Here is a 114172-nt window from a genome sequence, read left to right on the forward strand (position 1 = left end):
GGGCAGTTCGGGCAGATGCGGAAAGTCGTCGAACGATCCGGCGACGGTCTTCGCGGCTTCGCGGGCGTCCCCGCCGGGCATCGATCCGATGCCGGTCGCGGGACCCCATGGGAAGTGGTTCATCGCCCGGGCCGCACCGTCACGTCGTTGATCTCGGCGTCGCGCGGCAGGTCGATCGCCATGAGGATCGTCGTCGCGACGGACTCCGGGTCGATCCAGCGGGACGCGTCGTACTCCTTGCCCTCCTGGGAGTGCACCTTGGCCTGCATCGGGCTCGCGGTGCGGCCCGGGTACACCGAGGTCACCCTGACGCCGTTGCCGTGCTCCTCGTGGCGCAGGGAGTCGGCGAGCGCCTTGAGGCCGTGCTTGGAGGCTGCGTAAGCGCCCCATTGCGCATGGGCGTTGAGGCCGGCGCCGGAGTTGACGAAGACCACCTGGCCTCTGGCGGCCCGCAGGTGCGGCAGGAAGAGCCGGGTCAGCTCGGCGGGTGAGATCAGATTGGCGTTGAGCTGCTGGTGCCAGGTCTTGGGGCGCAGCTCCGCGATCGGGCCGAGGTCGAGGATGCCCGCGATGTGCAGCAGGGAGTCCAGATGCTCCGGCATGGGCTGCATGCCGAGAGACTTGGAAATGCGGTCGGGGTCGGCGAGATCGGCGACGAGGGTACGGGCGCCCTCGTAGTGAGAGGCGAGCTCCTTGGCGCGGCCGGCGTCGCGCGCCAGCAGGATCAGCTCGTCCCCGCGCGCGTGCAGGCGGCGCGCGACGGCGGCGCCGATGCCGGAGCCTGCCCCGGTGATCAGATGTGTAGCCATACGGGACATGCTCGCACTACGGCGGGAACAGGGAAGAAGTGCGGCCCGGCCGGTGCTGTTCCCGGTATGACCAAAGGACACACGATCACCATCGAGCAGGGCACGGTCCATGTACGCGTCGCACGCGGCGACGAGATCCTCGCGGAGAGCCGGCGCCCACTCGTCCTGCGCGAGACGGGCTGCCCCGTGCGCTACTACCTCCCCGAGGAGGACGTACGCACGGACCTGCTGAAGCCCTCCGAGACGCACACCTACTGCCCCTTCAAGGGGACGGCTTCCTACTGGTCGCTGCCCGACGCGCAGGACCTGGTGTGGACATACCCCGAGCCCAAGGACGAAGTGGCGCAGATCAAGGGGCACTTCTGCTTCTACGACACCGAGGTCGTCGAAGCCTGAGCGTTGGCGCCCAAAGGGAGAGACAACGCGTAGATCCGGCCGATCCGGCCGGATCTACGCGACCGACGCGGTCCCCGCCCGCTCGGTCGTCGCGATCGTCGCCGAGCCGACCACGCGGGTGCCGTCGTACAGCACGATCGCCTGGCCGGGAGCCACGCCCCGCACCGGCTCGGTGAAGGAAACCTGCAGCTCGTCGTCGACGAGCTCGGCGGTCACCGGCGTCTCGCCGCCGTGGGCGCGCAGCTGCGCGGTGTACGTTCCGGGGCCCGCCGGGGCCACTCCGCACCAGCGCGGCTTGATCGCCGTGAGAGCCGTGACATCGAGGGCCTCGACCGGGCCCACGGTCACCGTGTTGTTCACCGGAGAGATGTCGAGGACATAGCGCGGCTTGCCGTCGGGAGCCGGGTGGCCGATGCGCAGGCCCTTGCGCTGGCCGATCGTGAAGCCGAAAGCCCCGTCGTGCGTGCCCAGCTTCGCGCCCGACTCGTCGACGATGTCGCCCTCCGCCGTGCCGAGGCGGTTCGCGAGGAAGCCCTGGGTGTCGCCGTCGGCGATGAAGCAGATGTCGTGGCTGTCGGGCTTCTTGGCGACGGCGAGTCCCCTGCGCTCGGCCTCGGCGCGGATCTCGTCCTTGGTGGTGAGGGTGTCCCCGAGCGGGAACATCGCATGCGCAAGCTGCCGCTCGTCGAGCACGCCGAGGACGTAGGACTGGTCCTTGGCCATGTCGGAGGCCCGGTGCAGCTCGCGGCCGCCGTCCTCGCCCGTCACGACCGTGGCGTAGTGGCCGGTGCACACGGCGTCGAAGCCGAGCGCGAGCGCCTTGTCCAGCAGCGCCGCGAACTTGATCTTCTCGTTGCAGCGCAGACAGGGGTTGGGGGTACGGCCCGCCTCGTACTCCGCGATGAAGTCCTCGACCACGTCCTCGCGGAAGCGCTCGGCGAGATCCCACACGTAGAAGGGAATGCCGATGACGTCGGCGGCGCGGCGGGCGTCGCGGGAGTCCTCGATGGTGCAGCAGCCGCGTGCGCCCGTACGGAAGGACTGCGGGTTCGCGGAGAGTGCGAGGTGCACACCGGTGACATCGTGCCCGGCCTCGGCGGCCCGGGCGGCGGCGACGGCGGAGTCCACGCCGCCCGACATTGCGGCGAGCACGCGGAGGGGGCGCTGGGGAGTCTGAGGAGTCATAGCTCTACCAGGGTAAGGGGACCTGGGAACCGAAAGCTCGCGCGTATGCGTTGGGCATCGCATGGGGAGTGAATCGAAGCGCGGCGGCGAGCAGGACCAGGGGCGGGGCGTCAGCCGTCGGGCCGTGCTGATCGGGGGCGGCGCTGTGCTGGTGGGCGCGGGTGTGCTCGCCCGGGACGAGCTGCGGCGTGCCTGGTGGCGGCTGCCGGGGATGGCGAAGCCCCGCAAGGAGGGTGAGCTCGACCACCCGGGCGCGGAATGGACGGCGGCGTCCCGGGCGAACTGGCGGCTCGCGGACCGGCCCGACGACTACAGCATTGACATGGTGGTCATCCATGTCGTCCAGGGCAGCTATCCGACGGCGCTGAGGGTCTTCAAGGACCCGGGGCACGGGGCCGCGGCGCACTATGTCGTACGCAAGGACGGGCATGTGGCCCAGATGATCCGCGAGCTGGATGTGGCCTTCCACGCGGGCAACCGCTCGTACAACGAACGCAGCATCGGCATAGAACACGAAGGCTTCGTGGACCGCCCGGGCGACTTCACGAACGCGATGTACCAGGCGTCCGCGCGGCTCACGGCCGGGATATGCGCGCGGTACGACATCCCGGTCGACCGGGAGCACATCATCGGTCACGTCGAGGTGCCGGGGACGGATCACACGGACCCGGGGCCGCACTGGGACTGGAACCGCTATCTCGCGCTCGTACGCAAGGCGCTTCCGACGGCCCGGGAGGCCACGAAGTCCGCCGAGGCCAGGTCAGGGACGGGCTGAGCCGTTCGCCCTAGCTGAGCCCCGCCGTCCTGGCCCGTTCCACCGCAGGGCCAATGGCCTCGGCGACCGCCTTCACGTCGGCCTTGGTGGAGGTGTGGCCGAGGCTGAAGCGCAGGGTGCCGCGGGCCAGGTCCGGGTCGGTGCCGGTGGCCAGGAGGACATGGCTGGGCTGAGCGACGCCGGCCGTGCAGGCGGAGCCGGTGGAGCACTCGATGCCCTGCGCGTCGAGCAGCAGGAGCAGGGAGTCGCCCTCGCAGCCCGGGAAGGTGAAGTGGGCGTTGGCGGGCAGCCGGTTGTCCGGGTCACCGCCGAGGATCGCGTCGGGGACGGCCGTGCGCACTGCGTCGACCAGCTCGTCGCGCAGGGCGCCGATCTCGCGGGCGAAGTCCTCGTGACGCTCGGCGGCGATGCGCCCGGCGACGGCGAAGGAGGCGATCGCGGGGGCGTCGAGGGTGCCGGAGCGCACATGGCGTTCCTGGCCGCCGCCGTGCAGGACGGGGACGGGGGTGTACTCGCGGCCGAGCAGCAGCGCGCCGATCCCGTACGGGCCGCCGATCTTGTGTCCGGAGACGGTCATGGCGGCCAGGCCCGACGCGGCGAAGCCGACGTCGAGCTGGCCGAAGGCCTGGACCGCGTCGGCGTGCAGCGGAACGTCGAACTCGCTTGCCACTGCCGAGAGTTCGGTGACCGGCATGACCGTGCCGATCTCGTTGTTGGCCCACATCACGGTGGCGAGCGCGACATCGTCGGGATTGCGCTCGATGGCCTCGCGCAGGGCCTCGGGGTGCACCCGCCCGTACGCGTCGACCGGCAGGTACTCGACGGTCGCGCCCTCGTGCTCGCCGAGCCAGTCGACGGCGTCGAGGACGGCATGGTGCTCGACGGGGCTGGCGAGGACGCGGGTCCTGGCCGGTTCGGCGTCGCGCCGCTGCCAGTACAGGCCCTTCACGGCGAGGTTGTCGGCCTCGGTACCGCCCGCGGTGAAGACCACCTCGCTGGGGCGTGCGCCGAGGGCTTCGGCGAGGGTCTCGCGGGCCTCCTCGACTGTACGGCGGGCGCGGCGCCCGGCGGCGTGCAGCGCGGAGGCGTTGCCGGTGACGGTGAGCTGCGCGGTCAGCGCCTCGACGGCCTCTGGCAGCATCGGAGTGGTCGCAGCGTGGTCGAGGTAAGCCATGGTGGCCCCGATTCTACGAGGCCCTGTGGGGGCGCGGAGGCGGCGCAGGGGTGCACAGGCGTGCGGGTGCCCTTTTCCTCCTGCTGCGGGCCGTTCTCCGCGGCTGCAATATCTCTTCTGCGACTGCCCGCGTCAGCTGCCGAAGCCCCAGACGACGGTGCCGTTCGCCGAGACCAGTACGGCGAGTACAGCCAGGTCGGCGATGCCGAGGGCGAGTCCCAGCAGGGCGCGGCCGCGGCGTGCGGTGCCGCGCCAGAGGGCGATGGCGGACAGGACGATGGCGATCGGGCCGAGCAGGATGTTCATCACGAGCAGTCCGACGAGGCCGAGGACAAAGGCGGCGACGGCCATACCGTCCGTGTCGCGGATGCCCACAGGCTTGGCGTCGGGCATGGTGTCGGGCCTGGCCCCGGCGGTCTCCCGGACGGCGGCATCCCCGTGGGTGCTCTTTGTCCGTGCGGTGCGCGCAGTGCGTGCTGTGGCGGTGAGCTGCATGGCGGTTCGGCTCCTTCCGGGTCAGTGGTGGTGGCGTGCGCGGCGCTCGCGCACGGCGAAGACGAGCAGCCAGGCACCGATCAGGGTGCAGGCCACGAGGGTTACGGGGAGGGGAAGTTGGGCCACGGCGCCCAGCATGATTCCCAGGAGGAGAAGCGCTGCGACGAGGGCGATCATCGTCTTCCTTTCGAATTCTCGGTGAACACTTGGGAGTACGACTGTTCACTGACTCATGAGTCTACACTTCCGTTCTCCGGAGAACGGTTGTTTACTGAATGGTATGAGTCACACCATCGGGATCCGTCAGGCCCAGAAACAGAAGACCCGTCAGGCCCTCCTGGAGGCCGCGCTGCAGTTGCTGGAGGAGCAGAGCCTGAGCAGCCTCGGCCTGCGCGAGGTGACCCGGGCCGTGGGTGTGGCGCCGACCGCGTTCTACCGGCACTTCCGGGACATGGCCGATCTCGGCGTCGCGCTCGTCGAGGAGGCGCTCGGCAGCCTGCACGCCACGATCGGCGAGGCGATGGCCGAGAACGGCGACGATCTGCGGATCGACCGCACCGTCGCGCTCATCGCCGACCTGGTGCGTACGTCCCCCGGGCACGTCCGCTTCATCGCCCGCGAACGGCACGGCGGTGTGCAGCCCGTGCGCGAGGCGATCGGAGCTCAACTGCGCCGGTTCGGCGACGAGGTGGCGGCGGCGTTCGCCCGGGAGCCGGAGACGGCGGGGTGGAGCGAGGCGGATCTGACGATGCTCGCGGGCGTGTATGTGGACCACATGGTGATGACGGCCTGCACCCTCCTGGAGGCCGGGCCGGACGGCGAGGATCGGGTCTCCTCGGTGGCGCGCCGTCAGCTGCGGCTGATCAGCGTCGGCCGCCGTCACTGGCTGGACTGACGGAGCCGTCCCCGTACAACTCCACGACCGCGGCGGCCGCGCGGGCCAGCTCCGCGCGGGCCTCGGGCGGCGAGAGCACCTCCACACTCTCGCCGGAGGCGAGCAGCGCGCGGGCCGCCATGAGGGCCGGGAGCGCGAGTTCGACAGACGTCCACTCCCCCTCCGTGACCGGCTCGGCGGCGAGCCGGCCCGCGTGGATCCGCAGAAACAGGTCCAGGTGATCGGCCCTCACCCTCGCTGTGACCCGTACCTCCGCGGGACGGTCCTCGACCTGCCGGCGCAACACCTGCCAGACGTCCGCCAGTTCCTGGCCCGCGCGCCGCCGCACCGGCGCGTCGGTGAGTGTGGCGGCGACAACCCGGTCCGCGCGGAACAGCCGGGGCCGGGTCCGGTGGTCGGCGACCAGATACCAGACACCTGCCTTCACGACGAGTCCGTACGGATCGAGGGTGTACGTCCGGGGCTCGGTCGTCCCGCTGTGGCGGTAGCGCAGCCGCAGCCGCCGGTCGGTGAAGACGGCGGAGTTGAGAACGTCCAGGTCCACGGCGGGCCGGGGCGTCCTCATCCAGCGGGCCGGATCGACCAGGATCCGCCGGCTCGTCAACTCGGCCGCGGGCCGGTGCGGTTCGGGCAGCGCGGCCATGACCTTGCGCAGCGCCGAGCCGAGCGCCTCGTCCAGACCGAGCGCGGCGTGCGCACCCTGGGCCGCCAGCACGAACAGGGCGCGGGACTCGTCGGCCGTCAGTCCGGTGACGTCGGTACGGAAGCCGGGCAGCAGCGAGATACCGCCGTGACGGCCGCGCTCCGCGTAGACGGGAACGCCGGAGGCGGAAAGCGCCTCGATGTCGCGGTAGATGGTGCGTACGGAGACTTCGAGCCGCTCGGCCAGCTCGGCGGCCGGGACGAGACCGCGGGTCTGGAGGAGCAGCAGGATCGAGAGCAGCCGGTCGGACTTCACAGGTCTGAGGGTCTCCGGAAAACATGACGGGGGATGTCAGGTTATCCGGGCAGAGTGCGGTTCGTCAGCGAGACCGATGATGAGGAGACGGACACCATGAACGATCCGCGCCCCCTGTTCGAGCGTGCGGCCGACCAGTTCGCGAGCCTGCTGAAGCTTGCGACGCCGCAGCGGATGGGAGATCCGACGCCGTGTACGGAGTACGACGTACGCGCGCTGCTGTCCCATGTCGTGGGGGCCACCCACCGGATCGCCCTCATCGGCGAGGGCGGAGACGGCCTCTCCCAGCCGGCCCGCGTCGACGGCGTCCCGGACGACGGCTGGCCGGCGGCGTACGACGCAGCCCGCGCCCGCTTCACCTCGGCATGGGCGGACGACACGAAGCTCGCCCGCGAGGTCACGGTCCCGTGGGGCGCGGTGCCGGGGGCCGGGGCGGTCGGCGGCTATGTGATGGAGACGGTCACCCACACCTGGGACCTCTCGCAGGCGCTGGGCCATCCGATGGCCCTGGACGAGGAGTTGGCCGAGATCATCCTGCCGATCGCTCGTGACGTACTCCCGGCGGAGGCGCGGGTGGAGGGGGTGCCGTTCGGTGTGGTGCGGGAGGCGCCGGAGGGGGCGGATGCGTATGGGAGGTTGGCGGCGTGGCTGGGGCGGACGGTGTGACGGAGCGGGTGTCGCTGGGCGGGGCTTGTTCCCCACCCCGCCCCTTCCCGTAGCCGGGGCGCGCCGCAGGCGTACCTACGCCTCCAGGAGCCGCCCCGCCAGCGCCTCCACGCAAGATTGCCACGCCCCCAGCGCCGCCTCCGCGTCGAAGTCGCGGGGACCGGACTGGGTCAGGATCAGGCGGGGCCCGTGGCCCGTGCCCTTCGTGAGGTGCCAGCGGACCTCGCCGTCCGGCTGGGTGGCGTAGGCGAGCAGGTCAGGGGCGCGGGTTTCGGTGACCGGGCCCGCCGGGGCCTTGGGGGACGTGAACCCCTCCGGCGCCGGCTCACCCCGCCGCGGCTCCGCGCCCGCCGTCAGGTCGGCCCAGACCTGCTCGGCCGGGCGCACCAGTTGGCGTTCGATGCGGAGGCGGCGCCCGTCGGCGGTGTCCTCGACCGTGCCGCGGCCAAGGTCGAACTGTGCGAGATACGCCTCGTGGAGTTCGCCTCCGGTGTCGGGGGCGACGTCGGCCTTCTCGCCGTCCAGCAGCTGACCCAGCGCGGTGATGCACACATGCCAGCCCGAGGCGAAGCTCGCGGCGCCGAAGCGGTCGCCGAAGGTGTGGGTGAGGGTGAGCAGCGAACCCTCACCGTCGGGGGTGATCTCCCAGCGCAGATGGTCCTCGCCCCAGGTGAAGGCGAAGACATGCGGCTCACGCGCGTCGGTGACCTTGCCGGTCATGGCCGGTTCGCTGCCCCCGGGGAACAGGAAGCCCACGGTCCCGCCGGGCCGCAGGTCGACGGTCATCTCGGAGGGGAACCACTGGGCGAGGTGCGCGGGTTGGGTGATCGCGTCCCAGACCCGCTGCGGCGGATGCGCCAGCCGGCGTTCCATCCGCAGCGCGGTCCGCCCGTCCGCCGTCGTGAGGGTGTCGGAGTGCGGGTTCATGAGGAGTCGTCCTCCATCGCGTCGAGATGCCGTTCGAGGGCGTCGAAGCGACCGGACCACAGGTGGCGGTAGTGCGCGAGCCAGGCGTCGAGTTCCGCGAGGGGCTCGGGCGTCAGCTCGTACCAGCGGCGCTGTGCGTCCTGCCGGACCCGTACCAGACCGGCCTCCCGCAGCACCCGCAGGTGCTTGGAGGTGCCGGGCTGGCTCAGGCCGAGCCGGTCCGTGAGCTCACCGACCAGATGCGGACGCTCCAGCAGCACATCGAGGATCTTGCGCCGGCTCGGCTCCGCGAGCACGTCGAACGGTATGGACATGCCGCCAACATATTCCGAGAGTTATATAACCACAAGGGAATGCAGGGTCTGCCCCTCAGCCGCGCGGCGCCTTCGCCAGTTGACGCGACTGCGCGACCAGGCGGTCCGCGCTGTCCCACACCTCCGCGTCCTCCTCCAGGAAGCCGCCCGCCAGATTCCGCGTGGTGATCGACACCCGCAGCGGTCCCGGCGCCGGGCGGCAGCGGATGTGCGTGGTGAGTTCGACCGTCGGGGTCCAGCCCCTCAGGCCCAGCTCGAAGGACGTCGGCGGCAGCGCGTCGACCGTGAGCAGCAGCGAGAAGGGGTCCGCGTCGCGGCCGTCCGCGAGCGAGAACCAGCCGCGCATCTCGCCCTTGCCCGAGGGCGCGCCGACAGCCCAGCCCACGGTCGCCGGGTCGAGCTTGATGTTCAGCCGCTCGGTGATCGCCGAGCTTCCGGGGATCGCAGCGGGGCCGTCGGACGGCCCGAGGCAGTCCTGCAGCGCCGGCATGGCGGGCGGCTCGGCCGTCGTCCGTACGTCGTCGGCCAGGTCGTCCAGATCGCCGTACGTCGCCAGCACACGGATGCGCTCGACCTCGGCGCCGTCCTCGTCGTACTGGAAGAGCGAGGCCTGACCGGTCGAGAGCGTGCGCCCGGTGCGCACGGTCTCGGTGCGGACGACCGCGGGCCCCGGCTGCGACGCGCTCAGATAGTGCGCCGAGACGGTGAACGGGTCAGGGTGCGGCAGCGCGTCGCCCAGCGCCCTGCCGAGCAGGGCCAGCAGGTAGCCGCCGTTGACGGCCTGGATGATCGTCCAGCCTGCCGAAAGTTCCGCGTCGTAGACGCCCTGGGCGCGCAGGGTGACGGCGGTGTCGCGGTCGAACTCGCTGTCCCCGATGGATGCCTGAACTGCCTGTGCCATAGCAGCACCGTACAACAAGCAATTACTAAGCGGTAGCTTTTTCGCGGTCGAACCGAGTCTAGCCTTCCTCGACGGCGGACGAGCGCCGGTTCCAGGCGCGTGGTGCCCGCCAGTGGAAACGCATCGCGAGCAGGCGCAGGACGAACGCGGTCACCACGGCCAGTCCGCTGGTGACCGCGTTGAGCACGTCGAACTGGATGCAGAGCACCACCATGGTCGCTCCGACGATCGCCGGGACGGCATAGAGATCGCGGTCCCAGCGCAGCAGCGAGGGCACCTCGTTGGCCAGTACGTCGCGCAGCACACCGCCGCCGACGGCGGTGGCCAGACCGAGGACCGCGGAGTAGGTCAGGCCGAGCCCGTACTCGTACGCCTTTGTGGTCCCGGTGACGCAGAACAGTCCGAGGCCGGCGGCGTCGAAGACGTTCACGCCGACCTGGATGCGCTCCACCTGCGGGTGCAGGAAGAAGACGAGCGCCGTCGCCACGAGGGGCATGAGGAAGTACCCGGTATCGGTGAAGGCGGCCGGCGGGACGGCCCCGATGATCAGGTCACGGAGAAGCCCTCCGCCCAGCGCGGTGACCTCTGCGAGCACTGCGATGCCGAAGACGTCAAAGTTCTTGCGTACGGCGAGCAGTGCGCCGGAGATCGCGAATACGAAGATCCCGGCGAGGTCGAGCGCGTGCTGGACGGAGGGCGTGAACAGTTCTTGGAGCACCGGACGATTGTGCCGGGTCTACTCCTTGGCGATGCCCTCCGAGTCCCCGGAAGCGGGGTTGCCCTTGTCGGCGGCGGCCTCCGCGGTGCCGTCACCCTCGGCAGCCTCCGCCTCATCGGCCGCAGCGCCGCCGTCGGCCTCGGCAGCCTCCGCCGCGTCGCCGTCTACCTTCGCGACGCCCACCACCGCGGCCGCCTCCGCCGACGCCTCCGCGGCCTTCGGCGTCGCCTCGACGAGCTCGATCGCCTCCCGCGCCGCCGACAGCAGCACCACGTCCTGCGGCGCCTGGTCCTCCGCGTTCTCCGGGTGGTGGCAGGCCACCTGGTGGCCCGTCTTCAGAGCCAGCAGCGGCGGCTCCTGCTTCTTGCAGATCTCCGTCGCCTTCCAGCACCGCGTGTGGAAGCGGCAGCCCGACGGCGGGGAGATCGGCGAGGGGACGTCGCCCTTGAGCAGGATGCGGTCACTCTTGGCGCCGCGCCGCCTCGGGTCCGGCACCGGCACGGCGGAGAGCAGGGCCTTCGTGTACGGGTGCATCGGCGCCTCGTACAGCGACTTGCGGTCCGTCAGCTCCACGATCTTGCCGAGGTACATGACCGCGATACGGTCCGAGACGTGCCGGATGACCGACAGGTCGTGGGCGATGATCACGTACGTGAGGCCCAGCTCGTCCTGGAGGTCGTCCAGCAGGTTCACGACCTGCGCCTGGATCGACACGTCCAGCGCCGAGACGGGCTCGTCCGCCACGACCAGCTTCGGCTTCAGCGCGAGTGCCCGCGCGATACCGATGCGCTGGCGCTGGCCGCCGGAGAACTCGTGCGGGTAGCGGTTGTAGTGCTCGGGGTTGAGACCGACCAGGCCCAGCAGCCGCTGGACCTCCTTCTTGATCCCGCCCTCGGGCGTCACGCCCTGCAGCTTGAACGGCGCGCTGACGATCGAGCCGACCGTGTGCCGCGGGTTCAGCGAGCCGTACGGGTCCTGGAAGATCATCTGGACGTCCCGGCGCATCGGACGCATGCCCGCGACGCCGAGGTGCGTGATGTCCTTGCCCTCGAACTCGATCTTGCCGCCGGTCGGTTCGAGCAGCCGGGTGATGAGCCGGCCCATCGTCGACTTGCCGCAGCCGGACTCGCCCACGACGCCGAGCGTCTCACCGGGATGTACGTCGAAGCTGAGGCCGTCGACAGCCTGGACGGCACCGGCCTGCCGGCGCAGCAGCCCCTTGGTGATCGGGAAGTGCTTGACCAGTCCGGTGACCTTGAGCAGCGGCTCGGGCGAGGAGGTGGCCTGCTCCGGGATGATCATCTCGGAATCCTTTGTCTCACTCACAGCTTCGGCGCAATCTCTTCGGTCCAGATCCGCGTGCGGTCCTCCTGCGACATGTGGCAGGCCGAGTAGTGCCGGCTGCCGACCTCCCGCAGCTCGGGCCGTTCGGTGCGGGTGACCCCGCCCTTGGGCACATCGGCGTACGGGCAACGCGGGTGGAAGGCACAGCCACTGGGGATGTTGATCAGGCTGGGCGGGGAGCCCTTGACCGGGATGAGGCGCTCGGTCTGGTCCCGGTCGATGCGGGGCATCGAGCCCAGCAGGCCCCAGGTGTAGGGGTGCTGCGGCTCGTAGAAGACCTGCTCGGCCGGGCCCCGCTCGACGCAGCGGCCGCCGTACATCACCAGGATGTCGTCGGCCAGTTCGGCGACGACGCCCAGGTCGTGGGTGATGATGATGACCGCGGAGCCGAACTCCTTCTGCAGATCCCGGATCAGGTCGAGGATCTGCGCCTGGACGGTGACGTCCAGGGCGGTGGTCGGCTCGTCCGCGATGAGCAGCTCGGGGTTGTTGACCAGTGCCATCGCGATCATGGCGCGCTGGCGCATACCGCCGGAGAACTCGTGCGGGTAGCTGTCCACCCGCTTGTGGGGCTCCGGGATGCCCACCCGGTCCAGCAGTTCGACGGCCCGCTTCAGGGCGGTCTTCTTGTCCACCTTGTTGTGGACCAGATACGCCTCGCTGATCTGCTTGCCGATGGTGAAGTACGGATGCATCGCGGACAGCGGATCCTGGAAGATCATCGCCATGTCACGACCGCGCAGCTCACGCACCTCGTCCGGGGCGGCAGTCAGCAGTTCCTTGCCGTTCAGCCAGATCTCACCCGAGAGGTGAGCCTTCTGCCGGCCGTACTGCCCGACCCGGTGCAGGCCCATGATCCCGAGCGAGGTCACGGACTTGCCGGAGCCCGACTCGCCCACGATGCCGAGGGTCTTGCCCTTCTCCAGCGTGAAGGAGAGCCCGTCGACCGACTTCACCAGACCGTCGTCGGTCGGGAAGTGCACCTGGAGGTCGCGTACTTCGAGGAAGGCGCTGGAGGGGGCCGAACCCGCCGAGACGGGTTCGCCGACGGCGCCGGTCTTCGTCAGATCGGTCATGAGAGCCTCACTCGGGGGTCGATCACTGCGTACATGAGGTCCACGACGAGGTTGGCGAGGACGACGAAGAAGGCCGCGATGAGCGTGACCCCGAGAATCACGGGCAGATCGTGGTCGCTGATTGCCTTCACCGCGTTGTAGCCGAGGCCGTGCAGGGAGAACGTGCTCTCCGTGAGGACCGCGCCGCCCACCAGGGCTCCGAGGTCCAGACCGAGGACGGTCAGGATCGGGGTCATGGTCGAGCGCATGGCGTGCTTCCCGATCACCACGGGTTCCGTGAGGCCCTTGGCCCGGGCGGTACGGATGTAGTCCTCGTTGAGGACTTCCAGCATGGTGGCGCGGGTGAGCCGGGCGTACATCGCGGCGTACAGGAAGGCCAGAGTGACCCATGGCAGAACCATGCCGTTGAACCAGGCCGCTGGATCATCGCTGAACGACGCGTCGGGCCGGTCGAACCACCCCAGCTGGTCGGAGAAGAGCGCCAGGGAGAGCATGCCGGTGAAGTAGATGGGCAGCGAGACACCGCCGAGGGCGATGCCCATCGCCGAACGGTCCAGGGGCGTACCGCGCTTGAGGGCGGAGATGATGCCGGTGGAGACACCACCGATCACCCAGAGCACGACGGCGCCCGCGGCGAGCGAGAGGGTGACCGGCAGCCACTCGAGCAGCAGCGGCCAGACCTCCTGCTCGGTCTTGAACGAGTACCCGAAGCAAGGTGCGGCGCAATGCGTGACGTCGGCACCGTTGGCGTAGGTACGCCCGGCCACCAGGCCGACCACGAACTTCCCGAACTGGACCAGGATCGGGTCGTCCAGGCCCATCTTCTGCCGGATGCCCTCGATGGACGCGGGATCGGACTGTTTGCCGACGAAGTACAGCGCCGGGTCCGTCCCGATCATCTTGGGGAAGAGGAAGAAGATTCCGAAGGTCACCAGCGTGATGACCATCAGCATGACGACGACGGCGAAGATTCGCCTGATGAGATATGCAAGCACTGCGCTTGGCCCGACGGTGGCCCGGGAGCCCTCTCTTATGGAGAGGGCTCCGGGCCACCGTTCGCGGCCATCACCTGCCCTTCGTGCCTAGCGGGTGTGGCACTGAAACGTGAACTGACGGGGTTTTACTTGACGACGCCGAGCGAGGCGTAGTCGTAGCGGCCGTTGTAGGCGTCGGCCGTGTAGGCGTTGGTCAGTCGGCTGCTGCGCCAGGTGATCGTCTTGTCGTAGACGAAGGGCAGGTAGACAGCGGCCTCGGAGACCTTCTGGTTCATCTGCTTGTAGATCTCGCCGGCCTTGGTCGGGTCGGTCTCGGCGATGGCGTCGTCGAAGAGCTTGTTGACGGCGGGGTCGTTCAGCTCGGAGAAGTTGTTGTTACCGCTCTGCAGGATGAACCGGCCGTCGACCAGCGGCTGCGAGAAGCCCTGGCCGGTCGGGAAGTCCGCGCCCCAGCCCATGATGATGATGCCGTAGCCCTTGTCCTTGACGACCTTCGGCGAACCGATGATGCCGGACGTCTGGGCGCCGTCGAACTGGTCGACCTGGGCGTCGATACCGACCTGCTTCAGCGCGTTCTGCAGCGAGACGGCCGTGGCGACCTCGACCGGCTTGTTGTTACGCACCGCGATGGTGGTCTTGAAGCCGTTCGGCTGGCCACAGGCCTTCAGCGCCGCCTTGGCCTTCTCGACGTTCGGCTTGCCGTCGTTCTTCAGAACCTCGTACGGGTCGTACGCGGGGTCCGAACCCTTGATGCCCGCGGGGAGCATGTTCGGGGCGATGTCGCCACCGGCCTGCGGGCCACCACGCGCCGTCTGGAGCGACTTGTGGTCCGCGGCGTAGATGACCGCCTTGCGGCACTCGATGTTGTCGAACGGCTTGACCGTCTGCGGGAAGACCGCGTAGCGGATGAAGCCGGTCTGGCCGTTGTCCAGGTTGCCCTTGTGCTCGCGCAGGGCGGTGGTACGAGCGGCCTGGCCGATGCCCGTCGCGTTGATGTCGATGTCGAAGTCGCCCTTGAGCAGGCGCTTGTCCATGTCGTCCGCGTTGGTCATGAAGGTGACCGTGATCTTGTCCGGAAGCGCCTTGCGGATCGTGTCCGTGGACTGCTTCCAGTTGGTGTTGCGCGACAGCGTCATCGACTTGTTCGGCGCGTACGAGTCGATCTTGTACGGGCCGTTGGAGAAGGGCTTCAGGCCGTACTTGGCGGCCGTGTCCTTCTCCTTCTTCACCGGGGTGGCGGCCGGCATGGCGAGCATCTGCTCGAAGTCACCGTTCGGCTTCGGCAGCTTGAAGATGATGGTCTTCGCGTCCGGCGTCTCGATGGCCTTCAGGCCGAGCTTGTCGGCGGCCTTGTCCTTGTAGGGACCCTTGTACTCGGACTTCGGGTCGAGGACCTGCATCAGGTAGACCGGGCCGCCGGAGATGACGTCCTGGGCCCAGGTGCGCTCGATGCCGTACTTGATGTCCTGCGAGGTGACGGGCGAGCCGTCCTCCCACGTGACACCGTCCTTGAGGGTGTACTTGTAGGTCTTGCCGCCGTCCGAGACCTCGCCCTTCGCGGTCGCGAGGTCTGGGACGAGCTCGGTGCTCGCCTGGCCCGGCTCCGGCTTGAAGCTGACGAGCTGGCGGGTGTAGTAGCGGGAGAAGTCCCACATGAAGCCGTAGTAACCGCGCTGCGGGTCCCACGAGTCGGCGTCCTGCGTGCCGACGAACTTCAGCGTGCCGCCCTTCGTCGAGGACGCGTTGGCCACCTTGCCGATTCCGGCGTTGAAGCCGGCCGCCTTGCCGGCGCCGTCCTTGCCGTCGTCGTCCTTGCCACCACAGGCCGTGGCGGTCAGCAGGGCCGCGAGCACGACAGCCGTGCCTGCGGCAAGCCTGCGCTTCGACGTGCGATTGGTTGTCACGATGCTCGCAACCTCCGTAGTAGTCACGGCCCTTGAGGGCAGTGGTTCTTGGCTAATGCTCCTGACCACTTCGGCAGGGGCGGGGTGTCCGCAGGGACGGTGTGGGGGTCAGCGGGAACCCTTCGGATCCAGCGCATCTCGTACGCCGTCGCCGAAGAGATTGAAGGCCAACACGGTGACGAAGATCGCCAGGCCAGGGATGATCATGAACAGCGGATCGTCCTCGTAGGTGCGCACGGCCGTCGAGAGCATCTCGCCCCACGACGGGGTGGGCGGCTTGACGCCAACGCCGAGGAAGCTCAGCGCGGCTTCCGTCAGGACGTTGGTGGGAATCATCAGCGTCGTGTAGACGGTGATCGGGGCAACCAGGTTCGGCAGCAGTTCCCGGAAGAGGATGTACGTACGTCCCGCACCGAGGCTCCGGGCGGCTTCGACGTACTCCCGCTCACGCAGTGACAGCGTCTGCCCTCGGACGATTCGGCCGATGTAGGGCCAGCCGAAGAAGCCGATCACCAGCACGAGGACGGCGATCCGCAGACCCGAACCGGAGAAGCCCCAGAGTTCGTTCGGGACGACCGAGATCAGGGCGATGATGAAGAGCAGCTGCGGGAAGGCCAGCAGCAGGTCCATCACCCGGCTGATGGCCGCGTCGACCCAGCCGCCGAAGTAACCGGCGATGACACCGAAGACCGTGCCCAGGGTGACCGCGACGAAGGCGGACAGGAAGGCCACGAGCAGCGAGATCCGCGCGCCGTAGACGATGCGGCTGAAGACGTCCCGGCCGTTGACCGGCTCGACTCCGAGCAGGAAGTCGGAATTGATGCCGCCCCAGTCGCCGATCGGGGTGCCCAGCAGCGGGTCGATCGCGTCCTCGTGGAGTTCCTCGGGCGGGTGCCCGAGCCAGCTCACGATCAGTGGAGCGAATATCGCGACCACGATCAGGAGAAGCACCACGAAGCCGCCGACAAGTGCGACCTTGTCACGCTTCAACCGGATCCAGGCGATTTTCCAGGGCGAACGCCCCTCAATGGCCTTCTGCGGGACATCGGCGGCGACATCGACGGCCGCGGTCTCGGCCGCGCTCGTGTCGTGCAGTGGTGCCGTCATCGTGGTGGGGACCCTCCCGGCCGGTGGTGACCGACCCATGCCCGCCGCTGTAGCGGCTTCGTTCACATCAGCGGTGCGAGTTGTGTGCGTGGTGCGAGGAACGCTTGAAGAAGCAGGTCGTACACAGGACCGAAGGGTCCTTGTTGCGGGAGTCTTCAACGCTGCTGCGATCACCCGCCAGACCCCACGGGGAATGTTTGCTCAAACGTGATGCGGCGAGGGGGTTTCCGTTATACGGACGGAGCCGCCGACTGAGCGGCACGGTAAATACCGCATACGGGGCGAAAGTTGACCGATGCACCGCCATGCGGACAACGGCGCCTCATTCGAATACAAGACGCCCGAGGGCTCAAGCAGACACAATCCGACCCTCAACACCGGTACGCAGCATGGAATTACGACCGACCGTGTCACAAATAGGGCGAAATCGCCCTGGGCTCAGCGGCCGTGGGGCGGGGGGTAGCCGTAGCCGCCGCCGGCAGGAGCGCCGCCGTGAGCGTCACGGTCGTAGAAGGGTCGGGCATTGGCCCGCAGCCACATCGTCACCGGGTCGTACTCGTCGGACATCGCGACCGTGGAGAGGGGCAGCCCGTCCGGGACCGCGGCGATCGACTGCTGCATCATCGTCCGCACCGTGTCCACGGACTGCCTGCTCGTGTCGTACAGATCGAGCCCGATGGCCAGATACGGAGCGCCGAGCGCGGGCTGCACCCAGGCACGGCGCAGGGAGCGGACCGCGGGTGTGCGGTGGGCGTTCTGCGAGAGCAGGGCGTAGAACTGCGGGATCTCGATGGCCGGTTCGGACAGCCGCAGGGGGCCTGCGGGCATCCGGTCGAGGCCGGTGGCGATCCGGCGGAGATCAAGCCAGGGGATGCCGACGCCGCCGCCCGGGGCGTGCGGGTTGAGCCAGATACCCCAGCGCTCCGGATACAGGGCGCGGGCGATGTCCGGGCCGCTGATCACTTCGTGCGCGCGGTTCCAGCCCGAGGCGGAGAGCTCCTGGGCGGAGGTCACACACGGCGCGTAGCCGACGCCGTCGACCTCCATGTTCCCGTACTGGGCGTCGGGCGCACCGGCCTGGCCGTGCCAGAGCAGCATCCAGAGCCTGCTGCCCGCCGGGTCGGCGATGGCCTGCAGCAGCGCCTCGTACGCGTCATAGCGTCCGGGTGTCACCTGGCGCAGCATGTGCTCGACCTGCCCCGCCGCCGCGGTGCCTGACGCACTCACCCTGGGTTCCGCCCCTCTTCGATCGACCGGTCCAGCTTAAACGGCAGCACTGACACCGGCGTGACGAGTACGCATGCTGGACGACTACGCGTGCTGTCGTTGGTAGAAGGGCCGCACGCGCTCAAGCATCCACTGTCCGACCGGGTCCTGCGCGACATCCAGAAGTACGAGATTGACGGGCCAGGGCACCTGGACCCGGCCCAGTGCCCGGCCGAGGGCGTCCATCGGGGCATTGCGTTCGGCGGCCTCCCAGGAGGAGACCTGGACACCGATGAAAAGGGCCGGCGGCTCGCCCTCGACGGAGGCGAGAGCGCGCCGGGCGCTCAGGACCACGCCGGAGGACTCGAACTCGCCGGCCGCGGCGGCCAGGAAGTCCACCGGCTCCTCTTTCCAGTCCGGCTCGAAGAGCCGCACCCTGCCCCCGCTCGCGGGGCCGTCCAGGGGCGTGCGGCCGACCCGGCACAGCTCGGCGACGGCGGGCGGGGGCAGCGGGGCGCCGACGGTGCCGCCCGGGTTGACGGCGATGCCGAGCTGCGGGGGCAGTCCGCGGGCGAACTCACGGGCGGGGGCGACGGTGAAGGACATGTGGCTGCCGACGCAGGCCATGAACTGCTGCTCGGAGCTGAAGACCGGGACGTAGGCGGCGCCCTCGATCTCCATGGTGGGCAGATCGAGGTTCGGGCTGTCGTTGCCGCCGCCGTTGGGCAGCGGCACCCAGACCTGACTGCGGCCGAGCACCTCGACCAGACGCCCGCCGGCGGAGGCGTTGCCGAGGGACGCGGCGAGCACCTCTTCGAGCTCGTTGGCCGGCCAGCCGCCGTAGGGATGCGGGTGAGCCTGCTCGGGTGTGTGCATGTGCGGTCCTTCTCCCCCGGGCGTGGTGCGGTCTGCGCGTCGACGATAACGCGGAGCGGTTTGCCTTGGCCCGGGGGCTCCGCCCCCGGACCCCCGCGCCTCAATCGCCGGCGGGGCTGAATTTCAGCCCGTCCGGCGTTTGAGGACATGCGGCCGAAGGTCGCATACCGGGGTCCGGGGCGGAGCCCCGTCGGGGGTCCAGGGGGCGAAACCCCTTGGTTACGGGAAGGGGGCGGGCTGGATATGCGGCCCTGCCGCACATGCGGCACCGTCTACTCGAAGCCCACCCGCCCCAGTGCCCCCGCCGCATCCCGGTCGAGCAGGACCGCCGACGCGCAGCCCACCGGCAGCCGCCCCGCCTCCGCGTCCGCGATCAGGCGGCCCACCGCCCGCCGGTGCCGGGCGAAGGCGTATCCGGAGACTCCGCGGCCACGCTCGCGCTGGCCCGCGCGGGCGAGTGCCGGGCTCACGTCGAGCAGCAGCAGATGCAGCCCGCTCCCCCGGCGCCGTGCCTCGCGGGCCAGCCAGCGCCGCACCCAGGCCTGGGTGCCGCAGTCGTGCACGACGACGCTCTCGCCGGAGCGCAGCGCGCGCCGCAGCCCGGCGTAGTGCGCGAGACGTACGAGCGGGCGGTAGACGGCGTAGGGCAGCAGGCGCGGCATACGCCCGTCCCACCGGTCACGGGTGTCCTGCGAGTCGATGCCGCGGCCGGTCGCCGCGCGCCGGATCAGCGTGGACTTTCCGCTGCCGGGCAGGCCGGAGACGACCACCACGTCACCGGTGGCGAAGACCAGGCTTCCCGGGCTGCGCCCGCAGCGGTCCCTCAAGTCACGCAGCACGGGCGCGGGCGCGCCGAGCAGTCGCCGGGCGGGCAGGGCCGGCCGGGCCGGCACCCCCGCGGTCGTCGCGTAGGCCTCGGACCGCTGCAACGTCATCACTCTCCCCGATGTCGGGTCACCCACCCTTGCCCATGAAGTGTAAAGAAACGGTAATGCGGTACAACCGTTTTGCCGCGAGGCCGGGCCCCCACTTTGCCGCGATGCGTGCAATGATGTGCGCGCCAACTGCATACAGGCCGCTTGAATCCACGCGGGAGAGTCCTGGCCACTGTGTGCGCCGGGCGCCGAAGGAGCAAGTCCCTCCCTTGAATCTCTCAGGCCCCGTACCGCGTGTGATGAGGCAGATCTGAAAAGCGAGCCGCTGTCGAGCGGCTCCACCCAAGGTGCAAGTCGCAACCACCTGTACGTACGGTTGCGACGAACCTCTCAGGTTCCGATGACAGATGGGGAGGATCGTCCTCATCGGCCTGCCCTGGGAGCCACATCTATGAGCAACGCCCCCCGTCTGACTGCCCTCGACGCCCTGCACCGGTCGCTCGGCGCGACCATGACCGACTTCGCGGGCTGGGACATGCCGCTGCGGTACGCCAGCGAGCGCGACGAGCACAACGCGGTCCGCACCAAGGCGGGACTCTTCGACCTCTCCCACATGGGCGAGATCACCGTCACCGGTCCCCAGGCCGCCGATCTGCTCGACTACGCGCTGGTCGGCAACATCGGCTCGGTCGGCGTCGGCCGCGCCCGCTACACGATGATCTGCCGGCAGGACGGCGGCATCCTCGACGACCTGATCGTGTACCGCCTCGGCGAGAGCGAGTACATGGTCGTCGCCAACGCGGGCAACGCGCAGATCGTCCTCGACGCGCTGACCGAGCGCTCCGAGGGCTTCGACGCCGAGGTCCGCGACGACCGCGACGCGTACGCCCTGATCGCCGTCCAGGGCCCCGAGTCCCCCGGCATCCTGAAGTCGCTCACCGACGCCGACCTCGACGGCCTCAAGTACTACGCGGGCCTGCCCGGCACGGTCGCGGGCGTCCCCGCCCTGATCGCCCGTACCGGCTACACGGGCGAGGACGGCTTCGAGCTCTTCGTCGAGCCGCAGCACGCCGAGAAGCTGTGGCAGGCGCTGACCGAGGCCGGTGCCCCGGTCGGGCTGATCCCCTGCGGGCTCTCCTGCCGCGACACGCTGCGCCTGGAGGCGGGCATGCCGCTGTACGGGCATGAGCTGACGACCGACCTGACCCCCTTCGACGCGGGTCTGGGCCGGGTCGTGAAGTTCGAGAAGACCACCAACGACGGCCGCTTCGTGGGCCGCGAGGCCCTGCAGACCGCCGCCGAGCGCGCCGAGACCAGCCCGCCGCGCAAGCTCGTCGGTCTCATCGCCACGGGCCGCCGGGTCCCGCGCGCCGGTATGGCTGTTATTGCCGTGGGCGGAGCGGACGCCACGGTGATCGGCGAGGTCACCTCGGGCGCACCGTCGCCGACCCTGGGCAAGCCCATCGCCATCGCCTACGTGGACGCGGCGCACGCCGCGCCGGGCACCGAGGGCGTCGGCGTGGACATCCGCGGTACGCATGAGCCGTACGAGGTTGTCGCGCTGCCGTTCTACAAGCGCCAGAAGTGACCTTCAGCACCACCCCTCCCGTTCACCAGCACTCCCCCGCGTACAGGAGAATTCAGGCCATGAGCAACCCCCAGCAGCTGCGCTACAGCAAGGAGCACGAGTGGCTGTCGGCCGCCGAGGACGGCGTGTCGACGGTCGGCATCACGGAGCACGCGGCCAACGCGCTCGGCGACGTGGTGTTCGTACAGCTCCCGGAGGTCGGTGACACGGTGACCGCGGGCGAGACCTGCGGCGAGCTGGAGTCGACCAAGTCCGTCAGCGACCTGTACTCCCCGGTCACCGGTGAGATCGTCGCGGCCAACCAGGACGTCGTGGACGACCCGTCGCTGGTCAACTCCGCCCCCTTCGAGGGTGGCTGGCTGTTCAAGGTGCGCGTCGCGGACGAGCCGCAGGATCTGCTCTCCGCCGACGAGTACACCGAGTTCTCCGGCTGACCACGACCGTAGGGATCGCCTGATGTCGCTTCTCAACACCCCTCTCCATGAGCTGGACCCGGACGTCGCCGCCGCCGTCGACGCCGAGCTCCACCGCCAGCAGTCCACCCTCGAGATGATCGCCTCGGAGAACTTCGCTCCGGTCGCGGTCATGGAGGCGCAGGGCTCCGTCCTCACCAACAAGTACGCCGAGGGCTACCCGGGCCGCCGCTACTACGGCGGCTGCGAGCACGTCGATGTCGTCGAGCAGATCGCCATCGACCGCATCAAGGCCCTTTTCGGCGCCGAGCACGCCAACGTGCAGCCGCACTCGGGCGCCCAGGCGAACGCGGCCGCGATGTTCGCGCTGCTCAAGCCGGGCGACACGATCATGGGCCTGAACCTCGCCCACGGTGGTCACCTGACCCACGGCATGAAGATCAACTTCTCCGGCAAGCTGTACAACGTGGTCGCGTACCACGTCGACGAGCAGACCGGTCAGGTCGACATGGCCGAGGTCGAGCGGCTCGCCAAGGAGTCCAAGCCGAAGCTGATCGTGGCCGGCTGGTCCGCGTACCCGCGTCAGCTGGACTTCGCCGCCTTCCGTCGCATCGCGGACGAGGTCGGCGCGTATCTGATGGTCGACATGGCCCACTTCGCGGGTCTGGTCGCCGCCGGACTGCACCCCAACCCGGTGCCGCACGCGCATGTCGTCACCACCACCACGCACAAGACCCTCGGCGGTCCGCGCGGCGGTGTGATCCTGTCGACGCAGGAGCTCGCCAAGAAGATCAACTCCGCGGTGTTCCCGGGGCAGCAGGGCGGCCCGCTGGAGCACGTCATCGCGGCGAAGGCGGTCTCCTTCAAGGTCGCGGCCTCCGAGGACTTCAAGGAGCGCCAGCAGCGGACGCTGGACGGCGCCCGCATCCTCGCCGAGCGTCTGGTCCAGGACGACGTCAAGGAGTACGGCGTCTCCGTCCTGTCGGGCGGCACGGACGTGCACCTGGTCCTGGTCGACCTGCGCAACTCCGAGCTGGACGGCCAGCAGGCCGAGGACCGCCTCCACGAGGTGGGCATCACGGTCAACCGCAACGCCATTCCGAACGACCCGCGGCCGCCGATGGTCACCTCGGGTCTGCGGATCGGCACCCCGGCGCTGGCCACCCGCGGCTTCACGGACGAGGACTTCCGCGAGGTCGCGGACATCATCGCCGAGGCACTGAAGCCGTCGTACGACACCGAGGCGCTGAGCGCGCGCGTCTCGGCGCTCGCCGCGAAGCACCCGCTGTACCCCGGTCTGTAACAGCCGGAGCACAACAAATGGGGCACCACGCACACTGGACGTGAGCGTGGTGCCCCGCACCGCCTACCGCTCTCTGCACCACCCCGGCAGACAACGGCGTCTACCAACCCCCGCTAGGAGTTCCCCGTGGCCATCTCGGTCTTCGACCTCTTCTCGATCGGCATCGGCCCGTCCAGCTCCCATACGGTCGGCCCGATGCGCGCCGCCCGTATGTTTGCGAAGCGGCTGGAGAACGAGGGTCTGCTGGCCCGCACCACCGCGATACGCGCGGAGCTCTTCGGCTCGCTCGGCGCCACCGGCCACGGCCACGGCACCCCCAAGGCCGTCCTGCTCGGCCTGACAGGCAGTTCCCCGCGCACCGTCGACGTCGAGACCGCGGACGCCCAGGTCGACGCCATCCGCACCGGCGGCCGGATCAGTCTGCTCGGCACGCACGAGATCGGCTTCGACTTCGACAAGGACCTGGTCCTGCACCGCCGCAAGGCGCTGCCGTACCACGCCAACGGCATGACGATCTTCGCGTACGACGCCGCGGGCACCCTTGTCATGGAGAAGACGTACTACTCGGTCGGCGGCGGCTTCGTGGTCGACGAGGACGCGGTGGGCGAGGACCGGATCGTCCTCGACGACACCGTGCTGAAGTACCCCTTCCGCACCGGCGACGAGCTGCTGCGGCTCGCCGGGGAAACCGGCCTGTCCATATCCGCCCTGATGCTGGAGAACGAGAAGGCCTGGCGCTCCGAGGAGGAGATCCGCGAGGGCCTGCTGGAGATCTGGCGGGTCATGCAGGCCTGTGTCTCGCGTGGCATGTCCCGCGAGGGCATCCTGCCCGGCGGCCTCAAGGTCCGCCGCCGCGCGGCCAACTCCGCCCGCCAGCTGCGCGCCGAGGGCGACCCGCTGGCCCGCGCCATGGAGTGGATCACGCTCTACGCGATGGCAGTGAACGAGGAGAACGCCGCGGGCGGCCGGGTCGTCACCGCCCCCACCAACGGCGCCGCGGGCATCATCCCGGCCGTGCTGCACTACTACATGAACTTCGTGCCCGGCGCCGACGAGGAGGGCGTGGTCCGCTTCCTGCTCTCCGCGGGCGCGATCGGCATGCTCTTCAAGGAGAACGCCTCCATCTCGGGCGCGGAGGTCGGCTGCCAGGGCGAGGTCGGCTCGGCCTGCTCGATGGCCGCGGGCGCGCTCGCCGAGGTGCTGGGCGGCACTCCCGAGCAGGTCGAGAACGCTGCCGAGATCGGCATGGAGCACAACCTCGGACTGACCTGCGACCCGGTCGGCGGTCTGGTCCAGATCCCCTGCATCGAGCGCAACGGGATGGCGGCGGTGAAGGCCGTGACGGCGGCGAAGATGGCGATGCGCGGCGACGGCAGCCACAAGGTCTCGCTCGACAAGGTCATCAAGACGATGAAGGAGACGGGCGCGGACATGTCGGTGAAGTACAAGGAGACCGCGCGCGGCGGCCTCGCGGTGAACATCATCGAGTGCTGAGCCAAGTCCCCAGCCCGTCAAGGAAGTTCACAAAGAATCACCCGCACGAGGGAGCTTTCCGAGCTCCGAACGTTTTTTCTCCTCCGGCCACCCAAAGCCCACCACTAACGTCACAGTCTGTTCACCCAGGCCGCCGGTGGCCGGTACGGGCTCATCGCACCAAGGAGAAACAGCCATGGCCGAGGGGCTGACATCCAGGTCCTCCGACTTACGCGCCCCGCTTCCCGGTCCGTTCGGACAGGTCTACCGCAGCCAGGAACGTACGGTCGTCGAACTGCACGGCGAGATCGACATCGCGGCGGCCACGCTCGTCGGGGCCTATCTGGATGTGGTCACAGCCGTCCGCGAGCACGACGTGGTGGTCGATCTGACCCATGTCGCGTTCTTCGACTGCTCCGGCCTCGCGCTGCTGTGCCGGGCACGGCGGCGCGTCGCCGAGAACGGCGGGCGGCTGTGGGTGGTGTGCGACCAGCCCCCGGTGCTGCGGGTGTTCCGGGCGGGCGGGGTACTGGACGTGTTCCGTACGGTGCCGACGCTGGAGGCGGCCCTGGCGGCCCAGACCTGACCCCCGGGCCGCGCGTCCAGGACCGCCGGACCGGCCGGCGGAGGGTCAGGCCTTGTTCAGCGAGGCCCAGAACTCGTCGAAGGTCAGCTGACCGTCGCCGTTGGCGTCCTTCGACTTGATGACGGCCTCGGCGACCGGCTCGGTGACATGGAAGTCGCCCAGTTGCGCCATCACGCTCTTGTACTCGGCCGCCGTGATCTTGCCGTCGCCGTCCAGGTCGTAACGGTCGAAGGCCTTGCGCGCCTCTTCGATGTCCACCACTGCTTCCGCCCCTTCTTGATGCATTGCTGACGAGGTCAGATTAACGGCCGGGTTGCGTCCTCAAGGCAGCGGCCAGGTATTACAGAGACCCGGGGGTCACCGGTCCGGAACGAGGAGAGGAACACGATGAGCGAGGCACTGGCGGGAATCCTGGCCGCGGCGGCGGCCGGACAGTTCCCGCCCTCGGACGGCGCCACCACCGTGATCGCGCAGCCGAACGCCCGGGACGCCGGGGTGATGGCCTTCACCGCGCACTCGGTGATCTTCACGGACGAGGATCCGGAGTGGATACGGGCCGAGCTCGCCGCCACCGACTCCGACCGGCTTGCCGCCGCGATGAACCCCTCGTTCCTGGCCACGATGCTGGCCCGCACCGGACGTTCGATGAACACCATCGACCTGGTGACCGTCGCCGGTGCACTGCCCGGCAGGCCCGATCTCGAGCTGCGGGAGATCGAGGACCCCGATCATCCGCGTGTCGCACGGGCGTTGAAGTTCCGCGACGGCGTACGGGTCTGGGCCGCCGACGGCGGGGTTCTGGTCCTGGGCCGGGGCGTGGCCGGGCGCTGGGAGACCGCGATCGAGGTGGACGAGCACATGCGCGGGCAGGGCCTGGGACTCGCTCTGGCGCTCGCGGCCCGCCATCTGGTGCCGGACTCGGTGGTGTGGTCCCAGCAGTCGCCGGGGAACGCCCGCAGCGTGCGCACCTTCCAGGCGGCGGGCTTCCGGCCGGTGGGCTCGGAGGCGCTGTTCGTGGCCGCCTGACGACTGACCGCTGACCGCTACCGGAAGATGCCCGTGTGGCCCAGCGAGTAGCGTCCGGGCTGCGGGTAGACCGCGAGGCCGTGCGGGCCCGCGCCCACCGGGATGCGGGCCAGTTGCCTGCCGGTCGCCGTGTCGAGCGCGTACACCTCGGCGTTGTAACGCCCCGACAGCCACAGCACTTTGCCGTCCGCCGAGACACCCCCCATGTCGGGACTTCCGCCACCCGGCAGCGACCACTTCTTGGTCAGCCTGTTCTGCGCGAAGTCGAAGAGGGAGATGGTCCCCTCACCACGGTTGGAGATGTACATCACCTTGGAGTCACGGCTGATGTAGAGGCCGTGGGCGCCCCTGCCGGTGGGCAGCAGCGCGGGCGTCGTGAACGTCTCGCCGTCCAGCACCCACATGCCGTGCGCCATCATGTCGGCGATGTAGAAGGTCTTCCCGTCCGGGGAGAGCTTCACGTCCTGCGGCATCGCGCCCTGGAAGGGCAGCTTCTGCTGTCCGACAACCTCCATCTTCTCCGTGTCGACCTTCAGCAGCTCGCCGGAGAACTCGCAGGAGACGATGAAGTACCGTCCGTCGGCCGAGAAGTCCGCGTGGTTGACGCCGTAGCAGGACACCGGGGTGGTCTTGACCGGGCTCATGGTGTGGGGGTCGCGGAAGACGAGTTGGCGGTCCAGGGAGGCCATGACGATGGCGTACTTGCCGTTGGGTGTGAAGTAGAGGTTGTACGGGTCGTGGACCTCGACCGGCTTGCCCGCGACGCCCGTTGCCGGGTCGATCGGGGTGAGCGTGTGGCCCCGGTTGTTGTTGACCCACAGGGTCTTCAAGTCCCAGGACGGGACGACGTGCTGCGGCTGGGCGCCGACCGGGATCGTCTCGATGACCTTGTACGTCGCGGGGTCGATGACCGACACGGTGTTGGAGTTGGTGTTGGGGACGTACACCCGGGAGGGGAAGCCCCTGACGGCCGCTGAGAGCTGGTTCGGCCGGTCCGCGGAGTAGATGTCCTCCGGGTCGAGGACGGGCGGCATGCCGGGCAGCCCGGCCGGGGCGGCCTTCTCGGGCTCGGCGGGCAGCGCCGCGGCGTTGGTGCCCTGCGCCTGCGTCGTTTCGGTGGGTGAGCTGCAGCCCCCGAGGAGGGCGAGCAGGACGCCGGCGAGCAGTGCGGTGGTCCGCTTGGTGCGGCAAGTCGTCGGGTGCATCAGATCAGCAGCTCCGTGGTCGTCACCGCGCGCCGCGGCGGTCGATCGAGGTCACGGAAAAGCACAGTAGGCGCGAAATGCACCAAAGATAACGATTGACCCAAATCGGGACGCCCGCAGGTCACTGCCGACCGATCACCATAAGCATAAGTGGATCATTGAAACACTCGCTAAAGCGCATGTTCATGCATTATTTTCCAGGCGGGTGGCTCACCTCACCTACGATTCATTTTTAATATGTCGCAATTTGCCAGCTATGACACAGTTGGGACTTTTGGCGCCGCCGCCCCCCGTCTGCCATAGTCGGTGACACGACCCCGAATTGACCCGGGCCAGGTCGTCATAAGCCGCCATGGATACACCCCCCCAATCCATGGCGACCAGCAGAAGCCCCCGCTCAGGGGGCTTCTGTGTTCTCGCGTCAGCGGTCGCAGACGCGCATCTCGAACCAGGTGGTCTTGCCGCGCGGCAGCAGATCCACGCCCCACCGGTCGGAGAGCTTGTCGACGAGGAAGAGCCCGCGGCCGCTGGTGTCCATCTCCTGGACCGGCATCAGACAGGGCAGACCGCGCGATGGATCGCGGACCTCGATCCTGATCCAGCCGCGGCGGCGCAGCATCCGCAGCCCGAAGACCCGGGCCCCGGTGTGGCGTACGGCGTTCCCGACGAGCTCGGAGACCAGTAAGACCGCATGCTCGGCGGTCTGCGCGGACAGCGCCCACTGACGCAGCACCACGCACTGGGTCAACCGGCGTGCGGTGGCGGCGGATTCGGGGCGGGAGGGAAGCTTGACTTCCTCGTCCGTGGGGTTGCCGAACAACTCGAGTGCCTTGAGCGCCTGTTCGTCCTCGAGGGAAGGTACCCACCGCGCGGCGGTAGCGCTGCCGCGCTGCCGCGGTTGCTCCACACCTTCGAGGCCCGCCATGCCTCCATCATGGCCGTAACAGGCGGCTCCCGGGGCCGTTCCGGGGGAATGGGGCCCCCGGAATCGGCCGTTCCGGAGTGAGCTGCTGGCATATGACTGTGGCCGCATGCCGACCCTCACACCCACCCTGAGCTGCGTTAACGCTGCACTTACGAGTGATCACCAAGCGCAACGGACCGCTGACCGCTTAAGGTTGTCTTAAGGCTCAGATAAGCCACACACAGGGTTGACGCCGGAGACAGAAGTGCCAACCGCCCCTGATTCAGAGGAACTTGGCCTTACCAGGGCCCTCCTGGACAAAGCTGCGCATCCCGCGCTCGCGGTCCTCTGTCGCGAACAGGCCCGCGAACCAGTTGCGTTCGATGGCGAGCCCCGTCTCGATGTCCGTCTCCAGACCCGCGTCGATGCACTCCTTGGCGGCACGCAGCGCCAGCGCGGGCCCCTGCGCGAGCTTCGCGGCCCAGGCGTGCGCCTGCTCGTACACCTCGTCCGCCGGGACCACGCGGTCCACCAGACCGAGGGCGAGGGCCTCGTCGGCCTTGACCATCCGGCCGGTGAAAATCAGGTCCTTGGCCTTGGAGGGACCGATCAGCCGCGAGAGCCGCTGGGTGCCGCCGGCGCCGGGGATCAGGCCGAGCAGGATCTCCGGCTGGCCGAGCTTTGCGTTGTCCGCGGCGATCCTGAAGTCGGCGCAGAGCGCCAGTTCGCAGCCGCCGCCCAGCGCATAGCCGGTGACGGCGGCGACAACGGGCTTGGGGATACGGGTGACGGCCGTGAAGGAGTCCTGCAGGCCCCGGGACCGTACGACCATCGCCGTATGGTCCATGGCCTGCATCTCCTTGATGTCCGCGCCGGCCGCGAACACCTTCTCGCCGCCGTACAGAATCACGGCCCGTACGTCCTCGCGGCGGGTCGCCTCCTCGGCGAGCTCGCGCAGCCGGTCCTGGATGGCGATGTCCAGTGCGTTCATCGGCGGACGGTCGAGACGGATGGTGCCGACGCCTTCGGAGACCTCGAGAGAAACAGTCATGCCCAGCAGGTTAGCGCCGGTTAACGCGCAGGTCCTGTCCGGTCGATCAGGCCGGATCAGTGAGCGGGGCCTGGCATGGTGCATCGCAAGGCGGAGGAAGGAGCCCACGCGGAGCGTAGGCGACTACGACAACGGTGGGGGTACCTCCCGTGCCCGAAGGGCTACGGGGGAGAGGCGCCGTGCCAGGGCACGCGAGCCCGGCAAGATCGACCGGACAGGACCTAAGGGCCCGGTGCGATGAGTCACAGCACCGGGCCCCTGCGCGAAGGGTGTTACTTGATCCATTCCGCCCAGGACAGGTTCCAGCCGTTGAGGCCGTTCTCCGGAGAGATCTGCTTGTCCTTGGAGTTCTGCACGATCACCACGTCGCCGATGATCGAGCCGTTGTAGAACCACGCCGCCGGAGTGCCGCTGTCGCCCGCGCCGCGGGCGTCGCGCAGACCCACACAGCCGTGGCTGACGTTCGCTGAGCCGAACGTGTCCGACGAGGCCCAGTAGTTGCCGTGGACGAAGGTGCCCGAGTTGGACAGGCGCATCGCGTGCGGCACGTCCTTGATGTCGTACTCACCGCCGAAGCCGACGGTGGCGCCGTTCATCCGCGTCACCTCGTACTTCTCGCTGATCACCATCTGGCCGTTGTACGTCGTGGTCGACGGGGCTCCGGCGGTGATCGGGATGTCCTTGACCAGCTTGCCGTCGCGCACGACCTTCATCCGGTGTGCCTTGGCATCCACGGTGGAGACCTGGCTGCGGCCGATGGTGAACTTCACCGTCTTGGTCTGCTTGCCGTACACCCCGGGGCGGCCCTCGACGCCGTCCAGGTTGAGCTTCACGGTCACCTTGGTGCCCGCGGCCCAGTACTTCTCCGGGCGGAAGTCGAGACGGTCGTTGCCGAACCAGTGACCCTCGATCGGCACGGACGGCTCGGCCGTCACCTTGATGGCCTTCTCGACGGCCGCCGGGTCCGTGATGCCACGGGTGAAGTTGATCGAGACCGGCATGCCGACGCCGACCGTCGAACCGTCCTCGGGGGTGTACTGCCCGATGAAGGTGTTCTGCGGGACGAGCGTGGTGAAGCTGGTGTCCTTCGCCGACTCGCGGCCGTCCGCGTCCTTGGCGACGGCGTGCACCTTGTACTTGGTGGAGCCGGCCAGATGCTGCTGCGGCTGCCAACTGGCGCCGTCCGCGGAGATCTTGCCCTCGACCGCGACGCCCTTGTCGTCCTGGACCGTGACCGTGGTCAGCTTGCCCTTCGCGGCGCTGACCTTCAGCGCGCCGCTGGTGGCGACCGAGGAGGCGCCGTCCTTGGGCGCGATGGTCACCACCGCCTGGGAGGCCGCGTTCGCGACCTTCCCGCTGTCCTTCTTGCCCTTGTCGTCGCTGCCCGCGTCGTCCCCGCCCCCACAGGCCGTGACCAGCAGCAGCACGGCGCCAAGCACCAGAGCCGGCAGAGCGGCGCCCCCGCGCCGTCGTATCCGTCCGCCCCGTGCCGACGCCCCCGATATCGGCTGCCCGTTCACAATGGTCTCCCCTCGCACGGCCTGGCCCCGCCACGGCCCGCACCCCCGCGCACCTCACGCACGCACCGCGCTAGATAATCACACCCCGCGTTGTTGAATCTCCCCGTGAATGTCACCGTTCAGTCCCAACTGTCCGGCGAGCTCAACTGAGTAGGGGCAGGGGCCCAGGTCCTGTCCGGTCGATCGAGCCCGGCAGGATCGGCCGGACAGGCCCAGCAGGTCAGTGAGGGTCAGTGCAGTGCGGAGCCCGCCTTCCAGGCGTTCCAGTCCAGGTTCCAGCCGCCGAGACCATTGGCGGGATCGACCCTTTTGTCCTTCGACTTGACGACCTCGACCACATCGCCGATCAGGGTCCGGTCGAAGAACCAGCCCGCCGGTGCGTCCGCGCTGCCGCCCTTCTCGTCGCGCAGTCCGACGCAGCCGTGGGAGACGTTCGCGGATCCGAAGGTCTCGGGCGCGGCCCAGTAGTTGCCGTGGATGAAGGTGCCCGAGTCGGTCAGCCGCATCGCGTGCGGCACATCCTTGATGTCGTACTCGCCCTTGCCGTCCTTCTTCTTGAAGCCGACCGTCGCGCCGTTCATCCTGGTCACGTCGTACATCTCCGTGACCACCATCTTCCCGTTGTACGTGGTCGCCTTGGGCGCCCCGGCGGTGATCGGCAGCATCGCCAGGACACCGCCCTCGCGCCGTACCTCCATGGTGTGCGCCGCCGCGTCGACGAGGGAGACCTGAGAGCGGCCGACGGTGAACGAGAAGGTCTTCTGCTGGATGCCGTACACCCCCGGCGCCGCCTGGACGTCGCGCAGCCGCAGATCGACGGTGACCTTGGTGCCGGACTTCCAGTACTCGCGGGGCCGGAAGTCGAGGCGTCCCCCGCCGAACCAGTGGCCGGCGATCTCGACCGGCGGCTCGGAGGTGATACGGATGGCGCGCTCGACGGCCGCGCGGTCCTCGATCTCCCTGTTGAAGCTGATGGAGATGATCATGCCGGTGCCGACGGTCGAGCGGTTCTCCGGCTTGAAGTAGCCGATGAAGCGGCGGCCGGGGACCTGTGTGGTGAAGGTGGTGTGGCGGGCCGAGCGGCGGCCGTGGCCGTCCAGCGCGACCACGTCGACGCTGTACTTGGCGGCCAGGTCGAGGCGGGTGCCCGGTTCGGGGTTCCAGCGCAGGCCGTCCTCCGAGATCGAGCCGGGGACCTCGGTGGGCCGGTCGTCCTCGACCTGGGTCACCTTCACCCGCTCCAGCCGGCCGCTGGGCAGCCGCACCTCGACAGGGCCGTCCGGGCCGACCCCCTTGGCGCCGTCCTCGGGGATGACCCGGATGGTCTCCTGCGGCGAGCGCGGCTTGTTGCCGATGTCGAGCGCCTCGCCGGTGCAGCCGGTCAGCCCGGCGATCAGTCCTGCCCATGTCAGGACGACGGCCGCGCCGTGCCTCGCCCGCTTCAGTACGTGTCTCACGTACCGCCCAACGACAGCGCCCCTCCAGGGGAAACGTGAGCGCGGGGCCATGTTGGGACAAGAGCAGTGCGGGCAGAACAGGTGGGAGGACCACGCGTGGGGTGCCACGGCCGGGACGCCGTGATCAGCCTTGGCTTGAGCGTGGCCCGACGAGCCGCGGGAGGCCGGCAGGTGTCGAGCGCAGCCGAGCAGGAGACAGTGCAGGAGGGGGCGCGGGGCGATCTGCCCGGCCCGCTCCTGGCGGCCGGGGACACGGCCGAAACGGCGGCCGGGGTCAACGGCCGCCATCGGGAGCCGGGCTCTCGCGGGCCGTCGGTGTGGCCGGGTGCGCCGACCCCGCTCGGCGCCCGCTTCCGGGTCGGTCCCGACGGGGTCGCGGGCACCAACTTCGCGCTCTGGGCGGGTGGCGCGGAGGCTGTCGAGCTGTGCCTGTTCGACGAGGGCGGCGCGTCGGCCGCGGAGACGCGGCTGCCGCTGACCGAGCTGACCCATGAGATCTGGCACGGCTTCGTGCCCGGGATCCGGCCCGGGCAGCGCTACGGCTTCAGGGTGCACGGGCGCTGGGACCCCTGGACGGGCGCCCGGTGGAACCCGGCGAAGCTGCTGCTCGATCCGTACGCACGGGCGGTGGACGGGGACTTCGAGCTGCCCGCGGAGGTGTACGGGCATGTGCGCGACTGGCCCCAGCAACATGTCGCGGACACCGTCCGCGACGACCGGGACTCGGCTCCGTACGTGCCCAAGGGCGTCGTCGTCCACGATGACGACGACTGGGCGGACGACCGCAGGCCCAAGACCCCGTGGGCCGACTCGGTCATCTACGAACTGCACGTGCGCGGCTTCACCAAGCTCCATCCGGGGATCCCCGAGGAACTGCGCGGCACCTACGCGGGCCTCGCGCACCCGGCGGCGATCGAGCATCTCGTACGGCTCGGGGTCACCGCCGTCGAACTCCTCCCGGTGCACCAGTACGCGCACGAGGACCATCTGCTGAAGCGGGGGCTGCGCAACTACTGGGGCTACAACTCCATCGGCTACTTCGCGCCACATGCCGCCTATTCGGCGAGCGGGACGCGGGGTGAGCAGGTCGGAGAGTTCAAGCGGATGGTGAAGGCCCTGCACACCGCCGGGATCGAGGTCATCCTCGACGTGGTCTACAACCACACGGCGGAGGCGGGTGAGCTCGGTCCGACGCTGTCGCTGCGCGGCATCGACAACCGCGGCTACTACCGCCTGCAGTCGGACGCCCGGACGTACACGGACTACACGGGCTGCGGCAACACCCTGCATGTGGTGCAGCCGCATGTGCTGCGGCTGATCACGGATTCGCTGCGCTACTGGGTGACCGAGATGGGCGTCGACGGCTTCCGCTTCGATCTGGCGGCTGCGCTCGCCCGCTCGATGCACGACGTCGACATGCTCTCCCCCTTCCTCGCGGTGATCGCCCAGGACCCGGTGCTGCGGCGGGTGAAGCTGATCGCCGAGCCGTGGGACGTGGGCAACGGCGGGTACCAGGTGGGCAGCTTCCCGCCGCTGTGGACGGAGTGGAACGACCGGTACCGCGACGCCGTACGGGACTTCTGGCGCGGCGCGCTGCCCGACGTACGGGACCTGGGATACCGGCTGTCCGGGTCCAGCGATCTGTACGCATGGGGTGGACGGCGGCCCTACGCATCCATCAACTTCGTCACCGCGCACGACGGGTTCACCCTGCGCGACCTCGTCAGTTACGAGCACAAGCACAACGAGGCCAACGGGGAGGGCAACCGCGACGGCACCAACGACAACCGGTCCTGGAACTGCGGCGCGGAGGGCGAGAGCGAAGATCCGCGCATCAACGCGCTGCGGCGGCGCCAGGTGCGCAATCTGCTCACCACCCTGCTGCTGTCGACGGGCGTGCCGATGCTGGTGGCGGGCGACGAGATGGGACGTACGCAGCGCGGCAGCAACAACGCCTACTGCCAGGACAACGAGGTCAGCTGGCTCGACTGGTCCCTGCTCGAGAGCCCGGGCCCGCGCGGCCTGCTGGAGCTGACCACCCGGCTGCTCTCCCTGCGGGGCACCCACCCGGTGCTGCGCCGCCGCGCCTTCTTCTCGGGCCGCGCCCGAGCGGCGGACGGTCTGCGGGACCTCGCGTGGTTCACCCCGCACGGCACGGAGATGACGGAACGGGACTGGTACGCCCCGGCGTCGACGCTGGCGCTGTATCTGTCCGGCCGCGACATCCCGGGACGTGACGCGCGTGGAGCGGAGGTGACGGACGACAGCTTCCTGACCGTCCTGCACGCGGCGGCCGGCCCGACGAGCTTCCGGCTGCCGGGCCCGCCCTGGGCGCAGGCGTACGAACTGGTGGTGGACACCTCGCTCGACGACCAGGAATCGGCGCCCGGGACGGTGTTCGCGGGCGGGGAGACGGTGACGGTGCCGGCGCGCTCGGTGCTGCTGCTGAGGGTCAGGAACTGACGATCCGGCTCCGCTTCGCCGGGCGCAAAACCAGATGAGCGATGTCAGTGGCGAACCGTAGGCTCGCACCTGATGCCCGAACAACATTCAACCGCCAAGGACCGGTCGGCCGTACGTTCACTGCTGCGGCTGTGGCCGTACGTACGCCCCATCCGAACTCGCCTGTTCAGTGCGGCATTTGTCGCCATCGTGGCCTCATGTCTGGGCCTGGTCATTCCACTCGTACTGAAGTGGCTCGTCGACGGCCCGGTGGCCGGGCGGGACCCCGGCGGGGTCTGGCTCGGGGCGCTGGCACTGCTGCTGCTGGGGCTCACGGAGGCGGGGCTCTTCGGCTTCCGGCGCTGGCTGGTGGCCCGGCCGCTCGCCGGGGTCGAGGCGTCGATGCGGGCCGACCTCTACCGGCATCTCCAGCGGCTGCCGGTGGCCTTCCACGACCGCTGGGCCTCGGGCCAGCTACTCTCGCGCGGCACGACGGACCTGATGCTGGTGCGGATGTTCCTGGCGTTCCCGCTGACCTTTCTGCTGGTCAACGCGACCACGATCCTGGTCGGCTTCGTCATTTTGCTGGGGCAGCAGTGGAGCCTGGGCCTGGTGCTGCTCGCGCCGATCGTGCCGCTGGTGATTCTCTGCTCGCTCTTCGAGACGCGGTACGCGATCGTCGCGCGCCAGGCACAGGACCAGGTCGGCGATCTGACCACGGTCGTCGAGGAGAGCGTCCTCGGTATCCGCATCATCAAGGGCTTCGGCCGTCACCGCAGCCAGGCGCTCGCCTTCCGGGAGCTCGCACGGCGGCTGCGCGGCACCGAGCTCGGCAAGGCGAGGCTGCTGGCCGGGATCTGGGCGCTGATCACGACCATCCCCGAGGTCGTCATCGGCGCCGCGCTGGTGCTGGGCACCGTCCAGGTGGCGGACGGCGGTCTGTCGGCGGGCACGCTGGTGGCGTTCCTGTCGACGGCGCTCGCGCTGCGGTGGCCGGTGGAGTCGATCGGCTTCCTGCTGGCGATGAGCCAGGAGGCGGCGACCGCGACGGAACGGTACTTCGAGGTGATGGACGCGCAGGAGGAGTCGGACACGGCCCTCACGCACCGGGCGGTGTCCGAGGATTCCGCGGGGCTGCGGTTCGAGGCCGTCGAGTTCCGCTACCCGGACGCGCCCGCGGACGCCCGGCCCGTACTCGCCCGCATCGATCTGCGCGTACGTCCCGGGGAGACGATGGCCCTGGTCGGCGGGACCGGAAGCGGCAAGACCACGCTGACCGCGCTCGTACCACGGCTGCACGAAGTGACCTCCGGGCGGATCACGCTCGACGGGGAGGACATCGCGGCGATGCCGCGCGAGCGGCTGCGCGAACTGGTGTCGGTGGCCTTCGAGGAGCCGACGCTCTTCTCTGCGAGCGTCGGCGAGAACGTGCTGATGGGCGCGCAGCGCGCGGACGAAGCCGAGTTGGGACGCGCGCTGGAGGTGGCGCAGGCCGGTTTCGTCGGTTCGCTGCCGCACGGGGTCGACACCCAGGTCGGCGAGCAGGGCCTCAGCCTCTCGGGCGGCCAGCGGCAACGGCTCGCCCTGGCCCGGGCGGTGGTCGGCCGACCGCGTTTCCTGGTGCTCGACGATCCACTGTCGGCGCTCGACGTGCATACGGAGGCACTGGTGGAGGCGGCCTTGCGGCGGGTCCTGGAGGACACGACGGCCCTCGTGGTCGCGCACCGCCCGTCGACGGTGATGCTGGCGGACCGGGTGGCGCTGCTGTCGGAGGGCAGGATCGCCGCGGTCGGTACGCATCAGGAACTGCTGCGGACGAACGCGGAGTACGCGTGGCTGATGTCGGGAGCGGATACCGGCTCCGGCGCCGAGGCCGAGGCCGAGGCCGACGCCGGCGCCGTCGCCGACGCCGATCGTGCTCACGCCGAGGAGGGGGTCCGATGACGTCGTCTACGACCACGACGCCGTACGCCGACGACGGCGAGGAGACGGCCGCTGCCGGTAGCGCGCCCACGGCTCGGGAGCCGAAGGGCTCGACCGGCGCGTTCCGCCGGGACGATCCCTTCGACCGGGACGCCCTGCCCGCGCCCGAGGGGGCGACCCGTGCGCTGCTCGGTTCGCTCCTCGCACCCCGCCGCGGACGCGTCGTCCTCGCCGCCCTGCTCCTGCTGCTCCAGCAGGCCGCCGTCCAGGCCGGGCCGCTGCTCGTCGCGTACGCCATCGACCGCGGAGTGCCCGCCTTCCGCCGGGACGACTACGGGCCGCTGATCGCCGTCGCCGTCGGGTACGCCGTGTGCGCGCTCGGCGCAGGACTGCTGCAGTACTCCTTCATCCGCGCCTCCGCACACGTCAACCAGGACGTGCTGCTCGACCTGCGCGGCCGGATCTTCCGCCATGCGCAGGCACTCAGCGTCGACTTCCACGAGCGCTACACCTCGGGCCGGCTGATCTCGCGGTCGACCACCGACGTGGAGTCCCTGCGTGAGCTGCTCAGCGAGGGCCTCCAAGAGCTGATCATGGTCGTCCTGGCCTTCGTCTACATCTCGGCGATGCTGCTCTGGCTGGACCTCGGGCTCGGCGGGCTCGCGGTGCTCTCCTTCGTACCGCTGTATCTGCTCGTACGGCTCTACCAGCGGCGCGCCAAGGCGGTCTTCAGCACTCGTTCGACGGCGATCGCCGCGGTCATCGTGAAGTTCGCGGAGACGATGAACGGCATCCGGCCGGTGCGGGCGTTCCGGCGCGAGCGGGCCAACGACGCGGAGTTCCACGTCCTCAACCACCGTCACGAGCGCAGCAACGGCGACGCGCTGCTCGAGATGGCGCGCTATGTCGTCGGATCCCGGCTCGTGGCCAACACGGCGGTGGCCGGAATCGTGCTGTGGGGTGCCTACCGGGTCGCGGAAGGCACGCTGGCGCTGGGTGTGCTGGCCGCGGCCGTGCTCTATCTGCGGCGGCTGTACGACCCGATCGACCGGCTGGGGATGTTCCTCAACTCCTACCAGTCCGCGGCGGCTTCGCTGGAGAAGATCGCCGGGCTGCTGGCCCAGATCCCGTCCGTGCCCGAGGCCCGCGACCCCAAGGTGCTGCCCGACCTGGCCTCCGACCACCCGGGGCGCGAGGTCGTCTTCGACGGCGTCCGCTTCGCCTACCGCACCGGTGGCGAAGTGCTGCCCCGCTTCGATCTGACCATCCCGGCAGGCCAGACGGTCGCGGTCGTCGGCTCGACCGGCGCGGGCAAATCCACCCTCGCGAAGCTGCTCGCCCGCTTCTACGACCCGACCGAGGGGCGGGTCCTCATGGACGGCGTCGAACTGCGGGATCTGGCCACGCCCGAACTGCGGCGGGGCGTGGTGATGGTGACCCAGGAAGCCTTCCTCTTCTCCGGGACGGTCGCGGAGAACATCGCGATCGGGCGGCCGGACGCGAGCCGCGAGGAGATCGAGCAGGCGGCGAAGGCGATCGGCGCGCACGACTTCATCGCGGGCCTGCCGGACGGCTACGACACGGACGTACGCAAACGGGGCGGCCGCATCTCGGCGGGCCAGCGCCAGTTGGTGGCCTTCGCGCGCGCCCTGCTCGCCGACCCGGCGGTCCTGATCCTCGACGAGGCGACGAGCTCGCTGGACATCCCGGGTGAACGGGCGGTCCAGCGCGCGATGGACACGGTGCTGCACGGACGCACGGCGGTGGTGATCGCGCACCGGCTGTCGACGGTGGAGATCGCGGACAGGGTGCTGGTGATGGAACACGGTCGGGTGGTGGAGGACGGGACGCCGGGCGAACTGATTGCGGGGAAGGGGAGGTTCGCGGGGCTGCACAGGGCGTGGCGGGACAGCGTGGTGAGCTGACGGGCGGAAATGTGCGGCCCTGCCGGAAGGCACAGAACCAGCCACAGTTCGACGTCCTCACCGCAACCGGGAACTATCCCCAGTTCAACACTCTGTTCACACAGGCCCCGTTCGACCTGGACGGAACCCTCTTCGAATTCGGGCCGCACAAACGCTCGACGGCTTCCCGATGGTGATCGGTGAAACGTCCGCTTAACGAACACGACCATTCAGGCACCGGACGATTTCCGGCCAACCTGTTGACGCGCTCCTGACAGGAGGCGTTCAGTGCTGGCACTCTTCCCCCGATCCACGCTCTACATGCTCCGCATGCTCTGCCCGGCCGACCCACCCAGTCGACCGGTACCCCCCTCGCAGAAGGAGTTCGCGTGAGACCCACGCCTCGCCGGCGCACCACCGCGACCGGAGCTCTCATAGCCACCGCCGCTCTCCTGGCGGTCGGATTCCAGACCGGCACCTCTTCGGCCGACACGGCGTCAACCGCCGTGCCGGCGGCGGCGAAAGCGGGGAAGGCCGACCCCGGCGCCCTGCCGCTGAATCTCTCCCCCGCGCAGCGCGCGGAGCTGATACGCAAGCAGAGCGCCACCACGGCGGCCACCGCCAGGGAACTGGGGCTGAGCGCCCAGGAGAAGCTGCTCGTCCGGGACGTCACCCAGGACCGCGACGGCACCACGCACACCCGCTACGAGCGCACGTACTCCGGACTCCCGGTCCTCGGCGGTGACCTGGTGGTCGCCGAGAACAAGGCGGGCGCCACCGAGTCGGTCAGCAAGGCGTCGGCAGCGAGCCTGAAGAACGTGGACACCAGCGCCGACGTCGCCCCGGCCGTCGCCGAGAAGCAGGCGCTGGGCGCGGCAAAGGCGGAAGGCTCGGCGAAGACCAAGGCCGACCGTGCGCCGCGCAAGGTGGTCTGGATGGCCAAGGGCACGCCGACTCTCGCGTACGAGACGGTCGTGGGCGGCATCCAGCACGACGGCACGCCGAACGAGCTGCACGTCGTCACCGACGCCACCACCGGCGCGAAGCTCTTCGAGTGGCAGGCCATCGAGAACGGCACCGGCAACACGCAGTACAGCGGCCAGGTGACCCTCGGCTCCACGCAGTCGGGCTCAACGTACAACCTGACCGACGCCGGCCGCGGCAGCCACAAGACGTACAACCTGAACCACGGCTCCAGCGGCACCGGCACCCTGTTCTCGGGTCCGGACGACACCTGGGGCAACGGCCAGGCCTCCGACCCGGAGACCGCCGGCGCGGACGCCGCCTACGGCGCGGGACTGACCTGGGACTACTACAAGAACGTGCACGGCCGTTCCGGCATCCGCGGTGACGGCGTCGGCGCGTACTCCCGCGTCCACTACGGCAACAACTACGTCAACGCGTTCTGGCAGGACAGCTGCTTCTGCATGACGTACGGCGACGGCTCGGGCAACGCCAAGCCGCTCACGTCGATCGACGTCGCCGCGCACGAGATGACGCACGGCGTCACGGCCGCCACCGCGAAGCTCGTCTACAGCGGCGAGTCCGGCGGTCTCAACGAGGCGACCTCCGACATCTTCGCCGCCGCCGTCGAGTTCTACGCCAACAACGCCCAGGACAAGGGTGACTACCTGGTCGGCGAGAAGATCGACATCAACGGCGACGGCACCCCGCTGCGCTACATGGACAAGCCGAGCAAGGACGGCGCGTCCAAGGACGCCTGGTACTCGGGCATCGGCGGCATCGACGTCCACTACTCCTCGGGTCCGGCGAACCACTGGTACTACCTGCTCTCCGAGGGCAGCGGCGCCAAGGTCATCAACGGGGTCAACTACGACTCCCCGACCTCCGACGGTCTGCCCGTGACTGGCATCGGCCGGGACAAGGCCTCGCTGATCTGGTTCAAGGCGCTCACCACGAAGTTCAACTCCACGACCAACTACGCGGCTGCCCGCACCGGCACCATCGCGGTCGCGACGGAGCTGTACGGAGCCACCAGCGCCGAGGTCAAGTCGGTGACCGACGCGTGGGCCGGCATCAATGTCGGCGCCCGCCCCGGCGGCGGCGACCCGGGGGGCACGGTCTTCGAGAACACCGCTGACGTCTCCATCCCGGACAACGGCGCGGCGGTCACCTCCTCGGTCAACGTCACCGGCCGCACCGGCAACGCCCCGAGCACCCTCAAGGTCGGCGTGGACATCATCCACACCTGGCGCGGCGACCTCGTCGTCGACCTGGTCGCCCCGGACGGATCGGTCTACAACCTCAAGCCCTTCAGCGGCTCCGACTCCGCCGACAACGTCCAGGCCACGTACACCGTCAACGCCTCCTCCGAGGTCGCCAACGGCACCTGGAAGCTCCGCGTCCAGGACAAGGCCGCCTGGGACACCGGTTACATCAACAGCTTCAAGCTCACCTTCTGAGCCATGACGCGAAGGTGACACAAGGAAAGTGACACAAGGAAGCTGCCCGGGGGCCGAGCCCCCGGGCAGCTTTCGCGTTCAAGGGTGGCACGGCGCCAGGCGCCGTGCCACCCCAGAAGCCGCCTCAGCGCATCAGCACGCCCGCGCCCTCCCCCGTCGCCTCGGTCGGCAGCGCCACCAGCCCGAGATCGGCGCTGGCCGCGAGCAGCGGATGGGCCGGCAGGATGCGCACCGTATAGCCGAACGGGCCCGTGCGGTCCAGTGAGAGCGGGCCCTCGTAGACCCAGCGGCCCTCCAGATCGGGGCCGCCCGCCGGCTTGAGCGGGAAGGTCTGGGCGTCGGCGATCGCGTCGTCGGAGTCGACGCGGCCGGACACCGCCTGCACCTCCACGTCGTCCGGCTGGAGTTCGCCGAGTGCGACCCGCACCCGCAGCGCCAGCGTGGAGCCCAGCTCCGCCGTTCCCCCGGCCGCCGACTGCTCCAGCGCTTCCACATGGTCGACGGCCACATGCGGCCAGCTCATCCGCACCCGGCCCTTCCAGGACGCCAACTCCCGTGCCGTGTCGGCGTTCAGGGACCGGTGAGCCCGGGCGGCCGGGGCGTACAGACGCTCCACGTACTCCCGGACCATGCGGCCCGCGAGCACCTTGGGCCCGAGCGTGGTCAGCGTGCGCCGGACCATCTCGATCCAGCGCTGCGGCAGCCCGCCCGCGCCCCGGTCGTAGAAGCGGGGCGCCACCCGGTTCTCGATCAGCTCGTACAGCGCGCCGGCCTCCAGCTCGTCACGCCGGTCGTCGTCCGTCGCCGAGCCGTCGGCCGTCGGGATGGCCCAGCCGAAGTCCGGCTCGAACCACTCGTCCCACCAGCCGTCGAGGACGGACAGATTGAGGCAGCCGTTGAGCGCGGCCTTCATTCCGCTCGTGCCGCACGCCTCCAGCGGCCGCAGTGGATTGTTCAGCCAGACGTCGCAGCCCGGGTAGAGCTTCTGCGCCATCGCCATCCCGTAGTCGGGCAGGAAGACGATCCGGTGGCGCACCCGCGGATCGTCGGCGAACCGCACCAGCTCCTGGACCAGCCGCTTGCCGCCGTCGTCCGCCGGATGCGCCTTGCCCGCGACGACGATCTGCACCGGCCTGGTCGGATGCAGCAGCAGCTCCATCAGCCGGTCGCGGTCGCGCAGCATGAGCGTGAGCCGCTTGTACGAGGGGACCCGGCGGGCGAAGCCGATGGTGAGGACGTCGGGGTCGAGCACGCCGTCGACCCAGCCCAGTTCGGCCGCTCCGGCGCCGCGCTGGCGCCAGGAGGCCCGCAGCCTCTCCCGTACCTCCAGGACCAGCTGTTCGCGCAGCTCACGGCGCAGCTCCCAGATGTCGGCGTCCGGGATGTCCGCGACGGCGTCCCAACGCTGGGAGCCGCCGACGGACAGGGCGTCCTCCGCACGGCTGGTGCCGATCTGGCGCACGCCGAGCCGGAACACCTCGGGCGCCACCCAGGTCGGCGCGTGCACGCCGTTGGTGACGGAGGTGATGGGCACCTCTTCGGCGTCGAAGCCGGGCCACAGCCCGGCGAACATGCCGCGGCTGACGGCCCCGTGCAGTGTGGAGACGCCGTTGGCGCGCTGGGCGAGCCGCAGGCCCATCACCGCCATGTTGAAGAGATTGGGCTCGCCGCCCGGATAGGTCTCCATGCCGAGCTGGAGCACCTTCTCGACCGGGACTCCGGGCAGCTCTCCGCGCTCCCCGAAGTGGCGGGCGACGAGCTCGCGGTCGAAGCGGTCGATCCCGGCGGGCACGGGTGTATGGGTGGTGAACACGGTTCCGGCGCGTACGGCTTCGAGCGCGGCGTCGAAGTCGAGGTCCTGGCCGCCGCGCTCCGGGGGCTCGCCCAGTTCGCGGATGCGCTCCAGACCGAGGAAGCCGGCATGGCCCTCGTTGGTGTGGAACACCTCGGGAGCGGGATGGCCGGTGAGGCGGCAGTACACCCGCACCGCCCGTACGCCCCCGATGCCCAGCAGCATCTCCTGGAGAAGCCGGTGCTCGCTGCCGCCGCCGTAGAGCCGGTCGGTGACATCGCGCTCGCCATGGCCGTTCTCCTCGACGTCCGAGTCGAGCATCAGCAGAGGTACGCGGCCGACCCGCGCCATCCAGATGTGCGCGCGCAGTGAGCGCCCGCCGGGCAGCGCGAGGGACACCAGGCAGGGTGTCCCGTCGGGCTCCCGCAGCAGGCTGACGGGCAGTTCGTTGGGGTCGAGCAGCGGATAGTGCTCCTGTTGCCAGCCGTCGCGGGACAGCGACTGACGGAAGTAGCCGTGGCGGTAGAGCAGCCCGACGCCGATCAGCGGCACGCCGAGGTCGCTCGCGGCCTTGAGATGGTCGCCGGCCAGGATGCCCAGGCCGCCGGAGTACTGGGGCAGTGCGGCGGTGACACCGAACTCGGGCGAGAAGTAGGCGACCGCTGCGGGGAATTCGGCGCCCTCGGGGTCATGGTCCCCCAGGGCGCCACTGTGTGCCTGGTACCACCTGCGACCGTGCAGGTAGTCGTCCAGGTCGTCGGCGACGGCGGCGAGTCTGCGCAGAAAGCGCCGGTCCCCGGCCAGCTCCGCCAGCCGGGTGGCGGACACCGATCCGAGCAGTCGTACGGGATCGCCACCCGCCGCCTGCCAGCCGTCGGGGTCGACGGCCTGGAAGAGGTCACGGGTCTCGGTGTGCCAGGACCAGCGCAGATTGCGCGCCAGTTCACTGAGCGGAAGAAGTGGTTCGGGGAGGACGGGGCGGACGGTGAATCGACGAATGGCCTTCACGGGTTCCACCTTCGCAGGGGAGGTACGCATCCGAGGGGACGCACGACGGTGTGCGTCCTTTTCCGTCCCGACAGACGGTAGTGGTACCCCGCCCTCCTCAACCACGGCGCGCGCCGGGCCCACGGGCGGGCGCCGGTGCATTCAGCACGCCGAAGGGGCGTTCAGCGCGGCTAGGCCGTGTCTGACAAATAGCGCCGTCCGCCCGCAGGGCGGGGTGCGCGGCGTCCGGTGCGTGCAATCGCAAGGCGGAGGATCATCCTCGTACTGGACGTACTTGGATGACTCCGACAACGCAGCGAGTGGGCGTGCCGGGCGTCGCGCGCCAGGCGAGATTTGTCAGACACGGCCTAGCGAACCGCCGGGTCGTAGGGAGAGCCCTGGTTGACGGTCGCCGGGTCGAAGGCCCCGGTGGCCGCGTACCGGGCGGCGATCTCGGCGAGTTCCCGCTTCGGGATCACCTCGTCGATGTCGGTGAAGCCGCCGGGGGCGCGCTCGTGGGCGAGGTTGATGACGACCTCGGGGCCGAGGCGGCGGTTCGCCTGCTGGAGTTCTGTCATCGCGGGCCTGCGTTCGGCCTCGTACGCGGCCAGGGCGCGGGCGGGGTCGGGGTGCAGGGCCATGGCGTGGCCGAGCGCGCGGGCGTCGACGATGGACTGGGTCGCGCCGTTGGAGCCGATCGGGTACATGGCGTGGGCCGCGTCGCCGGTCAGCGTCGTACGGCCGACGGACCAGCGCTCCAGCGGATCGCGGTCCACCATCGGGTACTCGAAGGCGCCTTCGGCGGCCCGGAGTACCTGGGGGACGCTGACGCCGTCGAAGTCCCAGCCCTCGTAGTGGTGCAGGAACTTCTCGACCGGGACCTCCCGGTTCCAGTCTCCGCGCGTAGCGCCTGTGGCGTCGGCGGGCATCGCGAGCGCCCAGTTGACCAGCACCTCGCCGCTGTCCCTGTCGGGCTCGGTCATCGGGTAGACCACGGCCTTCTGGCGGTCGTCGCCCGCGATGAACATGAAGGTGCCGATCTGGTGGGCGGGCATCCACGAGACGCCGCGCCAGACGAGCATGCCGTTCCACGGCGGCTCGCCCTCGCCCGGGTTGAGCGCGGCGCGCACCGTGGAGCGGATGCCGTCGGCGCCGATGAGGACGTCGGGTTCGAGGGACGCCCTGCCGCGCCGGGCGCCGTCACGGTGTTCGAGCTGGACCCGGGGGCGGCCGTCGGCAAGCGGTTCGAGACCGGTGACCTTGACGCCGCCGACGATCGCGCCGGGCCCGAGCCGGGCGCGTACCGCGTCGGCGAGCACGCGCTGGAGTTCGCCGCGCTGGATGGAGAGCTGGGGCCAGTGGTAGCCGGCGCCGAGGCCGCGCGGTTCGCGGGAGATGAGGCCGCCGCTGCGGTGGTAGTAGCGCAGCTCACGGGTGCGTACGGAGCACTCCTCCAGCCGGTCCAGCAGCCCGAGCGCGTCGAGTTCGCGTACCGCGTTGGGCATGATGTTCAGCCCGGCGCCGACCGGGCGCAGCTCGCGGACCGTCTCGACGACGGTGATCCGCTCGAATCCGGCGGTGTGCAGGGCCAGTGCCGCGGTGAGCCCGGCGATTCCTCCGCCGGCGATCATGATGTGGGTCATGGGGACCTCCAGGGACGGTCAGGCGACGGGGGTGCGCGGCCGCTCGATCGAACGGCGTACGAGGGTCTCGTTGTCCCGGGTCAGATCGAGCACGGAGCGGAGCAGTTCGATGGGGGCGCCGCCGCTGCCCACGTCGTAGAGCCGCACGTCCTCGCCGTACGCCTTGCGGGCGATGGTCATGTGGCGGGCCCGGAAGGTCTTGAGGATGCGCAGCACGCGGGCCAGGGAGACGGCGGAGGCGGCGAGCTGCGGCGGCAGCCGGTGGGCCGCCTCCCAGCTGATGGCGGCCGAGAGCTTGGAGACGGCGGAGGTGCCGCCCTTGTGCGCGGCGTAGTGGTCGCGCCAGGAGGGGAGGCTGTAGCGCACCGAGTCGTCGAGAAAGGCGTCGTAGGCTCGGTTGCTGCGGTCGCACTGCCACAGCGTCAGATCGACCAGCCAGAGCGGCACCTGGGCGGCGGCCGGGCCGAGGTAGTCGGTGCCCGCGACGTCGATCTCCTCGAAGTAGGAGCGCATCCGGGTCGCGAAGAAGACCGGTGAGACATTGGCGACGGTGAAGTCGATGGAGTCGACCATGGACTGCACATGCTGGGCGGTGCGGTCGAGCGCTGTGGCGAAGCCCGGTTCGTAGGGCTCCCGGCGGGCGAGTTCCGCGCAGGTGTCGAGCGCCGCCACCAGGCTGGGGAAGACCATCCGGACCGCGTCCTGGAGATTGCTCTCCATGATGTCGCCGGTGTACATCCGCTGCCGGGCGCCGAGCGGGTTCCACGTCGTGTAGTGGTGCACGGTGTCGCGCGGCACCATGTCGGTGCGCCGGCCCAGCTCTTCGAGCACCGGAAGGACGTCGGGCACCGCAGCGACGGGCTCGACGCCGTGCCGTTTGAGCGATCCGAGCAGGATGCCGAGGTCGCGCATGGCCGCGAGCGCGTCGGTGACGCCGAGCGCGGCCACCCGTTCGGGCTCCGGTACCAGGGTGCGCAGGGCGACGGTGAGCGCCGGCACATCGGCGCCGGCGTTCATCGCGGGCAGCGCCGCGAGCAGCGCGTCGGCGCCGAGCGGGTCGGCCGCGCGTATCTCGGCTATCCGGTAGCGCGGATCGCAGCGCGACTGGAGACCGGGCGCGACAAGGTCGTACAAGGTCAACGGAATGCCCCCCTCGGGCAACGTCGGTTCAGTGGGTGGGATGCGGCGCAGTTGCTCGCGTCACGCGCTCACCGGACGCTTTCGCCGCCTGCGTACGCCTGCGCGGTACGCACTCGCCGCATACGGTCACTCCACGGCACCGCCCACAGGGTCCCGGCGCGGTGGCGCCGGGGCGGGCCCGGGCAGCCGCAGTCGTACGCAGAGCAGGGCGGCCAGCGCCGCGAAGGCGGCGCCGGCCAGCAGCGCGGAGCGGAAGCCGGAGGTCTGGGCGGCGGCCGATGGGCCGCCCCCGGCGGTGGCCACGGCCACCAGGACGGCGAGCCCGAGCACCGAGCCGAACTGCTGGCTGGTGTTGACGAGTCCGGAGGCGAGGCCGGTCTCCTCGGGGGCGGCCTCGGCGGTGGCGGCCACGTTGGTGGTGACCATGACCAGCGGCAGGGCGACGCCGAGGACCAGGCTGGGTGCCAGGACCGTCGTTGCGAAGGTTCCGTCGGCGGACAGGGCGAGCGCCAGCCACACCATGCCCGCGAACAGGAGCCCGAAGCCCGCGGTCATGGTGGCCCTGAGCCCGATCCGGACGATGAGGCGGCCGGTCTGCGGGGCGACGGCGACCACCACCAGTGACAGCGGCAGCAGTCCGAGTCCGCCGGTCAGCGGCGACTGTTCGAGAACGCTCTGCAGATAGAGGCTGACCAGGAAGAACATGGGGAACAGCGCCATCTGGGCCAGTGCGCTGAGGATGTTGGCGTCCCGCAGCGCGGGCCGTCGCAGCACGGCGGGCGGCACCAGCGGGCTCGGGATCCTCGACTCCACTGCGGCGAAGGCCGCGAGCAGCGCGAGGCCCGCACCGCCGGCGGAGAGGGTCCGGGTGCTGGTCCACCCGGACTCGCCCGCGCCGACGAGTGCGTACGCCACCAGCCCGAGGCCGCCGGTGGCCGTGAGTGCTCCGCCCAGGTCGAAGCCGGACCGTGCGCTGCGCGTCCCCCCGTTGAGAACGCGCAGTGCGAGCAGTCCCATGACCAGAGCGAGGAGCACATTGAGCCAGAACGTGGAGCGCCAGCCGAGCAGATCGGTGAGCACTCCGCCGAGCACGGTGCCGAGCACCCCGCCCAGTCCGCCCATCGCGGCGAAAGCGCCGAGCGCCTTGTGCCGTCCGGGCCCGTCCGGGAAGAGGTTGAGCAGCAGTGCGAACGCCGCGGCGGCGGCGAAGGCGGCGCCCACGCCCTGCACGGACCGCGCGGCGATCAGGGCGCCCGGCGTCCCGGCGAGCCCGCCCGCCGCGGAGGCCGCGGCCAGCAGTCCCAGACCGCCGAGGTAGAGCAGCCGGTGGCCGAGGAGATCGGCCAGGCGCCCGCCGAGCAGCAGCAGTCCGCCGAAGGCGATGAGGTAGCCGTTGGCCACCCAGGACAGTCCGGCCGAGCCGGAGCCGAGGTCGTCGCCGACCGACGGCAGCGCGACATTGATGATGGCCGTGTCCATGATCAGCAGCAGCTGCGTGGAGGCGAGCAGCGCGAGCGCGGCGCCCGGACGGGCCGAGGTCACCGGCCCGTCCTCGGGTCCTCGCCCAGGCCATATCCCCCGAGACAGGCCTGGGCCAGTTCCTCGCAGCTCTCCGCGCCGCCCGCCCACGTCTGCATGGTCAGATAGACGTGCGGGGCGCCGTGGTAGAAGCGCTCGTACTGCTCGTGGCGTCCGGCGAACTCCGAACCGAGCGCGTCCCAGACCAGCTTGAGCAGCTTGACCCGGTCCTCGGCCGGGGTGCCGGGCACGCGCAGATACTTCCTCACGACCGGCCCGAGCTGCGGGTGCAGCAGATCCCCGCCGGAGGCCGGGAGCTGGATGATGCCGCCGCCCGCGAGCAGCTTGATCTCCTGGACGGCGCGCGGGTAGATCTCCCCGGCCATGATGCGCTGGGCGAAGGAGATCTCCCGGCCGGGCATGACGCCGCCGCTGCCGCCGTCGACCGGCTCATGGCTGGCCTCGGCGGCCAGTACGAAGGCCTTGGCCTGGGCGACCATACCGAGCAGCCGCCCGACCGACTGGGTGACGGCGGGGAGTTGGGAGGTGTTGTTGGCACGAGTCAGCAAAATGGCGAGGCCGGTGAGGAATTCGAGCTTGGTCCAGAAGCGGGTGGCCGCCTGGTGGCTGAAGTTGAGGTAGGCGGGCGTCCCCCACCACATCGCCGCGGTGGCCTCGGTATTGCGGTAGGTCAGCACCCGCTCCCACGGTACGAAGACCTCGTCGCAGACCAGCAGCGCGTCGTTCTCGTCGAAGCGCGACGAGAGCGGGTTGTCGAAGACGCTGCGGGCCTTCGCCTCGTACGACGTACGCGAGACGAGGGTCAGGCCAGGTGTGCCGACGGGCACCGAGAAGCACAGCGCGTGCTCCACGTCCTCGGGCGCCAGGGGCTCGATCGTGCCGACGAGCACCTCGTCGGCGAAGACGGCCCCGGTGCCGATCATCTTGGCGCCGCTCACCACGATCCCGTCGTCCTTCTCGGCGACGACCCGCACGACCAGATCGTCCTCCCCTTCGCCGGACTGCGGGTTGGTGATGGTGAAGGCCGCGTACAGATCGCCCTCGGCGAGCCTGCGGTGACAGGCGAGGGCGTTGTCGGCGCCGTCGAAGGAGTCGGTGGTGAAGACCTGGGGCAGGGCGGCGAAGCCCGCTGCTCCGCCTGCCATGTAGTCGGGGGTGCGCCCGAGAAAGCCGAAGCTCGACTCGGTCCACACCTTGTAGGCGTGCCGCCGCGCGACCAGGTCCTCGTAGGAGCGCGGCACGGCGAAGGCGCGGTGGACGCCGCCGGAGGTGAGGACAGGGCTGTGCTCGGAGTCGTGCGCCAGGTCGTAGAGGTGCGCGACCGACGCCGCGGTGTTGCGGAAGGCGGCATGGCGGGTGACGTCCTTGACCCGTTCGCCGTCGAGCCACACCTCACGCCCGTCACGCAGCGCTGCGAGGTATTCCTGGCCGGACCTGGTCAACGTCTCTCCTCAAACGGAACGTCCCCCGACACAGCCGAGCCTCGCTCCAGCCAGGGACACTGGGCAATGAACGACCGTCCAGCGGTGATTAAGAACCGGCCAGTCATGCAGCTGAGGGGCTTTTCGACCGGTACTCTCCCGGCGTCATTCCGTACCACTTGCGGAACGCCAGGTGAAAACCGACCGAGCTCTGGTAGCCGACCCGCTCCGGCACGGCCGACTGGGGCAGCGATGTCTCGCCGAGCAGCCGGGCCGCCTCCTGCATCCGCCGCCCCGTCAGATGCCGGGCGGGCGCCTCGCCGACCAGCTCGCGGAAGGCCGCCGTGAACGCCGAGCGGGACATGCCGACCTCGCGGGCGAGCGACTCGATGGTCCAGGGCTCGGCGAACCGGGTCGCGATGATGACCATGGCTCGGCTGATACCGGGATGGCGCAGAACCGGCAGCGCGGAGGGATTGCGGGCCAGTTCGCGCAGCAGCGGCCGCAGCGCGAGCACCAGCGCCATCTCGAAGGCCCGCAGCGTGATCAGCCGGTCGCCGGGGCCGACCGGGCGGTCGGTGGCGGCGAGCAGCCGCAGCGTGTCGCGCAGCAGCGGCTCCCTGTCCACCTGGGAGCGGTCCAGCACCAGCGCCCACGGCAGCGCCGTGTAGAGGTGGGTGGCCACGGAGGCGTCGTAGTGCAGCCCGGCGCAGAGCAGCCGGCTCTCGGGCCCGTCGCCCTCGATCCTGATCTCACCGGAGGTGCCCGGCGCACGCTCGGGCAGTACGGTGCCGAGCGCGACGCCCCGCCGCTCCGGCCGGTCGGAGAGCCGGTGCGCGGTGCCGGTGGGGAAGACGGCGAGGTCGCCCTCGTGCAGTTCGAGCGGGGTCTGGCCCTCGGCCGTGATCCAGCAGCCGCCCTCGGTGATGAAGTGCAATACGGCGCAGCTCTGTTCCGCGTCGCCCTCGATGGCCCAGGGGGCGCTGACATGCCAGCGGCTGTCGAAGACCCCCGTCAGACGTAAGGGTTTGAGCAGCTCGCTGAGGAGGTCGTCCCCTTCGCGCTTCGTCGGTTCCGTCTCCGTCGGTTCCATTGGACGATCCTTCAACCCCCGCCCCGGTTTGTTAATTGATCGGCCCAAGCAGCCGAAGCGAGCCTGGAAGAGCCGTTCACGGCAGCAGCCACACCCTATCGAAGGGCTCTTCAGACTCATGTCCGATCACATTCCGATGCGCGTAGCGGTCGTGGGGGCGACCGGGTTCCAGGGAGGTGCGACCGCCCGTCTGCTGGCCGAGCGGAAGCACCGCGTGCGCACATTGAGCCGCAAGCCCGAGGCCGATCGCCCGGAGCTGCCCGGCGTTTCCATCGCGGGCGGCGACCTCGGGCGGTACGAGGACGTACGCCAGCTCTTCGAAGGGGCCACGCACGCGGCGGTGGTGATGCCGCTGGTGTACCAGGCCGAGAAGGTCATGCGGTACGCCCAGCACATAGCGAAGGCGGCCCGCGAGGCCGGGGTGGGGCGGCTGGTCTACAACGCCAACACCCGTGTCCCCGACCGGAGCACGAATGTGGTGGCCTTCGAGACGCGCAGGCTCGCCGAGACGGTCTTCCGCGAGGGCCTCGCCCACAGCGGTGTGGAGCTGGTGGTCGTACGCCCGCCGGTCTATCTGGACAACCTCTTCAGCCCGTGGAACGGCCCGGCCCTGGTGAACGAGGGTGTGCTCGCCTACCCGCTGCCGGCCGACGTCCCGACGGCGTGGATCTCGCACCGGGACCTGGCGGAGGCGGTCTACGCGGCGCTCACGGTGGAGGGTGTGGCGGGCCGTACCTTCGACATCGGCGGCGCGCGGACACTGACGGGCGACGAGCTCGCCACGGCCTTCGGGCAGGGCCTCGGGCGCTCGGTCCGCTATGTGCCCCTGGAGCCGGGCATCTTCGAGCAGGGGCTCGCCCAGATCCTGGGCGAGGAGTCCGCCGCCGGGGTGTCGGGGATCTACCACTACATGGCCACGGGCCTGGAGCCCGGCCTGATGGCGGGCGACGAGGGCGAGTCGGCGCAGGCGCTGTCGCTGAAGCCGGCGCCGGTGGACGAGTGGGTGGCACGGCAGCCGTGGCAGATGTGGTCGGGGGAGCAGTCATGAGCGCGCGCAGGCGAGAGCCGAGCTGGGGAGCGTAGCCGGGCGGAGGCTCGGCGCTGTGAGGCGGTGCAGGGCGCGGGCCCCGACGCGAGTGGCGTCGGGGCCCGCGCCCGATTGCGTACGCCTCGGCCGCACCCCGAGCCCCGACCGCGCCCGATTACGTCCGCCTCGGCCGCACCCCGACCGCGTGCCCGATTACGTACGCCACGTCTTGTGCAGTCACCTACGTCCGAGTAGTTAACACTCCACCGGATTGCCCACCCGAAGACCGTGGGAAGGCTCATCCGGTACGCAGGCCACCGCACCCCTTCTCGACATTCTTTCCGCCCACCCGAGTGAACGCGGACAGGAGCGGCCATGCCCGCAGCCCGCCAGTCGTCGACTGAGCAGCTACAAAGAACCAGCAAACCTCGCATAAATGCCCAACGTGCTCAATCCGCCCTGCCCGCACCACCCTCAGGTGATCCCATGATCGGTCGTATCCCCGTCCTGGACGTCCGTCCCCAAGTCGACTGCGGGAGGAGGCCCGCAAAAGCGGTGACCGGTGAGACCTTCCAGGTCACCGCCACCGTCTTCCGGGAAGGGCATGACGCGGTCGCCGCCAATGTCGTTCTGCGCGATCCGACCGGACGCCCCGGCCCCTGGACTCCCATGCGCGAACTGGCTCCCGGCAGCGACCGCTGGGGCGCCGATGTCACCCCGGACGCCGAGGGGCGCTGGACCTACGCCGTCGAGGCGTGGAGCGACCCCGTCGCCACCTGGCGGCACGCCGCCGGGATCAAGATCCCCGCCGGTATCGACACCGCGCTGGTGCTGGCCGAGGGCGCCGAGCTGTACGAGCGCGCCGCCGCCGGGGTCCCCAAGCGCGACGGCCGCGAGGCCGTACTCGCCGCCGTCGACGCCCTGCGCGACGAGGAGCGCCCGGCCGCCACCCGGCTCGCCGCAGCTCTCGCCCCCGACGCCACCGCCGCGCTCGACCGTCACCCGCTGCGCGAACTGGTCACCGCCTCCCGCCCGTTGACCCTGATCGTCGAGCGCCGGCGCGCCCTGTTCGGCTCCTGGTACGAGCTCTTCCCGCGCTCCGAGGGCGCGATCGTCACGGAGGGCGCGCCGCCCGTCTCCGGCACCTTCCGCACCGCCGCCGAGCGGTTGCCCGCCGTCGCCGCGATGGGCTTCGACGTCGTCTATCTGCCACCCGTCCACCCCATCGGCACCACCTACCGCAAGGGCCCGAACAACACCCTCTCCCCCGGCGCCCACGATGTCGGCGTCCCCTGGGCCATCGGCTCCCCCGACGGCGGTCATGACGCGCTCCACCCCGACCTCGGCACGTTCGAGGACTTCGACCACTTCGTCGAGACGGCCCGCGACCTGCGCATGGAGGTCGCGCTGGACTTCGCGCTCCAGTGCTCGCCCGACCACCCCTGGGTGGAGAAGCACCCCGAGTGGTTCCATCACCGCGCCGACGGCACGATCGCGTACGCCGAGAATCCGCCGAAGAAGTACCAGGACATCTACCCGATCGCCTTCGAGGCGGACATGCGCGGTCTGGTCAACGAGACCGTGCGCGTGCTGCGCTTCTGGATGGACCACGGTGTACGGATCTTCCGCGTCGACAACCCGCACACCAAGCCCGTCGTCTTCTGGGAGAAGGTGATCGCGGACATCAACCGCAGCGACCCCGATGTGATGTTCCTGGCCGAGGCCTTCACCCGGCCGGCGATGATGCACACGCTCGCGGCGATCGGCTTTCAGCAGTCGTACACGTACTTCACCTGGCGCAACACCAAGCAGGAGCTCACCGAGTACCTCACCGAGCTCTCCGGCGAAGCCGCCTCGTACATGCGTCCCAATTTCTTCGTGAACACCCCCGACATCCTGCACGCCTATCTCCAGCACGGCGGGCGCCCGGCCTTCGAGGTGCGGGCGGTGCTGGCCGCGACGATGTCGCCGTCCTGGGGCGTGTACGCGGGATACGAACTGTGCGAGAACGTTCCCCTGAGGGACGGCAGCGAGGAGTATCTGGACTCCGAGAAGTACCAACTGCGGCCGCGCGACTGGGAGTCGGCGGAGCGCGAGGGCCGCACCATCACGCCCCTGATCACCGCTCTCAACCGGATCAGGCGCCGGCACCCCGCACTGCAGCAGCTGCGGGACATCCACTTCCACCCCACCGACAACGAGGCGGTGATCGCGTACTCGAAAACCGCCGAGGGCGCTTCGGGTTCGAACACCGTGCTCGTGGTCGCCAACCTCGACCCCCACCACACCCAGGAGGCCACGGTCTCGTTGGACATGCCGCATCTCGGCCTCGACTGGCACGAGAGCGCACCGGTGCGCGACGAGCTCACCGGCGAGACCTATCACTGGGGCAGAGCCACCTATGTGCGCCTAGAGCCGGGCGTCACGCCCGCGCACATCGTTGCTCTGCGACCGTCCCCGCCGATCGGAGGGTCACCCACATCATGATCGTCAATGAGCCCGTCCACGACCTGTTCGAGGACACGCCCGCCAAGGACCGCGACCCCGACTGGTTCAAGCGGGCCGTCTTCTACGAAGTCCTGGTGCGTTCGTTCCAGGACAGCAACGGCGACGGCATCGGCGACCTCAAGGGCATCACCGCCAAACTGGACTATCTGCAGTGGCTGGGGGTCGACTGCCTCTGGCTCCCGCCGTTCTTCAAGTCCCCTCTGCGGGACGGCGGTTACGACGTCTCCGACTACACGGCGGTACTCCCCGACTTCGGCGACCTCGCCGACTTCGTGGAGTTCGTCGACGCCGCGCACCAGCGCGGCATGCGCGTCATCATCGACTTCGTCATGAACCACACCAGCGACCAGCACCCGTGGTTCCAGGAGTCCCGCAGCGATCCCGACGGGCCCTACGGCGACTACTACGTCTGGGCCGATGACGACAAGCAGTTCCAGGACGCCCGGATCATCTTCGTCGACACCGAGACGTCCAACTGGACCTTCGACCCGGTGCGCAAGAAGTACTACTGGCACCGCTTCTTCTCCCACCAGCCCGATCTCAACTACGAGAACCCGGCGGTGCAGGAGGAGATCATCTCGGCCCTGCGCTTCTGGCTGGACCTGGGCATCGACGGATTCCGTCTCGACGCCGTGCCGTATCTGTACCAGCAGGAGGGCACCAACTGCGAGAACCTCCCCGCCACCCACTCCTTCCTCAAACGGGTGCGCAAGGAGATCGACGCCCATTACCCGGACACCGTGCTGCTGGCGGAGGCCAACCAGTGGCCCGAGGACGTCGTCGACTACTTCGGCGACTTCCCGGCCGGCGGCGACGAGTGCCACATGGCCTTCCATTTCCCGGTGATGCCCCGGATCTTCATGGCGGTACGGCGCGAGTCCCGCTACCCCGTCTCGGAAATCCTGTCCAAGACCCCGGCGATCCCGAAGAACTGCCAGTGGGGCATCTTCCTGCGCAACCACGACGAGCTGACCCTCGAAATGGTCACGGACGAAGAGCGCGACTACATGTACGCGGAGTACGCCAAGGATCCGCGGATGCGCGCCAACATCGGCATCCGGCGCAGGCTCGCCCCTCTGCTCGACAACGACCGCAATCAGATCGAGCTGTTCACGGCACTGCTGCTCTCGCTGCCCGGATCGCCGATCCTGTACTACGGCGACGAGATCGGGATGGGCGACAACATCTGGCTGGGCGACCGCGACGCCGTACGGACGCCGATGCAGTGGACCCCCGACCGGAACGCGGGCTTCTCCTCCTGCGACCCCGGCCGGCTGTATCTGCCCACGATCATGGATCCGGTCTACGGCTACCAGGTCACCAATGTCGAGGCGGCGATGGCCTCACCGTCCTCGCTGCTGCACTGGACCCGCCGGATGATCGAGATCCGCAAGCAGAACCGCGCCTTCGGCCTCGGCTCGTACACCGAACTGCCCTCGTCGAACCCGGCCGTGCTCGCCTTCACCCGCGAGTACAAGGACGATCTCGTGCTCTGCGTGCACAACTTCTCCCGGTTCGCGCAGCCCACCGAGCTCGATCTGCGGGCGTTCGGCGGACGGCACCCGGTGGAGCTGATCGGCGGCGTGCGCTTCCCGGCCATCGGTCAGTGGCCCTATCTGCTGACTCTCGCAGGCCACGGCTTCTACTGGTTCCGGCTGCGCAAAGAAGCGGCCACCGCCTGACCCACAAGTAACGAGAGGTGCCTCCCGCGGGGCGGTTTCCCCCGCCCCGCACTGGGCACTCTCCCCCTCATCCCCGCGCGCCGCCGGACAGCCACAGCTGTAATCCGGGACACTCTGCGCATTCGTGGTGTACCCGGGGAAAGGACGCGATGCCATGTCGGAGGCTGCATCCACCCGGACTCCCGTCGCTCTTCTCCCGTCCCTCGCGCCGCTGCTGCTCGCCTGGCTGCCGAGACAGCGCTGGTTCGCCGGCAAGGGCCGTCCGCTCACCGGCTTCTCGCTCGTCTCCGCGACCGAGCTGCTGCCACTGGACTCGAAGACCGGTCCGGGTCTGCTGCATCTGCTCGTACGCGTCCAGCAGACCGGCCTTCCCGCCGGCTCGCCGCAGGACTGCTACCAACTCCTCCTCGGCGTGCGCCGGACGCTGCCACCGCAGCTCGCGCCCGCGCTGATCGGCCATATGGCCGAGGGCCCGCTCGCCGGGCGGACGGTCTACGAGGGCCTGTACGACCCGCGCCTGGCCGAGCTGATCCTGGAGCGGCTGCGCACCCCAGGCGCGCTCGGGCCGCTGCGCTTCGACCGCTTCGAGGCGGCCGGCGTGATCCCGGGCGGGCTCACCGCCCGCCCCCTGGAGGCCGAGCAGTCCAACTCCTCGCTGGTGTACGGCGACGCGTACATCCTCAAGCTCTTCCGCCGGGTCCACCCAGGCTCCAACCCCGATCTGGAGCTGCCGCTCGCGCTCGCACGCGCCGGATGCGGCCGGGTGCCCGCGCCCGTCGCCTGGTACGAGGCCACCGCGCCCGAGCCGTACACCCTGGGCGTGCTGCAGCCGTACCTGCACGGCTCGCGCGACGGCTGGCTGCTCGCGCTCGAATCGCTGGCCGATGGAGGGGCCTTCACCAAGGAGGCCCGGGCGCTCGGCCGGGTCACCGCCGAGGTGCACACGGCGCTGGCGAAGGAGCTGCCCACCGTGATGCTGCGCCGGCCGCAGGCCGAGCATCTGGCGCAGGCGATGACGGCACGTCTGGACGCGGCCGCGCAGGCGGTGCCCGCCCTGCTGCCGTACGTTCCGCGGCTGCGTGCCGCCTTCGACGCGATCGCCGCGCTGGGCAGGCGCGGTTGCGCCTGGCGGGCCCAGCGCGTCCACGGCGACCTCCATCTCGGACAGACCCTGCGCGGCGGCGGCTCCCACGACGAGGGCCACTGGTCGGTCATCGACTTCGAGGGCGAGCCCGCACGCCCGCTCGGCGAGCGCCGCAGGCCGCAGCCCACGGTGATAGATGTCGCGGGCATGCTGCGCTCGTTCGACTACGCGGCCCGCACCCATCGCCCGTGGAACCCGGACTGGGCGGAGCGCTGCCGCGCGGCCTACTGCGAGGGCTACGCCGAGATGGCGGGCGCCGATCCCCGTACCGAACCCGAGCTGCTGCGCGCCTACGAGACGGACAAGGCCGTGTACGAGGTCGTCTACGAGGCCCGCCACCGCCCCGACTGGCTTCCGGTGCCGATGGCGGCGATCGACCGCCTGGCCGCCACCAACTGAGTTCCGCCGAGGAGGCAGACCCCCGTGACCGCCCGACCCCCGTCCCGCAATTCCTCAGACCCCCACAGCCCCCGGCAGGCGGCCGACGCCGGGCCCCGCAAGCAGACGGACTCGCCACGGCCGCGGGCGGGCGGCAGCCATGGCGTCCGGGCCGCGCAGCCGCTCATGGACGGGGACCGGGACCGGCTGCTGACCGGCTCGCACCACGATCCGCACTCCCTGCTGGGGGCGCACTTGACGCGGGGCGGTGTCGAGCTGCGGGTGCTGCGTCCGTTCGCGCAGTCCGTGACCGTGCTCGCCAAGGGGCTGCGGGCAAAGCTGCACGAGGACGGTGACGGCTTCTTCTCGGGTGTTCTGCCGCTGCGTACCGTCCCGGAGTACCAGCTGCTCGTCGTCTACGACGGAACCGAGATCGAGGTGCAGGACCCGTACCGCTTCCTGCCCGCGCTCGGCGATCTCGATCTGCATCTGATCGGCGAAGGGCGGCACGAGGAGCTGTGGAAGGCGCTCGGGGCGCACCCCATGGCGCACCAGCAGGTGACGGGCACCCGGTTCACGGTGTGGGCGCCCAATGCCCGCGGGGTGCGGGTCGCGGGCGACTTCAACTACTGGGACGGCACCGGGTATCCGATGCGCTCGCTGGGCTCCTCCGGCGTGTGGGAGCTGTTCGTGCCCGGCGTCGGCGAGGGCGCGCTCTACAAGTTCGACATCACCCGCCCGGACGGCTCGCACACCCTGCGGGCCGACCCGATGGCGCGGCGCACCGAGGTGCCGCCCGCCACCGCGTCGATCGTGACCGAGTCCCACCACGTGTGGCACGACGAGGAGTGGATGGCGCACCGCGCCGGCCGGCCGGTGCACGAGGCGCCGTTCTCCGTCTACGAGGTGCATCTCGCCTCCTGGCGGCCCGGCCTCACCTACCGCCAGCTCGCCGTCCAACTCCCCGCCTACGTCAAGGACCTGGGCTTCACCCATGTGGAGCTGATGCCGGTCGCCGAGCATCCCTTCGGCGGCTCCTGGGGCTATCAGGTCACCGGCTTCTACGCCCCGACCGCCCGGATGGGCACCCCCGACGACTTCCGCCATCTGGTGGACGCCCTGCACCGGGCGGGGATCGGCGTGCTGGTCGACTGGGTGCCCGCGCACTTCCCGAAGGACGACTGGGCGCTTGCGGAATTCGACGGCCGATCGCTGTACGAGCACGACGACCCGGCGCGTGCCGCGCACCCCGACTGGGGCACCCTCGAATTCGACTACGGCCGCAAGGAGGTACGCAACTTCCTGGTCGCCAACGCCACGTACTGGTGCGAGGAGTTCCACATCGACGGGCTGCGGGTCGACGCGGTCGCCTCGATGCTCTACCTCGACTACTCCCGCGAGCACGGCGAATGGTCGCCGAATGAGCACGGCGGCCGGGAGAACCTGGACGCGGTCGCCTTCCTGCAGGAGATGAACGCCACGGTCTACCGGCGCTGCCCCGGTGTCGTCACCATCGCCGAGGAGTCCACGGCCTGGGACGGAGTCACCCGCGCCACGCACCACGTGGGCCCGGGCGGTTTCGGCGGTCTCGGCTTCGGCCTGAAGTGGAACATGGGCTGGATGCACGACTCGCTGGGCTATGTCGCGCACGAGCCGGTGCACCGCAAGTTCCACCACAACGAGATGACGTTCTCGATGGTGTACGCGTACAGCGAGAACTACGTCCTGCCGATCTCGCACGACGAGGTGGTCCACGGCAAGCAGGCGCTGGTGAGCAAGATGCCCGGCGACTGGTGGCAGCAGCGCGCCAACCACCGCGCGTATCTGGGCTTCATGTGGGCGCATCCCGGCAAGCAACTCCTCTTCATGGGCCAGGAGTTCGCCCAGGGTGCGGAGTGGTCGGAGGGCCACGGCCCCGACTGGTGGCTGCTGGATCCCTCCTACGCCGCGGAGGCGGACCACCGCGGCGTAAGGGACCTCGTGCGCGACCTGAACACGGTCTACGCCGCCACCCCCGCGCTGTGGCAGCGGGACACGGACCCCGCCGGCTTCGCCTGGGTGGACGGCGACGCCGCCGAGGACAATGTCTTCGCTTTTCTGCGCTTCGACGCCACGGGCGCGCCGCTGCTCGCCGTCAGCCACTTCTCCCCGGTGGTACGCCACGAGTACCGCCTCGGTGTGCCCGAGGCGGTCCAGGCGTGGACGGAGGTACTCAACACGGACGCGGCCGGCTACGGCGGCGGCGATGTGCTCAACCCGGACCCGCTGAAGCCGGAGTCGGTCCCCTCGCACGGCCGGCCGACGAGCATCCAGCTGACGCTGCCGCCGCTGGCTACCGTGTGGCTGCGGCCGGTCTGATGATCCCGAGCCGCTGGGTGGCCCGGGTGAGCGCCACATAGAGGTCGTTGGCGCTCATCCGGTCGGGGTCGACGACGAGGACCGTGTCGAATTCGAGGCCCTTCGCCTGGCGCGGGTCGATGAGAACGACGGGCAGGGACAGATCCAGCGGTCCGTCGTTCTCTTCCAGTCCCGCGAGTTCGGCGTGCAGCTCGCGCGGGGCGATCACCGCGAGCCTGCCCTCCTCCGGGGCCTCCTCGTCGGCGATCCTGGCCACCTCGCCGAGCGGCACGGTCCGCTCCCAGGGCCCTACACCCGTCGAGCGGATGGAACGGGGCGGCTCGAAACCGGGATCGGTGGCCCGCCGCCGCTGCGACGCGTACTCCATGATCTCGGCGGGCGTACGGTAGTTGACGCCGAGCCGGGCCAGCTGCCAGCGGTCCTGGACGTAAGGGGCGAGGATCTCCTGCCAGGAACCGCATCCGGCCGGGTCACCGGTCTGTGCCGGGTCACCGACCAGCGTCATCGAGCGGGTCGGACTGCGCCGCATCAACAGCCGCCAGGCCATTGCCGACAGCTCCTGCGCCTCGTCGACGATGATGTGCCCGAAGGCCCAGGTCCGGTCGGCGGCGGCACGCTCGGCGGCGCTGCGGTGGTCGGCCTCCTCCTGCCGCTCGGCCATGCGCTCGGCGTCGATGATGTCGTGCGCGGCAAGGACCTCGGAGGCATCCTCGTCGATGTCCTGCTTGTCCTCGAACTCGTAGGTACGGGAGGCGTACGAGACATCGAGAACGCCCTGCGCGTAGGCGATCTGCCGGGCCCGCTCGGCCTCGGCGGCGGCCAGGGCCGCGGAGTTGTCCTCGCCGAGCAGCTCGGCGGCCTCGTCGAGGAGCGGCACGTCGGCCGCGGTCCATCCGCCGCCGGTGCGCCGGATCAACTCGGCGTCGTCCTCGGGCAGATGCGTGGGATGCGCGAGATAGTCCGCGAGGAACTGCTGCGGGGTGAGCGGGGGCCACAGCGACGCGATGGCTGCATGTACCTCGGCGCTGGCGGCGATGGCCTTGCCGAGCTGGGCGATGTCGTCGGGGCCGAGGAAGTTCGGGCCGCCATAGGGGTCTGCGCCGATCCGGTCGGCGAGCTGGGTGGTCAGGTCGTCGATGATCCGGAAGACGAAGTGCGGCCGGGCCCGATTGTGCGGCAGGCCGGTCTCCCGGGCCTTGTGCCGGGCCTCGACGGCGATGTCCCAGTCGAGCAGCAGATCCCCGTCGTCGTGCCGGATGACCATGGGGGCGTCCTTCTCGGGCACCTCCTGCCGGTCCCGTACGGCCTCGGCCAGGGCGCCGGCCATGTCCGCTCGGCCCTTGACGGCCGCCGCGGCGGGGCTGTCCGTGCCCGTGACGGCGACGCCCGGAAACAGCTCCCCGACCGTCGCCAGCAGCACGCCCGTCTCACCGAGCGAGGGCAGCACCTCGCCGATATAGCCCAGGAAGGCCGGGTTGGGCCCGACGATCAGTACGGCACGCTTGGCCAGCTGCTCCCGGTTCGCGTACAGCAGATACGCGGCCCGGTGCAGCGCGACCGCGGTCTTCCCGGTGCCCGGCCCGCCCTCGACGACGAGCACTCCGCGGTGCGGGGCGCGGATGATGTGGTCCTGCTCGGCCTGGATGGTCGACACGATGTCGCCCATCCGACCCGTACGGGCGCTGTTCAGCGCGGCGAGCAGCACCTCGTCGGCGTCGTGCGACTCGTATCCGGTGCGGGTGGTGTCGGCGAGATCCATGATCTCGTCGTGCAGCGCGGTGACGGTGCGCCCCTGGGTGGTGATGTGTCTGCGGCGGCGCAGTCCCATCGGCTCATATCCGGTCGCGAGATAAAACGGCCGCGCGACGCGAGCCCTCCAGTCGATGAGCAACGGTGTCCGTTCCGCGTCGTCGCGCCGGATTCCCGTACGCCCGATGTGGTATGTGACGCCGTCGCGCCGGTCGATGCGCCCGAAACAGAGCCCGGTGTCGGCGGCATTCAGCGCGGAGAGCGTGGCGGAGTACTCGGCCACGCCGACATCGCGCTCCACCAGCGCCTGCCGATCGGTGCTGACCTGCGCAATCGTGGCGTTTATGGCGGCTTCGGCCTCGGCCCTGAGCTGGTCGAGCCGCTCGTGGGCGAGGGAGACGAATTGTTGTTCCTGCCGCAATTCCTCGCTTGACAATTCAGCTCCTGACGCGATACAGTGCCTTTATTGAACTTCTCCGTGCTTTTCGGTGTGCGTGAACACGGAAACACTTAATATACGCAGAGAACGACCCCGGCCGTCAATTCGGTTCCGGGGTATTTTTCTGTCCGTGGACATATCGGGGAGCACGAGGGAAGCGGTCGCCCTGCTGCGGAAGCACGGCGCCGAGGGGATGGAACACCCGGGCGGCACACTGCTCGCCCACCTGGACCGGGTCCGGCAGCGCCTGTCGGAGTGGGGTGCGCGGCCCGAACTCCAGCTGGCCGGCCTGTCCCATGCGTTCTACGGCACGGACGGCTTCGCGAACGCCCTGCTGCCGCTGGAGGAGCGGTCGCAGCTCGCGGCGGTGATCGGCACGGAGGCGGAGGAGCTCGTGTACTTCTACGCGAGCTGCGACCGGGAGCTGTCGTACGGGACGTTCGCGGACGAGGACGCGGCCTTCCGGGACCGCTTCACGGGCGGGACGTACACGCCGCCGCCGGGCCGACGGCAGGATTTCGCCGAACTGACGGCGGCCAACGAACTCGACCTGGCGCGGGTGAGCGACACGTTCCGGGTGGAGTGGGGCGGGGAGCTTCTGGGGCTGTTCACCAGGTGGCGCCCGCTGCTGAGCGAGGCGGCGTGGCAGGACGTGCGCGATCTGCTGGTGCTGCGGGACGAGGAGGGGCACCGTCACTGAGGGACCGCCAACTTCCGGTGCACGCAAGGGTATTGACGGGTATTGACCGCTGGTTCAAGAATGACATGTCATTCCGCCGAGGGAGGGGGTCGACCGTGCCCAGGGGTGTTGTCGACAAGCGCGACGCGATATTGCGCGCGGCGGGAAAGGTGTTCGCCGAGCGCGGTTACCACGCGACCGGCATCTCCGACATCGCCCAGGAGCTCGGCGCCGGACACGGCACGTTCTACCGGTACTTCAAGAACAAGGAGGACATCGCGCGCAGCGTGGTGTCGCGTGCCCTGGGCCAGGTGATGGACGCCCTCTCCGACGAGGATCCCGGCTCCTGCGAGACACTGCCGCAGTACAGACAACAGGTCAGGCGCATCGGCCACAAGCTGTTCGACCTCGTCGCCGCGGAACCCGCGTTGTGCCACATCCTGTTCTACGACGCCATCACCATCGACCGGGCCGAGCCGGATCTGGCCGGCCGGGCCATGGAAGCGGCGGCGGAGTACACGGCCGCCTTCATCCGCAACGGGCAGGACCGCGGCTTCCTGCGGCGAGACGTGGACGCGCAGGTGGTCGGGCTCGCGGTCAACGGAATGATCGTGACCGGTGCGGTGCGGCTCCTGCACGCACAGGACCCCGATGCCATGCGGGAGCCGTGGATTCGCACGGTGGAGACACTCATGTTTGACGGCCTCGGCTCCCCCTGAGCCGCAGGCCCGCAGACTCGTTCACTTCTTCTGCCTTCAAAACGGAATGACGTGTCATTCCGGAAAGGAGAGCACGATGGTCCAGGTCGATGTCTTCTGGTCCTACGGAATCGGCGCGAGCTTCGCGACCGCCGCCACGCATCAACTCAGGAGCGCAGCCGGCCCCGCGCGTCACGCCGGCAGGTGGTCGGACCCGTACTTGATGGCGACCGTCCTGTACTGCGCTGTGCTGTTCGCGCCCAGCGGTGCGTGGCTGCTGTGGGGCTTCCCGGACTGGGAGACGATGCAGGCCGCGGACGGGCACGGTTCGCTGCCCGCCTGGCTGGTCGCCCTGTTCGCCGCGACGAACGTCAGCCAGGGCGTGCTCGGTTACTGGGTCGCAGCGCGCCTCATCGCCTCCGGCCGGGTCTACGCGGCCTTCCTTCAGGCCGGTCTTGGATACACCGGCATGTTCTTCATCCTCGTCCACGGGTGGGACGGCCGCGGGTACCAGCGATTCTTCTCCGCCGACCGTGAGTCGTTCGCGACCTGGCCGGCGCAACCCGCCCCGGGGGAAACGCTGTCTCGCATGGGCGACTGGCTGACCTCACCGGTCGCGCTGACGCTCTACGGGATGGGAATCGTGCTGGTTCCGGTGATGCTGGCACTGATGATCCGCTGGCTCCGGTCCGGCCAACGCCAGGCTTCCGCAACGGTGTCGGGCCGGCTCCGCATCCTCGGCACCGTACTGGGAGCGGTCTTCGGGCTGGCGCTCGGCACGGCGGTGGGCGCCTCCGTCCTTGTGCACCTGCTGGGTTGGTGGCTCGGCGTCCCGGTCGCTGTCGCCCTCGCCGCGCTGCTGGTGGTACGCCGGGGCGCCGCGGCCGACCGCCTTTTCGCGCTGCTCGCGCTACCGCCGGGCGGAACGGGGAGCCTGGAGCCGGTGCGCTGAGGAGCCCCGGCGGCATGCTGGGGACCCTATCGGCTGGGCTGCAGCGAGCCCGGCCGCCGCAGGGTCACGATGACCTCACGGCGGCCGTCGAGTCGGGCAGCATCCGGGCCCCTCATCCAACATCGTCTCTGCCTGTACGTCGCCGAGTTCACGTGCCGGCCTGCCGTTCCGTACGGATGTGGCCCGGGTCGCCGGACTCCCGAGTCTCTAGATCACGTCCTCCAGCTCCTGGAGCAGCCTGTGCTTGGGACGGGCGCCCACCATCGACTTCACCGGTTCGCCCTCGCGGAACACCATCAGCGTCGGCATCGACAGCACGGCGTACCGCGTCGTGATCTCCGGGTTGGTGTCCACATCGAGCTGGACCACCTTGAGTCTGTCGGCCTCCTCGCTCGCCAAGGCGCTCAGCACCGGGGCGAGTTGGCGGCACGGGCCGCACCAGTCGGCCGTGAATTCCACCAGGACCGGGCGCTCGGCCCTGAGGACCTCCTCGTCGAAATCGGCGTCCGTCACTTCGGCGACGCCTGCTGCGTGGATCATTCGTGTTCCCCTCCGTCGGTCACATGGGTCAGCTCGCACAGCGGCTCGGGCCCGCCCGGCAGCTCCGCCTCGGCGCGGGCGAGCTGGGCGCCCACCTGGGCGCGTACCGACCGGAGTTGCTCGATGAGCGTGTCCAGTTCGCCGAGCTTGGCGCGGTAGACGGCGATCGAGGCGGGACAGGAGTCCCCGGCCGGGTGCCCGGCGCGCAGGCACTCGACGAACGGCCGCGTCTCCTCCAGGTCGAACCCGAAGTCCTGCAGGGTCCGGATCTGCTGGAGCAGTCGCAGATCGTCCTCGTCGTACGTGCGGTAGCCGTTCACCGCGCGCCGCGCGGGCAGGAGCCCGCGGGACTCGTAGTAGCGCAGGGTGCGGGTGGTGGTTCCGGCCCGTTCCGCGAGCTCGCCGATTCGCATGTCCCCGACGGTAATCCTTGACCTCGGCGTCAAGGCAAGAGCGTCGGCGGCAGGTGGACACGGTAGGTTTCCCGGCCGCGTACGTGAGGCAGGGCCGTGGCCCGCCAGGTGCGCGCGTACGGCGGTGGTGCGTTGCCGCCCGCCACGACGACGGCCACCGGCATGTGGCGTGCGGCGTCCTCGATGCCGCCGGGCGTGATGCTGGCGTCATGGCCGCCGGGCTGGCGGGAGGTGCATCCCGCGTAGTACGCGATGGGGACGGCGTCCTGGCCGCTGACCATGCAGGGCGGGCGGACGCCCAGCCGGTGCAGCCCGGCGGCGGTCGCCGAGTAGTGCGCACGCAGGGAGCGGTTGACGTCCAGCATGTGGCGGAGCACTCCGTACTGGACCGCGAGGTGGCCGGTGAGGGCCAGGGCGAGGACTCCGGCGCCGACCGGCCGCAGTGCCGGCCGGACGCCGGTGACCAGGAAGGCGGCCAGGAAGACGAGACACTCGGCAACGGGCAGCGCCAGGAGCGCGTAGGCGGGAAGGAGAAAACGTGGCGCGGCGTAGTCGATGAGGAAGAGGTACGGCACCGCGAGCGACGCGGCGGTGCAGGCCGCCAGCAGAGCAGCTGGACCCCGGTGCAAGCGGAGACCCCAGGGTGCGCGGGAGCCCCGGTCCGCGCGGAACGCCGCCGCGACGCCCCCGGCCGTGAGCACGGGAAGCGCGAACCACCATGCCGCCGCCACCGGATGCTTCCAGGGCACGTCGCACGGGCGGCACAGCGAACGCCCGTCCAGCGCCCGCACCTGGTCGTCCACGGCCATGTGCCAGCCCAGGCCGCCCTGGATCTCGCTCGCCCGGTGGAGCCGTGCGCCCAGACCGCCGTAGTGCGCGTACGCCTCGACGACCCACGGCACGGCCCCGACCAGGAACCCGATCGCGACCGCGGCGAACACCGCGGGACGGCGCCACCCCGGAACCAGCAGCGCCGACGCCGCCAGCGGCAGCGCCAGCCACAACCCGTCGGAAGGGCGCATGAGCACCACCACGGCTACGGCGGAACCAACCCCGATCACCGCCCTGCGTTCCCCGGGGCGGGCCACGGCTCGCAGGAACCAGCCGGCGGCGGCCAGAGCCCCGAGCGCGCACCACAGATTGGGCATGGCCTGGGGGCCGTAGAAGAGGGTGATCCACAGGAGGGAGAACACAGCGCCCGCGCAGCCGAGGACAGCGACGGGCACCAGCCGGCGCCAGATCCACAGGCAGGCGAACAGTCCGCCGCCGGACAGCAGCGCCAGATAGACCCGGATCGCGGTGGTGGAGGCGGTCAGCGAGGCCACCGGAGCGACGAGGTAGGAGATCCCCCGCGCGCGGGGCGCGCTGAAATACGCGGGCGGGGCGTTGCCTCCGACCTGGCTGACGTAGACGGTCTCGTCCCAGCCGAGCCCGGAGCCGGGTACCACCAGGATCAGCTGAGCGGCGGTGAAAACCCCGGCGACGGTCAGCAGCCACGGGAGCGGGCGCCCGCCTGTCGACCATCGAGAGCGGCCCCGGAAAGGGGCGGACACCGGGTGCAGCGCCAGGCGTTCTTGCATGATGAGTCCTCGCCGAGAGCCCAGGACCGGAAGGGGACGGATACGCCGGTAACACTGCGGCGGGGGTGGGGAGCGGGCAACCGGGGAAGCCATTCGGCCTAGGGGCACGTCTGTGAACTTGTCAGCCCGACGTGGTCCGTGCAGGCTCGGCCGAGGGCGCCCCCTGCCGCGATGAGTTCCGGCCGGGTCGCGGGTCTGTTCTGGTGAGCGTCGCAGGACGTTGTAGGACGCTGCCCGGCACGAGACACCACGGAGGAACCATGACGACCACGCCCGGCAACGCGAGCGGCAACCTCCCCGGCAAGCCGCCAGTGGTCGACCTCGCCACCTGGCAGGCGGCGCGCGACGAACTGCTGGTCCGCGAGAAGGCGCACACCCATGAGGGCGACGCGATCGCCGCGGCCCGGCGGCGGCTGCCGATGGTCGAGTTCGACGGCGCGGTCGAGGTCACCGGCGCTGACGGGCCGGTCCCGTTCCTCGACCTGTTCCAGGGTCGCGACGAGCTCGTGGTCTACAAGCACATGTGGTACGACGGCGCGCCGCACCAGGGGCAGTGCGAGGGCTGCACCACCACGGCCTGGCACATGAAGGACGCCGTCTACCTCAACGCCCGGGGCGTTTCGTTCGCCGTCCTGACCACGGGCCCGTGGGACGAGGTGGCCTCCTACGTCGAGTTCATGGGCTACACCCAGCCCTGGTACTCGGTGCGCGGTGTGGACGGGCCGGCCGGCGGCAGCATGGGTTATCTCACCTGCTTCCTGCGCGACGGCGACCGCGTGTTCCTCACCTACTCCACGACGGGCCGTGGCAACGAGCCGGTCAACGGGTCACTGGGCCTGCTCGACATGACGCCCCACGGCCGCGGCGAGGCGTGGGAGGACAACCCCGAGGGCCGGCCCGAAGGGCGCAGCCCGTGCTGGTACTGGCGCTCGGACGCGGACGGGAACGCCACCTGGGGCCCGACCAGCCGGCCCGTGCCGCAGTGGACCCGCCCCGGCGCGACCCCCGTGGAGACCCTCGGCCGGCACGGCGACCACCACTGACGCGCCTTCGCCGACGGCTTCGGCAAACCGCCGCCACCCCGGCCCAGCGCCGAGGTCTGCTCCGTTGCGCCTTCGGCGAGCCGGACCGCGCGGGCCCCGGACGCCGCGGGCGGCGGTTCCCGTAACTCACCGGATGGACAGCTTCCGGTCGGGACCGAGCCCGGCCCCCCTCCCACCAGGCGCGCGTTCCAACTGGCTTCTGCATTCAGGAAGTTAAGAATGTGCAGCCATTGACGGCCGCACTGTCTACATCTACAAAACCCCTGAGAGCGCTCTCACCGACCCGTGGCACCATCCTCCCGGAGGTGTTCCTTGAGCACGAGCCGCATCAGACGCACCCCCCTGCTCACCGTCATCGTCGCCCTGGCCGTCGCCCTCGCCGGTTTCATCGCCGTCACCGGCGCCGGGCAGGCACGCGGCGACGTACCCCCCACGCCCGGCTGGAACCTCCAGTGGAGCGACGACTTCAACGGCGCCAACCGCACCCTGCCCTCGGCCGCCAACTGGCAGATCGACCTCGGCCACGCCTACCCCGGCGGGCCCGGCAACTGGGGCACCGGAGAGATCCAGAACTACACCGACAACCCCGACAACCTCTCCCTCGACGGCAGCGGCAACCTGCGCATCACGCCACTGCGCGACGGCGCGGGCAACTGGACCTCCGGCCGTATCGAGACCAGGCGCGCCGACTTCAAGGCACCCGCCGGCGGCACCCTGCGCATCGAGGGCCGCATCCAGATGCCCAATGTCACCGGGCAGGCCGCACTCGGCTACTGGCCCGCGTTCTGGGCGCTGGGCTCCCCCTACCGCGGCAACTACTGGAACTGGCCCTCCATCGGCGAGTTCGACATCATGGAGAACGTCAACGGGATCAACTCCGTCTGGGGCGTGCTCCACTGCGGCGTCAACCCCGGCGGCCCCTGCAACGAGACCAGCGGCATCGCCAACAACCGCGCCTGCCCCGGGGCCAGTTGCCAGTCCGCCTTCCACACCTACCGCTTCGAGTGGGACCGCGCCGTCTCCCCCAATGAGCTGCGCTGGTACGTGGACGGCCAGCTCTTCCACAGCGTCGCCGAGAACCGCGTGGACGCCGGGACCTGGGCGAACATGACCGGCCACGCGGGCTACTTCATCCTGCTGAACCTCGCGGTCGGCGGCGCGTTCCCGGACGCTCTCGCGGGCAAGACCCCCACCGCCGCGACCGTGCCCGGCCGCCCGATGCTCGTCGACTACGTCGCCGTGTGGACCAAGGGCGCATCGGACCCGAGCACCCCGCCCACCACTCCGCCACCCACCACCCCGCCGCCGTCCGGCTCCTCGCAGCTGTATCTGCGTACGGGAGGGGGCGCGGGCGATCCGGCGGCATCGGCCTCCACGGTGAGCCTGGCTTCGGCGGGCGGCGCCAACTACGACGGCACCCCGCACAATCCGCAGGTCTTCACCTCGACCGGGATCACCCGCAGATACAACGGCGGTCCGACTCAGTTCGACCTGTTCGTCGACGCGGGCTCCACGGTCGCCAACGGCCAGCAGGTCAGGGTGAGTTACGACCGTACCAGCGACGGCACCTGGGACCGGACGGAGACGTACCACTACTTCGCCACCGATCCCCTCCCGGGCTATGAGCACTACACCCAGGCCCGAGGCCTCAAGTCGGCCACCGGAGCGCTCGGGGACCTGGCGGGCGGAACGGTGCGGATCGAGGTCTGGAGCGCGATCGGCAACGGCGCCAGCACGCTCGGGGTCGGCAACCAGTCCGTCGTACGCATCCCCTTCGACTGACCGTTCAGGAGGACCCGACCATGCTCCGCCGACTGCTCGCGAGCACCGCCGCAGTGATCTTCCTGGTCACGGCGGCATGGGTGACAGCGAGAGGTACACAAGCACCGGCCCCCGATGCCGCCCCGAGCCGCGCAGGGCACACCGGTCAGTCAGCACACACCGATCACTCAGGCCACGCGTACACCTTCACCGCCGAGCAGACGGCCGCGATCGTCGCCCAGGCCGCGGCCCCGGTGCGCGGCAGCGAATTCCGCGCGGACTGCTTCTCCAGCCACCGGCAGGGCGACGACCCGATCGTCTTCCCCGGCCAGGCGGGCCGCTCGCACATCCACGAGTTCTACGGGAACCACACCGCGAACGCGTCCTCGACGCTCCAGTCGCTGGCCGCCGGCACCACCAACTGCACGCCCACCGTGGACCTCTCCTCGTACTGGACTCCCACCCTCTACAAGAACGGAGCCCCCGTGGCCCCCGAGCGGGTCACCGTCTACTACCAGGGCATCACCGACCACACCCGGGCCGTGGCCCATCCGCGCGGTCTGCGGTACGTCGTCGGCAACGCCCTGGCCACGTCCCCCGACCAGAACCCGGCCGCGCGCTGGAGTTGCGTGGCCGCCCGGAATCCAGCCGCGAGTTCATCAACTGCCCGCCCGGCACCAAGCTGGAGAACTATCTGGACTTCCCCACCTGCTGGGACGGGAAGAACCTGGACAGCGCCAACCACCGGGACCACATGGCGTACGCGGTGGGGCAGACCTGCCCCGCCTCGCACCCCGTGGTCGTGCCGCGCCTCGAACTGCTGATCACATGGCCGGTCAACGGCGGCGGTCTGACACTCGCGGGCACGAGGAACGGCGTCAATGTCACCGATCAGCCCGGCTACACCTTCCACGGCGACTTCTTCAACGCCTGGGGCGACGCCGAGCTGAAGCGCCGGGTGGCCAACTGCATTGTCGCGGGGTACATCTGCGGGACGGACGGCAATCCGATCCAGCAATGACCGCATCCTGGCAGCGCCGCTGTGTCAGCCGGAAAAGCGGCGGACGTAGCGGCGCTGCCAGGGGGTTTCCACGGCGCGGGGATCGTAGTTCCGTCGTACGAAGTCCACCGCCGCCTCGGCCGGAACCCCGTCGAGAACGGCAATGCAAGCGAGCGCGGTACCGGTGCGCCCCCGACCGCCGCCGCAGGCGATCTCGACGCGTTCGTCCGCGGCCCGCTCCCACGCCTCGGCGAGAGCCGCACGGGCATCGGCCCGGCTGCTGGGCAACCGGAAGTCCGGCCAGCGCAACCACCGGGCTTCCCAGGGGACTTGGGGGGGCGGCTTCCCGAGCAGATAGACGCCGTAGGCGGGCAGCGGCCCGGCGGGCAGGGGATGGCGAAGGCCGCGCCCGCGGACGAGCCGCCCGGAGGGAAGCCGCAGAACACCGGGGCCGGCCGGCTGCCAGGTCCCGGCCGCGGGACCGGGCACGTGCGCAGGATCGGAATCGGTCATCTGCTCACCGTATGCGCTGCTGCCCGGCGCCGGCCGGGGATGCGAAGAGCCGGGACCGGGCGCCCCATGCGCGCCGGTCCCGGCTCCGTTCATGCCCCCTCAGGGACCTCAGACCTTTACCGGTACCCCGTCCTCCTCGCGCGGCTCCGGCAGCTCCGCGTCGCCGGCCCGACCGTGGGTGTCGTCGTCGAGCAGGGTCTTCTCGTCGAACGGGATCCGCCCGGCCAGCACCTCGTCGACCCGCGACGTGTCGATCTCCTTCGTCCAGGTCCCGACCAGCACCGTCGCCACCGCATTGCCCGCGAAGTTGGTCAGGGCGCGCGCCTCGCTCATGAAGCGGTCGATGCCGACGATCAGGCCGACGCCGTCGACCAGTTCGGGACGGTGCGACTGCAGGCCGCCCGCCAGCGTCGCCAGGCCCGCGCCGGTGACACCCGCCGCGCCCTTGGAGGCGACGAAGAGGAAGAGCAGCAGCGCGATCTGCTCCCCGATCGACATGGGGTTGCCCATCGCGTCGGCGATGAAGAGCGAGGCCATGGTCATGTAGATCATGGTGCCGTCGAGGTTGAAGGAGTAGCCCGTCGGAACGGTGATGCCGACCACCGGCTTGCTGACGCCCAGGTGCTCCATCTTCGCGATGAGCCGCGGAAGGGCGGACTCGGACGAGGAGGTGGACAGGATCAGCAGGAACTCACGGCCCAGGTATCTGAAGAGCGTGAAGATGTTGAGGCCCGCGACGATGCGCAGCAGCGTGCCGAGCACGATGAAGACGAACAGGAAGCAGGTCACGTAGAAGCCGAGCATCAGCACGGCGAGGCTCTTGAGCGCGTCCAGACCGGCCGACCCGGTGACGGCGGCGATCGCGCCGAACGCGCCGATCGGCGCGGCCCACATCACCATGGCGAGGATGCGGAAGACGAGACGCTGGATGTGCTCGACACCGCGCAGCACCGGCTGACCGGCCGAGCCCATCGCCTGCAGAGCGAAACCGGCGAGCAGCGCGACGAGCAGGGTCTGCAGCACCTCGCCCTCGGTGAAGGCCGAGACGATCGTGGTCGGGATGATCCCGAGCAGGAATTCCGTCGTGTCCTTGGCCTCCGCCGAGACCTGGCCCTGGCCCGCGTCCTTGACCGCGTCGGTCAGGGCGAGGCCGTCACCGGGCTGAAGGATGTTGCCGACGACCAGACCGATGCCGAGCGCGACCATCGACATCGCGAGGAAGTAGCCGAGCGCGATGCCACCCACGGCGCCGACCTTGGCGGCCTTGCGTACCGAGCCGATGCCCAGCACGATCGTGCAGAAGATGATCGGCGAGATCATCATCTTGATCAGGTTCACAAAACCGGTGCCGAGCGGCTTGAGCTCGACTGCGAACTCAGGGGCTGCCAGGCCCACGACGATGCCCAGCACCACCGCAATGATCACGGCGATATAGAGATAGTGCGTACGGTCCCGCCTGACGGCTCCTGTAGCCACGGGGTCCTCCTTGTTCGAATTCATCCATGTCCCTATGGATGCCGTGACTATCGCCCACCCTGTGACCCCGGTCACCCTTACGTTCGTTTCGTTCACGCGATTTCGGCCAGGCAGACTTGGTCCATGCGCATACCCCGTCCTCGCAGCCTCGCCGGCCAGCTCTTCGCGATGCAGGTCGTGCTGGTCGCCGCGATCGTGGCGGGCTGCGCGCTCTTCACGTACATCACCGACCGCTCCCAGGCGGAGGAGACCGCACGCCGCCAGTCCAGGGCCGCCGCCACCGCCGTGGCGCGCTCGCCCTCGGTGGTCGCCGCGGCACGCTCCGCGCATCCGACCGAGCAGCTCCAGCCGTACGCGGAACGGCTGCGCCGTGACGCGGGCGTCAACTTCGTGGTGATCATGGCTCCGGACGGCACCCGCTGGACACACCCGGAGCCGGGCCAGATCGGGAAGACGTATCTGGGGAGCATCGACGAGGCGTTGAAGGGCAAGATCTACAGCGAGAAGCACCTGGGCACGCTCGGTCCTTCGGTACGGACGGTGGCGCCCGTCTACGACAACGGGAAGATCACCGGGCTCGTCAGCGCGGGCATCACCATCGAGAAGATCAGCGAGCAGGTGAGCAAGCAGGTCGCCGCGCTGCTCGGGGTCGCGGGCGCGGCGCTCGCGCTGGGCGGCCTCGGTACGTACGTGATCAACGCGCGGCTGCGGCGGCATACGCACGGCATGAACGCGGCCGAGCTGAGCCGGATGCACGACTACCACGAGGCCGCGCTGCACGCCGTGCGCGAGGGCCTGGTGATGCTGGACGGCCGGCGGCGGATCGCCCTGGTGAACGACGGGGCCCGGGAACTCCTCGGGCTCGACGAGGACGTGGTCGGCCGGCCCGTGGACAGCCTCGGCCTGCCCGCCCCGCTCACCGGCGCGCTGCTGTCGGCCGAGCCGAGGGTCGACGAGGTCCATCTGACCGCGGACCGGGTCATCGTCGTCAACACCAGCCCGGTCGTCGGTGGCGAGCAGCGCGGGACGGTGGTCACGCTGCGGGACCACACCGAACTCCAGGCGCTCTCGGGCGAGTTGGACTCCGAGCGGGGCTTCACACAGGCGCTGCGCTCGCAGGCGCACGAGGCCGCCAACCGCCTGCATACGGTTGTCTCGCTCATCGAACTCGGCCGCGCGGACGAGGCGGTGGAGTTCGCCACGGCGGAGCTCGAGCTCGCGCAGGCCCTGACCGACCGCGTCGTCGGCTCGGTCGGCGAACCGGTGCTGGCCGCGCTGCTGCTGGGCAAGGCGGCGCAGGCGAACGAACGGGGTGTGGAGCTGGTGCTCGCGGAGGACAGCCGTATCGACGACGGCCTGCTGCCGCCGTCGCTGCCGGCGCGTGACCTGGTGACGATCCTGGGCAATCTGATCGACAACGCGGTGGACGCGGCGTCGGAGGCGGCGGGTGCGCGGTCGCTGCGTGCCCGGGTGACCGTCACGGCCCGCGCGGAGAGCGGCGAACTGCTGCTGCGGGTCGCCGACACGGGCGCGGGAGTCGACCCCGCGGACGCGGACGAGGTCTTCCGCCGCGGCTGGTCCACGCACGGCGCGGGCCGCGGTCTGGGTCTCGCCCTGGTCAAGCAGGCGGCACACCGCAGCCGCGGTACGGTGCGGCTGGCCGAGGGCCGGGACGGCGGCGCGGAGTTCACCGTACGCCTGCCGCTGAGACCTGCGGAGGTACGGGCATGAGCGACGGTGCGCCTGCGGCGGGGCTTGTCCCCACCCCGCCCTCCCCCAGACTCCGTCCGGGGGGACCCCCAACCTCCCGCGCCTCAAGCGCCGGCGGGGCTGAATGTGCGGCTGGGCCGCACACTTCAGCCCGTCCGGCGCTTGAGGACATGCGGCCGAAGGTCGCATACGGGGTCCGGGGCGAAGCCCCGTCGGGGGTCTGGGGGCTTGCCCCCAGTTCGGGAAGGGACGGGGTGGGGAACAAGCCCCGCGCAGCGGCACCCGCACCGCGGACGCCCCTGCCGCACCGCCCCGGCGCGCGTCACCCCCTGGGGGTCGCCGCATGACCACCGCCCCCATCCGCGTCCTCGTCGTCGAAGACGACCCCGTCGCCGCCGACGCGCACGCCCTCTACGTCGGCCGCGTCACCGGCTTCGCCGTCGCCGGGGTCGCGCACTCCCGGTCCGAGGCCGTCCGCGTCCTGGAGCGGACCGCGGTCGATCTGCTGCTGCTCGACCTGTATCTGCCCGACGGGCACGGGCTCCATCTCGTACGGTCCCTGCGCGCCGCCGGCCACTCCGCCGACGTCATCGCCGTCACCTCCGCCCGCGACCTCGCGATCGTGCGCGAAGGGGTGTCCCTCGGGGTCGTCCAGTACGTCCTGAAGCCCTTCACCTTCGCCACCCTCCGCGACAGGCTCACCCGGTACGCCGAGTTCCGGGCCGCGGCCGGGGAGGCCAGTGGCCAGGACGAGGTGGACCGGGCGCTCGGCGCGCTGCGCGCGCCCCAGGGCGGCGGGCTCCCCAAGGGCCTCAGCGCGCCCACGCTTGCCGCCGTCACCCGTACGCTGCGCGATTCCGCCGCCGGGCTCACCGCCACCGAGGCGGGCACGGCCGTCGGCATCTCACGGATCACCGCGCGCCGCTATCTGGAGCACCTGGTCACCGAGGGCCGGGCCGCGCGCAGTCCGCAGTACGGACAGATCGGGCGTCCTGAGCTGCAGTACCGATGGATCACTTCCGGCCGCTGAACCGGTGTGCCCTGCACGGGGATTGACCCTGCTGACGGGCCGGACCTACGGTCACCGGGCAGCCCCCGTGGCTTCGAGGAGGTCGTGCCCGTGCGCCCCACCGCCCCACTCGCCCTCGTCCCGTTAGCCGCTGTCGTCGCAGCCTCACTCACGGCCTGCGGCGGCAGTTCCGGCAGCGACCCGGACACCATCAAGGTCGCCTACAACCGTTCCACCGACAACAAGGTCCGCTTCAAGGACACCTTCCTCGAGTCGGTGAAGAAGCAGTTCGAGAAGGACCACCCCGGCAAGAAGGTCAAGCTCGTCCCGATCCAGGCCCCGGACAACGACTACGCCACCAAGGCGCAGCAGATGATGCGCTCCCCCAAGACCGCGCCCGATCTGGTCTACGAGGACACCTTCCGCATCAACTCCGACATCAAGGCCGGGTACTTGAAGCCGCTGGACGACTACCTCCCGAAATGGAACCAGTGGAGCCAGTTCGTGGAGACGGCGAAGTCCGCCGCCAAGGCGGAGGACGGCAGGACGTACGGAATCCCGGACGGCACCGACACCCGCGGCCTCTGGTTCAACAAGGAGATCTTCGCGAAGGCCGGTCTGCCCGCCGACTGGCAGCCGAAGAACTGGGCGGAGATCCTGGCCGCGGCCCGCACGGTCAAGAAGAAGGTCCCGGGCGTCATCCCGCTCAACGTCTACACCGGCAAGGGCCCCGGCGAGGCCGCGGTGATGCAGGGCTTCGAGATGCTGCTGTACGGCACCGGCGCCGACCCCCTGTACGACCCCTCCGCCAAGAAGTGGGTCACGGGCGGCAAGGGATTCCGCGACGCCCTCGGCTTCGTACGCACGGTGTACGGGGAGAAGCTCGGCCCGGACGTTTCCGACGCCCTCGACCCCAACATCGGTACGCGGGTGGCGACGGAGCTGCTCCCGGAGGGCAGGCTGGCGATCGACCTCGACGGTTCCTGGATGGGCCAGCACTGGCTCGCATCGGGCGCCAAGCCGTGGCCCCAGTGGGACAAGAAGCTGGGCCAGGCCCCGATGCCGACGCAGAACGGGCAGGCGCCGGGCAAGGTGTCCATGTCGGGCGGCTGGACCTGGGCGATTCCGCAGAAGGCCAAGAACCCCGATCTGGCCTGGGAGTTCATCACGGCCATGCAGACCCCGGCGAACGCGGTCCAGTGGACGATCGTCGACGCGCAGATCGCCGTACGCAAGGATGTCGCCGCCGACGCCCGCTATCTGAAGTCCATGCCGGGCATCGACTTCTTCACCTCTCTCGTGCAGTACACCCACTACCGTCCCGCGCTGCCCGTCTATCCGCAGGTCTCGACGGCGATCGGGGAGGCTATGGAGAAGGTGACGACGGGTGACGCCTCGGCGGCGGACGCGGCGAAGGAGTACGACGAGCAGCTGAAGACCATCGTCGACGGCGCGATCACCTCCAAGTGAGCAGCACGAGAAGGGGTTTGTGGCGGTGGGTACCGATCGCCCCCGCCACGCTCCTGCTGCTGCTCTTCCTGGCGGGACCGATCGGCTACTGCGTCTGGATCGCCTTCACCGACACCCAGCTGACGGGCGCGTCGGGCTCCGACTTCGTCGGCCTGGACAACTTCCGCAGGGCTTTCGCCGACGCCGGCTTCCGCAATGCCGTCTGGCTCACCCTCGTCTTCACCTTCGTCTCGGCGATCGTCGGCCAGAACACCCTGGGGCTGGCCCTCGCGGGTCTGATGCGTGCGGCGTCCCGTCCCGTCCGTACCCTCACGGGCACCTTGGTGATCACCGCCTGGGTGCTGCCGGAGATCGTCGCGGCGTTCTTGCTGTACACCTTCTTCCGCCGCGAGGGGACCCTGAACGCCCTGCTCGGCTGGCTCCATCTGCCGTCCCAGAACTGGCTGTTCACGCTGCCGATCCTGGCGGTGTCGTTCGCGAACGTCTGGCGCGGCACGGCGTTCTCGATGCTGATCTACTCCGCCGCGCTGGCCGAGATCCCCCGCGACATCACGGAGGCGGCGGAGGTCGACGGAGCGAGCGGCCCGCGCCGCGTCTGGCACATCACGCTGCCGATGATCCGCCGATCCATCGGCACCAATCTGATGCTGAACACCCTCTCCACGCTGTCGGTGTTCGGGCTGATCTGGGCGATGACGCGCGGCGGCCCGGGCAGTCGCAGCCAGACACTGCCGGTGTTCATGTACGACCAGGCGTTCCAGAAGAGCCTGATCGGCTACGGCACGGCGGTGGCACTGCTGCTTCTGCTGGTGGGCTCGCTCTTCTCGGTCGTCTATCTGCGGCTGATGCGGGTGGAAGTGTGATGCGCCGGGCCACCCGCGCCCGGCTCGCCGCGGACGGCGCTCTGCTGGGGACGGCCGCGGCCTTCGCGCTGCCGCTGGTGTGGCTGGTGCTCTCCTCGGTCGACGCGGAGGCGGACCTGCGGGTGCGGACGCCCTCGTCGTTCACCGCGGACAACTTCGACGCGGTGCTCACCGACGAGATCACCTTCACGCCGATGCTCAACAGCCTGCTGCTGTGCGGGGGTGCGACGCTGCTGACGGTGGTGTGCGCCGCGCTCGCCGCGTATCCGCTCTCGCGCCACCGCTCGCGCTTCAGCCGCCCGTATCTGCTGACGATCCTGTTCACGACGTGTCTGCCGATCACGGCGGTCATGGTCCCGGTCTACGGCCTGTTCGTACAGGTCAATCTGATCGACACGATGTACGGCACCGGTCTCTTCCTCGCCACCTCCCAACTGCCCTTCTCCATCTGGCTGATGAAGAATTTCATGGACGGCGTCCCGGTGGTCCTGGAGGAGGCGGCATGGACGGACGGCGCGTCGTATCTGCAGACGCTGACCCGGGTCGTACTGCCCCTGATGGGCCCGGGCCTGACCGTGGTGACGATCTACACCTTCATCCAGCTCTGGGGAAACTTCTTCGTACCGTTCATGCTGATCCTGTCCCCCGAGCAGATGCCGGCGTCCGTCTCGATCTTCACCTTCTTCGGCAACTACGGTTCAGTGATCTACGGCCAGCTCGCCGCCTTCTCGATCCTGTACTCGGCGCCGGTGCTGGTGCTGTACGTACTGATCGCCCGCAGGCTGGGCGGCGGCTTCGCCCTGGGCGGGGCCGTCAAGGGGTGAGTGGCTCCTGCCGTGTACCGTCACGTGACGTTACCAAGAGGTAACGATCAGCTCGGACGTTCCTACGACAAGTGGCTCTGGGTGAACGCACCGTAGTCGCCGCCCCCTCCGGCCCCCTAGCGTGTCGGCGTGCACCATAACGCGTCCCCGCCCTTCAACGCCCCCGCCGCGCGCCGGCTGCGCGAAGCCCTCGGCATGGCCCCCGGCCACGTCGCGTACGGCCTTCGCGCCCAGTACGGGATCCATGTCTCGCCCGACGTCGTGGTCCAGTGGGAGCGGGGGCTCGCCAGCCCCGGCACACGCGAACTGACCGCGCTCGCAGGGGTGTTGTGGTGCGCGCCGCACGATCTGCTCACCGAGGCGACCACCCTGCGCGAGCACCGGATGGCGCGCAGCCTCGCCGCCGAGGAACTCGCGCGCCTCGTCGGCATGGACGCGGGCTCGTATCTGCGGATGGAGGACTCGGGCCGCTGGCGCGGCAACGAGCGCCAGACCGCGGCGCTCTCCGAGGTGCTCGACCTCGGCCCCCGCGAACTCCTCACGGCGACCGGCCGGGACACGGACCTCGCGGAACTGCTGCGGGACGCGGTGAAGGCACGCTGGCAGGCGTACGTACGCCCGGTGGGCAAGATGCTGCCGATGCGGCGGGAGCACCTTGAGGGGGTGCTCGAGGAATTGCACTCCGCATACCAGTCCCGGATGGTGGCGACGCTCGCGTGGGGCGCGACGACGCACGACACGGGGGAGCCGGGGCGGGACTTCCTGGACCGGATAGTGGACCACTTCTGGGACTTGGCGCGGGCGTAGTCGCCTGCGGCGGGGCTGTTCCCCACCCCGCCCCTTCCCGAACTGGGGGCAAGCCCCCAGACCCCCGTACGCGCTTCGCGCGTGTCCTCAAACGCCGGACGGGCTGAAATGTGCGGCCGAGCCGCACATTCCAGCCCGTCCGGCGTTTGAGGCGCAGGAGGTTGGGGGTCCCCCCGGACGGAGTCTGGGGGAGGGCGGGGCGGGGTGAAAGCCCGCCGCAGGCGCACCTCCGACCCGGCATCCTCGCAAGACTGACGGCCCGTCGGATCACGGATCAAGCCAAAGCGCCAGGGATATGACATCCGTTCTTCGGGCTCCAGCAGTGGAGGATTCACTCATTACCCGCGAGTCCCGTCGTGATGACGATATCGGGGGCGCGCGCCGGATGTTACGCGCGTCGACCCAGCCGCCACGCCCTGGGAGACCCCCAAGGCAGCGTCATCACAGGAGGCCTCACCCTCATGAGCATTCCAAGAACTCACCGAGCCCTCGCGGGCCTGGCCTGTGCCGCCCTCGCGTTAGTCGCCCTGCCGGTCACCACCGCTCAGGCGTCCGCCGCGAGCAGCGCCGGGTCCCCCTCCACCTCCCACTCCACGGCCGAGAAGATCCAGGACGCCCTGGCCCGCAAGACCGCGGCCTCGCTGGGCGACGCGCCCTGGAGTGCCCAGTTGCGTACCGCCTCTCTTCGCTCCACAGCCGTCGACCTGCTCGAACTGAGCCGACGGGCCGACGCACCCGCCGGCCGGCGCATGGAGAGCGCCGTGGCCGAGGCCAACAAGGATCTTGCCGCGGCCAAGGGCCTGGGAGCGGGCACGGGCTCGCTGCTCCGGATCAGGCTCGCCGACCCCTCGATGCGCGCCGGCCTCGCGAAAGGCGTGAAGCCGCTGGTGGCGGCCGCCGCGCAGGACGACGACCGCTCGTCGGTCACCGCCTACGACGGCGCCGGCCGCCGGCACAAGCTCGATGCGAACAGGACGCCGGACCGGCCCGTGTATCTCATCGACATCGATACGTCCAAGGCTCTCGCGGCCGGCCTGGACATCCTCGACCGGGAGCTGGCGAAGGCGGGCCTGGCAGTTCCGGCCCTGCAGAAGCCCATCGCACAGGGCACGTCCGGGGCGGCCGCGAGCGGCGTCTGGACGTCGAAGATCACGTCCATCGGCGTGGCCGACGACCAGGAGCCGTGGTTCAAGGGCGGGGCCGAGACGTACGCCATCGTCACCGGCTGGGGACAGGACGGCGTCCCGCGCGTGGACACGGTGCAGATGCCGTATCTCGACGACGACGGCAAGACGTACTACCCGAACCAGGTCCTCGTGAAGTGGTTCAACTACAAGTACAACCTCGCCGACGTGGTCCTGATGGAGGACGACGGCGACACGAACTACAAGGCTCTGGCCCAAGCCATCGCGACCGCGCTGCTGACCCTCACCGACCAGGGCGTGTACGCGCCCCTGGTGGACGCGGTACTCGCGGCCATTCCGGACTCCTGGTACACGGACGACCCGGACTATGTGGACTCCTGGTACTCCCTGTCCAAGCAGGACCAGGGCCGCCGCAACGGCGCCTCGGGCAATGGCTGGATGACCGTCGAGCCGTATTTCGTCGAGCAGTTCTGACCTCGTACCCGCTTCCGTCACAACGAAGCTACTAACCGGTAGCCGGAACGCATCGTTCCGTCCACTGTCAGCCGCGATCATGCCGAGGCCCTGGCGCTTCCGCGCCCGGATCCGGACTCAGGAGTGAACCCCCCATGCATGCACGCAGATGGACCACCCGGGCGGCGGTGACGGTCGCCGCGCTCGCCCTCACCACGTCCGTGACCGGCACAGCGAACGCCGCGACCCCCACCCTCACCTCGCAGCAGACGAGCACCAGCCGTACGTTCCTCGCCGACGTCGACTACGCGACCTGGCAGCGCGACGTCTCCGCGGTCGTCGCCACCGCCCGCCCCTACATCGAGCAGCGCACTGCCGGTGCCTCGGGACAGCGGCTCGCGATGGTCCTGGACATCGACAACTCCTCGCTGGAGACGGACTTCCACTACTTCTGGGAGTACCCGACCCCCGCGATCAAGCCGGTGCTCGACCTGGTCCGTTACGCCGACTCCCGCGGCGTGGACATCTTCTTCGTCACGGCCCGCCCCGGCATCATCTACTCGCTCACCTCCTACAACCTCAAGAAGGTCGGCTACCCGGTCGACGGCCTGTACGTACGCGACCTGCCCGACCTGTTCGGCGAGGTCAGCGCGTACAAGACCGAGAAGCGGGCGGAGATCGAGGCCAAGGGCTACACGATCATCGCCAATGTCGGCAACAAGCCGGGCGACCTGGTCGGCGGTCACGCCGAGCGGACGTTCAAGCTGCCGGACTACGACGGCAAGCTGTCCTGACCCGGAAGACCGGCGAACACGTCCGCCGACCGTGCTCCAACCGCGGTCGGCGGACGGCCCGTTCACCGGTTCAGAAGACCGACTCCGCCTCGTACATACGGTTCTGTGGCACGGTCTTCAGCTGGGTGACCGCCTGCGCCAGCGGCACCGTCTCCACGTCCGTGCCGCGAAGCGCCGTCATCATGCCGAACTCACCGCTGTGCACGGCCTCCACCGCATGCCAGCCGAAGCGCGTGGCGAGCACCCTGTCGTACGCGGTGGGCGTGCCGCCGCGCTGCACATGCCCGAGGATGACCGGCTTGGCCTCCTTGCCCAGCCGGCGCTCCAGCTCCGCCGCGAGGCGGTTGCCGATGCCCTGGAAGCGCTCATGGCCGTACTGGTCGATCTCGCCCTTCTCGTAGGCCATCGAGCCCTCGGCCGGGTGCGCGCCCTCCGCGACGCAGATCACCGCGAACTTCTTGCCGCGCGAGAAACGCTCCTCGACCATCTTCACGATGTCCTCGACGTGGAAGTGCCGCTCCGGCAGACAGATACCGTGCGCGCCGCCCGCCATGCCGGACTCCAGCGCGATCCAGCCCGCGTGCCGCCCCATCACCTCGACGACCATCACGCGCTGGTGCGACTCGGCGGTGGTCTTCAGCCGGTCGATGGCCTCGGTGGCGACCGTGACGGCGGTGTCGAAGCCGAAGGTGCGGTCGGTGGAGGAGATGTCGTTGTCGATGGTCTTGGGCACTCCGACCACCGGCATGCCCGCCTCGGCGAGCATCCGGGACGCGGTGAGCGTGCCCTCGCCGCCGATCGGGATGAGCGCGTCGATGCCGTACTGCTTCGCCAACTCCGCGGCGTTCTCGGCGGCTTCACGCAGCCGGCCGCGCTCCAGGCGGGCGGAGCCGAGGATCGTGCCGCCGCGGGCGAGGATGCCGCTGACGGCGTTGAGGTCGAGCGGGCGGTAGTGACCGTCGAGGAGACCCTTGAACCCGTCCTCGAAACCGATGACTTCATCGCCGTGGCCGGTCAGAGCACGGTGCACAACCGACCGGATCACTGCGTTCAGGCCCGGGCAGTCGCCGCCTGCGGTCAGTACTCCGATACGCATCGTGCTGTGTCTCCTGCTCGTCAGTGATACACGTGAGCCCAGGTTCGATTGTTCCACGCGCGCCGGGAACCCCGCGCTCCCAGCTACTCAGCCGCATGGCACTCGGACCCCGCTCGCGGGCGTGTCGACCGACCCTTGCCCGGCGGGCGCCCTACCTACCGCCGGAGGTATTGTCAAGAGGGCAAGGCCGCCCTGAGCGGCTTTTTTGTAGGTACCACCTTTCGTACGTCTCATACGCGACAGCATGGACGGGAGAGCACGCGTGACGCGCAGCGTGTACGTGACCGGGATCGACCGCTCGGACGGCCGGCAGGTCGTGGAGCTGGGAGTCATGGAGCTCCTGACCCGCCAGGTGGACCGGGTGGGCGTCTTCCGCCCACTGCTGCACGACCGTCCGGACCGCCTCTTCGACCTCCTGCGCGCCCGTTACCGGCTCTCGCAGGACCCCGCGTCCGTATACGGAATGGACTACCACGAGGCCTCCGCGCTGCAGGCCGAGCAGGGCACCGACGAGCTGGTCTCCCGGCTCGTCGAGCGCTTCCACGAGGTGGCACGCGCTTACGAGGTCGTGCTCGTCCTCGGCACGGACTACGCGGGCACCCAGCTCCCCGACGAGCTGGCGCTCAATGCCCGGCTCGCGAACGAGTTCGGCGCCTCGGTGATCCCGGTGGTCGGCGGCAAGGGCCAGACCGCCGAGTTGGTACGGGCCGAGACCCGCAATGCCTACCGCGCGTACGAGGCCCTGGGCTGCGATGTCCTTGCGATGGTCGTCAACCGGGTCCCGCCCGACGATCGCGAGTCCATAGCCGAGCGGCTGGCGGCCCGCCTCCCCGTTCCCTGTTACATCCTTCCCGACGAGCCGGCGCTCGCGGCCCCCACGGTCGCCCAGATCACCCACGGGCTCGGCGCCACCGTCCTCCTCGGCGACGACGCCGGTCTGGCCAGGGACGCACTCGACTTCGTCTTCGGCGGTGCGATGCTGCCGAACTTCCTGCGGGCCCTGACCCCCGGCTGCATGGTGGTCACCCCCGGCGACCGCGCCGATCTGGTGGTGGGCGCGCTGGCCGCGCACTCCGCCGGCACCCCGCCCATCGCGGGCGTACTGCTGACGCTGAACGAGCGCCCGAGCGAGGAGATCCTCACGCTGGCCTCCCGGCTCGCGCCCGGCACCCCCGTCGTCCTGGTGCCCGGCATGAGCTTCCCGACGGCGGCCGAACTGTTCGGCCTCGAAGGCAAGTTGAACGCCTCCACGCCCCGCAAGGCCGAAACCGCGCTCGGCCTCTTCGAGCGACATGTCGACACCGGCGACCTCCTGGCCCGTATGTCGGTGGCCCGCAGCGGCCGCGTCACCCCGATGATGTTCGAGCACGACCTCCTGGAGCAGGCCCGCGCCGACCGCCGCCGTGTCGTCCTGCCCGAGGGCACCGAGGAGCGGGTGCTGCGCGCCGCCGACGTCCTCGTGCGCAGGGACGTCTGCGACCTGACCCTGCTCGGCGACACCGAGGTCATCCGCAAGAAGGCCGCCGACCTGGGCATCGACCTGAGCACCACCCAGCTGATCGACCCGGCCACCTCCGAGCTGCGCCAGAGCTTCGCCGAGCGGTACGCGCAGCTGAGGGCCCACAAGGGCATGACGGTGGATCTGGCATTCGACGCGGTGGCGGACGTGAACTACTTCGGGACGCTGATGGTCGAGGAGGGTCTGGCCGACGGCATGGTGTCGGGCTCGGTGCACTCCACGGCGGCGACGATCCGCCCGGCCTTTGAGATCATCAAGACCAAGCCGGACGCCTCGATCGTCTCCTCCGTCTTCTTCATGTGCCTGGCCGACAGGGTTCTGGTCTACGGCGACTGCGCGGTCAACCCGGACCCGGACGCCGAGCAGCTCGCGGACATCGCGATCCAGTCGGCGGTGACGGCGGCCCGCTTCGGCGTGGAGCCGCGGATCGCGATGCTGTCGTACTCCACGGGCACCTCCGGGTCGGGCGCGGACGTCGACAAGGTGCGGGATGCGACCAAGCTGGTGCGCGAGGCGCGTCCGGATCTGCGGATCGAGGGACCGATCCAGTACGACGCGGCGGTCGAGCCGTCCGTCGCGGCGACGAAGCTGCCGGAGTCCGAGGTGGCGGGCCGGGCGACGGTGCTGATCTTCCCGGACCTCAACACGGGCAACAACACCTACAAGGCCGTGCAGCGCTCGGCCGGCGCCGTGGCCGTCGGTCCTGTGCTGCAGGGTCTGCGCAAGCCGGTGAACGATCTGTCGCGCGGCGCGCTCGTCAGCGACATCGTGAACACGGTCGCCATCACCGCCATCCAGTCCCAGGGTCAGGAGCTCCCGGCATGACCGCCACCCGCGTTCTCGTCCTCAACTCCGGCTCCTCGTCGGTGAAGTACCAGCTGCTCGACATGCGGGACAGCTCGCGCCTGGCGGTCGGGCTCGTCGAGCGGATCGGTGAGGAGACCTCGCGTCTGGTGCACACCCCGCTCGGCGGCGGCGCCGAGAGGCGCGAGCGCAGCGGCCCGATCGCCGACCACGACACGGCGCTGAAGGCTCTCGCCGACGAGCTGGCACAGGACGGGCTCGGCCTGGACTCCCCCGAGCTGGCGGCGATCGGCCACCGGGTGGTCCACGGCGGCCTGAAGTTCACCGCGCCGACCGTGATCACCGACGAGGTGATGGCGGAGATCGAGCGGCTGGTCCCGGTGGCACCGCTGCACAACCCGGCCAACATCACCGGAATCCGCACCGCCCAGGCGCTGCGACCGGACCTGCCGCAGGTCGCGGTCTTCGACACCGCCTTCCACACGACGATGCCGGAGTCGGCGGCGCGCTACGCGATCGACGTGGAGACGGCGGACGCCCACAAGATCCGCCGCTACGGCTTCCACGGCACCTCGCACGCGTACGTCTCGCGCAGGACGGCGGCGCTGCTGGGCAAGGACCCCTCCGAGGTGAACGTCATCGTGCTGCACCTGGGCAACGGCGCGTCCGCCTCGGCGGTGGCGGGCGGCCGGTGCGTGGACACCTCGATGGGGCTGACACCACTGGAGGGCCTGGTGATGGGCACCCGCTCCGGTGACATTGACCCCGCGGTTACGTTCCACCTCAAGCGGGTCGCGGGAATGTCGGTCGACGACATCGACGAACTGCTCAACAAGAGAAGCGGTTTGGTGGGTCTGTGCGGCGACAACGACATGCGGGAGATCCGCCGCCGGATCGAGGGGGGCGACGAGCGCGCGCGGCTGGCCTTCGACATCTACATTCACCGACTGAAGAAGTACATAGGCGCCTATTACGCGGTACTCGGCCGGGTGGACGCGATCGCGTTCACGGCCGGGGTCGGCGAGAACGCGGCGCCGGTGCGCGAGGCTGCCGTCGCGGGTCTGGAGGAGCTGGGACTCGTGCTGGACGCCGAGCTGAACGCCGCCCGCTCGGACGAGGCGCGAATTATTTCGGCGCCGTATGCCCGAGTTGTGGTGGCTGTGGTCCCGACCGATGAGGAGCTGGAGATCGCCCGGCAGACATTTGCACTGGTCACAGGCGTTTCCGCCGAGGGCAACGCCTGAGCGGAACACCGCCCATTTGTACATTCCACCAGACGGAATATTCCGCGTCGAAACAAACCGATAGGATCCGCCTTATGCGCCGTTCCAAAATCGTTTGCACACTGGGCCCCGCCGTCGACTCCTACGAGCAGCTGAAAGCGCTCATCGAGGCCGGCATGAACGTGGCCCGATTCAACATGAGCCACGGGACCCACGCTGAGCACGAGGAGCGGTACCACCGCGTGCGCAAGGCGTCCGAGGACACCGGCCACGCGGTTGGCGTACTCGCCGACCTCCAGGGCCCCAAGATCCGTCTGGAAACCTTCGCCGAGGGGCCGGTCGAACTGGTCCGCGGCGACGAATTCACCATCACCACCGAGGATGTCGCCGGCGACAAGTCGATCTGCGGCACCACCTACAAGGGCCTGCCGGGCGATGTGTCCAAGGGCGACCAGATCCTGATCAACGACGGCAACGTCGAGCTGCGGGTCGTCGAGGTCGCGGCCCCCCAGGTCAAGACGATCGTCGTCGAGGGCGGCGTCATCTCCGACCACAAGGGCATCAACCTGCCCGGCGCGGCGGTCAACGTCCCGGCGCTCTCGGAGAAGGACGTCGAGGACCTGCGCTTCGCGCTCCGTATGGGCTGCGACCTGGTGGCGCTGTCCTTCGTACGGGACGCGAGCGACGTCAAGGACGTCCACAAGGTGATGGACGAGGAGGGCCGCAGGGTCCCGGTCATCGCCAAGGTCGAGAAGCCGCAGGCCGTCGAGAACATGGCGGACGTCGTGATGGCGTTCGACGGCGTGATGGTGGCGCGCGGCGACCTGGCCGTCGAGTACCCGCTTGAGCGGGTCCCGATGGTGCAGAAGCGCCTCATCGAACTGTGCCGCCGCAACGCCAAGCCGGTGATCGTGGCGACCCAGATGATGGAGTCGATGATCACCAACTCCCGCCCGACGCGCGCCGAGGCGTCAGACGTCGCGAACGCGATCCTGGACGGGGCGGACGCGGTCATGCTGTCGGCCGAGTCCTCGGTCGGCGCGTACCCGATCGAGACGGTCAAGACGATGTCGAAGATCGTCGTCGCGGCGGAGGAAGAGCTCCTGTCGAAGGGCCTCCAGCCCTTGGTCCCGGGCAAGAAGCCCCGCACTCAGGGCGGTTCGGTGGCCCGCGCGGCCTGCGAGATCGCGGACTTCCTGGGCGCCAAGTCCCTGGTGGCCTTCACCCAGTCCGGCGACACCGCCCGCCGGCTGTCCCGCTACCGCGCGGAACAGCAGATCCTGGCCTTCACGACGGACGCCTCGACGCGCAACCAGCTGACGCTGAGCTGGGGCGTGGAGTCCTTCCTGGCACCGTTCGTGGAGACGACGGACGCGATGGTCGACCTGGTGGACGCGGCACTGCTGAAGCTCCACCGGTACAACGAGGGCGACATCATGATCATCACGGCGGGCTCCCCGCCGGGGGTGCCGGGGACGACGAACATGGTGCGGGTGCACCACTTGGGCGGGGTGGACGCGAAGTAGTCCCCTGCGCCTGCGAGATGGCCAGGGCGGTACCCCGGAGTGGCCGGGGTACCGCCCTCGGGCTTTGCCGACGGGCGGGGCTGGTCGACCTCACCCGACCAGGGGTACTCGACTCTCCGGCCTCAGGCGACAACCACGCGGGTGCCGTCGAAGTTCGCGACGATCTCCAGCCGGCCCCCGAGTGCAGCGACGTAGGCGGCGATCGTTCCGACTTCCGCCGCTTTTGTATTCCCTCGTTCGATCGCCGACACCCGCTCCTGTCGCACATGCATCCGAGCCGCTACCTCGCTCTGCGTGAGGCCGAGTTGCTTCCGCATCTCGGCCAGCCGGTGCGCGCGAGCTTCAGCCACCATGCGCTGAGCTCCGGCAGCGATCGCATCAAGGTCCTCAGCGTCGAAGACCTCACGCTTGACGTCGTCCCAGGAGTGGAAGGTGGTCATTCCTGTGCCTCCTTCTGCCGTCGGGCCAGGTGATCCAACCATGCGGCATATCGTGCCTCGGCTGCGGGGATCGAGCGGCGGTACCACTCGGACCACTGCCCTGCCTTGTCTCCGGCCACCAACAGAACGGCACTGCGTTGAGGGTCGAAGACGAACAGCACCCTGATCTCGCTCGCCCCGGACGAACCAGGGCGCAACTCCTTCAAATTATGCAGAGCGGAACCCTTGATGCGGTCGACCAGCGGACGACCCAAGTCGGGCCCCTCCTCAACCAGAGCCTGGATAGCCAGACCCACCAATCGCGCGGAGTCGCGGTCGTCCTTTCTCAGCTTGTGCAGCCAGTCCCGGACTTCTCCGGCCATCTCAAGGTGCCACGGCATGACAGCCCACGTTGCAGTACGTACACATACTAGCACCTTGACGTACTGCCCGCCAATGAGAAGCAGTGTCACCGATGACTCCCTGAACGGGTGCAAATGGCTGCGCCTCGTTGACGAGCGGCATGGCGCCCAGGGCCTCGTCGGCACCTCCTCGCGGCACAACGAGGGCGACGTCGTGATCATCAAGCCGGGCTCGGCTCCAGGCATCTCGGGCACGAGGAACATCGTGCGGGTGCACCACTTGGGCGGGGAGTCGCGCGCCTGACGCACGCGCGCGGACGAGGGGGGTGGCCCGGGGTGGAGACACACGGGAGCCGCCCTTTGTATGCGGTCGCTGCGGGCGACAAGTAGGTCCTGTCCGTCAGCTCCGGGGCGACCTGCAGGACCTCCGACAGGACCGCATTCGCCAACTCCGTCCGGGCGGTCAACACGATGGGGGCAGGCGTAGCGCGTCTTCCAGCAGCACGGCAGTGCGCCAGCCCGGGACTTGCCCAAAGTGCCACCGGAGTGCGGTGGCCCGGTTACCCTCGGCTACGAACGGAACGAACGCCACGAGGCGTGAGCTTGGGGGTGACGGCCAGCATGGTCAATATCCGCGACCTTGATCCCAGCGCATCGCCGCTTGACTACTACGGCTCCGAACTGCGCCGCCTGAGAGAGGACGCCGGGCTGAAGCAGGGCGAGCTGGGCGTGAGCGTCTTCTGTACGGCGTCGCTCATCGGCCAGATCGAGACGGCGAGGAAGGTTCCGACGCGGGACTTCTCGGAACGGGTGGACGCGGCGCTGGGGACGGGCGGGGTGTTCTCACGGCTGGTGGGGCTGGTGCTGCGCAGCCAGTTACCGAGCTGGTTCCAGGCGTACGCGGAGATGGAGGCGCGGGCGGCGTACATCTCCACGTATCAGGCGCAGTTGGTCTACGGACTGCTGCAGACGCCCGACTATGCGCGTGCCGTGCTCCAGGCCGGGTGGTCGGACCGGCTCGACGAAGCGGTGGCCGCGCGAATGGAACGCCAGCGCATCCTGAACCGAGAGCGTCCGCCGCTGGCCTGGGTGGTGCTGGACGAAGCGGTGCTGCACCGGCCGTTCGGCAGCCGGGACACCATGCGCAATCAACTGCTCCACTTGTTGGGCTTCCGGGATCAGCGTGCGGTCCGTATCCAGGTGCTCCCGTTCGACGCCGGTCAACACCCGGCAACGGTAGGGTCGTTCAACGTTCTGAGGTTCGACGGAGACCCGGACATCGTCTACACCGAGAGCTACGGCTCGGCTCACGTGACCGCCAACCCGGAGACCGCCAGGGACTGTGCCCACCGTTACGATCATTTGCAGGCTGCGGCCCTCTCCGTGGAGGACTCGGCGGCACTGATCGCCCGCGTACGGGAGGAACGTTATGGGGAACGGCCAGCACCTGAACGGAGCGCTGTGGCGTAAGTCCAGCTACAGCGGAGGCACGGGTGGCGACTGCGTCGAGTGCGCACCTCTCGGCCTCGCCGCCTGGCGTAAGTCGACGTACAGCGGAGGCACTGGCGACGAGTGCATCGAGGTCGCCGCCCAGCCCTGCCGTATCGCCGTCCGCGACTCCAAGAACCCCGAGGGCCCCGCCTTCACCGTCCCGCCCGCCTCCTTCGCGGCGTTCGTCAGAGCCGCCACCGAGGGCGGTCTCTAACTGATCGTGTCTACGCGGTACTTGATTTCGCGCACGACGACTTCCCTGTAGTGCAAAGCCTTCCCCAGCGCCGTCAGCGCCGGGGCGGTTCTGCCGGACCTCGGGCAGAACCGCCCTCGCCAACTCCGTCGGGGCCGGTGCAGACGGGACGGAGGTCGCTCGTAAGCGTGGCCCGTGAAGGCCCTTCGTCGACGAGAAGCCGCAATCGGGTCCTGTGCTCCATGACGACGGGCGCCCCTCTTGGCGAGGGGCGCCCGTGTTTGTCTGTCCCGAATCAAACGTCGCTGCCGTATCAGGGCGCCATTAGTCCACCAGGTCCGTCCAGACGTTGAAATCCGTGTCGTCGACGACGTCCTCACCAAGGCCGAGGGCGTCCCCGAGCGCCAGATAGCGCTCGTAGCGGGCCTCGCTGATCGGTACTGAGTACGCCTTCACCGCCCTTAGCAACAGCCGGAAGGCGAGATCCGGGTCGATGTCCACCACCTGTTCCAGAGCCGGGACGACACCGGCAAGCGGGTTGTAGGAGTGGTGCGCTGTCGCCTGCTCGAGGGCAGATCCGACCGATCTCACTTCGGCTCGGACCGCCTCCTTCGTCGCCTCGTCCACTGCAGGTGTGGCAGTGAGGAGCGAGAAGGACGGATCGTCACGCCGGATCCTGCCGGTGCAGATGTCAGCGATCCGGCGCAGCCACACCCGACCGTCGATCCCGAGGCGTTCCAGGTCGAATTCCCGGAACGTCCCCGCCAGCCACAGGATCTCGACATCCCGACTGGACAGAGGTGAGTCCAGGAGCACGAGACAGTCCCGCAGAAGCTGGTGGGCGAACGCCCCTTCGAACTGGTCAGCGATGCTCCCGACGACCTCCAGGCCCGCGGCCTCACTGTTGACCAAGGGGTAGCGGATCCATTTGATCAGCCCGCTGAGCCCGATGTCGACACCGAGGTGCCGGTGTGGCTGCGCCATGCTTGCTTCTCTTTCCTACTTCGGGTAGCTGGTGAAGATAACGAAGTTGTCCGGGACGCCCGTGGCCTCGTCCCCTGGGTGCGTGTTGCCCTTTCCTCGCACCGCCTTGATCCTGATGATCACCTCGCTACCCGCATCGGTCGGCGCCGCGGCCCCCGAACGGTAGACCTTGCCGAGCGAACCCTCGCCCCGCAGCGTCCAGTTGATGGGGAAGAGGTCGACGCGGGGGTCGAAGATCTGTCCCTTTGGCTTCTTCCGCTGTGCGGTGATCCACTTCGCAAGCTTCTCCCCGTTCTTCGGGCTGCGCCTGAGCCACTGCTGAAAGGCCTCGTTGGTGGCACGCATTGCGGTGGCCTGATCGTTCCAGACCGACACAACGCCATCCCTTGCGAGCTTGTCCTGCAGCCTCTGCCCGCTGATGTTCACATGGTCCGTGATGGTGTGTGCGCCTTCCCTGCCTTCATCGCCCACGATGTTCAGGCAGTTGTGGACGAGCACATCGTCAGGCTGCTGACCCGATGTGCGCACGAAGAATGTGCGCAGGTCGTCGACCGTGAGGTCGTAGACGATGCGCGGAGCCAGGCCCGAGCGGTCGCGGAGTGCCGTCAGCGCGCGGACGGAGCCGTCCGGGGTGCGCAGTCGGTCGCCGACGCGCAGGTCGGAGACCAGCGTCCATCCTCGGTCCACGACGTAGAACTTGTGGCCCGCGGTGCTGGTCAGCGTGCCGCCGCCGGCGACTGTGAGGTCCACCAGGCGCTGGGTGTCGTGCTGAAAGGTGTCGGTGACCTTTCGGGCCAGCAGCTTGCCGGAATCCGGATCCGTGGCCTGGACGAGGTCACCCACGCCCACCTGGCTGATGGGCCGGTGTGAACCGTCCGCCATCAGCACCGGGGTCGTGGCGGGGAAGCTGTTGCGCGTACAGGCCGTGAACGCGTCCTCGTAGATGTTCACCTGCTGCGAGATTTTGGCGAGGGTCGCGGGGTCCAGGTCCAGGGCCTTGAGGGCCTTGAACGCGTCGGCGACACCGACACCGGTCTTCATCGCGGCGTCCAGGGCCCGGATTCCCTCGAAGACCTTGCTGAATGCCTTGCCCGGGATGAAGTTGCTCGCGGCCCAGGCGCAGCCGCTGGCGCTGCCGTGCCAGCAGTCGACAAAGTCCTGGACCAGGACCGCCTTGATGACCTGGTAGGCGAGCGTCATCTCGATGAGCTGCCACTTGGTGAAGTACCGGGTGACGTCCTTCTTCAGACCCGGGATGCGCTTGCTCTCGATGAGCAGCGTGTCCTCGGACGGACAGCTGATGCCCTCCGGGATATCCGGATTAGTGCAGAGGAAGAAGTCGACCACCGCGCTGAAGGTGACCGTGAACGTGGTGGTGCAGCCTTCGAAGCCGATCGTGATCAGGCAGGGGTCGTGCTGCTTGGCGTCGGTGATCTCGATGCTGTCCTCGTCGACGACGTACCACGTACCGCCGACTCCGGTTCCCGCACCGGTCGAGACCTGCTTGTTCGCAGCGTTGCGTGCCGCTTCCTCGGCGGCCTTCTGCGCCTCCTGGGCGTACTTGAGTGCGTCCTTGGCGGCCTGTTCGGCCTCCGTGGCGGCCGCGTCGGCACGTGTCGCGGCTGCCCGTGCGTCCTTGGCGGACTGCTCCGCCGCGGCTGCGGCGTCACGGGCAGCCTGGGCGTCGAGGGCGGCCTGGTCGGCGGAGGCGCGTGCGTCCTTGGCGTAGCCTTCGGCGCGGCCTGCCGCCTTGTCGGCGGCGGCGGCGTCTTCGGTTGCCTGGCGGTCGTATTCGATGGTGCGGGCCAGTGACGCCGAGGCCTTTGAGGCGGCTGCGGCGGCGTCGGCCGCGTAGCCCAGGGCCTCCTTCGAGTAGGTACGGGCGGTCGCCGCGTGGCCGGCGGCGTTGGCCGCGTACTGGTAGGCGATCTTCGCGTCGCCCGTTGCCTGGTCGGCGAGGTTCTTGGCCGCTGCGGCCTCGGCCTGCGCGTTCTTGGCGTGGGCGTCGGCGACGGCCTTTTGTTGGTCGGCGATGGACTTGGAGGCCTGCCCCGTCAGCACGACCAGGCTCGCGGCCGAATCGGTGGTGACATACGGGGAGCCGAGCTGGATCGCGTCGTTCGCCGGCTTGGCGACCTGCGCAGCGGCGTTGCCCGCGTCCACCGCGGCCTGCGCGGTGACGTAGGCGAAGCCGGCGGCCTTGGCCGATGCCGCCAGGGCCTTGCCGGCCTCCTTGAATGCCTCGTCCGCCTGGGACTTGGCGGTCTTGGCCAGCTTCTCCGCTTCCTCCGCCAGCTTGACGGCCGCCTTGGCCTCTTCGGAGGCGTGCTCGGACGCCTCGATGGCGTCGGCCGCGGCACTGGTCGCGGTCCGCACCGCGGCATCGGCCTTCAGCTTGGCGGCCTGAGCTGCGTCCGCGTTCGCACGGGACCGCTTGGCTGCCGCCTCGGCACGGGTGGCTGCGGCATCCGCCTCGGCCGCCGCCTCGCTCGCGGCATTCGCCTCGCCCCGCGCCCGACCCGCGGCAGCCTCGGCATCGTCCGCGTACTTGTCCGCCGCGTCCGCTGCCGCCCTGGACTCCTGGGCGTTGCTGTCGGACTCATGGGCCTCGGCGTACGCATCCTTGGCGTCCGCCTTGGCGCGGGCGGCGTCCGCCTTCTGCGCGGCGTCCCACGCATCGGCGTTGAGATCACGGGCGTTGTCGCGTGCCTTGACCGCGCCGTTTTTCTTCTCGACCGCGGTGGCTTCGGCGGCTTCGGCCTTTTCCTTGGCGTCCTTGGCGTTCGTCGCCTCGGCCTGGGCGTTCTGCTTGTGCTGAGCCGCCTCGGCCTGCTTGGCCGCGGCGGTCTCCTTCTCCGCCTTCGCCGTCGCCTCTTCGGCCTCGGCGGCAAGCCGCTTGGCGTGCGCGTCGGCCGCAGCCGCCTTGGCGTCTGCCTCCGCCTTCACCGTTTCGGCGAGCTTGGCCTCCGCGGTTTCCTTGTCCTTCTTCGCGTTGTCGCGGTGGATCTTCGCCGCATCGGCCGCGGCCTTCGCCTGCAACTCGGCGGTGTGCGCGGCTTCCTTGCGGAACTCGGCGTTGACCTGCGCGGCTTGGGCCAGCGCACGCTGCGCGATCGTGTCGCTGTCACCGGCGGACGCCCGCGTCGCGGCCTCCGCCGTCTCACCCGCCTTCACCATCGCGGTCAGCGCCGCCACGATGCCCTTGGTGACCTGCGCCTTCTGCTGGCCCACCAGCAGACCACGGCCCCGCGGCGCACCAGCCGCGTCCGCGATCCCGTATGCGGCCGTCTCCGCGGCATCCGACGTGGCGCCCGACTTCTTGGCGTTCTCCAGCTGCGCCTTGATCGCAGCGAGCTGCTTCTTCGCCGCCGCCTGGGTGTCGGTGATGCCCTTCTTCGCCTTGTCGAACTGGGCCTTGTCCGGGTACGACAGGGTGTCCGTGCCCTTGTGGCCGGTCGGCTTGATCAGGAACTTCTGCGCACTTGCGTCCTTGCAGTCCCACAGCCGCGCGTCCGTGCTCTTGGTGAACGCACTCAAGTCCAGGCACTTGCCAGTGGTGTTGCTCTTCAGGCTCGTAGCGGCACGGACGTCGCCCTTCCACGACTGCCCCGGAGTGTTGTAGCAATCCGAGATCTGGATCTTCGTGCCGTTCGCCGACTTGTTCCCGGCCACATCCAGGCACTTGAACGAGCCGACGTTGCGCAGATGGAGATCGTCCTCGCTGCCCTCCACCATCCACTCCTGCGCCGCGCCGCCGTTGCAGGTGTACACCTGGACCGGCGTGCCGGCGGTCTTCCCGCCGCCCGCGACGTCCAGGCACATGCCCTTCGCGCCCGGCACCTCGATCGTCGTATAGCTGTCGCCGATCCAGCCCACCCCGCCCGGGGACCAGTAGTCCTGCCAGCGGGCGATGTGGTCGGCGACCCAGGAGTGCCCCAGGAGGTCTCCCAGTGACTTCGCACCCGTGGCGAGAGCCTTGGTGGCGTCCTTGTTGGCGTTCAGGATCTGGTTGCGCTGCACCTGCTGGGAGGCGACCTCCCGCTGCCACTCCCCGGCGGCAGTATCGGCAATCCCGCCCAGCGCCTTGTTCGGGTCGATCGGGTCACGCCATGCGCACGATGCGAACCTGGTCTTCAGGTCCTCGACCGCGATGCGGTACTCCGCCGTGCCCGGCTGCGGGGCGGTGCGGGGGAAGCCGCCGGAGGCGAGGAAGATACGGGCGTTGTCCGCACCCATCGGCTCAAGGGACGAACCCGACAGATAGCCGAACGCGTTCCGCTCATCGACTGCACGGTCCCACCCGGGCAGGTTCGGGTCGGGGTCCTTGCCGTAGAGCGGCGCGCCGAGATCCTTGACAGCCTTGACCGTCTGCTCGTCGGCCCTGGGGGTGGGGTCCTCGTAGAAGTCGAAGTCGCTCTTCCAGTACCGGTCGGCGACCCACTTGGTCAGACCCGTCTGACCGTAGAAGTTCTCCTTGCCGTCACCCGGCGAACCGGGCGGCCAGTGGAAGCCGACCTCGCTGAAGCCGCGGGGGGTCTCCAGCCCGTCGAGCGGCTTCTTCCAGGTGTCCCGGAGAGCGTTGAGGGCGTCCATCTCTTTGGACGCCGCGTCCCGGTCCTTCTTGTACGCCTGGGCGAGGGGGGTGTCCTCCCAGTGCTGCCGGTTCGCCAGCTCATGCAGCTTGTCCTGCGGCTGGCTGAGACCGTCCTGCGCGGTGGTGGCCATGGACGGCCCGCCCAGGCGCAGAACATCGGCCATCAGGCACTGGTCCTGCCGCAACTGCTCGGCGGCCGTGTCCTCGTACCAGTCGTCGGAGTCGCCCGCCAGCTCAGTGCGTTGTCCGGTGTACCGGGCGAGCAGGTCGGGCTGGACAGCCAGGGCACCGAGGACGGCCAAGGCGGCGACGGACGTGATGACGGGGGTGAATATTGCGGATCTTCGTGATCTGGGCTTGAACAACCCTGGTCTGGGGCGCAAAACGGCATTCCTTCACAGCGAAGCGAGGGCAGGCGGGGGTACCCGTCAGAAGAGGTGGACGCGATGCGCGCGGATGAGCCCGCTGTCCCGGTGCGGGGACAGGGGGCAGCAAGATGCGCCGACCAAGGCGGCGTGCGCAGTGAGCCGATGTCGCGGCACGACTCCATCCCTCCCCGTGGCGGCTCTGTTCCCCCGGCCGCCGGCTGATGTGCATGCGTCATGGCGGAGCGGTCAAGGTCCACCACGCGCGCGCGGCGATCACCATACGCACAGGTCAACACCCCAGAGCAAGAGGTTACTTCAGCGTCCGGAGCCCATGACGCGAGGCACTTAGGGGCGTCCGCCCGATCCGGCGTGCGCAAATCCCGTGCTCATGACGGGGGTTACCTGTGTGACTGCTGTGAAGGCGGAGTGGAGGTGACGACGCCTCTCAGCCTGGAAGTTGGCTGATAATCAACCTTCCACGACAGCGGGACGCGTGCCCAGGCCGCACACGCCGGGGTCCTCGGTGCGGCGTGGCGTGGGGATACCTGCGCGTACGCGCATCCGGCGCAAGTCTGGCCCTCGGACCGGGAACGGTGGGGCAGCGAAGATCCCCGACCGTCGGGACTTCGCGACCAAGAGCGAGTCAGCGATGGCGATGGTGCCCCCGGCGCCTTACGGCCGACCTTGGTGGCCGACCAGCATCACGACGCATTGCTGGCGGACCTGGACAAAGACGTCGCCGTGCCGCTCGTCGACTCGACTCACTCCAAGGTGCAAGCACACTACGAGAGTTGGGGTGTCAGAAGTCGGCGAGCGACAACAGCCATTCGACGACTCGCCGATATTCTCGGTGATGGTCCAGCCGCTCAGCTCGGCCGGCTCCCTGAACTCATAGACGCTTCAGCCCGCGCGCACAGCGGTGGATAAGCAGGCCATGGAGGAAAAGATCAATGGCGGAGCCTGAACCGACCGATCTCCTCCTGAGCTCCCTCCGGCAGTTGGAAACAGTCCTCGGCAGGAGCCCGGCTACCGACTACACCGACGGCCACGCTCGCTGGGACCTCTACCGCGCCGTCACAGCGGTCCCGGAGGGGCATCCCATCCTCTTCCGCGCCATCTGTTGTGAGCGGGATGCCTCCCTTGCGGCAGGTGTTGTTGGCTCATTGCTCGAGCGCCTCGCCCCGGAGGAGCGAAACGCCTGGGTGCAAGCACTAGACCCGTCAGTTCGCGGCTTCTCGGTACGCAGGGTGCAGGAGCTCGATGTTCTGGAAGCCGTCACATCCCGGAACCTCACCGCCCACGAGGCCCGGGCCGCCATCGACGAATGGTCGGACTGGCTGCAGCTCCGTGTCATCGCCGCTTCCGATGACACGGACATTCTGCGGCTGTTGTCCGAAGTGGGCAGAACCAAGCGCATCAGAAACACCGCGCTCAGCTCGCTGAGTTAGCCGCAACGACCCTACGGCTCCGGGATGTTCCCCGTCTGATGCACGAAAGGACTGAACTCGAATGAGCCTCGACTTCCATGTCAGGGATCTCAGGCATGACCAGATCGAAGTCTTCGGGGACAGTCCTGACGACTCCTTCAGGCGCATGTGCGACCGGGCGCCGGACACCAGTCTGCGAAGTGGCGTCCTGGCCCACGGGCACACGATGTTCAACTCGTTCCAGTTGTATCGGTTCGTCGAAGAGCTGGAGGGTCTTCCGGAGCAGGAGATGACCCCGGTGATTCAGCGTGTGCTCGACGCCGCAAGGCTGGCCATCCGTAAGTCCGGTTACCTGTACTTCGTCGGCGACTGAACCTCGAGCCGGAGACCGAAAACGACTGTGGGCCGCACCCCCGACAAGGGGTGCGGCCCACAGCCTTTGTGCGGCTCCCGGACGGGTCTTAGCTGTTGCCACCGGTGAAGTAGCTGTGCAGGCCCGGCACCGTCAGCGACCCGCCGAACTGGCCCGCCTGCGTCACCTTCACGTTGGTGAAGATGGCGAAGGGAACATTCAGCGGCGGAGGCGTCTGCGGGCTGAACGTGACCGGGATGAGGCCGAAGAGGTTGCCCTTCAGCTCCTCCGTGTACATCGTCACCGTGCCGTCGGCGATCGTCGAGTGGGTGCCCTTGCCCGCCTGGACATGCCCGGTCGTGCCGTTCGGGCCGACCACCAGCTGGTGGAGGTCCTTGATGTCGACGCCCGAAGCCGTGAACTTCAGCACCTTCTTGACCTTGCCGCTGCCCGTCTTGACCTCGACGATGCCCTTGTAGTCCAGGCCTGTCAGGGTCAGGACTGAGCTTTCAAGGATCCACGGGTCGTCAGGGAGCAGCGGGATGCCCTGCTCCAGGTCCGCGGCGGCGAGCGCCTTCGGGTCGGCGGTCGGGCACGGGAAGCGCGGCTTGGCGCCGTCCGGGATGTCCTCGTCCTTCTTGGGGTCGAGGCCCTTGACCGCGTCGTCCAGTTCCTCGGTCGTCGCTCCGGCCTTGTCCGCCGCGTCCTTGATGGCGTCCTTGGCCGTGTCCGCCGCGTCGTCCACCTTCCCGACGGGGTTGGTGGACGGCTTCGCAGAGGGCTCGGTGGTCGGCTTCGTCGAAGACGTCGGCTCGTCGGCGGGCGCGGTGGTCGCCGGGGCGCTCGGCGTCGCGGTGGCCGTGGGCTCCGGATCGGGCCCGTCGAGCAGGTCCTTGATCGCGTCGCCGACACCCAGCGGGTCCAGCGGGTTCCTCGTCTTGGTCTCGCTCGGCGTCGGCGTGGGAGTCGGAGCCGGAGCCGTCGCACCCGTCTTCGCGTCCGGGGACTCGGACGCGGAGGGGGTCGGCGTCGGCTCGTCGGCGGGCTTGTCGCCCGTCGGCTCACTGGCACTCGGGTCGGGCTTCTCCGACGGCGACGCGGAAGGCTCCGCCGAGTCCGACGGCTTGGGCGACTCGGACTCCGCCGGCTCGTCCGAGCGGGTCACGCACGGACCCGGGGCGAAGGGGATGTCCTTGTCGTCGGCGAGTGCCAGCTTGGGGGTGAGACCCATGCCGAGAAAGACGGCGGTGGGCATCGCTGCCAGGGCTATCGCCTTGCCGGCCGGCATCTGGAGCTTGGTCAGCAGGGGCTTGCGGGGAGCCGCGTGCCGCGGCCCCTTTCTGGCCTGCGTCCCATCGCTCCCAGCCGTGCTCAGCGGTGTGACATCACCCGGCACTGTTCCTCCCGCCGTTGACTTCGATGTTGGTCTCGTGCACGCCCACGCCGTAGTCGTCCCACTGCTGCTCGGCTACAGGTTCCTCGGCGGGGTCGGGTGCGGGCGTCGACGCGTTCTCGACCGGAGCAGACTCCGCTACGGGCTTCCCCGGTACCCAGGAGAGCGAGAGCGCACCGCCGATGAGGGAGAACAGGAAGCCGATGAAGAAGCCACCCATGTTGGCGATCGGGATGGAGACCAGTGCCAGCAGAATCGTGGCGACACCTGCGAAGACCCGGACGATGGAGTGGAACCACATCGTGAGGCCCAGCGTCATCAGCAGTACGCCGATGATCAGTGCGCCGGCGCCCGCGGTGGTCTGCATCGCGAGCGTCATGTGACCGAGCTTGAGGGTCGCGTACGGGATGTAGGCGATGGGGATTCCGCCGAACAGGGTGAACAGACCCGCCCAGAAGGGCCGCTGGCCCCGCCAGGTACGAAAACCCTGCCGGATGGCACGGATGCGGTGCTCGTTCCGCCCCGGTGACACTGCAGACTCGGCGCTCATGGAAAACAGCTCCCTGGAACTGGCATTGCTGTGTGAAGAGTTGGGCGGGCGGGCGAAGCTGTGAAGGCCTTGCCCGCCCGCCCGGACGGGATGACCGTCAGTAGCACTCGACTCCGGCGCCGGAGCCTCGCTTCAGGCCCATGTGCAGACCGCTCAGCTCGAACGTGCCGGCAGTGGTCGCCCAGGCCGTCTGCTTGACGTTGGACAGCTCGGCCCGTTCGGCTTGCTGGGCGAAGCCGTTCGGCAGGACGGACGTGTCCTTGACTGCAGGGCCCTTGCCGGTGCCCGGGTTGTCCGTGTCCTTGGCCGCGACACCAATGTCGATGTTGGTGAACTTGGCCTTTTCCGCGCCCAGATCGGACACATCCAGGTAGAGCTTGTCGGCCTTGACCGGCGTGCCCTGGTCACCCGCCGTGAGCCTCATCGTGATCTTGCCGAGGAACGGCACATCGGTGACGACCGACTGGCACATGTCGGTGATCTCGGCGTTCTGGAAGGACGAGATCGCGACGGGGTGCGCGGTCTTCTCGTCGCCCTTCAGGTCCTTGTAGCCCATGTCAACGCCGCCGTACTGGGCGAATCCATGGCCGTCAAGGTATCCGGCGGTGACCTTGAACTCCTGGCCGGACACAGCGAACGACGCGGCGAGCGCGCCCTGTGCCAGGCTGACGCCTATCGCGGCTGTTGCGGCCACGCTGGGCACCATGACGAGGGCGAACCGCTTCCATCTGGTTCCGCCCCGAGTCATTGACTCCATGACTTTCCTCCTTCTCGGACGTACATCTCCGGTCCGGGCCTCAGGCCCGTTCTGGGAGTGGGAGAAGTGCTACGTCCTCGGGAAGGAGAGCGCCCGTACTTTCAGGCGCGAGCTGCGTCCGAAACACCGGCGATCACCCCCGAGCGACAACCACTGGTCGCGCCTGACTGATCACGCACAACCTGCTGGACAGGCCCTGCCGTTCGGCAGGAACCCCCCTGTCCACGACCGGCGACACTGCCGCCGGTCGACCCGGTGGGGACCCAAAGTTCCGCGGCGCGACTGGGGGCCGGGCTGGTGCGGTATTGGACCGAGCGTGGCCGATCGTTGTCCATTCCAGGCCGGGACACAAGGGGGTTCGTTACCCGCTAGTAACGGCCCGATAACCACGCAACGACCGGCTGATGTCGACCGGCCACACAGGGTGCAGCCAGGGGGTGAGCCAGAGGGGGAGATAGCCGCCAATAAGCGGACAGAACAAGCGGGTTGATTTACTGCGAGTAACAGCTCGTCCATTTACCAAGTTTTGGTAAAGCGCAGCCGTGTTTTGTCACTGTGTCGCCAAAACGGCGACGGCGCCTCGTCAGCGCCGTCGCCGCAAAAACCGTCAGACCTGGCGGAACACCACGTTCCGTGCAGGCGTTTCAAACATGGCTCAGAACAGCACTCGCGCGAGCGCCGAACGCGCCGCCGTCACCCGCGGATCATCCGGCCCGACGACCTCGAAGAGCTCAAGAAGCCGGACCCGCACCGTGTCCCGGTCCTCGCCCGCCGTGCGGCGCACCGTCTCGACCAGCCTGCCGAACGCGTCCTCGACATGACCGCCGACCAGGTCCAGGTCGGCCGCGGCGATCTGCGCGGTCACGTCGGCCGGGTTCTCGGCCGCGTCCTGGCGGACCTTGTGCTGGTCCATGTCCTGCACGCGCCGGAGCAGTTCGGCCTGGGCGAGGCCCAGCTTGGCCTCGGTGTTGCCGGGGTCGTCGGTCAGCACGTTCTTGTACGCCTGGACCGCGCCGCCGAAGTCGCCCGCGTCCAGCGCCTGGACGGCCGCTTCCAGCACGGCGTCGTACGGGCCCTGCGGCACCGCGGCGGGGGCGGCCTCCTCGTCCGGGGAGGCGTCGGGGTCGACCGTGATGCCCGTCAGACCGAAGCGCTCCTCGGCGACCTGGATGAGCTGGTCCAGCGTCTGGCGGATCTGTGTCTCGGGGGCCGCGCCCTGGAAGAGCGGCAGCGCCTGGCCGGCCACCACCGCGAAGACCGCGGGGATGCCCTGGATCCCGAACTGCTGCATCAGCATCTGGTTGGCGTCGACGTCGATCTTGGCGAGGACGAACCGGCCGCTGTACTCCTGGGCCAGCCGCTCCAGCACCGGGCTGAGCTGCTTGCACGGCTCGCACCACTCGGCCCAGAAGTCGATGACGACCGGGACTTCGGTGGAGCGCTGGAGGACGTCGCGCTCGAAGCCCGCCTCATCGACGTCGATCACCAGGCTGGAGGGGGCTACGGCACCGCCGCCGCCCTGGCGGGCGGACTCGGCACGGGCCTGCTCCGCCTTCACCTTGGCCTCACCGGCCGCCTTCACCGCGGCGAGGTCGACGACGCCGCTCATGGACATGTTCCTAGGCTGCATGAGTACATCCTCCCCCCTCCGCGCGCGCATGTGAAAAACGTTCCTGAAGATCGGCGCGGGTCCCCACTCGCGCCCGTGGTTGTCGCTGGAGCCGGTCAAGGCTTTCGCTACGAGCCGTAGCGTATCTGTACCAGCCCTCGGCGTGTGAGAAACCTCCGGTGAACTGCCTCACAGCAGATTGCTTACTCGCCGGTATGGTCGCCGTCATGTGCAGCCACACCCGCCCCAAAACCGTACGCACCGGTCGTACGGGACGCCCTCGCAGTGCGGAGGCCGACGCCGCGATCCTCGAAGCGACCCGCGCGGCGCTGGTCGAACTGGGCTGGTCGAAGCTGACGATGGGCGATGTGGCCAATCGCGCGGGGGTCGCGAAGACAACGCTCTACCGGCGCTGGACCAACAAGAACGAACTCGTCGTCGACGCGGTCGCCGAACTCTTCGACGAGCTCGAACTCCCCGATCTCGGCAGCCTGATGGCCGATGTGGAGGGCGTGGTGCTGCAGTTCGCCGCACTGCTCTCGCGGCCCGAGGCCAAGACCGCGTTGATGGCGGTGGTCGCGGAGTCGACGCGGGACGACGCACTGCGCGGCCGTATCCGCTCGGCGATCGTCGACCGCCAGAAGCGTCTGGTACTGGAGGGCAGGGCGCGCGCCCAGGCCCGTGGCGAGCTGCCGTACGAGGAGGACGCACAGGCGGCGGCCCGCAGCGCCGACCTGATCTTCGATGTGATCGCGGGCGCGGTGGTGCACCGGGCGCTGGTCAGCGCGGAGCCGGTGGACGAGGAGTGGGCACGCAGCTTCGCGCTGCTGCTGGTGTCGGGACTGGCCTCGCTCCAGAGCTGAGGCCGGGGGGCGGGATGTCCCGCCCCCCGTTTTCGTGCGGTCAGAAGCCGGGCGGCTCGGTGTACGTCCCCCACTCGTCCCGCAGCGCGTCGCAGATCTCGCCGAGCGTGGCTTCCGCGCGGACCGCGTCCAGCATCGGCGCGATCATGTTCGAGCCGTCCCGGGCGGCGGTCAGCATCGCCTCCAGCGCGGACTGCACGCGTGCGTCGTCACGGCCGGCCTTGCGGCCCGCCAGGACCCGTACCTGCTCGCGCTCGACCTCGTGACTGACCCGCAGGATCTCCAGGTCGCCGGTGACCGAGCCGTGGTGGACATTGACGCCCACGACCCGCTTGTCGCCCTTCTCCAGAGCCTGCTGGTACTGGAAGGCCGACTCGGCGATCTCGCCGGTGAACCAGCCGTCCTCGATGCCCCGCAGGATGCCGGAGGTGATGGGGCCGATGGGGTGCTGACCGTCCGGGTGCGCCCGGCGGCCGCGCTCCTTGATCTGGTCGAAGATCTTCTCGGCGTCCGCCTGGATGCGGTCGGTGAGCTGCTCGACGTACCAGGAACCGCCCAGCGGGTCCGCCACATTGGCGACGCCGGTCTCCTCCATCAGCACCTGCTGCGTGCGCAGGGCGATCTCCGCGGCCTGCTCGCTGGGCAGGGCGAGGGTCTCGTCCAGGGCGTTGGTGTGCAGGGAGTTGGTCCCGCCGAGGACCGCGGACAGGGCCTCGACCGCCGTCCGTACGACGTTGTTGTACGGCTGCTGGGCGGTCAGCGAGACGCCCGCGGTCTGGGTGTGGAAGCGCAGCCACTGCGCCTTGTCGGTCTTGGCGCCGTACACCTCCTTCATCCAGCGCGCCCAGATCCTGCGCGCCGCGCGGAACTTGGCGATCTCCTCGAAGAAGTCGAGGTGTGCGTCGAAGAAGAAGGAGAGCCCGGGCGCGAAGGTGTCGACGTCCAGGCCGCGGCTCAGGCCCAGTTCGACGTAGCCGAAGCCGTCGGCGATCGTGTACGCGAGCTCTTGCGCGGCCGTCGCGCCCGCCTCGCGGATGTGGTAGCCGGAGACCGACAGCGGCTTGTACGCGGGGATGCCCTGCGCGCAGTGCTCCATCAGGTCGCCGATGAGGCGCAGATGCGGCTCGGGCTGGAAGAGCCACTCCTTCTGCGCGATGTACTCCTTGAAGATGTCCGTCTGGAGCGTGCCGTTGAGGACCGCCGGGTCGATGCCCTGGCGCTCCGCCGCGACCAGGTACATGCAGAAGACGGGCACGGCGGGGCCGGAGATCGTCATCGAGGTGGTGACGTCGCCGAGCGGGATGTCCTTGAACAGGACCTCCATGTCGGCGGCGGAGTCGATGGCCACGCCGCAGTGGCCGACCTCACCGAGCGAGCGCGGGTCGTCGGAGTCGCGGCCCATCAGGGTCGGCATGTCGAAGGCGACGGAGAGCCCGCCGCCGCCGTTGGCCAGGATCATCTTGTAGCGCTCGTTCGTCTGCTCGGCATTGCCGAAGCCGGCGAACTGGCGGATGGTCCACGTGCGGCCGCGGTAGCCGGTCGGGTACAGGCCCCGGGTGAAGGGGTACTCCCCCGGCCAGCCGATCCGCTCGAAGCCCTCATAGGTGTCTCCGGGCCGGGGCCCGTAGACCGGCTCGACCGGGTCGCCGGAGAGCGTGGTGAAGTCGGCGTCCCGCGTGCGGGCCTTGTCGTAACGGGCCTGCCAGCGTCGGCGGCCTTCCTCGATGGCGTCAGCGTCCATGCTTTCAATTTACTAGGACGTCCTAGTAAATGTCGATGCCCACGCTGCGGAGCAGCAGGGTGTCACCGCGCCGCGAGCCTCGCTCGGGGCGGTCCGGGGGTCTTACGCCTTCGCGGTCGCGGGGGCGTCCGCGAGCAGCGGACGGATCTCGCGGGTGATCTTCGGCTCGACGAAGAAGGAGGCCACAGGGATGCAGCCGGCGGCCAGCACCCACCCCAGCTTGCCGAGCGGCCACTTCGCCTTGGAGCCGAGATCGAAGGCGAAGATGACGTAGATGATGAACAGCACACCGTGGATCTGGGAGATCAGCATGGTGTCGCCGACTTCGAACCCGTACTTCAGGATGATCGCCACGGTGAAGACCAGCAGCCAGACGGCGGTCACATACGCCATCACCCGGTAACGGGAGAGCACATTCGACTTCATGGCGACGAGCGTAACCGGACGCAACGGGCGATCTTCGCCCGGGGTTGGGCCCCCTACTTCTCGTCGAAGTCGTGCGCCGAGACCCGTAGCGGGCGCAGCATCGCGAAGATCTCCCCGCACTCCTCGTCGTCGTACACACCGAGCCCGAAGTCCATCGCCATCAGGTCGCGGGTGGCCGCCTCGACGACCTCGCGGCCCTTGTCGGTGATGGAGGCGAGGGTGCCGCGGCCGTCGTTCGGGTTCGGACGCTTGTCGACCAGACCGGATCTGACCAGCCGGTCCACGGTGTTCGTGACCGAGGTCGGGTGGACCATCAGGCGCTCGCCGATCTTGGACATCGGCAGCTCACCGGCCTTGGAGAAGGTGAGCAGCACGAGTGCCTCGTAGCGCGCGAAGGTCAGTTCGTACGGCTTGACGACGGCGTCGACCTCGGCGAGCAGGATCTGGTGCGCGCGCATGATCGAGGTGATCGCGCCCATCGAGGGTACGGGGCCCCATCGCTGCTGCCAGAGCTCGTCGGCTCGGGCGATGGGGTCGAAGGGAAGGCTGAGCGGCTTGGGCACGGCACCGACCCTACCGACTGGTCATATGGCGGTCAGCCCCGTCTCGCTCCTCGGTCTTGCGGGCCTCGGCGACCAGGAGGAGACAGCACAGCGTGCCGATCACCCCGGCGCCCGTGACGACAGCGCTCACGGAGAAGAACTCCGCGGCGAGCCCTGCCAGGGCCATGCCGACGCCCTGGATCGTCATCAGCCCGGCGGTGAGCAGGGTCATGGCCCGGCCGCGCAGTTCCTCCGGGATCTCCTCGACGATCCACCGGTCGAGACCGAGGGTGTACGCGGATCCGGCGCCGCAGAGCGTCAGGGCGAGCAGGGCCCAGCCGAGGCCTGGGGTGAGGGCGTAGACGGTCAGCGGCAGGAGGGTGGTGGCGGCGAGCGGCAGGACGATACGGGAACGGGCGCGGGGGCCGAGGGCGGAACCGGCGTACAGCTCACCCGTGATCGTGCCCACGGGCAGCGCGCACATCAGAAGGCCGAGGCCGGCCGAGCCGATGCCGATCTCGTCGGCGTACGGGGCGGCGAGGGCTTCGGGGGCGACGCTGAACATCGGCGGTGCCCAGAAAAGCAGCATCAACACGCGCAGCCGGCGGTCGGCGAAGACCTGCCGCGCGCCGGACAGCGACGAGCGCAGGAGGGCACCGCTGTCGCCGTCGCGGGCGGGGCGCCGCACGGTGCCGAAGCGGAGCAGCAGGGCGGAACCGAGGAAGGTCGCGACGGTGACGGCGAGGGCGCCACGGGGCGCCACGACGGCGAGCAGCAGCCCGCCGAGGCCGAAGCCGGTGAGCACGGCGCTCTGCGACACGATGCGCAGCACGGAACGGCCGAGTACGAAGAGGTCGCCGTCACCGAGGATGTCGGCGAGGGTCGCCATACGGGTGCCGTTGAACACGGGTGAGACGGCGGCGATGAGGCAGCGCAGCGCGAGCAGTACGGCGACCGGCGTCACGGGCAGCACCATGGCGGCCGCGCACGCGGCACACAGGAGATCGCACACGACGAGCACGCGTCGTGCGGGGTACTTGTCGGCGACCCCCGCGAGCAGCGTCCCGCCGACGAGGTAGGGCAGAAACCCGAGCGCGAAGGTGAGCGCGCTGAGGAGGGGCGAGGCGGTGAGCCGGTAGACGAGGACGGTCAGCGCGATCTCGCAGACGACGACCCCGAGAAGCGACATGAGGTGTGCCGCGAAGACGGCCCGGAACTCGCGCACCTGGAAGACGGCGCGGTAGTTGGGGGCGCCTGCGTCGCGGGTTCGCCCCGAACTCCCGCGTCGCGCGGTCGGCTTGGCCGACGCGACAGCCCCGCGGGCGCCCGAACTCCCGAGAGGCGTCGGGCTCGGGGCCTCCGGCCCGGCAGCGCCGGATCCCGTCCCGGCGTGCGGCGGGGCAGCGACCCGGACGCCCGGGCGGCCGGAAGTTTCGGGCCCGCCGTCCTGCGCGGCAGAGCGTCCCGGTGCGGGCGCACCGGCCGCTGACGGGCCGCAGGCATCGCCTGGCGACCCGGCACCACAGCCCGCCGACTCGGGTGCCCCAACCTCGGTCGCGGCGGAGCCGCCGCCGACGGGTGCCGCAGTGTGGTCCGGTCCGGACACCCTCGTCTCGGGTGGCGCAAGGCGACATCCCCCCGGCACACCGGCACCACCCGGTCCGGGCCGGCCGGAGTCACCGCCGGGCAACCCGGCGGAACCGCCCGCCGGCGCGGCAGCGGGTCCCGGCTCGGGCGCATCGCCCTTCGGCGCATCAGCGTGTCCCGGCGTGGTGGAGCCGAGGCCGCTGGGGGCCGGGGAGTCGTCCCCGGGATCGGGAAGGGGCGGGGCAGGGGAAAATGACCGGCACGTGGCACCGGTGCCCAGTTCTTCTGGCATGGGCACAGCCTGCCGACGCACGCCGTCCCCGCCCTAGACTTTCGGCTGCAGCCGAATCTTCTGGCCGGAGGGGAACGAACCATGCCGTCCTACATGCACTTCGGCGAAGCCGACCTGCTGCGGATCCGGTTCGCCATATCTCCCCTGTGGGAGACCCAGGACGCCGTCCGCACCCTCAAGCGGCCCGCGCGGCACGGGTATCACCTTCCCTGGCTGCGCCGGATCCGGCAGGCAGCCGAGGGACTCGATCTCACCGCACTGTGGTTGCTGATGCCCTGGCGCGGGCACAGTCCGGACTTTCTCGGGCCGCCCCCGATCGGGCCCGCCGCGTCCTTCGAGGAGGAGATCGCCGCCGTACGCGGCGCGGATCCCGATGCCGCGGGAGAGGACCTGGCGCGGTCCCTCTCCTGCACGCCGGGCGCCGCGGAGTGTCCGCAGGGGCGGGCCCTGCTCGACGATCCCGGGCGGGCGGTCCACACGCTCGCCGACACCCTGGAGCGGGCCTGGCACGCGCTCGTCGAGCCGGAGTGGCCGCGCCTGCGGGCGCTGCTGGAAGCCGATGTGGCCTTCCATACGCGGCGGCTGGCGCAGGGCGGCATCGAGGGGCTGTTCGCCGATCTCCACCCGCGGCTGCGGTGGGCCGACGGGACGCTGACCCTCGCCACGCCCTTCGACCATGTACGCGTCCTCGACGGCCAGGGCCTCATGCTGATGCCCAGTGTTTTCTGCTGGCCCGACGTCGTGACCGGCTTCGAGCCGCCCTGGCAGCCGACGCTCGCCTATCCGGCCCGCGGCATCGGCGCGCTGTGGGCCGGGCCGGCGGGTCCGGCACCCGAGGCGCTGGCGCATCTGCTCGGCGACCGGCGCGCGGCCGTACTCCTCGCGCTCGACGAGCCGGCCGGGACGAGCCCACTCGCACAGCTTCTCGGCCTCGCGCCGTCTTCCGTATCGGCGCATCTGTCCGTACTGCGTGACGCGGGTCTGCTGACCTCGCGCCGCGCCGGACATCAGGTGCTGTACGAACGGACACCGCTGGGCATCGCGCTGGCGGTGTCGCAGCCGGGCGCGCCCTGACGGCGCGGCCCGGCGGGAGCAAGGTCTCAGGCGGACAGGTGGCGCTCCACGGTTTCGACCTTGGAGGTGAGGCCGTCGGTGACGCCCGCTCTGATGTCCGCCTTGAGGACGACGGAGACGCGCGGGGCCCGGGCCTCGACCGCGGCGACGGCGCGTTTGACGACGTCCATCACCTCGTCCCACTCGCCCTCGATCGAGGTGAACATCGCGTCCGTGCGGTTGGGCAGACCCGACTCACGGACGACCCGGACGGCGTCGGCGACGTACTCGCCGACGTCCTCACCGACGCCGAGCGGAGTGACGGAAAAGGCGACGATCACGCGTTCACCTTGCCCTCGCGGCGGGCGCGGGCGGCGATGACCTCGTCGTCGGCCGCGCGCTTGAGCCTGCGCTCGGCGACGAAGCCGCCGAAGGGCAGGACGGAGAGGACGAAGTAGAGGGCCGCGGTCCCAAGGTTCCACTTGGTGCGGTTCCAGGCGTCCAGCCAGAAGAGCACGTACAGGATGAAGAGCACGCCGTGGATCGCGCCCATGACCGGGACCGCGTTGAACTCCGTGGTGCGCTTGAGCACCGAGCAGACGAGCAGGAGGAGGAAGGAGACGGCCTCCGGGGCGGAGACCAGACGGAGGCGGTGGAGGGAGGAGGCGGTCTTGATGTCCACGGGGGCACCTTCGGTGGGAGAGGGGCTGTGACGGGCAGGGCTCTTGTGAACGCGTGCACAAGCTTCGGTCCATTGTGGCAGCTCCGTTCTGCCGTCCTTTGTCAGGGTGCAGATCCTCCTCAAGGACCCTGTTCGCGCCGGGTAGCGCCCGATAACGTCACCCCGTGGCAACGTTCCGACTCCAAGGCAGCAAGGTGCTCGCCGTCGACATGACAGGCGACGCCGTCAAAGCGAAGAACGGCTCGATGGTCGCCTACGACGGCCAGATGGCGTTCAAAAAGATGTCCGGCGGCGGTGAGGGCATCCGCGGGATGGTCACCCGCCGCCTCACCGGCGAACAGATGGTGATGATGGAAGTGAAGGGGCAGGGCACCTGCTTCTTCGCCGACCGGGCCTCCGAGATCAACCTGGTGAACCTGCACGGCGACAAGCTCTATGTCGAGGCGAGCAATCTGCTCTGCACCGACGCCGGGCTGCGCACCGGGACCACCTTCACCGGCCTGCGCGGCGGTGCGACGGGCAACGGCCTGTTCACCACGACCGTCGAGGGCAGCGGCCAGGCGGCGATCATGTCGGACGGCCCGGCCGTGGTGCTGCGGGTGACACCCCAGTACCCGCTCTCCGTCGACCCCGGCGCATACATCGCGCACCAGGGAAATCTGCGCCAGGACTTCCAGTCAGGCGTGACGTTCAGGACCTTCCTGGGCGAGGGCGGCGGCGAGGCCTTCCAGATCCGCTTCGAGGGCGACGGTCTGGTGTACGTGCAGCCCAGCGAGCGGAACACCATCGGAGGGGACGTCTGATGCCGTTCCGCGAAGTCAACTCGAAGATGGTCGAGGCGACACTCGTCCCGGGCCAGAAGATGTTCAGCCAGCGCGGCGCGATGCTCGCCTACCGGGGCGAGGTCTCCTTCACGCCGAACATGCAGGGCGGCCAGGGCGGCCTGGCCTCGATGATCGGGCGGCGGGTCGCGAACGAGGCGACGCCGCTGATGACCGTCGAGGGCAGCGGCACCGTGATGTTCGGTCACGGCGGCCATCACATCCAGGTGATCCAGCTGACCGGCGACACCCTCTACGTCGAGGCGGACCGGCTGCTCGCCTTCGACGGGACGCTGCAGCAGGGCACGATGTTCATGGGCTCGCAGGGCGGGGTCATGGGCATGGTGCGCGGGCAGGTCACCGGGCAGGGTCTGTTCACCACAACCCTCAAGGGGCATGGCGCGGTCGCGGTCATGGCACACGGCGGGGTGATCGAGCTGCCGATCACGCCCGGCCGGGCGGTCCATGTGGACCCGCAGGCGTATGTCGCGCACCACGGCGACGTACGCAACAAACTCTCCACCGCGCTGGGCTGGCGCGACATGGTGGGGCGCGGCTCGGGCGAGGCCTTCCAGCTGGAGCTGAGCGGCAGTGGCGCGGTGTATGTACAGGCCTCGGAGGAGAAGCTGTGACCGGTCCCGTGGTCTTCGACCCCATGACGCTGCCGAGCGACGACAACGTCAACGCCTACACCTTCTGCGTGGAGCTCAAGGGCAGTCAGTGGTTCCTGCAGAAGGGGAAGATGATCGCCTATTACGGGCGCATCGACTTCAACGGCATCGGCCACGGCCGGCTGGACCGGTTGCTGCGGACCTCCTTCCACTCGCCGCTGCACGCCGCCGACTGGGTGGTCGCCGAGGGCAGCGGCAAGATGCTGCTCGCCGACCGCGCCTTCGACGTCAACTCCTACGACCTGGACAACGGCAACCTGACGATCCGGTCCGGGAATCTGCTCGCCTACCAGCCGACGCTGGCCCTGAAGCAGTCGATCGTGCCGGGCTTCCTCACCCTGATCGGTACGGGGAAGTTCGTGGCCGCGTCGAACGGTCCCGTGGTCTTCATGGAGCCGCCGATCCGGGTTGATCCGCAGGCGCTGGTGGGCTGGGCGGACTGTCCGTCCCCCTGCCACCACTACGACCACGGCTATATGACCGGCCTGATGGGCGGTCTGCGGGCGATGACGGGGATCGGCGGAGCGTCCGGCGAGGAGCACCAGTTCGAGTTCGTCGGCGCCGGGACCGTGCTGCTGCAGTCGACCGAGGTGCTGATGGCCGAGACGGCGACCGGGGCGGTGCCCGCGCAGGCGGGAGTTCCCGGCGGCCACGCCGGAGCCGGAGTCCCAGGTCAACAAGGGGCCACCCCGCGTCTCCCCGGTCAGCTGGGGGACCTCCAGCGGCGCTTCGGCCTGTGAGCGGTAGTCTGCAGAGTGTGACGTCGAACGCCTGCACCCTTCTACGTGCGTGCCATGTGCCTGCCGGGTGCCGGGCGTCACACCCCCCGACTTCGTCCGCATTTCAACTTCTTAGGTAGAATCCATATATGGAGACCGAGACGGCCACCCGCTGGCTGACCGATGACGAGCAGTGCACCTGGCGCACTCACCTGGACGTCAGCAGGCTGCTGATGCACCAGCTCGAGAAGGACCTCCAGCCGTTCGGCCTGACCAACAACGACTACGAGATCCTGGTCAACCTCTCCGAGTCGGCCGACCGGCGCATGCGCATGAGCGACCTGGCCGCGGCCACGCTGCAGTCCAAGAGCCGGCTCTCGCACCAAATCACCCGCATGGAGAACGCCGGCCTCGTCCGCAGGGAGAACTGCGAGTCGGACCGGCGCGGGCTGTACGCGGTGCTGACCGAGCAGGGCACCCAGACCATGGAGAAGGTCGCGCCGCACCATGTCGCGTCCGTACGCAAGCACTTCATCGATCTGCTGAGCCCCGAGGCCCTCGCGGAGCTTCGGGACTCGCTGTCACCGGTGGCCGAGCACCTGCGCGGGCGCCGGGGCAAGCCGTAACCGTCTGACGGACGTCAGACGGCGGGGCGGGGGGCCGTATCCGCTGTACGGCTCCGCCCGCCCCGGGCCACGTTCGCTACTCCGTCAGGCTGGCCACCAGCTCGTCGGCCGCCCGGTACGGGTCCAGTTCGCCCGCCACGATCCGCTGGGCCAGCGCCCCCAGCCGGCGGTCGCCGTGCAGATCGCCGATGCGTGTCCGCAGCGCCGTCACCGCGATCGCCTCCACCTCGCCCGCGGCCCGCAGCGCCCGGCGCTCGGTGAGGACGCCGTGCTCCTCCATCCACGCGCGGTGCTTCTCCAGCGCCTCGACGACCTCGTCGATGCCCTCGCCCCGCGCCGCGACCGTCTTCACGATCGGCGGCCGCCAGTCGCCGGGACCCCGCGCCTCGCCGAGGCCCAGCATGTGGTTCAGCTCGCGGGCCGTCGCGTCCGCGCCGTCCCGGTCCGCCTTGTTGACGACGTACACATCGCCGATCTCGAGGATGCCCGCCTTGGCGGCCTGGATGCCGTCGCCCATCCCGGGGGCGAGCAGGACGACCGAGGTGTCGGCCTGGGAGGCGATCTCCACCTCCGACTGGCCGACGCCCACCGTCTCGACCAGGATCACGTCGCAGCCCGCCGCATCCAGCACGCGGATGGCCTGCGGGGCGGCCCAGGCGAGGCCGCCCAGGTGCCCGCGCGTGGCCATCGAGCGGATGTAGACGCCCGGGTCGGACGCGTGCTCCGACATCCGGACCCGGTCGCCGAGCAGCGCCCCGCCCGAGAAGGGCGAGGACGGGTCGACGGCCAGGACTGCGACCCGCTTGCCGGCCCGCCGGTACGCCGACACCAGCGCCGAGGTCGAGGTGGATTTGCCGACGCCCGGCGAACCCGTCAGGCCCACCACGTACGCACCCCCGGCAAGCGGGGCAAGCGCCGCCATCACCTCTCGCAGCTGCGGGGACGCCCCCTCGACGAGTGAGATCAGCCGGGCCACGGCCCGCGGCCGGCCCTCCCTCGCCTGGGCAACCAGTTGGGGGACGTCCACCATGTGATCGCTCCTTGCCTACGTGGCTTACTTGCCGTTGCCCGGGACGCGGACGATCAGCGCGTCACCCTGTCCGCCGCCACCGCACAGCGCGGCCGCACCCACGCCGCCGCCCCGGCGCTTGAGCTCCAGAGCAAGGTGGAGGACCACCCGCGCGCCGGACATGCCGATGGGGTGGCCGAGTGCGATCGCACCGCCGTTGACATTCACCTTTTCCGGGGATACCCCGAGGTCCTTCATTGACTGCACGGCGACCGCGGCGAATGCCTCGTTGATCTCGATGAGGTCGAGGTCCTCGACGCCGATGCCCTCCTTGCGCAGCGCGTGCTGGATGGCGTTGGACGGCTGCGACTGGAGGGAGTTGTCGGGGCCGGCGACGTTTCCGTGGGCGCCGATCTCAGCGATCCACTCCAGGCCCAGCTCCTCGGCCTTGGCCTTGCTCATCACCACCACCGCCGCGGCGCCGTCGGAGATCTGCGAGGACGTACCGGCGGTGATGGTGCCGTCCTTGGCGAAGGCGGGACGCAGCTTGCCCAGCGACTCGGCCGTGGTGTCGGCGCGGATGCCCTCGTCCTTGCTGAAGACGACGGGCTCGCCCTTGCGCTGCGGGATCTCGACGGGCGTGATCTCCGCCTCGAAGATGCCGTTCTTCTGCGCGGCCGCCGCCCGCTGGTGGGAGAGCGCCGCGATCTCGTCCTGCTCGGGGCGGGCGATGCCGAGCCGGGTGTTGTGCTTCTCCGTGGACTCGCCCATGGCGACGTTCTCGAAGGAGTCGGTGAGTCCGTCGTAAGCCATCGAGTCGAGCATCTCGATCGCGCCGTACTTGAAGCCCTCGCGGGACTTCGGCAGCAGATGCGGCGCGTTGGTCATCGACTCCTGGCCGCCGGCGACGACGATGTCGAACTCGCCGGCGCGGATCAGCTGGTCGGCCAGCGCGATGGCGTCGAGGCCGGACAGACAGACCTTGTTGATGGTGAGCGCGGGCACGTTCATCGGGATGCCCGCCTTGAC

The 114172-nt window shown here is 69.6% G+C and carries 100 protein-coding genes, 1 pseudogene and 1 riboswitch (2 of these 102 only partly in view); of the genes and pseudogenes, 47 read left to right on the forward strand and 54 right to left on the reverse strand.

The window, feature by feature from the left end; translation table 11 throughout:
• Positions 1-123, reverse strand: partial view of a methionine synthase gene (locus OHA61_RS10895; protein WP_406302918.1) — the 5' end (the start) only. Its footprint begins 873 nt before the window's first position; only the first 123 of its 996 coding nucleotides appear in the window; it begins with the start codon at positions 121-123; its stop codon lies beyond the left edge, outside the window.
• Complete coding sequence (locus OHA61_RS10900) at positions 120-809, reverse strand: SDR family oxidoreductase (protein WP_389372820.1); 690 nt, start codon at positions 807-809, stop codon at positions 120-122. The genes OHA61_RS10895 and OHA61_RS10900 overlap by 4 nt, the downstream gene beginning before the upstream one ends.
• 66 nt (positions 810-875) lie before the next feature.
• On the opposite strand from OHA61_RS10900, the gene OHA61_RS10905 reads away from it, so the two are divergent.
• Positions 876-1205, forward strand: coding sequence for a DUF427 domain-containing protein (locus OHA61_RS10905; protein ID WP_324986938.1), 330 nt, complete (start codon positions 876-878; stop codon positions 1203-1205).
• A 54-nt stretch (positions 1206-1259) separates the two neighbouring features.
• Here OHA61_RS10905 and mnmA read toward each other — a convergent pair whose 3' ends face one another.
• On the reverse strand, positions 1260-2390 hold the full coding sequence (gene mnmA / locus OHA61_RS10910) for a tRNA 2-thiouridine(34) synthase MnmA (RefSeq protein ID WP_406302919.1): 1131 nt from the start codon (positions 2388-2390) through the stop codon (positions 1260-1262).
• A 61-nt stretch (positions 2391-2451) separates the two neighbouring features.
• Between mnmA and OHA61_RS10915 the strand changes: the two genes are divergently transcribed.
• Entirely contained in the window at positions 2452-3165 is a 714-nt protein-coding gene (locus OHA61_RS10915) for an N-acetylmuramoyl-L-alanine amidase (RefSeq protein ID WP_406302920.1), read from the forward strand.
• A gap of 10 nt (positions 3166-3175) precedes the next feature.
• On the opposite strand, the gene OHA61_RS10920 is transcribed toward OHA61_RS10915, so the two are convergent.
• From OHA61_RS10920 to OHA61_RS10930, 3 genes are all read right to left on the reverse strand, one after another.
• A complete protein-coding gene (locus tag OHA61_RS10920; protein ID WP_406302921.1) occupies positions 3176-4339 on the reverse strand; it encodes a cysteine desulfurase family protein in 1164 nt (387 codons plus the stop codon).
• A gap of 132 nt (positions 4340-4471) precedes the next feature.
• On the reverse strand, positions 4472-4834 hold the full coding sequence (locus OHA61_RS10925) for a DUF4190 domain-containing protein (protein ID WP_406302922.1): 363 nt from the start codon (positions 4832-4834) through the stop codon (positions 4472-4474).
• A 21-nt stretch (positions 4835-4855) separates the two neighbouring features.
• Positions 4856-5011 (reverse strand): hypothetical protein, encoded by a 156-nt coding sequence (locus OHA61_RS10930; protein ID WP_324987688.1) that lies wholly within the window; start codon positions 5009-5011, stop codon positions 4856-4858.
• Between the two features lie 103 nt (positions 5012-5114).
• Here OHA61_RS10930 and OHA61_RS10935 point away from each other — a divergent pair, with 103 nt between their 5' ends.
• Positions 5115-5729, forward strand: a complete 615-nt coding sequence (locus tag OHA61_RS10935) for a TetR family transcriptional regulator (RefSeq protein WP_406302923.1) — start codon at positions 5115-5117, stop codon at positions 5727-5729.
• Here the strand turns inward: OHA61_RS10935 and OHA61_RS10940 are convergent.
• On the reverse strand, positions 5698-6687 hold the full coding sequence (locus tag OHA61_RS10940) for a helix-turn-helix transcriptional regulator (RefSeq protein WP_406302924.1): 990 nt from the start codon (positions 6685-6687) through the stop codon (positions 5698-5700). The two genes, OHA61_RS10935 and OHA61_RS10940, sit on opposite strands and share 32 nt — an antisense overlap.
• A 96-nt stretch (positions 6688-6783) precedes the next feature.
• On the opposite strand from OHA61_RS10940, the gene OHA61_RS10945 reads away from it, so the two are divergent.
• Positions 6784-7353: a TIGR03086 family metal-binding protein gene (locus OHA61_RS10945; protein WP_406302925.1), complete on the forward strand. Its 570-nt coding sequence runs from the start codon at positions 6784-6786 to the stop codon at positions 7351-7353.
• 75 nt (positions 7354-7428) lie between these two features.
• Here OHA61_RS10945 and OHA61_RS10950 read toward each other — a convergent pair whose 3' ends face one another.
• From OHA61_RS10950 to OHA61_RS11005, 12 genes are all read right to left on the reverse strand, one after another.
• The gene (locus tag OHA61_RS10950; protein WP_406302926.1) at positions 7429-8280 is read right to left on the reverse strand and encodes an SRPBCC family protein; all 852 of its coding nucleotides are present in this window, start codon (positions 8278-8280) and stop codon (positions 7429-7431) included.
• Complete coding sequence (locus OHA61_RS10955; RefSeq protein WP_406302927.1) at positions 8277-8594, reverse strand: ArsR/SmtB family transcription factor; 318 nt, start codon at positions 8592-8594, stop codon at positions 8277-8279. The genes OHA61_RS10950 and OHA61_RS10955 overlap by 4 nt, the downstream gene beginning before the upstream one ends.
• Before the next feature lie 55 nt (positions 8595-8649).
• Positions 8650-9495: a thioesterase family protein gene (locus OHA61_RS10960; RefSeq protein ID WP_406302928.1), complete on the reverse strand. Its 846-nt coding sequence runs from the start codon at positions 9493-9495 to the stop codon at positions 8650-8652.
• Between the two features lie 58 nt (positions 9496-9553).
• On the reverse strand, positions 9554-10213 hold the full coding sequence (locus tag OHA61_RS10965; protein WP_324987706.1) for a trimeric intracellular cation channel family protein: 660 nt from the start codon (positions 10211-10213) through the stop codon (positions 9554-9556).
• An 18-nt stretch (positions 10214-10231) separates the two neighbouring features.
• Positions 10232-11515, reverse strand: a complete 1284-nt coding sequence (locus OHA61_RS10970) for an ABC transporter ATP-binding protein (RefSeq protein ID WP_406302929.1) — start codon at positions 11513-11515, stop codon at positions 10232-10234.
• Positions 11516-11535: 20 nt separating this feature from the next.
• Positions 11536-12633, reverse strand: coding sequence for an ABC transporter ATP-binding protein (locus tag OHA61_RS10975; RefSeq protein ID WP_406302930.1), 1098 nt, complete (start codon positions 12631-12633; stop codon positions 11536-11538).
• On the reverse strand, positions 12630-13628 hold the full coding sequence (locus tag OHA61_RS10980; RefSeq protein ID WP_324987716.1) for an ABC transporter permease: 999 nt from the start codon (positions 13626-13628) through the stop codon (positions 12630-12632). The genes OHA61_RS10975 and OHA61_RS10980 overlap by 4 nt, the downstream gene beginning before the upstream one ends.
• 125 nt (positions 13629-13753) lie before the next feature.
• A complete protein-coding gene (locus OHA61_RS10985; protein WP_406302931.1) occupies positions 13754-15532 on the reverse strand; it encodes an ABC transporter substrate-binding protein in 1779 nt (592 codons plus the stop codon).
• Positions 15533-15640: 108 nt separating this feature from the next.
• Positions 15641-16639, reverse strand: a complete 999-nt coding sequence (locus OHA61_RS10990) for an ABC transporter permease (protein ID WP_406302932.1) — start codon at positions 16637-16639, stop codon at positions 15641-15643.
• A 438-nt stretch (positions 16640-17077) separates the two neighbouring features.
• Positions 17078-17866 carry an enhanced serine sensitivity protein SseB C-terminal domain-containing protein gene (locus OHA61_RS10995; protein WP_406302933.1) on the reverse strand — a complete coding sequence of 263 codons (789 nt, stop codon included), beginning with the start codon at positions 17864-17866 and terminating at the stop codon, positions 17078-17080.
• 84 nt (positions 17867-17950) lie between these two features.
• Entirely contained in the window at positions 17951-18721 is a 771-nt protein-coding gene (locus tag OHA61_RS11000; protein ID WP_406273987.1) for an enhanced serine sensitivity protein SseB, read from the reverse strand.
• A gap of 272 nt (positions 18722-18993) precedes the next feature.
• Positions 18994-19656, reverse strand: coding sequence for an AAA family ATPase (locus tag OHA61_RS11005; RefSeq protein WP_406302934.1), 663 nt, complete (start codon positions 19654-19656; stop codon positions 18994-18996).
• Positions 19657-19801: 145 nt separating this feature from the next.
• Positions 19802-19899: riboswitch (glycine riboswitch) on the forward strand.
• A 148-nt stretch (positions 19900-20047) separates the two neighbouring features.
• Between OHA61_RS11005 and gcvT the strand changes: the two genes are divergently transcribed.
• From gcvT to OHA61_RS11030, 5 genes are all read left to right on the forward strand, one after another.
• Positions 20048-21184 carry a glycine cleavage system aminomethyltransferase GcvT gene (gcvT, locus tag OHA61_RS11010; protein ID WP_406302935.1) on the forward strand — a complete coding sequence of 379 codons (1137 nt, stop codon included), beginning with the start codon at positions 20048-20050 and terminating at the stop codon, positions 21182-21184.
• A gap of 59 nt (positions 21185-21243) precedes the next feature.
• Entirely contained in the window at positions 21244-21618 is a 375-nt protein-coding gene (gene gcvH, locus OHA61_RS11015) for a glycine cleavage system protein GcvH (RefSeq protein WP_406302936.1), read from the forward strand.
• 22 nt (positions 21619-21640) lie between these two features.
• Positions 21641-22900 carry a serine hydroxymethyltransferase gene (gene glyA / locus OHA61_RS11020; protein ID WP_324987740.1) on the forward strand — a complete coding sequence of 420 codons (1260 nt, stop codon included), beginning with the start codon at positions 21641-21643 and terminating at the stop codon, positions 22898-22900.
• 126 nt (positions 22901-23026) lie between these two features.
• Complete coding sequence (locus tag OHA61_RS11025; RefSeq protein ID WP_406302937.1) at positions 23027-24394, forward strand: L-serine ammonia-lyase; 1368 nt, start codon at positions 23027-23029, stop codon at positions 24392-24394.
• Between the two features lie 175 nt (positions 24395-24569).
• The gene (locus OHA61_RS11030) at positions 24570-24959 is read left to right on the forward strand and encodes an STAS domain-containing protein (RefSeq protein ID WP_406302938.1); all 390 of its coding nucleotides are present in this window, start codon (positions 24570-24572) and stop codon (positions 24957-24959) included.
• 45 nt (positions 24960-25004) lie between these two features.
• On the opposite strand, the gene OHA61_RS11035 is transcribed toward OHA61_RS11030, so the two are convergent.
• Complete coding sequence (locus tag OHA61_RS11035) at positions 25005-25220, reverse strand: EF-hand domain-containing protein (protein WP_328668135.1); 216 nt, start codon at positions 25218-25220, stop codon at positions 25005-25007.
• A gap of 126 nt (positions 25221-25346) precedes the next feature.
• Here OHA61_RS11035 and OHA61_RS11040 point away from each other — a divergent pair, with 126 nt between their 5' ends.
• On the forward strand, positions 25347-25985 hold the full coding sequence (locus tag OHA61_RS11040; RefSeq protein ID WP_406302939.1) for a GNAT family N-acetyltransferase: 639 nt from the start codon (positions 25347-25349) through the stop codon (positions 25983-25985).
• A gap of 17 nt (positions 25986-26002) precedes the next feature.
• Here OHA61_RS11040 and OHA61_RS11045 read toward each other — a convergent pair whose 3' ends face one another.
• The 5 genes from OHA61_RS11045 to OHA61_RS11065 all read right to left on the reverse strand — a co-directional run bounded on the left by OHA61_RS11045 (position 26003) and on the right by OHA61_RS11065 (position 32122).
• The gene (locus tag OHA61_RS11045; RefSeq protein ID WP_324987755.1) at positions 26003-27190 is read right to left on the reverse strand and encodes a hypothetical protein; all 1188 of its coding nucleotides are present in this window, start codon (positions 27188-27190) and stop codon (positions 26003-26005) included.
• A 421-nt stretch (positions 27191-27611) separates the two neighbouring features.
• Positions 27612-28115: an ATP-binding protein gene (locus OHA61_RS11050; RefSeq protein WP_324987759.1), complete on the reverse strand. Its 504-nt coding sequence runs from the start codon at positions 28113-28115 to the stop codon at positions 27612-27614.
• Between the two features lie 262 nt (positions 28116-28377).
• Positions 28378-29145 carry an enoyl-CoA hydratase/isomerase family protein gene (locus OHA61_RS11055; RefSeq protein WP_406302940.1) on the reverse strand — a complete coding sequence of 256 codons (768 nt, stop codon included), beginning with the start codon at positions 29143-29145 and terminating at the stop codon, positions 28378-28380.
• Positions 29146-29417: 272 nt separating this feature from the next.
• Positions 29418-30665 (reverse strand): Ig-like domain-containing protein, encoded by a 1248-nt coding sequence (locus OHA61_RS11060; RefSeq protein WP_324987765.1) that lies wholly within the window; start codon positions 30663-30665, stop codon positions 29418-29420.
• A gap of 230 nt (positions 30666-30895) precedes the next feature.
• Positions 30896-32122, reverse strand: a complete 1227-nt coding sequence (locus OHA61_RS11065) for an Ig-like domain-containing protein (RefSeq protein ID WP_406302941.1) — start codon at positions 32120-32122, stop codon at positions 30896-30898.
• Positions 32123-32293: 171 nt separating this feature from the next.
• Between OHA61_RS11065 and glgX the strand changes: the two genes are divergently transcribed.
• From glgX to OHA61_RS11085, 4 genes are all read left to right on the forward strand, one after another.
• A complete protein-coding gene (glgX, locus tag OHA61_RS11070; RefSeq protein ID WP_406302942.1) occupies positions 32294-34585 on the forward strand; it encodes a glycogen debranching protein GlgX in 2292 nt (763 codons plus the stop codon).
• A gap of 72 nt (positions 34586-34657) precedes the next feature.
• Positions 34658-36508: an ABC transporter ATP-binding protein gene (locus OHA61_RS11075; RefSeq protein ID WP_406302943.1), complete on the forward strand. Its 1851-nt coding sequence runs from the start codon at positions 34658-34660 to the stop codon at positions 36506-36508.
• Positions 36505-38412 (forward strand): ABC transporter ATP-binding protein, encoded by a 1908-nt coding sequence (locus OHA61_RS11080; RefSeq protein ID WP_406302944.1) that lies wholly within the window; start codon positions 36505-36507, stop codon positions 38410-38412. Before OHA61_RS11075 ends, OHA61_RS11080 begins: the two co-directional genes overlap by 4 nt.
• A 368-nt stretch (positions 38413-38780) precedes the next feature.
• Positions 38781-40814: a M4 family metallopeptidase gene (locus OHA61_RS11085; RefSeq protein WP_406302945.1), complete on the forward strand. Its 2034-nt coding sequence runs from the start codon at positions 38781-38783 to the stop codon at positions 40812-40814.
• A gap of 124 nt (positions 40815-40938) precedes the next feature.
• On the opposite strand, the gene glgP is transcribed toward OHA61_RS11085, so the two are convergent.
• The 6 genes from glgP to OHA61_RS11115 form a co-directional block, all read right to left on the reverse strand.
• The gene (gene glgP / locus OHA61_RS11090; protein ID WP_406302946.1) at positions 40939-43614 is read right to left on the reverse strand and encodes an alpha-glucan family phosphorylase; all 2676 of its coding nucleotides are present in this window, start codon (positions 43612-43614) and stop codon (positions 40939-40941) included.
• A gap of 347 nt (positions 43615-43961) precedes the next feature.
• Entirely contained in the window at positions 43962-45236 is a 1275-nt protein-coding gene (locus OHA61_RS11095) for a flavin-dependent oxidoreductase (RefSeq protein ID WP_406302947.1), read from the reverse strand.
• 18 nt (positions 45237-45254) lie between these two features.
• Positions 45255-46376 (reverse strand): monodechloroaminopyrrolnitrin synthase PrnB family protein, encoded by a 1122-nt coding sequence (locus OHA61_RS11100; RefSeq protein WP_324987793.1) that lies wholly within the window; start codon positions 46374-46376, stop codon positions 45255-45257.
• Between the two features lie 126 nt (positions 46377-46502).
• Positions 46503-47918: an MFS transporter gene (locus OHA61_RS11105; RefSeq protein WP_406302948.1), complete on the reverse strand. Its 1416-nt coding sequence runs from the start codon at positions 47916-47918 to the stop codon at positions 46503-46505.
• Positions 47915-49357 (reverse strand): 4-hydroxyphenylacetate 3-hydroxylase family protein, encoded by a 1443-nt coding sequence (locus OHA61_RS11110; protein ID WP_406302949.1) that lies wholly within the window; start codon positions 49355-49357, stop codon positions 47915-47917. Before OHA61_RS11110 ends, OHA61_RS11105 begins: the two co-directional genes overlap by 4 nt.
• Positions 49358-49460: 103 nt before the next feature.
• A complete protein-coding gene (locus OHA61_RS11115; RefSeq protein WP_361911183.1) occupies positions 49461-50429 on the reverse strand; it encodes an AraC family transcriptional regulator in 969 nt (322 codons plus the stop codon).
• A 118-nt stretch (positions 50430-50547) separates the two neighbouring features.
• On the opposite strand from OHA61_RS11115, the gene OHA61_RS11120 reads away from it, so the two are divergent.
• From OHA61_RS11120 to glgB, 5 genes are all read left to right on the forward strand, one after another.
• On the forward strand, positions 50548-51477 hold the full coding sequence (locus tag OHA61_RS11120) for an SDR family oxidoreductase (RefSeq protein ID WP_406302950.1): 930 nt from the start codon (positions 50548-50550) through the stop codon (positions 51475-51477).
• A 465-nt stretch (positions 51478-51942) separates the two neighbouring features.
• Complete coding sequence (locus OHA61_RS11125; protein WP_406302951.1) at positions 51943-53943, forward strand: alpha-1,4-glucan--maltose-1-phosphate maltosyltransferase; 2001 nt, start codon at positions 51943-51945, stop codon at positions 53941-53943.
• A complete protein-coding gene (gene treS, locus OHA61_RS11130) occupies positions 53940-55646 on the forward strand; it encodes a maltose alpha-D-glucosyltransferase (protein WP_266487617.1) in 1707 nt (568 codons plus the stop codon). Before OHA61_RS11125 ends, treS begins: the two co-directional genes overlap by 4 nt.
• A 154-nt stretch (positions 55647-55800) precedes the next feature.
• Positions 55801-57189, forward strand: a complete 1389-nt coding sequence (locus tag OHA61_RS11135) for a maltokinase N-terminal cap-like domain-containing protein (RefSeq protein WP_406302952.1) — start codon at positions 55801-55803, stop codon at positions 57187-57189.
• A gap of 165 nt (positions 57190-57354) precedes the next feature.
• On the forward strand, positions 57355-59526 hold the full coding sequence (gene glgB, locus OHA61_RS11140; protein WP_406307315.1) for a 1,4-alpha-glucan branching enzyme: 2172 nt from the start codon (positions 57355-57357) through the stop codon (positions 59524-59526).
• Here the strand turns inward: glgB and OHA61_RS11145 are convergent.
• Positions 59501-61711 carry a HelD family protein gene (locus tag OHA61_RS11145; protein ID WP_406302953.1) on the reverse strand — a complete coding sequence of 737 codons (2211 nt, stop codon included), beginning with the start codon at positions 61709-61711 and terminating at the stop codon, positions 59501-59503. The genes glgB and OHA61_RS11145 overlap by 26 nt on opposite strands.
• Before the next feature lie 139 nt (positions 61712-61850).
• Here OHA61_RS11145 and OHA61_RS11150 point away from each other — a divergent pair, with 139 nt between their 5' ends.
• The 3 genes from OHA61_RS11150 (at position 61851) to OHA61_RS11160 (ending at position 64043) form a co-directional block, all read left to right on the forward strand.
• Positions 61851-62414 carry a DUF6817 domain-containing protein gene (locus tag OHA61_RS11150; protein WP_406307316.1) on the forward strand — a complete coding sequence of 188 codons (564 nt, stop codon included), beginning with the start codon at positions 61851-61853 and terminating at the stop codon, positions 62412-62414.
• A 95-nt stretch (positions 62415-62509) separates the two neighbouring features.
• Complete coding sequence (locus tag OHA61_RS11155; RefSeq protein WP_406302954.1) at positions 62510-63112, forward strand: TetR/AcrR family transcriptional regulator; 603 nt, start codon at positions 62510-62512, stop codon at positions 63110-63112.
• A gap of 76 nt (positions 63113-63188) precedes the next feature.
• Positions 63189-64043, forward strand: a complete 855-nt coding sequence (locus tag OHA61_RS11160; RefSeq protein ID WP_406302955.1) for a hypothetical protein — start codon at positions 63189-63191, stop codon at positions 64041-64043.
• Between the two features lie 207 nt (positions 64044-64250).
• Here OHA61_RS11160 and trxA read toward each other — a convergent pair whose 3' ends face one another.
• From trxA to OHA61_RS11175, 3 genes are read right to left on the reverse strand one after another with little or no spacing between them, the layout of a single operon-like run.
• A complete protein-coding gene (gene trxA, locus OHA61_RS11165) occupies positions 64251-64583 on the reverse strand; it encodes a thioredoxin (protein WP_406302956.1) in 333 nt (110 codons plus the stop codon).
• Complete coding sequence (locus OHA61_RS11170) at positions 64580-64996, reverse strand: MerR family transcriptional regulator (protein ID WP_266487592.1); 417 nt, start codon at positions 64994-64996, stop codon at positions 64580-64582. Before OHA61_RS11170 ends, trxA begins: the two co-directional genes overlap by 4 nt.
• Positions 64997-65025: 29 nt before the next feature.
• On the reverse strand, positions 65026-66576 hold the full coding sequence (locus OHA61_RS11175) for a hypothetical protein (protein ID WP_406302957.1): 1551 nt from the start codon (positions 66574-66576) through the stop codon (positions 65026-65028).
• A gap of 260 nt (positions 66577-66836) precedes the next feature.
• Here OHA61_RS11175 and OHA61_RS11180 point away from each other — a divergent pair, with 260 nt between their 5' ends.
• The 3 genes and pseudogenes from OHA61_RS11180 (at position 66837) to OHA61_RS11190 (ending at position 70401) form a co-directional block, all read left to right on the forward strand.
• Positions 66837-67619 carry a DUF899 domain-containing protein gene (locus OHA61_RS11180; protein WP_406302958.1) on the forward strand — a complete coding sequence of 261 codons (783 nt, stop codon included), beginning with the start codon at positions 66837-66839 and terminating at the stop codon, positions 67617-67619.
• Positions 67620-67931: 312 nt separating this feature from the next.
• Entirely contained in the window at positions 67932-69401 is a 1470-nt protein-coding gene (locus tag OHA61_RS11185; protein WP_406302959.1) for a glycoside hydrolase family 16 protein, read from the forward strand.
• 20 nt (positions 69402-69421) lie between these two features.
• Positions 69422-70401, forward strand: a pseudogene (locus OHA61_RS11190) (DUF1996 domain-containing protein).
• A gap of 24 nt (positions 70402-70425) precedes the next feature.
• Here the strand turns inward: OHA61_RS11190 and OHA61_RS11195 are convergent.
• Positions 70426-70893, reverse strand: a complete 468-nt coding sequence (locus tag OHA61_RS11195) for a protein phosphatase (protein ID WP_406302960.1) — start codon at positions 70891-70893, stop codon at positions 70426-70428.
• Positions 70894-71001: 108 nt separating this feature from the next.
• Entirely contained in the window at positions 71002-72369 is a 1368-nt protein-coding gene (locus OHA61_RS11200) for a cation:dicarboxylate symporter family transporter (RefSeq protein ID WP_406302961.1), read from the reverse strand.
• 123 nt (positions 72370-72492) lie between these two features.
• On the opposite strand from OHA61_RS11200, the gene OHA61_RS11205 reads away from it, so the two are divergent.
• From OHA61_RS11205 to OHA61_RS11240, 8 genes are all read left to right on the forward strand, one after another.
• Positions 72493-74100: an ATP-binding protein gene (locus tag OHA61_RS11205; protein ID WP_406302962.1), complete on the forward strand. Its 1608-nt coding sequence runs from the start codon at positions 72493-72495 to the stop codon at positions 74098-74100.
• Positions 74101-74422: 322 nt separating this feature from the next.
• Entirely contained in the window at positions 74423-75109 is a 687-nt protein-coding gene (locus OHA61_RS11210; RefSeq protein ID WP_406302963.1) for a response regulator, read from the forward strand.
• A gap of 90 nt (positions 75110-75199) precedes the next feature.
• Complete coding sequence (locus OHA61_RS11215; RefSeq protein WP_406302964.1) at positions 75200-76558, forward strand: ABC transporter substrate-binding protein; 1359 nt, start codon at positions 75200-75202, stop codon at positions 76556-76558.
• A complete protein-coding gene (locus OHA61_RS11220) occupies positions 76555-77421 on the forward strand; it encodes a carbohydrate ABC transporter permease (protein WP_406302965.1) in 867 nt (288 codons plus the stop codon). The genes OHA61_RS11215 and OHA61_RS11220 overlap by 4 nt, the downstream gene beginning before the upstream one ends.
• Positions 77421-78245 (forward strand): carbohydrate ABC transporter permease, encoded by an 825-nt coding sequence (locus OHA61_RS11225; RefSeq protein ID WP_361918617.1) that lies wholly within the window; start codon positions 77421-77423, stop codon positions 78243-78245. Before OHA61_RS11220 ends, OHA61_RS11225 begins: the two co-directional genes overlap by 1 nt.
• A gap of 195 nt (positions 78246-78440) precedes the next feature.
• A complete protein-coding gene (locus OHA61_RS11230; RefSeq protein WP_406307317.1) occupies positions 78441-79052 on the forward strand; it encodes a helix-turn-helix domain-containing protein in 612 nt (203 codons plus the stop codon).
• A gap of 461 nt (positions 79053-79513) precedes the next feature.
• Positions 79514-80671, forward strand: a complete 1158-nt coding sequence (locus OHA61_RS11235; protein WP_406302966.1) for a DUF3103 family protein — start codon at positions 79514-79516, stop codon at positions 80669-80671.
• A 134-nt stretch (positions 80672-80805) separates the two neighbouring features.
• Positions 80806-81444 carry an HAD family acid phosphatase gene (locus OHA61_RS11240; protein WP_406302967.1) on the forward strand — a complete coding sequence of 213 codons (639 nt, stop codon included), beginning with the start codon at positions 80806-80808 and terminating at the stop codon, positions 81442-81444.
• A 70-nt stretch (positions 81445-81514) separates the two neighbouring features.
• On the opposite strand, the gene OHA61_RS11245 is transcribed toward OHA61_RS11240, so the two are convergent.
• On the reverse strand, positions 81515-82540 hold the full coding sequence (locus tag OHA61_RS11245) for an ATP-dependent 6-phosphofructokinase (RefSeq protein ID WP_406302968.1): 1026 nt from the start codon (positions 82538-82540) through the stop codon (positions 81515-81517).
• 262 nt (positions 82541-82802) lie between these two features.
• Between OHA61_RS11245 and pta the strand changes: the two genes are divergently transcribed.
• The 3 genes from pta (at position 82803) to pyk (ending at position 87612) form a co-directional block, all read left to right on the forward strand.
• Entirely contained in the window at positions 82803-84884 is a 2082-nt protein-coding gene (pta, locus tag OHA61_RS11250) for a phosphate acetyltransferase (protein WP_406302969.1), read from the forward strand.
• Positions 84881-86107: an acetate kinase gene (locus OHA61_RS11255; protein ID WP_406302970.1), complete on the forward strand. Its 1227-nt coding sequence runs from the start codon at positions 84881-84883 to the stop codon at positions 86105-86107. The genes pta and OHA61_RS11255 overlap by 4 nt, the downstream gene beginning before the upstream one ends.
• 74 nt (positions 86108-86181) lie before the next feature.
• A complete protein-coding gene (gene pyk / locus OHA61_RS11260; protein ID WP_406302971.1) occupies positions 86182-87612 on the forward strand; it encodes a pyruvate kinase in 1431 nt (476 codons plus the stop codon).
• Between the two features lie 122 nt (positions 87613-87734).
• On the opposite strand, the gene OHA61_RS11265 is transcribed toward pyk, so the two are convergent.
• Together OHA61_RS11265 and OHA61_RS11270 are read right to left on the reverse strand one after the other, a co-directional pair.
• The gene (locus OHA61_RS11265; RefSeq protein WP_266487546.1) at positions 87735-88052 is read right to left on the reverse strand and encodes a helix-turn-helix transcriptional regulator; all 318 of its coding nucleotides are present in this window, start codon (positions 88050-88052) and stop codon (positions 87735-87737) included.
• A complete protein-coding gene (locus OHA61_RS11270) occupies positions 88049-88432 on the reverse strand; it encodes a type II toxin-antitoxin system RelE/ParE family toxin (protein ID WP_406302972.1) in 384 nt (127 codons plus the stop codon). The genes OHA61_RS11265 and OHA61_RS11270 overlap by 4 nt, the downstream gene beginning before the upstream one ends.
• Before the next feature lie 55 nt (positions 88433-88487).
• On the opposite strand from OHA61_RS11270, the gene OHA61_RS11275 reads away from it, so the two are divergent.
• From OHA61_RS11275 to OHA61_RS11285, 3 genes are all read left to right on the forward strand, one after another.
• On the forward strand, positions 88488-88697 hold the full coding sequence (locus OHA61_RS11275) for a hypothetical protein (RefSeq protein WP_406302973.1): 210 nt from the start codon (positions 88488-88490) through the stop codon (positions 88695-88697).
• A 317-nt stretch (positions 88698-89014) separates the two neighbouring features.
• Complete coding sequence (locus tag OHA61_RS11280; RefSeq protein ID WP_406307318.1) at positions 89015-89863, forward strand: Scr1 family TA system antitoxin-like transcriptional regulator; 849 nt, start codon at positions 89015-89017, stop codon at positions 89861-89863.
• A complete protein-coding gene (locus tag OHA61_RS11285; RefSeq protein ID WP_406302974.1) occupies positions 89823-90098 on the forward strand; it encodes a DUF397 domain-containing protein in 276 nt (91 codons plus the stop codon). The genes OHA61_RS11280 and OHA61_RS11285 overlap by 41 nt, the downstream gene beginning before the upstream one ends.
• Before the next feature lie 303 nt (positions 90099-90401).
• Here the strand turns inward: OHA61_RS11285 and OHA61_RS11290 are convergent, their stop codons facing one another.
• Together OHA61_RS11290 and OHA61_RS11295 are read right to left on the reverse strand one after the other, a co-directional pair.
• Positions 90402-91061 (reverse strand): hypothetical protein, encoded by a 660-nt coding sequence (locus OHA61_RS11290; RefSeq protein ID WP_406302975.1) that lies wholly within the window; start codon positions 91059-91061, stop codon positions 90402-90404.
• 15 nt (positions 91062-91076) lie between these two features.
• Positions 91077-95819: a ricin-type beta-trefoil lectin domain protein gene (locus OHA61_RS11295; protein ID WP_406307319.1), complete on the reverse strand. Its 4743-nt coding sequence runs from the start codon at positions 95817-95819 to the stop codon at positions 91077-91079.
• A 1154-nt stretch (positions 95820-96973) separates the two neighbouring features.
• On the opposite strand from OHA61_RS11295, the gene OHA61_RS11300 reads away from it, so the two are divergent.
• Both OHA61_RS11300 and OHA61_RS11305 read left to right on the forward strand, forming a co-directional pair.
• The gene (locus OHA61_RS11300; protein ID WP_406302976.1) at positions 96974-97471 is read left to right on the forward strand and encodes a hypothetical protein; all 498 of its coding nucleotides are present in this window, start codon (positions 96974-96976) and stop codon (positions 97469-97471) included.
• A gap of 61 nt (positions 97472-97532) precedes the next feature.
• Entirely contained in the window at positions 97533-97823 is a 291-nt protein-coding gene (locus OHA61_RS11305) for a hypothetical protein (protein WP_406302977.1), read from the forward strand.
• 88 nt (positions 97824-97911) lie between these two features.
• Here OHA61_RS11305 and OHA61_RS11310 read toward each other — a convergent pair whose 3' ends face one another.
• The 4 genes from OHA61_RS11310 to OHA61_RS11325 form a co-directional block, all read right to left on the reverse strand.
• On the reverse strand, positions 97912-99090 hold the full coding sequence (locus tag OHA61_RS11310; RefSeq protein ID WP_406302978.1) for a hypothetical protein: 1179 nt from the start codon (positions 99088-99090) through the stop codon (positions 97912-97914).
• Positions 99091-99187: 97 nt separating this feature from the next.
• The gene (locus tag OHA61_RS11315) at positions 99188-99745 is read right to left on the reverse strand and encodes a DUF6114 domain-containing protein (protein ID WP_406302979.1); all 558 of its coding nucleotides are present in this window, start codon (positions 99743-99745) and stop codon (positions 99188-99190) included.
• A 97-nt stretch (positions 99746-99842) separates the two neighbouring features.
• Positions 99843-100502 carry a DUF6230 family protein gene (locus tag OHA61_RS11320; protein WP_406302980.1) on the reverse strand — a complete coding sequence of 220 codons (660 nt, stop codon included), beginning with the start codon at positions 100500-100502 and terminating at the stop codon, positions 99843-99845.
• A 655-nt stretch (positions 100503-101157) separates the two neighbouring features.
• Entirely contained in the window at positions 101158-102132 is a 975-nt protein-coding gene (locus OHA61_RS11325; protein ID WP_406302981.1) for a tetratricopeptide repeat protein, read from the reverse strand.
• Between the two features lie 194 nt (positions 102133-102326).
• On the opposite strand from OHA61_RS11325, the gene OHA61_RS11330 reads away from it, so the two are divergent.
• Entirely contained in the window at positions 102327-102974 is a 648-nt protein-coding gene (locus OHA61_RS11330) for a TetR/AcrR family transcriptional regulator (RefSeq protein ID WP_406302982.1), read from the forward strand.
• Between the two features lie 40 nt (positions 102975-103014).
• On the opposite strand, the gene OHA61_RS11335 is transcribed toward OHA61_RS11330, so the two are convergent.
• The 4 genes from OHA61_RS11335 to OHA61_RS11350 form a co-directional block, all read right to left on the reverse strand.
• Positions 103015-104715, reverse strand: a complete 1701-nt coding sequence (locus OHA61_RS11335; RefSeq protein ID WP_406302983.1) for a methylmalonyl-CoA mutase — start codon at positions 104713-104715, stop codon at positions 103015-103017.
• A 102-nt stretch (positions 104716-104817) separates the two neighbouring features.
• Positions 104818-105141 carry a DUF3817 domain-containing protein gene (locus tag OHA61_RS11340; RefSeq protein ID WP_361908281.1) on the reverse strand — a complete coding sequence of 108 codons (324 nt, stop codon included), beginning with the start codon at positions 105139-105141 and terminating at the stop codon, positions 104818-104820.
• A 53-nt stretch (positions 105142-105194) separates the two neighbouring features.
• Positions 105195-105704, reverse strand: a complete 510-nt coding sequence (locus OHA61_RS11345) for a MarR family winged helix-turn-helix transcriptional regulator (protein WP_266487515.1) — start codon at positions 105702-105704, stop codon at positions 105195-105197.
• Between the two features lie 10 nt (positions 105705-105714).
• The gene (locus tag OHA61_RS11350) at positions 105715-106908 is read right to left on the reverse strand and encodes an MFS transporter (protein ID WP_406302984.1); all 1194 of its coding nucleotides are present in this window, start codon (positions 106906-106908) and stop codon (positions 105715-105717) included.
• A gap of 735 nt (positions 106909-107643) precedes the next feature.
• On the opposite strand from OHA61_RS11350, the gene OHA61_RS11355 reads away from it, so the two are divergent.
• Positions 107644-108636, forward strand: a complete 993-nt coding sequence (locus OHA61_RS11355; protein WP_406302985.1) for a DUF5937 family protein — start codon at positions 107644-107646, stop codon at positions 108634-108636.
• 26 nt (positions 108637-108662) lie between these two features.
• On the opposite strand, the gene OHA61_RS11360 is transcribed toward OHA61_RS11355, so the two are convergent.
• Both OHA61_RS11360 and OHA61_RS11365 read right to left on the reverse strand, forming a co-directional pair.
• The gene (locus tag OHA61_RS11360; RefSeq protein WP_361908272.1) at positions 108663-108956 is read right to left on the reverse strand and encodes an MTH1187 family thiamine-binding protein; all 294 of its coding nucleotides are present in this window, start codon (positions 108954-108956) and stop codon (positions 108663-108665) included.
• Positions 108953-109297, reverse strand: a complete 345-nt coding sequence (locus OHA61_RS11365) for a DUF3817 domain-containing protein (RefSeq protein WP_266487511.1) — start codon at positions 109295-109297, stop codon at positions 108953-108955. The genes OHA61_RS11360 and OHA61_RS11365 overlap by 4 nt, the downstream gene beginning before the upstream one ends.
• A 164-nt stretch (positions 109298-109461) precedes the next feature.
• Between OHA61_RS11365 and OHA61_RS11370 the strand changes: the two genes are divergently transcribed.
• The 4 genes from OHA61_RS11370 to OHA61_RS11385 all read left to right on the forward strand — a co-directional run bounded on the left by OHA61_RS11370 (position 109462) and on the right by OHA61_RS11385 (position 112134).
• Positions 109462-110100 carry an AIM24 family protein gene (locus OHA61_RS11370; RefSeq protein WP_406302986.1) on the forward strand — a complete coding sequence of 213 codons (639 nt, stop codon included), beginning with the start codon at positions 109462-109464 and terminating at the stop codon, positions 110098-110100.
• Positions 110100-110750, forward strand: coding sequence for an AIM24 family protein (locus OHA61_RS11375; RefSeq protein ID WP_324981999.1), 651 nt, complete (start codon positions 110100-110102; stop codon positions 110748-110750). The genes OHA61_RS11370 and OHA61_RS11375 overlap by 1 nt, the downstream gene beginning before the upstream one ends.
• A gap of 23 nt (positions 110751-110773) precedes the next feature.
• Positions 110774-111529, forward strand: coding sequence for an AIM24 family protein (locus OHA61_RS11380; RefSeq protein ID WP_361908341.1), 756 nt, complete (start codon positions 110774-110776; stop codon positions 111527-111529).
• A 128-nt stretch (positions 111530-111657) separates the two neighbouring features.
• Positions 111658-112134: a MarR family transcriptional regulator gene (locus OHA61_RS11385; RefSeq protein WP_324981996.1), complete on the forward strand. Its 477-nt coding sequence runs from the start codon at positions 111658-111660 to the stop codon at positions 112132-112134.
• A 76-nt stretch (positions 112135-112210) separates the two neighbouring features.
• On the opposite strand, the gene meaB is transcribed toward OHA61_RS11385, so the two are convergent.
• Positions 112211-113164 carry a methylmalonyl Co-A mutase-associated GTPase MeaB gene (gene meaB, locus OHA61_RS11390; protein ID WP_406302987.1) on the reverse strand — a complete coding sequence of 318 codons (954 nt, stop codon included), beginning with the start codon at positions 113162-113164 and terminating at the stop codon, positions 112211-112213.
• Positions 113165-113188: 24 nt separating this feature from the next.
• A protein-coding gene (locus OHA61_RS11395) for an acetyl-CoA C-acetyltransferase (RefSeq protein ID WP_324981990.1) crosses the window boundary here: on the reverse strand, positions 113189-114172 show its 3' portion. The gene runs 225 nt beyond the window's last position; 984 of the gene's 1209 nt are visible here — the last part of the coding sequence; its start codon lies beyond the right edge, outside the window — the gene reads right to left on this strand; it ends in the stop codon at positions 113189-113191.

It is taken from the genome of Streptomyces sp. NBC_00885, from assembly GCF_045207475.1.
Classification (GTDB): Bacteria; Actinomycetota; Actinomycetes; order Streptomycetales; family Streptomycetaceae; genus Streptomyces.

What these genes read in the sequence shown, in the direction of transcription:
- OHA61_RS11160 (WP_406302955.1), top strand. Translation starts at nt 63,189, where the DNA reads ATGGTCCAGGTCGATGTCTTCTGGTCCTACGGAATCGGCGCGAGCTTC.
- OHA61_RS11135 (WP_406302952.1), top strand. Translation starts at nt 55,801, where the DNA reads ATGTCGGAGGCTGCATCCACCCGGACTCCCGTCGCTCTTCTCCCGTCC.
- OHA61_RS11270 (WP_406302972.1), bottom strand. Translation starts at nt 88,432, where the DNA reads ATGCCGTGGCACCTTGAGATGGCCGGAGAAGTCCGGGACTGGCTGCAC.
- gcvH (WP_406302936.1), top strand. Translation starts at nt 21,244, where the DNA reads ATGAGCAACCCCCAGCAGCTGCGCTACAGCAAGGAGCACGAGTGGCTG.
- OHA61_RS11175 (WP_406302957.1), bottom strand. Translation starts at nt 66,576, where the DNA reads ATGCAAGAACGCCTGGCGCTGCACCCGGTGTCCGCCCCTTTCCGGGGC.
- OHA61_RS10990 (WP_406302932.1), bottom strand. Translation starts at nt 16,639, where the DNA reads ATGACGGCACCACTGCACGACACGAGCGCGGCCGAGACCGCGGCCGTC.
- meaB (WP_406302987.1), bottom strand. Translation starts at nt 113,164, where the DNA reads ATGGTGGACGTCCCCCAACTGGTTGCCCAGGCGAGGGAGGGCCGGCCG.
- OHA61_RS11055 (WP_406302940.1), bottom strand. Translation starts at nt 29,145, where the DNA reads ATGACTGTTTCTCTCGAGGTCTCCGAAGGCGTCGGCACCATCCGTCTC.
- OHA61_RS11375 (WP_324981999.1), top strand. Translation starts at nt 110,100, where the DNA reads ATGCCGTTCCGCGAAGTCAACTCGAAGATGGTCGAGGCGACACTCGTC.
- glyA (WP_324987740.1), top strand. Translation starts at nt 21,641, where the DNA reads ATGTCGCTTCTCAACACCCCTCTCCATGAGCTGGACCCGGACGTCGCC.
- OHA61_RS11080 (WP_406302944.1), top strand. Translation starts at nt 36,505, where the DNA reads ATGACGTCGTCTACGACCACGACGCCGTACGCCGACGACGGCGAGGAG.
- OHA61_RS11355 (WP_406302985.1), top strand. Translation starts at nt 107,644, where the DNA reads ATGCCGTCCTACATGCACTTCGGCGAAGCCGACCTGCTGCGGATCCGG.
- OHA61_RS11300 (WP_406302976.1), top strand. Translation starts at nt 96,974, where the DNA reads ATGGCGGAGCCTGAACCGACCGATCTCCTCCTGAGCTCCCTCCGGCAG.
- OHA61_RS11030 (WP_406302938.1), top strand. Translation starts at nt 24,570, where the DNA reads ATGGCCGAGGGGCTGACATCCAGGTCCTCCGACTTACGCGCCCCGCTT.
- OHA61_RS11315 (WP_406302979.1), bottom strand. Translation starts at nt 99,745, where the DNA reads ATGAGCGCCGAGTCTGCAGTGTCACCGGGGCGGAACGAGCACCGCATC.
- OHA61_RS10930 (WP_324987688.1), bottom strand. Translation starts at nt 5,011, where the DNA reads ATGATCGCCCTCGTCGCAGCGCTTCTCCTCCTGGGAATCATGCTGGGC.
- OHA61_RS11295 (WP_406307319.1), bottom strand. Translation starts at nt 95,819, where the DNA reads ATGGCCGATGTTCTGCGCCTGGGCGGGCCGTCCATGGCCACCACCGCG.
- OHA61_RS11285 (WP_406302974.1), top strand. Translation starts at nt 89,823, where the DNA reads ATGGGGAACGGCCAGCACCTGAACGGAGCGCTGTGGCGTAAGTCCAGC.
- OHA61_RS11305 (WP_406302977.1), top strand. Translation starts at nt 97,533, where the DNA reads ATGAGCCTCGACTTCCATGTCAGGGATCTCAGGCATGACCAGATCGAA.
- OHA61_RS11225 (WP_361918617.1), top strand. Translation starts at nt 77,421, where the DNA reads ATGCGCCGGGCCACCCGCGCCCGGCTCGCCGCGGACGGCGCTCTGCTG.
- OHA61_RS11325 (WP_406302981.1), bottom strand. Translation starts at nt 102,132, where the DNA reads ATGCAGCCTAGGAACATGTCCATGAGCGGCGTCGTCGACCTCGCCGCG.
- gcvT (WP_406302935.1), top strand. Translation starts at nt 20,048, where the DNA reads ATGAGCAACGCCCCCCGTCTGACTGCCCTCGACGCCCTGCACCGGTCG.
- OHA61_RS11230 (WP_406307317.1), top strand. Translation starts at nt 78,441, where the DNA reads ATGGCCCCCGGCCACGTCGCGTACGGCCTTCGCGCCCAGTACGGGATC.
- glgB (WP_406307315.1), top strand. Translation starts at nt 57,355, where the DNA reads ATGGACGGGGACCGGGACCGGCTGCTGACCGGCTCGCACCACGATCCG.
- OHA61_RS11255 (WP_406302970.1), top strand. Translation starts at nt 84,881, where the DNA reads ATGACCGCCACCCGCGTTCTCGTCCTCAACTCCGGCTCCTCGTCGGTG.
- OHA61_RS10975 (WP_406302930.1), bottom strand. Translation starts at nt 12,633, where the DNA reads ATGACCGATCTGACGAAGACCGGCGCCGTCGGCGAACCCGTCTCGGCG.
- OHA61_RS11195 (WP_406302960.1), bottom strand. Translation starts at nt 70,893, where the DNA reads ATGACCGATTCCGATCCTGCGCACGTGCCCGGTCCCGCGGCCGGGACC.
- OHA61_RS11340 (WP_361908281.1), bottom strand. Translation starts at nt 105,141, where the DNA reads ATGAAGTCGAATGTGCTCTCCCGTTACCGGGTGATGGCGTATGTGACC.
- OHA61_RS10905 (WP_324986938.1), top strand. Translation starts at nt 876, where the DNA reads ATGACCAAAGGACACACGATCACCATCGAGCAGGGCACGGTCCATGTA.
- OHA61_RS11205 (WP_406302962.1), top strand. Translation starts at nt 72,493, where the DNA reads ATGCGCATACCCCGTCCTCGCAGCCTCGCCGGCCAGCTCTTCGCGATG.
- OHA61_RS10900 (WP_389372820.1), bottom strand. Translation starts at nt 809, where the DNA reads ATGGCTACACATCTGATCACCGGGGCAGGCTCCGGCATCGGCGCCGCC.
- OHA61_RS11050 (WP_324987759.1), bottom strand. Translation starts at nt 28,115, where the DNA reads ATGGCGGGCCTCGAAGGTGTGGAGCAACCGCGGCAGCGCGGCAGCGCT.
- OHA61_RS11240 (WP_406302967.1), top strand. Translation starts at nt 80,806, where the DNA reads ATGCATGCACGCAGATGGACCACCCGGGCGGCGGTGACGGTCGCCGCG.
- OHA61_RS11125 (WP_406302951.1), top strand. Translation starts at nt 51,943, where the DNA reads ATGATCGGTCGTATCCCCGTCCTGGACGTCCGTCCCCAAGTCGACTGC.
- OHA61_RS11000 (WP_406273987.1), bottom strand. Translation starts at nt 18,721, where the DNA reads ATGCACACACCCGAGCAGGCTCACCCGCATCCCTACGGCGGCTGGCCG.
- OHA61_RS11045 (WP_324987755.1), bottom strand. Translation starts at nt 27,190, where the DNA reads ATGCACCCGACGACTTGCCGCACCAAGCGGACCACCGCACTGCTCGCC.
- OHA61_RS11210 (WP_406302963.1), top strand. Translation starts at nt 74,423, where the DNA reads ATGACCACCGCCCCCATCCGCGTCCTCGTCGTCGAAGACGACCCCGTC.
- OHA61_RS11075 (WP_406302943.1), top strand. Translation starts at nt 34,658, where the DNA reads ATGCCCGAACAACATTCAACCGCCAAGGACCGGTCGGCCGTACGTTCA.
- OHA61_RS11335 (WP_406302983.1), bottom strand. Translation starts at nt 104,715, where the DNA reads ATGGACGCTGACGCCATCGAGGAAGGCCGCCGACGCTGGCAGGCCCGT.
- OHA61_RS10920 (WP_406302921.1), bottom strand. Translation starts at nt 4,339, where the DNA reads ATGGCTTACCTCGACCACGCTGCGACCACTCCGATGCTGCCAGAGGCC.
- OHA61_RS10925 (WP_406302922.1), bottom strand. Translation starts at nt 4,834, where the DNA reads ATGCAGCTCACCGCCACAGCACGCACTGCGCGCACCGCACGGACAAAG.
- trxA (WP_406302956.1), bottom strand. Translation starts at nt 64,583, where the DNA reads ATGATCCACGCAGCAGGCGTCGCCGAAGTGACGGACGCCGATTTCGAC.
- OHA61_RS11385 (WP_324981996.1), top strand. Translation starts at nt 111,658, where the DNA reads ATGGAGACCGAGACGGCCACCCGCTGGCTGACCGATGACGAGCAGTGC.
- OHA61_RS11280 (WP_406307318.1), top strand. Translation starts at nt 89,015, where the DNA reads ATGGTCAATATCCGCGACCTTGATCCCAGCGCATCGCCGCTTGACTAC.
- OHA61_RS10945 (WP_406302925.1), top strand. Translation starts at nt 6,784, where the DNA reads ATGAACGATCCGCGCCCCCTGTTCGAGCGTGCGGCCGACCAGTTCGCG.
- OHA61_RS10935 (WP_406302923.1), top strand. Translation starts at nt 5,115, where the DNA reads ATGAGTCACACCATCGGGATCCGTCAGGCCCAGAAACAGAAGACCCGT.
- OHA61_RS11290 (WP_406302975.1), bottom strand. Translation starts at nt 91,061, where the DNA reads ATGGCGCAGCCACACCGGCACCTCGGTGTCGACATCGGGCTCAGCGGG.
- OHA61_RS11120 (WP_406302950.1), top strand. Translation starts at nt 50,548, where the DNA reads ATGTCCGATCACATTCCGATGCGCGTAGCGGTCGTGGGGGCGACCGGG.
- pyk (WP_406302971.1), top strand. Translation starts at nt 86,182, where the DNA reads ATGCGCCGTTCCAAAATCGTTTGCACACTGGGCCCCGCCGTCGACTCC.
- OHA61_RS11320 (WP_406302980.1), bottom strand. Translation starts at nt 100,502, where the DNA reads ATGGAGTCAATGACTCGGGGCGGAACCAGATGGAAGCGGTTCGCCCTC.
- mnmA (WP_406302919.1), bottom strand. Translation starts at nt 2,390, where the DNA reads ATGACTCCTCAGACTCCCCAGCGCCCCCTCCGCGTGCTCGCCGCAATG.
- OHA61_RS11275 (WP_406302973.1), top strand. Translation starts at nt 88,488, where the DNA reads ATGAGAAGCAGTGTCACCGATGACTCCCTGAACGGGTGCAAATGGCTG.
- OHA61_RS11380 (WP_361908341.1), top strand. Translation starts at nt 110,774, where the DNA reads ATGACGCTGCCGAGCGACGACAACGTCAACGCCTACACCTTCTGCGTG.
- OHA61_RS11180 (WP_406302958.1), top strand. Translation starts at nt 66,837, where the DNA reads ATGACGACCACGCCCGGCAACGCGAGCGGCAACCTCCCCGGCAAGCCG.
- OHA61_RS10915 (WP_406302920.1), top strand. Translation starts at nt 2,452, where the DNA reads ATGGGGAGTGAATCGAAGCGCGGCGGCGAGCAGGACCAGGGGCGGGGC.
- OHA61_RS11310 (WP_406302978.1), bottom strand. Translation starts at nt 99,090, where the DNA reads ATGCCGGCCGGCAAGGCGATAGCCCTGGCAGCGATGCCCACCGCCGTC.
- OHA61_RS11330 (WP_406302982.1), top strand. Translation starts at nt 102,327, where the DNA reads ATGGTCGCCGTCATGTGCAGCCACACCCGCCCCAAAACCGTACGCACC.
- treS (WP_266487617.1), top strand. Translation starts at nt 53,940, where the DNA reads ATGATCGTCAATGAGCCCGTCCACGACCTGTTCGAGGACACGCCCGCC.
- OHA61_RS11005 (WP_406302934.1), bottom strand. Translation starts at nt 19,656, where the DNA reads ATGACGTTGCAGCGGTCCGAGGCCTACGCGACGACCGCGGGGGTGCCG.
- OHA61_RS11115 (WP_361911183.1), bottom strand. Translation starts at nt 50,429, where the DNA reads ATGGAACCGACGGAGACGGAACCGACGAAGCGCGAAGGGGACGACCTC.
- OHA61_RS11265 (WP_266487546.1), bottom strand. Translation starts at nt 88,052, where the DNA reads ATGACCACCTTCCACTCCTGGGACGACGTCAAGCGTGAGGTCTTCGAC.
- OHA61_RS11235 (WP_406302966.1), top strand. Translation starts at nt 79,514, where the DNA reads ATGAGCATTCCAAGAACTCACCGAGCCCTCGCGGGCCTGGCCTGTGCC.
- OHA61_RS11245 (WP_406302968.1), bottom strand. Translation starts at nt 82,540, where the DNA reads ATGCGTATCGGAGTACTGACCGCAGGCGGCGACTGCCCGGGCCTGAAC.
- OHA61_RS11170 (WP_266487592.1), bottom strand. Translation starts at nt 64,996, where the DNA reads ATGCGAATCGGCGAGCTCGCGGAACGGGCCGGAACCACCACCCGCACC.
- OHA61_RS11040 (WP_406302939.1), top strand. Translation starts at nt 25,347, where the DNA reads ATGAGCGAGGCACTGGCGGGAATCCTGGCCGCGGCGGCGGCCGGACAG.
- OHA61_RS10960 (WP_406302928.1), bottom strand. Translation starts at nt 9,495, where the DNA reads ATGGCACAGGCAGTTCAGGCATCCATCGGGGACAGCGAGTTCGACCGC.
- OHA61_RS11095 (WP_406302947.1), bottom strand. Translation starts at nt 45,236, where the DNA reads ATGACCCACATCATGATCGCCGGCGGAGGAATCGCCGGGCTCACCGCG.
- OHA61_RS10950 (WP_406302926.1), bottom strand. Translation starts at nt 8,280, where the DNA reads ATGAACCCGCACTCCGACACCCTCACGACGGCGGACGGGCGGACCGCG.
- OHA61_RS10955 (WP_406302927.1), bottom strand. Translation starts at nt 8,594, where the DNA reads ATGTCCATACCGTTCGACGTGCTCGCGGAGCCGAGCCGGCGCAAGATC.
- OHA61_RS10970 (WP_406302929.1), bottom strand. Translation starts at nt 11,515, where the DNA reads ATGATCATCCCGGAGCAGGCCACCTCCTCGCCCGAGCCGCTGCTCAAG.